This window comes from Streptomyces sp. NPDC003635 (assembly GCF_053587635.1).
This window is the reverse complement of record NZ_JBSFOK010000025.1, coordinates 1-111,706: the sequence shown is the minus strand read 5'-3', so window position 1 is coordinate 111,706 and position 111,706 is coordinate 1. Positions and strand designations below refer to the sequence as shown.

102 protein-coding genes and 4 pseudogenes are annotated in these 111,706 nt (G+C 71.7%); 61 read left to right on the top strand and 45 right to left on the bottom strand.

Going from position 1 to position 111,706, the window contains the following annotated elements:
- Positions 1 to 43: 43 nt before the first annotated feature.
- Together ACWDRW_RS23460 and ACWDRW_RS23455 are read right to left on the bottom strand one after the other, a co-directional pair.
- Positions 44 to 982, bottom strand: a complete 939-nt coding sequence (locus ACWDRW_RS23460; protein WP_451725957.1) for a M56 family metallopeptidase — start codon at positions 980 to 982, stop codon at positions 44 to 46.
- A 131-nt stretch (positions 983 to 1,113) separates the two neighbouring features.
- Positions 1,114 to 1,641, bottom strand: coding sequence for a DUF5134 domain-containing protein (locus tag ACWDRW_RS23455; RefSeq protein ID WP_451725956.1), 528 nt, complete (start codon positions 1,639 to 1,641; stop codon positions 1,114 to 1,116).
- A gap of 169 nt (positions 1,642 to 1,810) precedes the next feature.
- Here ACWDRW_RS23455 and ACWDRW_RS23450 point away from each other — a divergent pair, with 169 nt between their 5' ends.
- Both ACWDRW_RS23450 and ACWDRW_RS23445 read left to right on the top strand, forming a co-directional pair.
- The gene (locus tag ACWDRW_RS23450) at positions 1,811 to 3,400 is read left to right on the top strand and encodes an FUSC family protein (protein ID WP_451725955.1); all 1,590 of its coding nucleotides are present in this window, start codon (positions 1,811 to 1,813) and stop codon (positions 3,398 to 3,400) included.
- Complete coding sequence (locus ACWDRW_RS23445) at positions 3,397 to 3,909, top strand: MarR family winged helix-turn-helix transcriptional regulator (RefSeq protein WP_451725953.1); 513 nt, start codon at positions 3,397 to 3,399, stop codon at positions 3,907 to 3,909. Before ACWDRW_RS23450 ends, ACWDRW_RS23445 begins: the two co-directional genes overlap by 4 nt.
- Before the next feature lie 7 nt (positions 3,910 to 3,916).
- Here the strand turns inward: ACWDRW_RS23445 and ACWDRW_RS23440 are convergent, their stop codons facing one another.
- A complete protein-coding gene (locus ACWDRW_RS23440) occupies positions 3,917 to 4,966 on the bottom strand; it encodes an aldo/keto reductase (RefSeq protein ID WP_451725952.1) in 1,050 nt (349 codons plus the stop codon).
- Positions 4,967 to 5,149: 183 nt separating this feature from the next.
- Complete coding sequence (locus ACWDRW_RS23435; protein WP_451725950.1) at positions 5,150 to 5,917, bottom strand: VOC family protein; 768 nt, start codon at positions 5,915 to 5,917, stop codon at positions 5,150 to 5,152.
- Between the two features lie 134 nt (positions 5,918 to 6,051).
- On the opposite strand from ACWDRW_RS23435, the gene ACWDRW_RS23430 reads away from it, so the two are divergent.
- The 4 genes from ACWDRW_RS23430 (at position 6,052) to ACWDRW_RS23415 (ending at position 8,198) form a co-directional block, all read left to right on the top strand.
- Positions 6,052 to 6,294, top strand: coding sequence for a hypothetical protein (locus ACWDRW_RS23430; RefSeq protein ID WP_451725948.1), 243 nt, complete (start codon positions 6,052 to 6,054; stop codon positions 6,292 to 6,294).
- On the top strand, positions 6,266 to 6,790 hold the full coding sequence (locus ACWDRW_RS23425; protein WP_451725947.1) for a DUF6879 family protein: 525 nt from the start codon (positions 6,266 to 6,268) through the stop codon (positions 6,788 to 6,790). The genes ACWDRW_RS23430 and ACWDRW_RS23425 overlap by 29 nt, the downstream gene beginning before the upstream one ends.
- A 13-nt stretch (positions 6,791 to 6,803) precedes the next feature.
- Positions 6,804 to 7,664 (top strand): helix-turn-helix domain-containing protein, encoded by an 861-nt coding sequence (locus tag ACWDRW_RS23420; protein ID WP_451725945.1) that lies wholly within the window; start codon positions 6,804 to 6,806, stop codon positions 7,662 to 7,664.
- 300 nt (positions 7,665 to 7,964) lie between these two features.
- The gene (locus tag ACWDRW_RS23415) at positions 7,965 to 8,198 is read left to right on the top strand and encodes a DUF7848 domain-containing protein (protein WP_451725943.1); all 234 of its coding nucleotides are present in this window, start codon (positions 7,965 to 7,967) and stop codon (positions 8,196 to 8,198) included.
- Positions 8,199 to 8,212: 14 nt separating this feature from the next.
- Here ACWDRW_RS23415 and ACWDRW_RS23410 read toward each other — a convergent pair whose 3' ends face one another.
- The gene (locus ACWDRW_RS23410; protein WP_451725942.1) at positions 8,213 to 8,605 is read right to left on the bottom strand and encodes a VOC family protein; all 393 of its coding nucleotides are present in this window, start codon (positions 8,603 to 8,605) and stop codon (positions 8,213 to 8,215) included.
- A gap of 117 nt (positions 8,606 to 8,722) precedes the next feature.
- Between ACWDRW_RS23410 and ACWDRW_RS23405 the strand changes: the two are divergent.
- Positions 8,723 to 9,271, top strand: a pseudogene (locus ACWDRW_RS23405) (GNAT family N-acetyltransferase); the annotation flags it as partial.
- Positions 9,272 to 9,273: 2 nt separating this feature from the next.
- On the opposite strand, the gene ACWDRW_RS23400 reads toward ACWDRW_RS23405, so the two are convergent.
- Positions 9,274 to 9,957 (bottom strand): glycerophosphodiester phosphodiesterase, encoded by a 684-nt coding sequence (locus tag ACWDRW_RS23400; protein ID WP_451725941.1) that lies wholly within the window; start codon positions 9,955 to 9,957, stop codon positions 9,274 to 9,276.
- Positions 9,958 to 10,349: 392 nt separating this feature from the next.
- Between ACWDRW_RS23400 and ACWDRW_RS23395 the strand changes: the two genes are divergently transcribed.
- The 5 genes from ACWDRW_RS23395 to ACWDRW_RS23375 all read left to right on the top strand — a co-directional run bounded on the left by ACWDRW_RS23395 (position 10,350) and on the right by ACWDRW_RS23375 (position 14,948).
- On the top strand, positions 10,350 to 11,747 hold the full coding sequence (locus tag ACWDRW_RS23395) for a DUF6421 family protein (RefSeq protein WP_451725939.1): 1,398 nt from the start codon (positions 10,350 to 10,352) through the stop codon (positions 11,745 to 11,747).
- Between the two features lie 35 nt (positions 11,748 to 11,782).
- Complete coding sequence (locus ACWDRW_RS23390; RefSeq protein ID WP_451725977.1) at positions 11,783 to 12,535, top strand: SDR family NAD(P)-dependent oxidoreductase; 753 nt, start codon at positions 11,783 to 11,785, stop codon at positions 12,533 to 12,535.
- The gene (locus ACWDRW_RS23385) at positions 12,532 to 13,602 is read left to right on the top strand and encodes a threonine aldolase family protein (RefSeq protein WP_451725937.1); all 1,071 of its coding nucleotides are present in this window, start codon (positions 12,532 to 12,534) and stop codon (positions 13,600 to 13,602) included. Before ACWDRW_RS23390 ends, ACWDRW_RS23385 begins: the two co-directional genes overlap by 4 nt.
- Positions 13,603 to 13,677: 75 nt before the next feature.
- Positions 13,678 to 14,250, top strand: coding sequence for a transglutaminase-like domain-containing protein (locus ACWDRW_RS23380; RefSeq protein ID WP_451725936.1), 573 nt, complete (start codon positions 13,678 to 13,680; stop codon positions 14,248 to 14,250).
- Between the two features lie 8 nt (positions 14,251 to 14,258).
- On the top strand, positions 14,259 to 14,948 hold the full coding sequence (locus tag ACWDRW_RS23375; RefSeq protein WP_451725934.1) for a B3/B4 domain-containing protein: 690 nt from the start codon (positions 14,259 to 14,261) through the stop codon (positions 14,946 to 14,948).
- A 3-nt stretch (positions 14,949 to 14,951) separates the two neighbouring features.
- Here the strand turns inward: ACWDRW_RS23375 and ACWDRW_RS23370 are convergent, their stop codons facing one another.
- Together ACWDRW_RS23370 and ACWDRW_RS23365 are read right to left on the bottom strand one after the other, a co-directional pair.
- Positions 14,952 to 15,680: a lysophospholipid acyltransferase family protein gene (locus ACWDRW_RS23370; RefSeq protein ID WP_451725932.1), complete on the bottom strand. Its 729-nt coding sequence runs from the start codon at positions 15,678 to 15,680 to the stop codon at positions 14,952 to 14,954.
- Positions 15,681 to 15,866: 186 nt separating this feature from the next.
- Positions 15,867 to 16,283 carry a DUF4395 domain-containing protein gene (locus ACWDRW_RS23365; RefSeq protein WP_451725930.1) on the bottom strand — a complete coding sequence of 139 codons (417 nt, stop codon included), beginning with the start codon at positions 16,281 to 16,283 and terminating at the stop codon, positions 15,867 to 15,869.
- A gap of 76 nt (positions 16,284 to 16,359) precedes the next feature.
- Here ACWDRW_RS23365 and ACWDRW_RS23360 point away from each other — a divergent pair, with 76 nt between their 5' ends.
- The 4 genes from ACWDRW_RS23360 (at position 16,360) to ACWDRW_RS23345 (ending at position 19,420) form a co-directional block, all read left to right on the top strand.
- Positions 16,360 to 16,773, top strand: a complete 414-nt coding sequence (locus ACWDRW_RS23360) for a TlpA family protein disulfide reductase (RefSeq protein ID WP_451725975.1) — start codon at positions 16,360 to 16,362, stop codon at positions 16,771 to 16,773.
- 115 nt (positions 16,774 to 16,888) lie between these two features.
- Positions 16,889 to 17,395 (top strand): flavin reductase family protein, encoded by a 507-nt coding sequence (locus ACWDRW_RS23355; protein ID WP_451725928.1) that lies wholly within the window; start codon positions 16,889 to 16,891, stop codon positions 17,393 to 17,395.
- A 219-nt stretch (positions 17,396 to 17,614) separates the two neighbouring features.
- Positions 17,615 to 18,403: an electron transfer flavoprotein subunit beta/FixA family protein gene (locus tag ACWDRW_RS23350; RefSeq protein ID WP_451725927.1), complete on the top strand. Its 789-nt coding sequence runs from the start codon at positions 17,615 to 17,617 to the stop codon at positions 18,401 to 18,403.
- Between the two features lie 54 nt (positions 18,404 to 18,457).
- Entirely contained in the window at positions 18,458 to 19,420 is a 963-nt protein-coding gene (locus ACWDRW_RS23345; RefSeq protein WP_451725925.1) for an electron transfer flavoprotein subunit alpha/FixB family protein, read from the top strand.
- Between the two features lie 71 nt (positions 19,421 to 19,491).
- Here the strand turns inward: ACWDRW_RS23345 and ACWDRW_RS23340 are convergent, their stop codons facing one another.
- Positions 19,492 to 20,397 (bottom strand): endonuclease/exonuclease/phosphatase family protein, encoded by a 906-nt coding sequence (locus tag ACWDRW_RS23340; protein WP_451725923.1) that lies wholly within the window; start codon positions 20,395 to 20,397, stop codon positions 19,492 to 19,494.
- Positions 20,398 to 20,598: 201 nt separating this feature from the next.
- Between ACWDRW_RS23340 and ACWDRW_RS23335 the strand changes: the two genes are divergently transcribed.
- Complete coding sequence (locus tag ACWDRW_RS23335; protein WP_451725921.1) at positions 20,599 to 21,894, top strand: DUF6986 family protein; 1,296 nt, start codon at positions 20,599 to 20,601, stop codon at positions 21,892 to 21,894.
- A gap of 97 nt (positions 21,895 to 21,991) precedes the next feature.
- A complete protein-coding gene (locus ACWDRW_RS23330) occupies positions 21,992 to 23,632 on the top strand; it encodes a protein kinase domain-containing protein (RefSeq protein WP_451725920.1) in 1,641 nt (546 codons plus the stop codon).
- Here the strand turns inward: ACWDRW_RS23330 and ACWDRW_RS23325 are convergent.
- Positions 23,578 to 24,369 (bottom strand): hypothetical protein, encoded by a 792-nt coding sequence (locus tag ACWDRW_RS23325; RefSeq protein WP_451725919.1) that lies wholly within the window; start codon positions 24,367 to 24,369, stop codon positions 23,578 to 23,580. The genes ACWDRW_RS23330 and ACWDRW_RS23325 overlap by 55 nt on opposite strands.
- A gap of 7 nt (positions 24,370 to 24,376) precedes the next feature.
- Positions 24,377 to 25,426: a LacI family DNA-binding transcriptional regulator gene (locus tag ACWDRW_RS23320; RefSeq protein ID WP_451725974.1), complete on the bottom strand. Its 1,050-nt coding sequence runs from the start codon at positions 25,424 to 25,426 to the stop codon at positions 24,377 to 24,379.
- A gap of 230 nt (positions 25,427 to 25,656) precedes the next feature.
- Between ACWDRW_RS23320 and ACWDRW_RS23315 the strand changes: the two genes are divergently transcribed.
- The 3 genes from ACWDRW_RS23315 to ACWDRW_RS23305 all read left to right on the top strand — a co-directional run bounded on the left by ACWDRW_RS23315 (position 25,657) and on the right by ACWDRW_RS23305 (position 28,084).
- On the top strand, positions 25,657 to 26,604 hold the full coding sequence (locus ACWDRW_RS23315) for an ROK family protein (protein ID WP_451725917.1): 948 nt from the start codon (positions 25,657 to 25,659) through the stop codon (positions 26,602 to 26,604).
- Positions 26,605 to 26,704: 100 nt separating this feature from the next.
- Positions 26,705 to 26,908, top strand: coding sequence for a hypothetical protein (locus tag ACWDRW_RS23310; RefSeq protein ID WP_451725916.1), 204 nt, complete (start codon positions 26,705 to 26,707; stop codon positions 26,906 to 26,908).
- Between the two features lie 138 nt (positions 26,909 to 27,046).
- Positions 27,047 to 28,084 (top strand): NUDIX hydrolase, encoded by a 1,038-nt coding sequence (locus ACWDRW_RS23305; protein ID WP_451725915.1) that lies wholly within the window; start codon positions 27,047 to 27,049, stop codon positions 28,082 to 28,084.
- Between the two features lie 22 nt (positions 28,085 to 28,106).
- On the opposite strand, the gene ACWDRW_RS23300 is transcribed toward ACWDRW_RS23305, so the two are convergent.
- A complete protein-coding gene (locus ACWDRW_RS23300) occupies positions 28,107 to 29,462 on the bottom strand; it encodes a M20/M25/M40 family metallo-hydrolase (RefSeq protein ID WP_451725913.1) in 1,356 nt (451 codons plus the stop codon).
- A gap of 191 nt (positions 29,463 to 29,653) precedes the next feature.
- Here ACWDRW_RS23300 and ACWDRW_RS23295 point away from each other — a divergent pair, with 191 nt between their 5' ends.
- Entirely contained in the window at positions 29,654 to 30,928 is a 1,275-nt protein-coding gene (locus ACWDRW_RS23295) for a geranylgeranyl reductase family protein (protein WP_451725911.1), read from the top strand.
- 17 nt (positions 30,929 to 30,945) lie between these two features.
- On the opposite strand, the gene ACWDRW_RS23290 is transcribed toward ACWDRW_RS23295, so the two are convergent.
- Positions 30,946 to 31,395: a nitroreductase family deazaflavin-dependent oxidoreductase gene (locus ACWDRW_RS23290; protein ID WP_451725910.1), complete on the bottom strand. Its 450-nt coding sequence runs from the start codon at positions 31,393 to 31,395 to the stop codon at positions 30,946 to 30,948.
- 272 nt (positions 31,396 to 31,667) lie between these two features.
- On the opposite strand from ACWDRW_RS23290, the gene ACWDRW_RS23285 reads away from it, so the two are divergent.
- The 3 genes from ACWDRW_RS23285 (at position 31,668) to ACWDRW_RS23275 (ending at position 34,383) form a co-directional block, all read left to right on the top strand.
- The gene (locus ACWDRW_RS23285; RefSeq protein WP_451725909.1) at positions 31,668 to 32,402 is read left to right on the top strand and encodes a TetR/AcrR family transcriptional regulator; all 735 of its coding nucleotides are present in this window, start codon (positions 31,668 to 31,670) and stop codon (positions 32,400 to 32,402) included.
- 101 nt (positions 32,403 to 32,503) lie between these two features.
- A complete protein-coding gene (locus ACWDRW_RS23280; RefSeq protein ID WP_451725908.1) occupies positions 32,504 to 33,721 on the top strand; it encodes a sensor histidine kinase in 1,218 nt (405 codons plus the stop codon).
- On the top strand, positions 33,718 to 34,383 hold the full coding sequence (locus tag ACWDRW_RS23275) for a response regulator (RefSeq protein ID WP_451725907.1): 666 nt from the start codon (positions 33,718 to 33,720) through the stop codon (positions 34,381 to 34,383). Before ACWDRW_RS23280 ends, ACWDRW_RS23275 begins: the two co-directional genes overlap by 4 nt.
- On the opposite strand, the gene ACWDRW_RS23270 is transcribed toward ACWDRW_RS23275, so the two are convergent.
- Both ACWDRW_RS23270 and ACWDRW_RS23265 read right to left on the bottom strand, forming a co-directional pair.
- Positions 34,344 to 34,628 carry a DUF6332 family protein gene (locus ACWDRW_RS23270; RefSeq protein WP_451725905.1) on the bottom strand — a complete coding sequence of 95 codons (285 nt, stop codon included), beginning with the start codon at positions 34,626 to 34,628 and terminating at the stop codon, positions 34,344 to 34,346. The two genes, ACWDRW_RS23275 and ACWDRW_RS23270, sit on opposite strands and share 40 nt — an antisense overlap.
- Positions 34,629 to 34,725: 97 nt before the next feature.
- On the bottom strand, positions 34,726 to 36,210 hold the full coding sequence (locus ACWDRW_RS23265) for an MFS transporter (RefSeq protein ID WP_451725904.1): 1,485 nt from the start codon (positions 36,208 to 36,210) through the stop codon (positions 34,726 to 34,728).
- 85 nt (positions 36,211 to 36,295) lie between these two features.
- Here ACWDRW_RS23265 and ACWDRW_RS23260 point away from each other — a divergent pair, with 85 nt between their 5' ends.
- On the top strand, positions 36,296 to 36,673 hold the full coding sequence (locus ACWDRW_RS23260; protein WP_451725903.1) for a MarR family winged helix-turn-helix transcriptional regulator: 378 nt from the start codon (positions 36,296 to 36,298) through the stop codon (positions 36,671 to 36,673).
- A 51-nt stretch (positions 36,674 to 36,724) separates the two neighbouring features.
- On the opposite strand, the gene ACWDRW_RS23255 is transcribed toward ACWDRW_RS23260, so the two are convergent.
- Positions 36,725 to 37,465: a maleylpyruvate isomerase family mycothiol-dependent enzyme gene (locus ACWDRW_RS23255; RefSeq protein ID WP_451725901.1), complete on the bottom strand. Its 741-nt coding sequence runs from the start codon at positions 37,463 to 37,465 to the stop codon at positions 36,725 to 36,727.
- Between the two features lie 122 nt (positions 37,466 to 37,587).
- On the opposite strand from ACWDRW_RS23255, the gene ACWDRW_RS23250 reads away from it, so the two are divergent.
- Positions 37,588 to 38,154, top strand: coding sequence for a DM13 domain-containing protein (locus tag ACWDRW_RS23250; protein ID WP_451725900.1), 567 nt, complete (start codon positions 37,588 to 37,590; stop codon positions 38,152 to 38,154).
- A 5-nt stretch (positions 38,155 to 38,159) separates the two neighbouring features.
- On the opposite strand, the gene ACWDRW_RS23245 is transcribed toward ACWDRW_RS23250, so the two are convergent.
- The 4 genes from ACWDRW_RS23245 to ACWDRW_RS23230 all read right to left on the bottom strand — a co-directional run bounded on the left by ACWDRW_RS23245 (position 38,160) and on the right by ACWDRW_RS23230 (position 41,791).
- Complete coding sequence (locus ACWDRW_RS23245) at positions 38,160 to 39,335, bottom strand: MFS transporter (RefSeq protein ID WP_451725898.1); 1,176 nt, start codon at positions 39,333 to 39,335, stop codon at positions 38,160 to 38,162.
- Between the two features lie 23 nt (positions 39,336 to 39,358).
- Positions 39,359 to 39,856, bottom strand: a complete 498-nt coding sequence (locus ACWDRW_RS23240; protein WP_451725897.1) for a hypothetical protein — start codon at positions 39,854 to 39,856, stop codon at positions 39,359 to 39,361.
- Between the two features lie 170 nt (positions 39,857 to 40,026).
- Positions 40,027 to 40,767 (bottom strand): hypothetical protein, encoded by a 741-nt coding sequence (locus ACWDRW_RS23235; protein WP_451725895.1) that lies wholly within the window; start codon positions 40,765 to 40,767, stop codon positions 40,027 to 40,029.
- A 184-nt stretch (positions 40,768 to 40,951) separates the two neighbouring features.
- Entirely contained in the window at positions 40,952 to 41,791 is an 840-nt protein-coding gene (locus ACWDRW_RS23230) for a class I SAM-dependent methyltransferase (protein WP_451725894.1), read from the bottom strand.
- A 74-nt stretch (positions 41,792 to 41,865) separates the two neighbouring features.
- On the opposite strand from ACWDRW_RS23230, the gene ACWDRW_RS23225 reads away from it, so the two are divergent.
- Positions 41,866 to 42,363: a helix-turn-helix domain-containing protein gene (locus ACWDRW_RS23225; RefSeq protein WP_451725892.1), complete on the top strand. Its 498-nt coding sequence runs from the start codon at positions 41,866 to 41,868 to the stop codon at positions 42,361 to 42,363.
- Here the strand turns inward: ACWDRW_RS23225 and ACWDRW_RS23220 are convergent.
- Complete coding sequence (locus tag ACWDRW_RS23220; RefSeq protein ID WP_451725890.1) at positions 42,302 to 44,890, bottom strand: NACHT domain-containing protein; 2,589 nt, start codon at positions 44,888 to 44,890, stop codon at positions 42,302 to 42,304. The two genes, ACWDRW_RS23225 and ACWDRW_RS23220, sit on opposite strands and share 62 nt — an antisense overlap.
- A gap of 171 nt (positions 44,891 to 45,061) precedes the next feature.
- On the bottom strand, positions 45,062 to 45,346 hold the full coding sequence (locus ACWDRW_RS23215) for a hypothetical protein (RefSeq protein WP_451725889.1): 285 nt from the start codon (positions 45,344 to 45,346) through the stop codon (positions 45,062 to 45,064).
- Between the two features lie 289 nt (positions 45,347 to 45,635).
- Here ACWDRW_RS23215 and ACWDRW_RS23210 point away from each other — a divergent pair, with 289 nt between their 5' ends.
- From ACWDRW_RS23210 to ACWDRW_RS23195, 4 genes and pseudogenes are all read left to right on the top strand, one after another.
- The gene (locus tag ACWDRW_RS23210; RefSeq protein ID WP_451725887.1) at positions 45,636 to 46,082 is read left to right on the top strand and encodes a DUF6069 family protein; all 447 of its coding nucleotides are present in this window, start codon (positions 45,636 to 45,638) and stop codon (positions 46,080 to 46,082) included.
- A gap of 3 nt (positions 46,083 to 46,085) precedes the next feature.
- Positions 46,086 to 46,365 (top strand): annotated as a pseudogene (locus tag ACWDRW_RS23205) (hypothetical protein); the annotation flags it as partial.
- A 265-nt stretch (positions 46,366 to 46,630) separates the two neighbouring features.
- Positions 46,631 to 48,688 (top strand): galactose-binding domain-containing protein, encoded by a 2,058-nt coding sequence (locus tag ACWDRW_RS23200; protein ID WP_451725886.1) that lies wholly within the window; start codon positions 46,631 to 46,633, stop codon positions 48,686 to 48,688.
- A gap of 31 nt (positions 48,689 to 48,719) precedes the next feature.
- A complete protein-coding gene (locus tag ACWDRW_RS23195) occupies positions 48,720 to 49,316 on the top strand; it encodes a TetR/AcrR family transcriptional regulator (protein WP_451725884.1) in 597 nt (198 codons plus the stop codon).
- Here ACWDRW_RS23195 and ACWDRW_RS23190 read toward each other — a convergent pair.
- The gene (locus ACWDRW_RS23190) at positions 49,311 to 49,820 is read right to left on the bottom strand and encodes a hypothetical protein (protein WP_451725882.1); all 510 of its coding nucleotides are present in this window, start codon (positions 49,818 to 49,820) and stop codon (positions 49,311 to 49,313) included. The two genes, ACWDRW_RS23195 and ACWDRW_RS23190, sit on opposite strands and share 6 nt — an antisense overlap.
- A 137-nt stretch (positions 49,821 to 49,957) precedes the next feature.
- Here ACWDRW_RS23190 and ACWDRW_RS23185 point away from each other — a divergent pair, with 137 nt between their 5' ends.
- Positions 49,958 to 50,740, top strand: coding sequence for a cyclase family protein (locus tag ACWDRW_RS23185; RefSeq protein ID WP_451725881.1), 783 nt, complete (start codon positions 49,958 to 49,960; stop codon positions 50,738 to 50,740).
- On the top strand, positions 50,740 to 52,362 hold the full coding sequence (locus ACWDRW_RS23180) for a thiamine pyrophosphate-binding protein (RefSeq protein WP_451725879.1): 1,623 nt from the start codon (positions 50,740 to 50,742) through the stop codon (positions 52,360 to 52,362). The genes ACWDRW_RS23185 and ACWDRW_RS23180 overlap by 1 nt, the downstream gene beginning before the upstream one ends.
- Here ACWDRW_RS23180 and ACWDRW_RS23175 read toward each other — a convergent pair whose 3' ends face one another.
- Entirely contained in the window at positions 52,363 to 54,582 is a 2,220-nt protein-coding gene (locus ACWDRW_RS23175) for a WD40/YVTN/BNR-like repeat-containing protein (protein ID WP_451725878.1), read from the bottom strand.
- 278 nt (positions 54,583 to 54,860) lie between these two features.
- Between ACWDRW_RS23175 and ACWDRW_RS23170 the strand changes: the two genes are divergently transcribed.
- The 5 genes from ACWDRW_RS23170 to ACWDRW_RS23150 all read left to right on the top strand — a co-directional run bounded on the left by ACWDRW_RS23170 (position 54,861) and on the right by ACWDRW_RS23150 (position 60,552).
- Positions 54,861 to 56,000 carry a GNAT family N-acetyltransferase gene (locus ACWDRW_RS23170; RefSeq protein ID WP_451725876.1) on the top strand — a complete coding sequence of 380 codons (1,140 nt, stop codon included), beginning with the start codon at positions 54,861 to 54,863 and terminating at the stop codon, positions 55,998 to 56,000.
- Positions 56,001 to 56,165: 165 nt separating this feature from the next.
- Positions 56,166 to 57,395 (top strand): DegT/DnrJ/EryC1/StrS family aminotransferase, encoded by a 1,230-nt coding sequence (locus ACWDRW_RS23165; RefSeq protein ID WP_451725874.1) that lies wholly within the window; start codon positions 56,166 to 56,168, stop codon positions 57,393 to 57,395.
- A gap of 321 nt (positions 57,396 to 57,716) precedes the next feature.
- Positions 57,717 to 58,835, top strand: a complete 1,119-nt coding sequence (locus ACWDRW_RS23160; RefSeq protein WP_451725872.1) for a Gfo/Idh/MocA family protein — start codon at positions 57,717 to 57,719, stop codon at positions 58,833 to 58,835.
- Positions 58,832 to 59,743: a DUF6807 domain-containing protein gene (locus ACWDRW_RS23155; RefSeq protein ID WP_451725871.1), complete on the top strand. Its 912-nt coding sequence runs from the start codon at positions 58,832 to 58,834 to the stop codon at positions 59,741 to 59,743. The genes ACWDRW_RS23160 and ACWDRW_RS23155 overlap by 4 nt, the downstream gene beginning before the upstream one ends.
- Positions 59,737 to 60,552, top strand: a complete 816-nt coding sequence (locus ACWDRW_RS23150) for a cupin domain-containing protein (RefSeq protein WP_451725869.1) — start codon at positions 59,737 to 59,739, stop codon at positions 60,550 to 60,552. The genes ACWDRW_RS23155 and ACWDRW_RS23150 overlap by 7 nt, the downstream gene beginning before the upstream one ends.
- Here ACWDRW_RS23150 and ACWDRW_RS23145 read toward each other — a convergent pair.
- Positions 60,537 to 61,586: a glycerophosphodiester phosphodiesterase family protein gene (locus ACWDRW_RS23145; protein ID WP_451725868.1), complete on the bottom strand. Its 1,050-nt coding sequence runs from the start codon at positions 61,584 to 61,586 to the stop codon at positions 60,537 to 60,539. The genes ACWDRW_RS23150 and ACWDRW_RS23145 overlap by 16 nt on opposite strands.
- 143 nt (positions 61,587 to 61,729) lie before the next feature.
- Between ACWDRW_RS23145 and ACWDRW_RS23140 the strand changes: the two genes are divergently transcribed.
- On the top strand, positions 61,730 to 62,749 hold the full coding sequence (locus ACWDRW_RS23140; protein ID WP_451725866.1) for a saccharopine dehydrogenase: 1,020 nt from the start codon (positions 61,730 to 61,732) through the stop codon (positions 62,747 to 62,749).
- 372 nt (positions 62,750 to 63,121) lie between these two features.
- Here the strand turns inward: ACWDRW_RS23140 and ACWDRW_RS23135 are convergent, their stop codons facing one another.
- Positions 63,122 to 65,353, bottom strand: coding sequence for a heavy metal translocating P-type ATPase (locus ACWDRW_RS23135; RefSeq protein ID WP_451725865.1), 2,232 nt, complete (start codon positions 65,351 to 65,353; stop codon positions 63,122 to 63,124).
- Between the two features lie 27 nt (positions 65,354 to 65,380).
- Complete coding sequence (locus tag ACWDRW_RS23130; protein WP_451725864.1) at positions 65,381 to 65,602, bottom strand: heavy-metal-associated domain-containing protein; 222 nt, start codon at positions 65,600 to 65,602, stop codon at positions 65,381 to 65,383.
- Between the two features lie 164 nt (positions 65,603 to 65,766).
- Between ACWDRW_RS23130 and ACWDRW_RS23125 the strand changes: the two genes are divergently transcribed.
- On the top strand, positions 65,767 to 66,711 hold the full coding sequence (locus tag ACWDRW_RS23125) for a hypothetical protein (RefSeq protein WP_451725862.1): 945 nt from the start codon (positions 65,767 to 65,769) through the stop codon (positions 66,709 to 66,711).
- 2 nt (positions 66,712 to 66,713) lie between these two features.
- Here ACWDRW_RS23125 and ACWDRW_RS23120 read toward each other — a convergent pair whose 3' ends face one another.
- Both ACWDRW_RS23120 and ACWDRW_RS23115 read right to left on the bottom strand, forming a co-directional pair.
- Positions 66,714 to 68,552, bottom strand: a complete 1,839-nt coding sequence (locus tag ACWDRW_RS23120) for a glycoside hydrolase family 15 protein (RefSeq protein WP_451725860.1) — start codon at positions 68,550 to 68,552, stop codon at positions 66,714 to 66,716.
- Between the two features lie 77 nt (positions 68,553 to 68,629).
- The gene (locus ACWDRW_RS23115; protein WP_451725859.1) at positions 68,630 to 69,409 is read right to left on the bottom strand and encodes a DeoR/GlpR family DNA-binding transcription regulator; all 780 of its coding nucleotides are present in this window, start codon (positions 69,407 to 69,409) and stop codon (positions 68,630 to 68,632) included.
- A gap of 145 nt (positions 69,410 to 69,554) precedes the next feature.
- On the opposite strand from ACWDRW_RS23115, the gene ACWDRW_RS23110 reads away from it, so the two are divergent.
- From ACWDRW_RS23110 to ACWDRW_RS23100, 3 genes are all read left to right on the top strand, one after another.
- Positions 69,555 to 70,436, top strand: coding sequence for an SIS domain-containing protein (locus ACWDRW_RS23110; protein WP_451725857.1), 882 nt, complete (start codon positions 69,555 to 69,557; stop codon positions 70,434 to 70,436).
- Between the two features lie 20 nt (positions 70,437 to 70,456).
- Complete coding sequence (locus tag ACWDRW_RS23105) at positions 70,457 to 71,329, top strand: class II fructose-bisphosphate aldolase (protein ID WP_451725856.1); 873 nt, start codon at positions 70,457 to 70,459, stop codon at positions 71,327 to 71,329.
- An 86-nt stretch (positions 71,330 to 71,415) separates the two neighbouring features.
- On the top strand, positions 71,416 to 71,811 hold the full coding sequence (locus ACWDRW_RS23100; RefSeq protein ID WP_451725854.1) for a hypothetical protein: 396 nt from the start codon (positions 71,416 to 71,418) through the stop codon (positions 71,809 to 71,811).
- Between the two features lie 18 nt (positions 71,812 to 71,829).
- Here the strand turns inward: ACWDRW_RS23100 and ACWDRW_RS23095 are convergent, their stop codons facing one another.
- Positions 71,830 to 72,963 (bottom strand): methyltransferase, encoded by a 1,134-nt coding sequence (locus ACWDRW_RS23095; RefSeq protein ID WP_451725853.1) that lies wholly within the window; start codon positions 72,961 to 72,963, stop codon positions 71,830 to 71,832.
- 66 nt (positions 72,964 to 73,029) lie between these two features.
- Between ACWDRW_RS23095 and ACWDRW_RS23090 the strand changes: the two genes are divergently transcribed.
- Both ACWDRW_RS23090 and ACWDRW_RS23085 read left to right on the top strand, forming a co-directional pair.
- The gene (locus tag ACWDRW_RS23090; RefSeq protein ID WP_451725852.1) at positions 73,030 to 73,671 is read left to right on the top strand and encodes an alpha-ketoglutarate-dependent dioxygenase AlkB family protein; all 642 of its coding nucleotides are present in this window, start codon (positions 73,030 to 73,032) and stop codon (positions 73,669 to 73,671) included.
- A gap of 36 nt (positions 73,672 to 73,707) precedes the next feature.
- Entirely contained in the window at positions 73,708 to 74,952 is a 1,245-nt protein-coding gene (locus tag ACWDRW_RS23085) for an ROK family protein (RefSeq protein WP_451725850.1), read from the top strand.
- Here the strand turns inward: ACWDRW_RS23085 and ACWDRW_RS23080 are convergent.
- The 7 genes and pseudogenes from ACWDRW_RS23080 to ACWDRW_RS23050 all read right to left on the bottom strand — a co-directional run.
- Positions 74,944 to 75,462, bottom strand: a pseudogene (locus ACWDRW_RS23080) (MmyB family transcriptional regulator); the annotation flags it as partial. The gene ACWDRW_RS23085 and the pseudogene ACWDRW_RS23080 sit on opposite strands and share 9 nt — an antisense overlap.
- 204 nt (positions 75,463 to 75,666) lie before the next feature.
- Positions 75,667 to 77,112, bottom strand: a complete 1,446-nt coding sequence (locus tag ACWDRW_RS23075; RefSeq protein WP_451725849.1) for an LCP family protein — start codon at positions 77,110 to 77,112, stop codon at positions 75,667 to 75,669.
- Between the two features lie 217 nt (positions 77,113 to 77,329).
- Entirely contained in the window at positions 77,330 to 78,913 is a 1,584-nt protein-coding gene (locus ACWDRW_RS23070; protein WP_451725848.1) for an LCP family protein, read from the bottom strand.
- Between the two features lie 116 nt (positions 78,914 to 79,029).
- On the bottom strand, positions 79,030 to 80,757 hold the full coding sequence (locus ACWDRW_RS23065; protein WP_451725846.1) for an LCP family protein: 1,728 nt from the start codon (positions 80,755 to 80,757) through the stop codon (positions 79,030 to 79,032).
- Between the two features lie 218 nt (positions 80,758 to 80,975).
- Positions 80,976 to 82,718: an LCP family protein gene (locus ACWDRW_RS23060; RefSeq protein WP_451725845.1), complete on the bottom strand. Its 1,743-nt coding sequence runs from the start codon at positions 82,716 to 82,718 to the stop codon at positions 80,976 to 80,978.
- Positions 82,719 to 82,937: 219 nt separating this feature from the next.
- Complete coding sequence (locus ACWDRW_RS23055; RefSeq protein ID WP_451725843.1) at positions 82,938 to 84,086, bottom strand: LCP family protein; 1,149 nt, start codon at positions 84,084 to 84,086, stop codon at positions 82,938 to 82,940.
- A gap of 152 nt (positions 84,087 to 84,238) precedes the next feature.
- A complete protein-coding gene (locus ACWDRW_RS23050) occupies positions 84,239 to 84,994 on the bottom strand; it encodes a TIGR03089 family protein (protein WP_451725842.1) in 756 nt (251 codons plus the stop codon).
- Between the two features lie 122 nt (positions 84,995 to 85,116).
- Between ACWDRW_RS23050 and ACWDRW_RS23045 the strand changes: the two genes are divergently transcribed.
- Together ACWDRW_RS23045 and ACWDRW_RS23040 are read left to right on the top strand one after the other, a co-directional pair.
- Complete coding sequence (locus ACWDRW_RS23045; protein WP_451725972.1) at positions 85,117 to 86,541, top strand: peptidoglycan recognition protein family protein; 1,425 nt, start codon at positions 85,117 to 85,119, stop codon at positions 86,539 to 86,541.
- 171 nt (positions 86,542 to 86,712) lie between these two features.
- On the top strand, positions 86,713 to 87,795 hold the full coding sequence (locus ACWDRW_RS23040) for a sugar phosphate nucleotidyltransferase (protein WP_451725840.1): 1,083 nt from the start codon (positions 86,713 to 86,715) through the stop codon (positions 87,793 to 87,795).
- Between the two features lie 66 nt (positions 87,796 to 87,861).
- Here the strand turns inward: ACWDRW_RS23040 and ACWDRW_RS23035 are convergent, their stop codons facing one another.
- The 4 genes from ACWDRW_RS23035 to ACWDRW_RS23020 all read right to left on the bottom strand — a co-directional run bounded on the left by ACWDRW_RS23035 (position 87,862) and on the right by ACWDRW_RS23020 (position 91,969).
- A complete protein-coding gene (locus ACWDRW_RS23035; RefSeq protein ID WP_451725838.1) occupies positions 87,862 to 88,863 on the bottom strand; it encodes a DNA-3-methyladenine glycosylase family protein in 1,002 nt (333 codons plus the stop codon).
- Positions 88,864 to 89,137: 274 nt separating this feature from the next.
- Positions 89,138 to 90,448, bottom strand: coding sequence for a coenzyme F420-0:L-glutamate ligase (locus ACWDRW_RS23030; RefSeq protein WP_451725837.1), 1,311 nt, complete (start codon positions 90,446 to 90,448; stop codon positions 89,138 to 89,140).
- On the bottom strand, positions 90,445 to 91,404 hold the full coding sequence (gene cofD, locus ACWDRW_RS23025) for a 2-phospho-L-lactate transferase (RefSeq protein WP_451725836.1): 960 nt from the start codon (positions 91,402 to 91,404) through the stop codon (positions 90,445 to 90,447). Before cofD ends, ACWDRW_RS23030 begins: the two co-directional genes overlap by 4 nt.
- Positions 91,405 to 91,438: 34 nt before the next feature.
- Positions 91,439 to 91,969, bottom strand: coding sequence for a cysteine dioxygenase (locus ACWDRW_RS23020; protein ID WP_451725834.1), 531 nt, complete (start codon positions 91,967 to 91,969; stop codon positions 91,439 to 91,441).
- Between the two features lie 615 nt (positions 91,970 to 92,584).
- Here ACWDRW_RS23020 and ACWDRW_RS23015 point away from each other — a divergent pair.
- The 4 genes from ACWDRW_RS23015 (at position 92,585) to ACWDRW_RS23000 (ending at position 99,164) form a co-directional block, all read left to right on the top strand.
- Complete coding sequence (locus tag ACWDRW_RS23015) at positions 92,585 to 92,848, top strand: WhiB family transcriptional regulator (protein WP_003975777.1); 264 nt, start codon at positions 92,585 to 92,587, stop codon at positions 92,846 to 92,848.
- Between the two features lie 179 nt (positions 92,849 to 93,027).
- The gene (locus ACWDRW_RS23010) at positions 93,028 to 96,663 is read left to right on the top strand and encodes a glycosyltransferase (protein WP_451725832.1); all 3,636 of its coding nucleotides are present in this window, start codon (positions 93,028 to 93,030) and stop codon (positions 96,661 to 96,663) included.
- Positions 96,660 to 98,162 carry a DUF5719 family protein gene (locus ACWDRW_RS23005; protein WP_451725831.1) on the top strand — a complete coding sequence of 501 codons (1,503 nt, stop codon included), beginning with the start codon at positions 96,660 to 96,662 and terminating at the stop codon, positions 98,160 to 98,162. The genes ACWDRW_RS23010 and ACWDRW_RS23005 overlap by 4 nt, the downstream gene beginning before the upstream one ends.
- Positions 98,163 to 98,363: 201 nt before the next feature.
- Entirely contained in the window at positions 98,364 to 99,164 is an 801-nt protein-coding gene (locus tag ACWDRW_RS23000; protein ID WP_451725830.1) for an HAD-IIB family hydrolase, read from the top strand.
- Positions 99,165 to 99,234: 70 nt separating this feature from the next.
- Here the strand turns inward: ACWDRW_RS23000 and ACWDRW_RS22995 are convergent, their stop codons facing one another.
- Positions 99,235 to 99,684 (bottom strand): metallopeptidase family protein, encoded by a 450-nt coding sequence (locus ACWDRW_RS22995; RefSeq protein WP_451725970.1) that lies wholly within the window; start codon positions 99,682 to 99,684, stop codon positions 99,235 to 99,237.
- Positions 99,685 to 99,979: 295 nt separating this feature from the next.
- Between ACWDRW_RS22995 and ACWDRW_RS22990 the strand changes: the two genes are divergently transcribed.
- The 6 genes from ACWDRW_RS22990 to ACWDRW_RS22965 all read left to right on the top strand — a co-directional run bounded on the left by ACWDRW_RS22990 (position 99,980) and on the right by ACWDRW_RS22965 (position 104,582).
- Complete coding sequence (locus ACWDRW_RS22990) at positions 99,980 to 100,402, top strand: DUF3499 domain-containing protein (RefSeq protein WP_200705038.1); 423 nt, start codon at positions 99,980 to 99,982, stop codon at positions 100,400 to 100,402.
- Between the two features lie 65 nt (positions 100,403 to 100,467).
- Positions 100,468 to 100,767: an L-lactate permease gene (locus tag ACWDRW_RS22985; RefSeq protein ID WP_451725829.1), complete on the top strand. Its 300-nt coding sequence runs from the start codon at positions 100,468 to 100,470 to the stop codon at positions 100,765 to 100,767.
- A gap of 152 nt (positions 100,768 to 100,919) precedes the next feature.
- Complete coding sequence (locus ACWDRW_RS22980) at positions 100,920 to 101,090, top strand: Trm112 family protein (protein ID WP_007382472.1); 171 nt, start codon at positions 100,920 to 100,922, stop codon at positions 101,088 to 101,090.
- Between the two features lie 34 nt (positions 101,091 to 101,124).
- Positions 101,125 to 102,252 (top strand): SIS domain-containing protein, encoded by a 1,128-nt coding sequence (locus ACWDRW_RS22975; RefSeq protein WP_451725828.1) that lies wholly within the window; start codon positions 101,125 to 101,127, stop codon positions 102,250 to 102,252.
- Positions 102,253 to 102,318: 66 nt separating this feature from the next.
- Positions 102,319 to 103,470, top strand: a complete 1,152-nt coding sequence (manA, locus tag ACWDRW_RS22970; RefSeq protein WP_451725827.1) for a mannose-6-phosphate isomerase, class I — start codon at positions 102,319 to 102,321, stop codon at positions 103,468 to 103,470.
- Between the two features lie 125 nt (positions 103,471 to 103,595).
- Positions 103,596 to 104,582, top strand: coding sequence for a cation diffusion facilitator family transporter (locus ACWDRW_RS22965; RefSeq protein ID WP_451725825.1), 987 nt, complete (start codon positions 103,596 to 103,598; stop codon positions 104,580 to 104,582).
- A gap of 118 nt (positions 104,583 to 104,700) precedes the next feature.
- Here the strand turns inward: ACWDRW_RS22965 and lepB are convergent, their stop codons facing one another.
- Together lepB and ACWDRW_RS22955 are read right to left on the bottom strand one after the other, a co-directional pair.
- On the bottom strand, positions 104,701 to 105,378 hold the full coding sequence (gene lepB / locus ACWDRW_RS22960; RefSeq protein ID WP_451725823.1) for a signal peptidase I: 678 nt from the start codon (positions 105,376 to 105,378) through the stop codon (positions 104,701 to 104,703).
- A 141-nt stretch (positions 105,379 to 105,519) separates the two neighbouring features.
- A pseudogene (locus tag ACWDRW_RS22955) lies at positions 105,520 to 106,497 on the bottom strand (fructose PTS transporter subunit IIA); the annotation flags it as partial.
- Between the two features lie 410 nt (positions 106,498 to 106,907).
- On the opposite strand from ACWDRW_RS22955, the gene ahcY reads away from it, so the two are divergent.
- Positions 106,908 to 108,365 (top strand): adenosylhomocysteinase, encoded by a 1,458-nt coding sequence (gene ahcY, locus ACWDRW_RS22950; protein ID WP_451725822.1) that lies wholly within the window; start codon positions 106,908 to 106,910, stop codon positions 108,363 to 108,365.
- 177 nt (positions 108,366 to 108,542) lie between these two features.
- A complete protein-coding gene (locus tag ACWDRW_RS22945; RefSeq protein ID WP_451725820.1) occupies positions 108,543 to 109,157 on the top strand; it encodes a hypothetical protein in 615 nt (204 codons plus the stop codon).
- Positions 109,158 to 109,226: 69 nt separating this feature from the next.
- On the opposite strand, the gene ACWDRW_RS22940 is transcribed toward ACWDRW_RS22945, so the two are convergent.
- Positions 109,227 to 110,243, bottom strand: a complete 1,017-nt coding sequence (locus ACWDRW_RS22940; RefSeq protein WP_451725819.1) for an RDD family protein — start codon at positions 110,241 to 110,243, stop codon at positions 109,227 to 109,229.
- 130 nt (positions 110,244 to 110,373) lie between these two features.
- On the opposite strand from ACWDRW_RS22940, the gene ACWDRW_RS22935 reads away from it, so the two are divergent.
- Positions 110,374 to 111,381 carry a stage II sporulation protein M gene (locus ACWDRW_RS22935; protein ID WP_451725817.1) on the top strand — a complete coding sequence of 336 codons (1,008 nt, stop codon included), beginning with the start codon at positions 110,374 to 110,376 and terminating at the stop codon, positions 111,379 to 111,381.
- Positions 111,382 to 111,706 lie beyond the last annotated feature (325 nt).

The window sequence follows — 111,706 nt, the reverse complement described above, 5'->3', positions numbered from 1 at the left end:
CCGACTCCCGGGGTCCTAAGCCAATACGGGAGGCAATACCGGCCTATCCCAGCGCCCGCAGCCCCGGCACGCAGGCCACCACGACCGGCACCACGGGCACCAGCGCGGCCGCGGCCGTCAGGCGCAGCCGGCGCGCCGCCGTCAGCCGGTCCGGGGGAGTCAGGAGCCGGGTCACCCGCTGCGGCACCTGCCCCTGCGCGGTCGGGCAGGGGCCGAACACGCCCCGGTCCTCATTGAGTTCGACCAGGGCCAGCGCGGTGGTGAGGCGGCCGAAGCGCCGGGAGGCCATGTCGTCGGCGGCGAGTTCGACCAGACGGTGCATCTCGTCGCGGAACGCGGCGAAGACCGGCACCTGCGGGAACGCCGTGGCCAGCGCGGCCGAGGAATGCAGCAGCCAGTCGTGTCTGGCTCGGGCGTGGCCCTGCTCATGGGCGAGTACGGCGTCCAGCTGCCGCCCCTTCAGGCGGCGCAGCGCGGCCGTGGTGACGACGAGCCGCGGGGCCGTGCCGGACAGCCACCAGGCGTCCGGGCGCTCGCCCTCCAGGACCACCAGACGGCGGTCGGGCCCCGGCTCCTCGCCGGGCAACAGCGGTGCGCGCACGAGGAGTTCCGCCCGACGCCGCCGACCCCGGGCGCGAGCCCGCGCGACCTCGCGGACCAGCATCACACCGCTCCACACCCCGCCGCAGGCGAGCGCCACCGCGGTCGTCGCCGCCCAGGGGCCGGCCACGCCCAGCGCGTACGCCTCCACGACGGTCCGTGGCGCGGGCGCGAAGACCTGCCCGCGCACCGCCTCCCAGGCCGCCGCGGCGCTCAGCGTCATCGACAGGGCGCAGCACAGCAGTACGGCCACCACCACGCACTGCCACACCCACAGCGCCACGACCGGTTCGCGGTCCTGCCAGTCGGCCCGGGCGAGCAGTCGGGGCGCGGCCACGGCGGTCAGGGCGCCGAGCAGCAACAGTGCCGCGGGGACCATCATGTGCGCAGCCTATGAGCGCAGGGGCGCCCAGGGCAGGGGCGGCCGCGGCGAAGTGACCCATGCCACGGGGATCAGAGTGGGGGCAACAGCGCGAGCGCGCGGCTCACCTGCCGCGTCGCTGCCGTCCGGGCTCACATGGTGAGCAGCATCGCGACCATGGCGATCCCCATCGACAGGCGGCACGCCCGCGCCAACTCCGGCCGGTCGCCCAGGCGTACGGCGCCGCCGCCCGCCGTGGCGGGGACCAGACGGACGCCGGTCAGCAGCACGTACCCGGTGAAATACAGCAGCAGCACCCCTGTCAGCGGCGGCACGCCGGAGGCGCCGTGGCCCGGGGAGGCGGCCATCGTGACCGCCATGTAGACCATGGCCGAGGCGCCCACCAAGTGGTGCAGGTGGTGCGTGCTCGCCCGCGCCGCCCACAGGGTGCGCAGCGCCGCCGTGCCGAAGACCACCGCGTAGACCGGCCAGGTCCAGGCCGGTGGGGTGAAGACCGCGGCGGGCACGGCCATCGCGGCCATGCCGAAGCCCATCAGCGCCTCGCCGCCCGCGGACCGGCGCTGTTCCTCGACGTCGCTGCGCATGCGCAGCAGGCAGTAGGCGCCGGTCGCCGCGCACAGCGCGACCAGCAGCCAGCCGGGCGAAGCCGGTAGATGCACACGCCCTCCCCGCTCGACGGTGCCGGGCAGTCGCCCGGGGTCGGTCGGAGACTGCCCCGGCCATGCGGCGCGCACGCGAGCGCAAGGGTGTACACGGGGAGCATTCGCGGGAGCACGGCAGGTCACAGCAGGTGTTTTACGAGTAAAACACCTGCTAAAGTTGTACGTCATGAGCAGTGCCACCCCACCCCGACGTCCCCGGCCGGCCGGTGTGCTGCGCCTCGGCCGCCCCTCGGAGATCTGGTTCAAGCCCGCCCTGAGCGTCGTCGCCGCCGTCGCCCCGCCCAACCTGCTCCTGCTGGCGCTCGGCCGTCTCGACCTGGCGATGTACACGATGGCCGGGTCCCTGTGCGCCCTCTACGCCCACAACCGCCCCTACGCCGCCCGCGCCCGCGCGCTGGCCTGGGTCGTCGGGGGCATGGTCGGCGGTCTGGCCGTCGCGCTCGTCACCGCGTCCCTGACCTCGGGCGCGGTCGTCCTGGTCACCGTCGGCGCCCTGCTGGCCGCCGCCCAGAAAGCACTGTGCGACGCCACCCGCATAGGACCACCCGGCAACGTGATCCTCACCTTCATCACCTCCGCCGCCCTGTTCGCCCCGCAGACCCTCACCCAGGTCCCCGCCCATCTGGCGCTCGCCGTCGCGGCCGGCGCCTGGGCCTGGATCATCGGCATGGCGCCGGGCCTGGTCCGCCCGCACGGCCCGGAGCGCCGCGCGACCGCGGCCGCCCTGAACGCGACGGCCGACTACGCGAGCACCCGCGACGGCCGCACCCGCGCCCAGGCCGCCGCGGCGATCCAGGCGGCCTGGCAGTCGCTGCACTCCGCCGGTCGCCGCTCCGCCACCCGCAGCGCCCTGGAACGGCTCGTCGTCAGCGCCGAGGTCGCCCTCGCGGCCCCCGCCGACACCGATCCCGAGCGACTGCGCGGCCGGGCCCGGGACCTGCGCGGCACCGCAGCCGTGCCCGAGGAACTTCTGGGAGTCGCCGCCGAGTCCGCCGTCCCGCCCGAGCCGTTGTGGCACCGCCTGCGCCCGCTGGCGCCGCTCGCCGCGCGCACCGCCCTCGGCTGCGCCCTCGCCGGATACGCCTCGCTGGCCCTCGGCATCGGCCGCCCCTACTGGGCGCTGGTCACCGCGGCCGCCCTCTACCAGGCCAACCTCACCCTCACCTGGAGCCGTGGCGTCCAGCGCGTCGTCGGCAACCTCGCCGGCGTCCTGTTCTTCGCAGCCCTCGCACCGCTGGCCCACCTCGGCCAGGCGGCCCTCGTCCTGTGCTGCGTGGCGCTGAACTTCGGTGCCGAGGCACTGATCAGCCGCAACTACTGGCTGGGCAGCGTCTGCGTGACGCCCATGGCCCTCCTGATCACGGAGTTCACCGGCTTCCAGGAACCCGGCACACTGATCACCGAGCGGGTCGTGGACACCCTGGTCGGCGCCGGCCTCGGCTTCCTCGCGGCCCTGGTCGTCACCGACCGGCGCGCGGGCGACCGGGTGGAGCGGGCGCTGGCGACCGCCGAGCGCGCGCGGGAGCGGGCCGCCCGACTGCTCACCGAGCCGCAGGCCACGCCCGCCGCCGTGGCGGCCGCCCACCGGTCCCTCGCCGCCGCCCTGGTCGAACTGCGCGCCACCGTGGACGCCGCCTCCGGCGACTGGTGGCGGCGTGCCCTGCCTCTGGAGCGGGTCGTGCTCGCCGAGCGGGCCGGGCACCGTACGCTCGCGGCGACCACCCGACACCGGATCAAGGAAGGCGTACGACCATGACGGCAGCCGACGAAGGCAAGGGGCCGGCCGACACGGTCGCCGCCGTGGTCCGGCAGTGGCGGGCCGTCCACCCCGGCCTCGACACCGGGCCCATGGAGATCATCGGCCGTATCAACCGCTGCGCCGCGCTCCTCCAGCAGGCCGAGGACGCCCCGTTGCGCCGGGTCGGACTCAGCCGCGCCGAGTTCGACCTGCTCGGCGCCCTGCGGCGCACCGGGCACGAGCTGACCCCCAGCGAACTGGCCCGCGAGACCTTCTCCTCGGGCGCGGCCGTCACCAAACGCCTCAAGCAGCTCACCGAGCGCGGCCTGGTGGAGCGCCGCGGCGACGCCCGCGACCGCAGGGTCGCCCATGTCCGCCTCACCGACGACGGACGGCACCTCGTGGACGGCATCCTGCCGGAACAGCTCACCTACGAGACGACGGTACTGTCCGGCATCGAGGACCGGGAGCAACTGGCCTCCCTGCTTGCCGAGTTGCTGGTACGGCTGGAGGGACTGCGGTTGTGACGTGAGCTCAGAGCACGTCGTGTGCCGTACGGCGGTGGGTGGAGCGGCGGTCGTCGATCCGTGTCCAGCGGTCGCCGTAGATGTTGCGGGTGATCTGCGGCTCCCGGACGAAGTCGTGCGGGAAGCCCAGGGGGACCGCGCTCACCGCGTCCAGGCGGGCGACCGCGTCCGCGTCGAGACGGACGTCGACGGCGCCGAGGTTGTCGGCGAGCTGGCTCTCCTTGGTGGCGGCGATGATCGGGACGACGTTGCCGGGTCGGCCGAGCAGCCAGGCCAGGGCGACCTGGGCCGGGCTCCAGCCGCCCTCCTCGGCGATGTCGAGGACCGCGGTGACGATCTCCTCCACGCGGGGATCCGGCTCGCCGGTGTCCGCGAGCCGTCCGCTCTCGCCCCGGCGGTACTTGCCGGTGAGCCTGCCCGCAGCCAGCGGAGCCCAGGCGAGCACGGCGAGGTCGAAGGCCCGGGCCTGGGGAAGCAGTTCACGCTCCGGGGTGCGCTCCAGCAGGCTGTACCGCAGCTGCGAGCCGGCGAACGCGGTCCAACCTCGCAGCTCCGCCAGCGTGTTGGCCTGGGCGATCTCCCAGGCGGGCCAGTCCGAGACGCCGACGTAGAGCACTTTGCCCGCGCGCACCAGGTCGTCGAGGGAGCGCATGACCTCCTCGACGGGGGTGAAGTTGTCCCGGGCGTGCACCCACAGCACGTCGAGCCGGTCGGTGCGCAGCCGCCTCAGGCTCGCCTCCACCGACTGGAGGAGGTTCTTGCGGTGGTTGCCGGCCGCGTTGACGTCGCCGTCGCGGATGCCGCAGGTGTACTTGCTGGCCAGCACGAACTCGTCGCGCCGCCCTTCCAGCAGCTCGCCGAGGATCCGTTCCGAGCTGCCGTTCGTGTAGTTGTTGGCGGTGTCGACCAAGTTGCCGCCCGCCTCGGCGTAGGCGTGCAGGATCCGGGCGCTGGTCTCCTTGCCGGCGCCCCAGCCCCAGTCGTCGCCGATGGTCATCGCCCCGAGGCTCAACTCGCTGACCCGCAGCCCGGTCCTGCCGAACAGTGTGTACCGCACGTTTCCATCCCTTCGGGCGGTTCGTGCGGCCGACGCTAGGGCCTGGAGCGCGCTCCAACGCAAGGCGGCGCGGGCCGGGTGGAGGGCGTGGGCGTGGGCGGGAGCGGGCGGCGTCGCTGGCCCAGGCGGCGCAGGCGGGCTGAGCGGCGCAGGCCCCCAGGTAGCCCACGCGGCCCAGGCGCCTCAGTCCGCGTAGTCCGCGGCGCGGTAGACGCCGAACATGGCGCCCTGGGGGTCTCGCAGGACCGCGATCCGGGGGCCGTCGGGGACGGAGGTCGGTTCCATGAGGACGTTGCCGCCGGCCTCGGTCGCGACGGCAGCGGCGTCGTCGACGTCCGCCACGGCGAAGTACGGCAGCCAGTGCGCGGGCACCTCGTGCGGGAACTTGTCGTCCATCGTGACCATGCCACCGAAGTCGGCGCCGTCGATACCCCACTGCGTGTAGTGCTCCGAGGCGTTGACGCTCCAGCCGAACAGCGCCTGGTAGAAGGCCACGGCCCGTTCCGGCGCACGGGTCATGAGCTCCACCCAGCCGAGCGTGCCGGGCGCGTTGAACAGCCCCGCGCCGGGGAAGGCGCGGGCCTGCCACAGCTGGAATGCGGCGCCGGTCGGGTCGAGGACCACCGCGAACCGGCCCACGTCGAACACGTCCATCGGACCCACCAGCACCGTCGCCCCGGACGCCTCCGCCTGCGCCGCGGTGGCGTCGACGTCGGCCACCAGGAAGGACACGTTCCAGGCGACCGGCTGGGAGTCCTGGTACAGCGGGGTGAGCGCGGCGACCGCCGCCTCCCCGAGGTGGGCCATCGTGTAGCCGCCCGCCTCCGCGCGCGGGTCGGTCTCGGGACGCCAGCCGAAGAGCCGGGTGTAGAACCGTTTGGCGGCCTCGACGTCACTGGTCCCCAGCTCGGTCCAGCAGGGTCCGCCGATCACCGGCTTGTCGACCTTCATGACATTCCCTCCAAGAACCCAGCCCCCTCCAGCACGCTAAGCCCGCCACCGCGGTATGCGCCATTGACGGCGATGGCTGTCGGCGTGATGGTTTGTAGAACATTGCGCAATCCGCGCGCCCAACGGAGGTCATCATGGCGCTACGGTTCTTCGGTAAGGACCCTGAGACCAACGGCGACCACTGTCCCACGGTGTGGTTCGACGAGACGCAGCAGGAGTTCGTGTTCCAGGGGTGGAAGGCGGGCGAGGAACTTCGGGCACAATGCCTTGTCACGGGTTCGATCCCTCACACCGAGGCAGTCGTTCTGCTGCCCGCCCGCATGGTGCAGCAGATCAGGGAGGCGTGTGATGCCGCGGCAGGTGCCACCGTTCGCTGAGCTGCTTGCGGGGTGCACTCGGTCCGCCGTCCACCTGGAGGCGCGCGACGTCTACGGCGTCGAGGACGAGGACGCCGATTTCGCGGCCTGGCGCGCTGGGTACCGGTACGACCTGGCCGACCGGACGTCATGGTGGAACCCCTTCCATGGCCTGGTGGCCGATGCTGTGGGCCGTGGAGTGGTGGTGCGTCGCGCCCGGGTCGTATCGGAGCCGGTGAGTGACTACATCCGATTCGAACACGCGTGTACGCCGCAGAACCTGGCGGCCGGCGAAAGCGTCCGGTGGTTGCCCCGACGGCTGGCGTCCGACCTGCTCCTCCCCGGTAACGACCTGTGGATCTTTGATGGTCGACTCATCCGGTTCAGCCTCTTCGCCGGGGACGGCCGGTTCGTCGAGGACGTCCTGAGCGACGCCCCTGACATCGTGAAGCGCCACTCGGAGGCGTTCGAAGCCGTCTGGGAGCGCGCCGTCCCGCACGAGAACTACAAGATCTGAGCGGCGCCGGCCGATGCGATCCCCCTACCCGTCCTCCGCCCTCGACGAGGCTCGCCGGTCCCTCGCGGAGAAGCTTCGTGAGATCCGGCGTGACGCGGGCCTGACGGGTAGAGAGGTCGCGGCTCGCGCAGGTTGGCAGCCCTCGAAGATCTCCCGGATCCAGAACGCCACCACGCCACCTTCCGACGACGACATCCGGACCTGGTGCACAGCGTGTGAGGCCGAGGACCGGATCCCTGACCTGATCGCCGCCAACCGCACGGCCGACTCGATGTACGTCGAGTGGCGCCGCGTGCAGAGGAGCGGACTTCGGCGGCTCCAGGAGTCGTACCTCCCGCTCTACGAACGGACGACCAGGTTCCGCGTCTACAGCTCGACTGTGATCCCGGGCTTCGTCCAGACCCGCGAGTACGCGGCGGCACTGCTGGGGAACGTCGCGCGAGTGCACGGGACGCCCGACGACGTGACCGACGCGGCGGCCGCGCGAGTCGAGCGTTCGCGTGTGATCCGTGAGGGCGGCCGACAGTTCGCCTTCCTCCTGGAGGAGTCCGTCCTCCGCCATGTTGTCGGCGACGCCGCGACCATGGCCGGTCAACTCGGCCATTTGCTCTCGGTGATGGCGCTGCCGTCCGGGTCCGTCGGGATCATCCCCGCCGGGCGCGAACGGAATATGTGGACCCTGGAGACCTTCACCCTCTTCGACGACGAGCGTGTGTCCGTCGAGCTTTTGACGGCTGCTGTCACCGTCACGACCCCCGGCGAACTCGCCATGTATGCCCGCGCATTCGAGGAAATGGCATCACTCGCCGTCTACGGGGCCGAAGCCAGGACGCTGGTTGCCGCGGCGATCGATTCCCTGGACCGATTCAAGTAGAACTTCATAGAACTCTGTGGAACAGTCCCTCTCCCTCTGCCTAGGTTCGACGTATCGAGACCTGCCGAGGAGGTTAGGGATGGCGCTGGAAGGGGCGCTGAGTGCTCCCGTCACTTTGATGGATCCGCTCAGCTTCGAGACGCCGGGGCCGGCAGAAGGGTGTGACGTGTGTGCCGCGCTCTTCAGGCAGTGGAAGGCAGCCTCAGCGCCCGGTAGTCCGTCGTACGACACGACGCGGGCGACGGACTGTGCGATCGGGATCCGTCGTCATCCGCACGACCGGAAGAAGCGGGGGCGGGCGTGAGTTCCCCGCCCCCGAGTTCCCCGCAGCCGTCTGCGCCAGAGGCGAGGTTGCAGAGCGAAGGCGTCCCCGTGAGTCAGTGGATCGAGTGTGCGCGGTGCCTGGAGGCCAGCGAGGACGAGAGTGACGTCACGGGGTGGGCGGAGGGGCATCAGTCCCTCCACCCGCACCACACGCGCTTCCGGACCGTCAGCCAGGCGTACTGGCGATTGACGCCCCTGGACGCCCCTTGAGCCCGCAGGGCGTTTCAGATGCCCGGGCGATAGCGCAGGGGGTGATCCCCAGGGGTCTCGACGAGCGCGATTCTGCAGCCGTCCGGATCCGCGATCCACATCTCGATCAGCCCCCACGGCTCCCGCACCGGCGGTCGGACGATCTCCACGCCCTTGCTGAGGAGCTCCTGGTGGGTCGACTCCGCGTTCTCGACCTGGAGCCAGAGCTGGAGCGCGGGGGAGGGCGGGGTCTCGGAGCGGCCGGAGACCTCAAGGAAGCCTCCGCCGAGGAAGTAGACGGTGCCGCGCTCCGGGCCGGTGCCGAACTCGCGCTGGATGGCGAGGCCCAGCTGTTCGCCGTAGAAGTGGCGCGTGCGGTCGGGGTCGACGGGGTGAAGCAGGATGCGGCTGCTCAGTACATGCACCATGATCCCGGAGCGTAGCGGCAGCGCGTTAGTCTCGTCCCTGCCCGCGCGGTGCTCGGAAGCAGTGCCTCGAGCGCTGCCTGAAGCGGTGCCCAGCAGAAGCAGTGCCTAGAAGGGGAGACCCGCCTCATGGAGACCGCAGCCGGACTGACCTTCCGTGACGCCGACGACGCCGACGTCGACGTTCTCGTCGCGCTGATCGAGTCGGCCTACCGCGGTGAGGCCAGCAGGGTCGGCTGGACTACCGAGGCGGACATCCTCCAGGGGCAGCGCACCGACCCGCAGGGCGTGCTGGAGGTCATCAAGGCCGCCGACAGCCGGCTGCTCACGGTCGAGCGGGACGGCAGGGTCGTCGCCTGCTGCCAGCTCGAACACCGCGGAACGCACGCCTACTTCGGGATGTTCGCGGTCAGCCCCGCCCTCCAGGGCGCGGGTCTCGGCAAGGTCGTCATCGCGGAGGCCGAGCGCGTCGCCCGCGAGAGCTGGGGCGCCACCGAGATGCACATGACGGTGATCTCCGTACGCGACGACCTCATCGCCTGGTACGAGCGGCGCGGCTACCGCCGTACGGGAAGGATGACCCCCTTCCCGTACGGCGACGAGCGCTTCGGCATTCCGCAGCGCGACGACCTCCAGTTCGAGCTGCTGACCAAGGAACTCGGGGCCTGACGTCAGGCGGTGAAGCGCCCCGTGCGCTTGATCTCGGGATAGTCGGTGGTCGCGCCGTCGAGTTCCAGGGCGCGTACGAGACGCAGGTGGTCCTGGGTGTTCACCACCCAGCCGATGATCCGGAGGTTCGCCTTGCGGGCCTCCTCCACCACCTCCAGGGTGAGTCGGCGGATGTTCAGGCAGACCGTTTTTGCGCCCACCGCGACGGCCCGCTCCACGATGTCGGTGCCGTAGCGGCTGCCGATCAGCGCGGCCCGTACACCCGGCACGAGGCGGGTGATCTCGGCGACCGCCTCGTCGTGGAAGGAGGACACCTCCACCCGGCAGAGCAGGTCCCGTCGCCCCATCACCTCGGCCAGCGCCCGTGCCGCGGCCACGTCCTTGATCTCGGCCTGCAGCGGAGCCGCCACGGCGTCCAGGACCTCCTCGAACACCGGCACCCGCTCGCCCTTGCCCGCGTCCAGAGCGCGCAGCTCCGCGAGGGTCTTCTCGGCGATGGGGCCGCTGCCGTCGGTCGTGCGGTCCACCTCGGTGTCGTGCATCACGACGAGGTGGCCGTCCTTGCTCAGATGCAGATCGAGTTCGATGACGTCGAGGCCGGCCTGCTGGGCGGCGACGAAGGAACGGAGGGTGTTCTCGGGCTCGACACCCATCACTCCGCGGTGACCGATGGTAAGGAAGTTCAAGGTTCGACTCGCTTCCGTCGACGGCGGCTCGGCACGCGCACGACCGAAACGGAACGTTCGCGTGACAAGGCCGCAGCCTAACCGCCGGGACCCCGGATGAAACCCGTGCGTACACGGGGGATCGGGGCGGAGGACGGAAGGATCCGGCCAGCACCTGGCCGGTGCTCGGACGGACCCCGACATCCCGTCACCCGGCCGTGGGCGAGTCTCGCGCGCATTGACCGGCCGAATCGTTGCGCATACCCCGGAAGGGTGCCGCAACCCCTTTCGGCAGGAAAAAGTTCGGTGACGGTAGGGGTGGCGCAGGATAATTTCCCGAGGTCCCTCTTGCTGAGAGAAACCTCGTACGCATACGGTGTCCTTACGCGAGGTTCTCCCGTGGAGGATGGGACATGACGGAAATTCTTGTGCAGTCGGGTATGGGGGAGCAGGTTGCTCCTGTGGCCAGGGTGGTGGAGCACCCGGCATGGCCCGTGCTCAAGGATGCCGTGGAGCAGATCCGGCCATGGCAGTCCGCGGACGGGTCGATCGACTTCGCGGCCGAGGGTGCCCCGGCCGCGGCCGACGCCGAGGCCGTCGTGACCCGGATCGTGACCGCCGTCGAGGAACTGTCGCCGCTGCTGCCGCACGACGCGGCCTACCACAAGGCCCTGGTGCAGGACCTGGGCCGCTGGGCCGAGGGCGGCTTCGAGGTGCCGGACTTCCTGGACTCGCTGCTGGCCTTCCAGCCCGCCGCGAACCGCGCGGACGGCCTCCAGCACCTGGTGGTCTTCCCGATGTACACGCAGAACGGCAACCCGGACCGCAACCTGGAAGCGGTCGTGCTGCGCATGGTCTGGCCGGACTGGCTGGCCGAACTGGAGCGCACCCGCTACGACAACCCGCTGTTCTGCGGCATCAAGTTCGAGGACTTCACGGCCGGCTACGACACGAACTCCGCCGTGCTCTTCCCCGAGACGATCGCCGTGCGCGAGGCGCCGGAACGATTCACCTGGGGCGGCATCTTCTGCGACCGCGAGGCGGCCCGCTTCCGCCGGGTCACCGACGCCGCCGTCGACATCCTGGGCCTGGAGCTGCCCGGGGACATCGCCGCGATGGTCCACGACCAGAAGCGCTGCGAGGAGGCGTTCGTCCTGTGGGACATGGTCCACGACCGCACCCACAGCCACGGCGACCTCCCGTTCGACCCCTTCATGATCAAGCAGCGCCAGCCGTTCTGGATGTACGGCCTGGAGGAGCTGCGCTGCGACCTCACCGCCTTCAAGGAGGCCGTGAAGCTGGAGGCCGAGGGCGTCCCGCAGGCCCGTGACGTGCAGTACGCGGTCCTGTTCGACCGGATGTTCCGCTTCCCCGTCACCGGCGACCGCAACCGCAACTACGACGGCCTGGGCGGTCAGCTGCTCTTCGCCTACCTGCACAAGCACGACGTCGTCCGCTGGACCGACAACAAGCTCTTCATCGACTGGCAGCGGGCCCCGCAGGTCACCAACGAGCTGTGCGGCGAGATCGAGAAGCTGTACCGGGACGGCATCGACCGCCCCAAGCTCGTCCACTGGTTCGCGGGCTACGAGCTGGTCTCCACCTACCTCGCCCCGCACCCGGGCTCCAAGTGGGCCAAGGGACCGGACGCCCTGGACCTGACCCTGCCGCCGCGCAAGCTCGTGGATGACGTGCTTCCGGACGAGTTTCCGCTGAGCATGTTCTATGAGGCACTGTCCAAGAAGCTCAAGAACGTGATCGCCTCCGCGAAGGGCATCACGGCGGACAGCGCCGAGCGGGTCGCCGCGTGAGCGACCGTACCGAGGACGTGGCTCAGGAGGGCAAGATGGCGAACGGAAACGGGCCGCTCAGCGGTGCGGTGATCGCGGTGGCCGGGGCGGGCGGACCGGCCGGCCGGGCGACGCTGCTCAAGCTGGCCGAGGCGGGAGCGACCGTCGTCGGCGCCGACAACGACCCCGAGCGACTGGCGGAGGCCGTCGACGCGGCCCGCTACGCCGGTGGGGGCGCCACGGTCACCGGTGAACCGGTCGATCTCCTTGACCTGGACTCCACCCGGGACTGGGCCGCGCGCACCGAGAAGGAGTTCGGCCGCATCGACGGCCTGGTCCACCTCGTCGGCGGCTGGCGCGGCAGCGAGACCTTCGTGAAGACCAGCCTCGACGACTGGGACTTCCTGGAGCTGCTGCTCATCCGTACCGTCCAGCACACCTCGCTGGCCTTCTTCGAGGGTCTTCAGCGCAGCGAGCGCGGCCGGTACCTGCTGATCAGCGCCGCCGGTGCCACGAAGCCCACGGCCGGGAACGCCGCGTACGCCGCCGCCAAGGCCGCGGCCGAGGCCTGGACGCTCGCCCTGGCCGACGCCTTCCGCAAGGCCGGGGGTGCCGAAGGGCCGACCTCGGCGGCTGCGATCCTGGTGGTGAAGGCGTTGGTGCACGAGGCGATGCGCGCCGAGCGGCCCAACGCGAAGTTCGCGGGCTTCACCGACGTCACGGACCTCGCCGAGGCCATCGCCGGCGTCTGGGACAAGCCCGCAGCCGAAGTGAACGGACAGCGTCTGTGGCTCACCGAGAAGCCGTGAACCCCCCGAAGACCGATGCGCGTCGCCACCACGACCCGGAACTGCGCGGCTTCGCCAGCGACAACTACGCCGGCGCGCACCCGGAGGTCCTCGCCGCCCTGGCCCTGGCCAACGGCGGCCACCAGGTGGCCTACGGCGAGGACGTGTACACGGAGAACCTCCAGGCGATCGTCCGCAGCCACTTCGGTCCTACGGCGGAGGCGTTCCCGGTCTTCAACGGCACCGGCGCGAACGTGGTCGCGCTCCAGGCGGTCACCGACCGCTGGGGCGCGGTGATCTGTGCCGAGAGCGCCCACATCAACGTGGACGAGGGCGGCGCGCCCGAGCGGATGGGCGGGCTGAAGCTGCTCACCGTGCCCACGCCGGACGGCAAGCTCACCCCCGAGCTGATCGACCGGCAGGCCTGGGGCTGGGAGGACGAGCACCGCGCGATGCCGCAGGTCGTCTCGATCACCCAGAACACGGAGCTGGGCACGCTCTACACGCCCGAGGAGATCCGCGCCATCTGCGACCACGCTCACGCGCGCGGCATGAAGGTGCACCTCGACGGCTCCCGGATAGCCAACGCGGCGGCTTCACTGAACGTCCCGATGCGGACCTTCACCAACGCCGTCGGCGTCGACATCCTCTCGCTCGGCGGCACCAAGAACGGTGCCCTGTTCGGCGAGGCCGTCGTGGTGATCAACCAGGACGCCGTCAGCCACATGAAGCATCTGCGCAAGCTGTCCATGCAGCTCGCTTCCAAGATGCGCTTCGTGTCCGTCCAGTTGGAGGCGCTGCTCGCCAAGGACCTGTGGCTGCGCAACGCCCGGCACGCCAACGAGATGGCGCAGCGGCTCGCCGAGGGCGTCCGGGCGGTGCACGGCGTCGAGATCCTCTACCCCGTGCAGGCCAACGCCGTGTTCGCGCGGCTCCCGCACGAGGTGAGTGTGCGTCTGCAGAAGCGGTTCCGGTTCTACTTCTGGGACGAGGCCGCGGGTGTCGTGCGCTGGATGTGCGCCTTCGACACCACCGAGGACGACGTGGACGCGTTCCTGGCGGCGCTGAAGGAGGAGATGGCGCACTAGCCATCACTGCATAGGTATGCGGTCACCCGAAAAGTCATTGACTGTCGGGTGATCGCTTTCCTATGCTCGGCCGCCATGGAGCTGAAGCAGGAAACCCCTGACCTGTCCGCATACTTGGCTGCTGACGAGGCTGTCGACCATGACCACCCGGTGGTGCGGCGTACCGCCGCGCGGCTCGCCGCACGAGCCGAGGACTCGTATGCCTATGCGCGACTGGCCTTCGAGTACGTGCGTGACGAGATTCCGCATTCGCACGACGCCGGGGACTTGCGCGTGACCTGGCGCGCCTCGGACGTACTGGAGCAGGGCACCGGCATCTGCTACGCCAAGTCCCATGCGCTGGCGGCCCTGCTGCGGGCCGAGGACATCCCCACGGCCCTGTGTTATCAGAGACTCGGCGTGGTGCACGGCCTGGTCGCCGTCCGCTTCCACGGGGCCTGGCACCGACAGGACCCCCGGGGCAACAAACCAGGGGTCGACGCGCGGTTCTCCCTCGACGGTGAGCGGCTGGCCTTCCCGGTCGACCCGGAGTCCAATGAGCTGGACTATCCAGTCCTGTACGCTAAACCTCACCCGGCAGCCCTCGGCGCCCTCCGGAGCGCGATCGACCTGCCGCACCTGTGGCAGATCCTTCCCACCGCACTCTGAGGCAGACCATGACGCTCACGCTGACCGTGTCCGACGAGGTGCGGGCCCTGGCGCCCGGCTTCTCCCACCTCGCGGTCGAAGCCCACGGACTCGTCAACGGACCCAGCACCGAAGGCAGTTCCGCGATCCTCGACGACGCGGCCCACCGCCTGGCCGAGCGCCTGGACGGACGTGCCCCGCACGAGGACCCGCACATGGTGGCGTGGCGTGAGGTGTACACGGCCTTCGGGTCCAAGCCCTCGCGCACCCGCAACTCGGCGGAGGCGCTGGCCAAGCGGGCGCTCTCGGGTGCCGGCCTGCCCCGGATCAACCTGCTCGTCGACCTCTACAACGCGATCAGCGTGGCCCATCTGATCCCGGTCGGCGGCGAGGACCTCGACCGCGTCAACGGGGGGATGCGGCTCATCAGGGCCACGGGCGAGGAGCCCTTCGTGACCGTCGCCGACGGCACCGAGGTGGTCGAACACCCCGATGCCGGTGAGGTCGTGTGGTGCGACGGTTCGGGCGTCACCTGCCGCCGCTGGAACTGGCGCCAGGGCCCGCGCACCCGTCTCACCGAGGAGACGGTCTCGGCGATCTTCCTGCTGGAGAGCCTCGCGCCGATGCCGCTCGCCGAGGTGGAGCGAGCGGCGGACGAACTCGTCGCCCTGCTGGAGAAGTTCAGCCCGGGGGCGAGGGTGACGGTCGGCCGGTCGTAGGCCCTAGCGGGCCTCGGCCTCGCGGACCTGCTCCGGCGTGGGCGCCGTACCCCCGAGGTGCGCGGGCATCCACCAGGTGTCGCTCGCGTCCTTGGGGCGCACGGGGTACGCGCGCTGGGCGGCCTCCAGGAGCTCCTGGACGCGCTCGCGCAACTGACGGGTGATGGCGCCCGCGTACTTGTCCCTGGACGCCTCGACCGCCTCGCCGACCCGGATGGTGATGGGGATGTGGCTGCGCTTGAAGTTGCGCGGGTGGCCCTTGGTCCACAGACGCTGGGTGCCCCAGACGGCCATGGGGATCAGCGGGACGCCGGCCTCCTGGGCGAGCCGGGCGGCACCCGACTTGAAGCTCTTGAGGGTGAACGACTGCGAGATCGTGGCCTCCGGGAAGACGCCCACGATCTCACCCGAGCGCAGCGACTCCAGCGCGTGCTGGTAGGCGGCCTCGCCCTGCTTGCGGTCGACCGGGATGTGCTTCATCCCGCGCATCAGCGGGCCCGAGATCCGGTGCCGGAAGACGGACTCCTTCGCCATGAAGCGCACCAGGCGCTTCTGGGGGAGTGCGGCCAGGCCGTTGAAGACGAAGTCCAGGTAGCTGATGTGATTGCTCACCAGCACGGCACCACCCGAGCGCGGGATGTTCTCCGACCCCTTGCAGTCGATCTTGAGGTCCCATGCCTTGAACAAGGTGACGGCGAGACCGACGACGGGGCGGTAGACAAACTCTGCCATGGACGGGGTGGACCCTTCCTTCTCTGCCTGGGAAGGTTGCTCCCGGCGCGAAAGCTACGCAGCCGTAGGTTTACGGCATGTCGCAGATCGTGCCCGAAGAACGAGCGGGTAGCCAGCCCTGGTGCCGGTGAACGGCGAGATCCTCGTCACGTCACCCCGTGATCCACCTCGGGTTTTATCGTTTTCTTACTCTGCGCGAACCGTCATCCGCCGTACCAGCAGGTACATCTCGCACCCCAGGCAGTAGCCGAACGCGGCGTTCAGGAAGGCGGCCCCGAGCGCCGCCCCGGTGGCGGCGAGACCCAGCCACTCGGGCCCGACGATGTAACCCACCAGCCCCAGGCCGGCGAAGAGGAGTCCCACCGCCTGCGCGAACCGCGGCGGTTCCGGCGGCTCGAAGGCGACAGGCGGACCGAGTCGCGGCCGTACCGCCGTGCGGAACAGCCATCCGTAGGGGGACTTGCCCACCCCGCCCGCCGCGCCCAGCGCGAACGCCAGCGTCTGCCAGGCCAGCAGCCAGGCGCTCCCGGTGACCAGGACGGCGGCCAGCACCGCGCTGGTCACGGCTGCCCCGAAGCGGGGGCCTCTTGCGTCGATGTCCATGGATCAAGCATTCCGCAGGGCCGGGAGATCCCGGAAGGCGGGAATCTTTGCGGTCTCGTGAATGCTGGTGCAGGTGATGACCGGACTGGTGGTGTGCGTGGCGGTGCTCGCGGCGGCGAGCGCCTACGGAGTGCTGCAGCGGCGGCGGAGCGGGAGAGTGCGGGTGCGCGGGCGGGACGAGGGCAAGCGGCTGGGGCCGGACGAACTGGGCGGGCCGCTCGGCGAACGGGCCACCCTCGTGCAGTTCTCCAGCGCCTTCTGCGCGCCCTGCCGGGCCACCCGGCGGGTTCTCGGCGAGGTGGCCGCGATGGTCCCCGGGGTGGCGCACGTCGAGATCGACGCCGAGGACCGGCTGGAACTGGTGCGGGAGCTGGACATCCTCAAGACGCCCACGGTCCTGGTGCTCGACGCCGAGGGAAGCGTGGTGCGGCGGGCCACCGGACAGCCTCGCAGGGCGGACGTGATCGCGGCGCTCGGCGAGGCGGTGTGAGAGGTCACGGCCCGACAGTGAGTCATCTCCCACATCGCCGCACGTACTTGACTGTACGAACCAACTATCGTCAGTCTGACGGGATGTCCCCCGCGCAACCCCTCCCCAGGTGACCATGACCGCCACGCCCGACGTCGACGCCAGGCTCGCCTCCCCCGAACTGCTGCGCTCCGTCTTCCGGCGGCACGCCGCCGGCGTCGCGGTGATCACCGCCCGCGGGGAGCACGGCCCCGTCGGCTTCACCGCGACCTCCCTGGCCTCGGTCTCCGCGGAACCCCCGATGCTCTCCTTCGGTATCGGTACCGGTTCCTCCTGTTGGCCCACCGTCTCGCGAGCCACTCATGTCGGCGTGCACCTGCTCGCCGAGCACCAGCACGACCTCGCGGCCACCTTCGCCCGCAGCGGCGCCGACCGCTTCGCTCCGCCCACCGCGTGGCGCGAGGGCCCCGAGCGGGTGCCGGTCCTCGACGACGTCCCGGCCTGGCTGGTCTGCCGGGTCGCGGCCCGGGTTCCGGCCGGTGATCATCGGATCGTGCTGGCGGAGCTCCTGTTCGGGCAATCCGCCGGTCCCGGGCGCCCGTTGGTCTACCACCAGGGCGGGTTCATCGGCCTGCGCGACTGACCGGGTATCGGACGGTTCTGCGAAATGGTCCAGTTCCGATTACGCTGCGTTGCGAAGGTCACAGTTCAAAGCGCTTGCTTAGCGGGAACGAACTGGGTGTACTGACGAGTAATATTTCGATCGGAGCGCAGGTCGCCCCGATCGGGAACGGCCGCTTCAGGCGCCTATGCTGCCTGCAAGTAGGCAGCAGAGAAATGTCGACGCAGTAGGAGAGCCGGCGTGAGCTTGAGGATCGTTGTCACTGTGAAGTACGTGCCCGACGCCACTGGCGACCGGCACTTCGCCGATGACCTGACCGTCGACCGGGACGACGTGGACGGTCTGCTCTCCGAGCTCGACGAGTACGCCGTCGAGCAGGCGCTGCAGATCTCCGAGAACTCGGACGACGACGTCGAGATCACCGTCCTGACCGTGGGCCCCGAGGACGCCAAGGACGCGCTGCGCAAGGCGCTTTCGATGGGCGCCGACAAGGCGATCCACGTCGAGGACGACGACCTGCACGGCACCGACGCCCTGGGCACCTCGCTGGTGCTGGCGAAGGCGATCGAGAAGGCCGGCTACGACCTGGTCATCTCCGGCATGGCGTCCACCGACGGCACCATGGGTGTCGTCCCCGCGCTGCTCGCCGAGCGCCTGGGCGTCCCGCAGGTCACCCTGCTCTCCGAGGTCTCGGTCGCCGACGGCACGGTCAAGGGCCGCCGCGACGGCGACGCCGCCTCCGAGCAGCTCGAGGCTTCCCTGCCGGCGGTCGTGTCGGTCACCGACCAGTCGGGCGAGGCGCGTTACCCCTCCTTCAAGGGCATCATGGCGGCCAAGAAGAAGCCGGTGGAGTCCTGGGACCTGGAGGACCTCGAGATCGACGCCGAGGAGGTCGGCCTGGAGGGCGCGTGGACCAAGGTCGACTCCGCGGCCGAGCGTCCGGCCCGTACCGCCGGCACGATCGTCAAGGACGAGGGCGAGGGCGGCAAGCAGCTCGCTGAGTTCCTCGCGGGCCAGAAGTTCATCTGAGTCCGGATTCGCTGACCGCCCCTCATCTTTCGCAAGCAGGAGAGAAGAAGTCCCATGGCTGAAGTTCTCGTCTACGTCGACCACGTGGACGGTGCCGTCCGCAAGCCCACCCTGGAACTGCTGACCCTGGCCCGCCGCATCGGCGAGCCGGTCGCCGTGGCCCTCGGCAACGGCGCGGCCGACACCGCCGCCGCCCTCGCCGAGCACGGCGCGGTCAAGGTCCTCACCCACGACGCCGCCGAGTACGCCGACTACCTGGTCGTGCCGAAGGTCGACGCCCTGCAGGCCGCCGTCGAGGCCGTCTCCCCGGCCGCCGTGCTGGTCCCGTCCTCCGCCGAGGGCAAGGAGATCGCCGCCCGTCTGGCGCTGCGCATCGGCTCCGGCATCATCACCGACGCCGTCGACCTCGAGGCGGGCGACGAGGGCCCGGTGGCCACCCAGTCGGTGTTCGCCGCCTCCTTCACCACCAAGTCCCGGGTCGCCAAGGGCACCCCGGTCATCACGGTCAAGCCGAACTCGGCCGCCGTGGAGGCCGCCCCGGCCGCCGGCGCGGTCGAGGCCCTGGCCGTGACCTTCTCCGCCCAGGCCACCGGCACCAAGGTCACCGGCCGTACGCCGCGTGAGTCGACCGGCCGTCCGGAGCTGACCGAGGCCGCGATCGTCGTCTCCGGCGGCCGTGGCGTGAACGGCGCGGACAACTTCGCGATCATCGAGTCGCTCGCCGACTCCCTCGGCGCGGCCGTCGGTGCCTCGCGTGCCGCCGTCGACGCCGGCTGGTACCCGCACACCAACCAGGTCGGCCAGACCGGCAAGTCGGTCTCGCCGCAGCTGTACATCGCCTCCGGCATCTCCGGCGCGATCCAGCACCGCGCCGGTATGCAGACCTCGAAGACGATCGTGGCGATCAACAAGGACGCCGAGGCCCCGATCTTCGACCTGGTCGACTACGGCGTGGTCGGCGACCTCTTCGACGTCGTCCCGCAGCTCACCGAGGAGATCAAGACCCGCAAGGGCTGATCCCGCGGCAGGCTGTACGAGGCCCCCGTGACCGTTCCTGCGGTCGCGGGGGCCTCGGCGTGTTCGCGTGTTCAGCCCAGGGTCAGCGAGGCCTGCACGGGTAGATGGTCGCTCGGGAACTGGCCGTCCAGGGCGAAGGTGTTGATGGCCGCCCGGTGCGCGGTGACGCCCGGGGTGGTCAGGATCCAGTCGATGCGGTCGCCGTCCGGCACCAGCGGCCGGTAGCCGTGGAAGGTCGCGTACTGCGGGCTCCGCTCGGCGGCCGTGTCCCAGGTGTCGAGGAGTCCGGCGCCCAGCAGCTTGTCGTAGACGACGTTCTTGTGCGCGGCGACGTTGAAGTCGCCGGTCACCACGACCGGCAGGGCCGGGTCGAAGCCGGCGATCCGCTCGGCGATCAGGGCGGCGCCGCGTTCGCGCGCGGGCTGGGCGCGGTGGTCGAAGTGGGTGTTCAGGACGTAGAACTCCCGCTGGCCCGCGCGCCGGTCGCGAAAGCGGATCCAGGTGACCATGCGGGGGAAAGCGGCGCCCCAGGTGTTCGAGCCGATCACGTACGGCGTGTCGGAGAGCCAGAAATGGTCGTACTCGAGCGGGGTGAGGCGGCGGGTGTCGTAGAAGACGGCCATGGACTCGTCGGCGCTGCCGTGCAGGCGGCCGGTGCCCACCCAGTCGTAGTGCCGGCCCAGGTCGGTGCCGATGTCGAGGAGTTGCGGGAAGAGGCCTTCCTGGGTGCCGATGACGTGCGGGGCCTCGCGGCGCAGCAGCTTGCGCATCACGGGTCGGCGTACGGCCCAGCTGTTGGGTTCGACGGTGCTCGCGAAGCGCAGGTTGAAGGACATGACCTGCAGATGGCGGCGCGGGCGTTCCTCCGCCGCCGCGGACTGGGCGGGCAGTGCTGTACTGGACAGGGGAGTGGTCACCGCGGCGGCTAACGCGGCCTTCAGGCCCAGACGGCGCGTGACTCGGCTGTGGTGCGGCACGGTGGCTCCTTCGACGGGAACTGCCGGACGAGTCGTGCGGACGTGCCCCATGAGTGTCACAGCGTGCCATGAGGTGGGCGTGAACATGGCGAGAGTGCGGGGTTTCGCCCCGTGGACATGGTGTTGACCTTCAGGAGGGCCCCGGATAACTTCGTTCTACGGATTGTTGATTCCGTACAGCGGAAAACAGGAGGATGTGGGATGGGCCAGGGCCAGCAGGAGCAGGTGTCGACGAGCCTGGCGGGCGCCGTCAGCGAGGAGATCAGCGCCTCCCTCGCGCCGGTCGACGCCGAACTGGAGCGCCGCTACCCCGGAGACCCCGGCACCCGCCAGCCCGTCCACACCGTTTACGTCCCCGGCGACGTCTTCGCCGCCGGCACGATCCGCTCCTGGGGTGACCAGGCCCTCGCCGCGCTCGACGAACACGCTCCCGACGCCGCCTCCTTCGCGGCCGTCCTCGGCCTGTCCGACGACCTCGCCGGGCCGGTCTACACGCGGGTGCGGGCCAAGCTGGAGCGCGAGCCTGTCGAGGACCTACGCGTCGACTTCGAGGACGGCTACAAGGGCACCGACGAGGACCGGCACGCCGCCCGCGCCGCACGGCTCGTCTCCGACGCCTGCAAGAACGGCACGGCTGCCCCCTACATGGGCATCCGCATGAAGTGCATGGAGGCCCCGGTCCGGGACCGCGGTATCCGCACCCTCGACATCTTCCTCAGCGGCCTGATGGAGGCCGGCGGGCTGCCCGACGGCCTGGTCCTCACCCTGCCCAAGGTGACCTACCCCGAACAGGTCACCGCGATGGTCCGGCTGCTGGAGGCATTCGAGAAGGCCCGCGGCCTCACGCCCGGGCGGATCGGCTTCGAGATCCAGATCGAGACCAGCCAGTCCATCCTCGCCACCGACGGCACCGCCGCCGTTGCCCGCATGATCCAGGCCGCCGAGGGCCGCGCCACCGGACTGCACTACGGCACCTTCGACTACAGCGCCTGCCTCGGTGTCTCCGCCGCCTACCAGGCCAGCGACCACCCGGCCGCCGACCACGCGAAGGCGATCATGCAGGTCGCGGCGGCCGGCACCGGCGTGCGCGTCTCGGACGGCTCCACCAACGTCCTTCCGGTCGGTACGACGGAGAAGGTGCACGAGGCCTGGAAGCTGCACTACGGCCTCACCCGCCGTGCCCTCGCCCGCGCCTACTACCAGGGCTGGGACATGCATCCCGGCCACCTCCCCACCCGGTACGCGGCCGTCTTCGCCTTCTACCGCGAGGGCTTCGAGACCGCCGCCAAGCGCCTGGCCGCCTACGCCAACCAGGTCGACGGCGACGTCATGGACGAGCCCGCCACCGCCAAGGCCCTCGCCGGATACCTCCTGCGCGGCCTGGACTGCGGCGCCCTCGACCCCGGCGAGGTCACCCGCCTCACCGGCCTGACCCTGGCCCGCCTCCAGACCTACGCCGGCCCGCGCCGCGCGGACCTGACGCCATCCGCCAAGTAGCGGGTCCGTCACGGCCGTCGGCACCCCGCGGAGCCCGGTCACTCCCGCCCCTTAGGCTGTACGCCACACACGGACGGCTCACAGGAACGGGGCAGGGGTGTCTTCGGGGGAGAACGGGCGGACCGGCGAGACGGGGCGGGTGCTGGCCGGGCGGTACCGCGTCCTGGGCCAGCTCGGCCGAGGTGGCATGGGCGTGGTCTGGCGGGCCGTCGACGACGTCCTCGGGCGCGAGGTCGCCGTCAAGGAGCTGCGTACCTACATCGACGCCGAGGGCCCCGAACTCGACGCGCTGCGGCTGCGGATGCAGCGCGAGGCCCGTGCGGCGGCCCGGGTGCGCCACCCCGGAGTGGTGGCCGTGCACGACGTCACCGAGGTCGACGGACGTCCGCTCATCGTCATGGAGCTGGTCGACGGTCCCTCCCTGGACGACGTGCTGCGCGAGCGCGGCACGCTGGACGCCCGGGAGGCGGCCGGGATCGGCGCCAAGGTCATGGACGCGCTGGCCGCCGCCCACCGCGTCGGCGTGCTGCACCGCGACGTCAAGCCGGGCAACATCCTGCTCGACCGCTCCGGCCGGGTCGTGCTCACCGACTTCGGCATCGCCACCATGGAGGACCCGGGCGACGGCTCGGCCACCCATCTCACCCGCAGCGGCGAACTGGTCGGCTCCCTGGACTACCTGGCGCCCGAGCGCGCCCAGGGCGCCCAGCCGGGGCCCGCCTCCGACGTCTGGGCGCTCGGGGCCACCCTCTACGCCGCCGTCGAGGGCTCCTCGCCCTTCCGCCGCACCTCGACCTTCTCCACGCTCACCGCCATCGTCGGCGAACCGCTGCCCGCACCGCACCGCGCCGGACCGCTCGCCCCCGTCCTCCAGCGGCTGCTGGAGAAGCGCCCCGAGGCCCGTCCCGAGGCCGAGGAGGCCCGCGGGCTCCTCCAGGCCGTCGCCGACTCCGACGGCCGCGACACGCCCACCACGACCCTGCGCGGTACGGCTCCGCCGGACCGGGCGGCGACGGAGATCGGCATTCCGTCGGTGCCGCAGGGCTTCGGCCCGCCGGGACGGACGGGACAGGCAGGGCAGACAGCGCAGGCGGGCCGCCCTGGGCCGACAGCGGCCACCAGCCCGCTGGACAGCCCCGCCCGCTCCCGCCGCAGGAGCCGCGTCCTGCTCGCCGCCGCCGCGGTCACCGTCGTCCTCGCCACCGCCGGCGTCACCGTGGCCGTGCTGAGCAACGGAGACGACACCAAGGCGGCCGGAGGGCCCACCTCGACCGCCGGCTCCCGCACGCCGTCCTCCCCGAGGACGACCTCCGCCGACGCGAAGCCCACCGACACCAAGCCCAGCGGCACGCCCGAGGAGAAGTCCCCGACCCCGAGCCGCAGCGCCGAGACCACGCCGACACCCAAGCCCACCCCGAGCAGGACCTCGGGCGGAGGCGGCGCCACGATCCCGGCGGCCGCCTGCCACCCCATCGGCGGCGGCAAGTACAACTGCGAGGTCTGGAAGACCGCGAAGTCCTACCACGCGGACGGCACCGAGGCCGGCGTCCTGGGCGCGGGCACCAACTACTTCTACTGCCAGCAGAACCTGGGCCGCCGCGAGACGTCCGGGCGGTGGACCAACGTCTGGTGGGCGAAGACCGACGACGACAGCGGGAACGCCGACGTCTGGGTCAGCGACGTCTACGTCAAGGGCGGCGACAACGACGAGCCGGTGCCCGGACTCCCGCTCTGCTGACCGACGTACCGCTCCAGGCCGTGCTCGGTCACCAGCCGCTCCCGCGCGAACAGCCGGGTGCCGCGCTCGCACAGCACGTGGTCAGCGCGGGCCCGCTCGCAGAACTCCTCCGGGGTGGCCCCGAACAGCTCCCTCAACCGGGCGGAACCGAGGAGCAGTTCGGTGATCAGCTTCCGCTGGCCGGGATGGGTGCGCGGCGTTCCGGCGCCGTTGCGCAGGACGCCCCGGCGATTGACGTACGAGAAGACACCCGGCAACGTCGTGCCGTCCGCCAGGTCGACGCGCACCTCGGGTGAAGGCAGCCACGCCCGGCGGTAGTTGCCGAGGGGCAGCGGTACGCCCTCGCTGGCGTCGATCACCGCGAGCTGCTGGGGATCGAGCCAGAGAACGAACAACTTCCTCACGGTGCCGGGGGAGCGGACCGGCGACGCCGACACGTACCCCAGGCGGCTCACATGGGCCGACACACCGATCTCCACGCCCGTGACACGCGCCCTGACCATGGGGAGCGGCGAGGCGATGCCCGACTCGGCCATCTTGTGCCGCAGTTGGCCGGGGCAGGCGTTGGAGCCGATGGCGAGGACGGGGGTGCGGTCGGTGTGGGTGAGCCGGTCCAGGGCCAGGAACCGCTCGCCGTCCAGGAGCCCGGAGTCCGCGGGCCAGGTGCCGGGGTAGAGCAGCGGATGGTCGCGCGGTGCGAGTCCGAGTCCCAGCGCCTGGAGCGTCCGGTCGTCCATGGCGCCCTCAGTCCGCCGGGGGCAGTTCGCCCGAACCGCGGGTGATCAGACGCGTGGGCAGCTCGATGCGCTCGGGGGTGACCAGGGTGCCGTCGAGCTGCCGGAACAGGCGCTCGGCGGCGGTACGGCCAAGGGCCGCCGCGTCCTGCGCGACGACGGTGACGCCCGGCTGCAGCAGATCGGCGAGTTCCAGGTCGTCGAAGCCCACGAGCGCGACCTGGCGGGTCTGCTCGGCCAGCACGCGGATGACGGTCACCGTCACCCGGTTGTTGCCCGCGAAGATCGCGGTGACCGGTCGGGGCCCGGAGAGCATCTCCTCGGCGGCCCTGCGCACCCGCTCGGGGTCGGTGACGCCCAGGGACATCCAGGAGCCCTCGACCGGTATCTCCGCGTCCTCCATGGCCGCCCGGTAGCCGCGCAGCCGCTCGGCGGCGGTGTGGATGCGGGGCATGTCGCCGACGAAGCCGATCCGGCGGTGGCCGTGGGCGATCAGATGGGCGACGCCGTCCCGGGCGCCGCCGAAGTTGTCCGACAGCACCACATCGGCGTCGATCTTCCCGGCCGGACGGTCCACGAACACCGTGGCCACGCCCGCTCTGATCTCCGGCTCCAGATACCGGTGGTCGTCGCCGGCGGGGATCACCACCAGGCCGTCCACCCGCCGCGCGCACAGCGCCAGCGCCAGCTCCTGCTCCCGGTCGGCGTCCTCGGCGCTGGAGCCGTTGATCAGCAGCGCTCCGTGCGCCCGTGCCACCTCCTCGACCGCGCGGCTGAGCGGGCCGTAGAAGGGGTCCGCGAGGTCCTCGAGGACCAGGCCGATGCTGGCGGTACGGCCCTTGCGCAGCACCCTCGCGCTGTCGTTGCGGCGGAAGCCGAGCGCCTCGATGGCCTCCTGGACGCGGCGCTCCGTCTCGGGCGTGACCCCGGGCTCGCCGTTGACCACCCGCGAGACCGTCTTCAGGCCCACTCCGGCCCGTGCGGCCACGTCCTTCATCGTCGGCCGGTTGCCGTAGCGGTTCTGGGGCGAGCGGTCGGCGCGGCGGATGGTCTCGGGCACGATGCGGGTCCTGTCCTGTTCGTCCACGGGGTGCGTCCCCGTCTACGAGGATGCGTCTTCGTCCACGGGGGTGCGTCGATCCACAGTTTGTATGAGGATGTGGCGTCGAGCATAGAGCCTGGACAACGTTGTCAGATGCGGGGGACACTGTCCACCGCACTTTCCGGCCCGCACCCCACGGCGTGACCGGCCTGCCCTTTTCCGCTGGTTGACCGGGAGATCTGACTCTGATGCACACCGACCTCGTGGCCGCGCTCGACATCGGCGGAACGAAGATCGCCGGAGGTTTGGTGGACGGCCACGGCCGGATTCTGGCGCGCGCCCAGCGTCCGACGCCGGCGAGGGAGGACGGTGACACCGTGATGGGCGCCGTCGAGGCGGTGCTGGGTGAACTGACGGCCTCACCGCTGTGGGGGCGTGTGGGCGCCCTCGGGATCGGCAGCGCGGGGCCGGTGGACGCCTCCGCGGGCACGGTGAGTCCGGTGAACGTGCCGGGCTGGCGGGAGTATCCCCTGGTCCGGCGGGTCCGGGAGGCGACCGGCGGGCTGCCCGTCGAGTTGATCGGCGACGGGGTGGCCATCACGGCGGCCGAGCACTGGCAGGGCGCGGCGCGCGGTCACGACAACGCCCTGTGCATGGTGGTGTCCACAGGTGTCGGCGGTGGTCTCGTCCTCAACGGTCGGCTGCACCCCGGCCCCACCGGCAACGCGGGCCACATCGGTCACATCAGCGTCGATCTCGACGGCGACCCCTGCCCGTGCGGTGCGCGCGGTTGCGTCGAGCGGATCGCGAGCGGCCCCAACATCGCCCGGCGCGCCCTGGAGAACGGCTGGGTGCCCGGACCCGACGGTGACACCTCCGCCGCCGCGGTGGCCGCCGCCGCTCGCGTCGGTGACCCCGTCGCCGTGGCCTCCTTCGAACGGGCCGCGCAGGCCCTGGCCGCCGGGATCGCGGCCACCGCGACCCTGGTCGAGATCGACATCGCGGTCATCGGCGGCGGCGTGGGCAAGGCGGGCGAGGTCCTGCTCGCCCCGCTGCGCAAGGCCCTCGCCGACTACGCCACCCTCTCCTTCGTCCAGCGCCTGGCGGTGACCCCGGCCCAGATGGGCACGGACGCGGGGCTGGTGGGGGCGGCGGCAGCGGCGCTGACGCGACGGGCGGACGCGGCGGCGGTGTGATCGTCTCCTGGGGGCGGCAGGAACGTTCCGGCGGGTACGGGTGATCCGCTTTCCGGCCGCGACACCGTGACCCTTCACCCGCGGCGCAGTTGAACCGGCCATGAAGAAGCGCAGCATGCTCGCCATCGCCTCCCTGGCCACCGGATTCGTCGTCGCGGCGGTCACGCCGTCGCACTCGCTCGGCAGCGATCTGACCGACCTCGACGTGGGGGACACGCTCAGCTCCCTCAGCACCGTCGAGGACACGATCGCCAGCGACAGCCTGGCCGTCGAGGACAACGCCCTCGGGCAGAACAACGACTGACGAGCCCGACGGCACGGCGCCGGTGTCCCGCACCCCGGGGGCACCGGCGCCGCCGCGCGTGCGCCCTCAACTGGAACTGGTTTCCGTGGCAGGGTGGAGCGGGCAAGCCACAGGGGGCCAACAGCAGAGGGGGAGTCTGTGATCGTCTGGATCAACGGGCCTTTCGGTGCGGGGAAGACCACCACCGCACGGGAACTGATCGAACTGATCCCGAACAGCACGCTCTTCGACCCCGAGGTCATCGGCGGAGCACTGCCGCACCTGCTGCCGCCCAAACACCTCGCCGAGGTCGGCGACTTCCAGGATCTGCCGATCTGGCGACGTCTCGTGATCGACACGGCGGCCGCGCTGCTCGCCGAGCTCGGTGGGACCCTCGTGGTTCCCATGACCCTGCTGCGCCAGGAGTACCGCGACGAGATATTCGGCGGCCTCGCCGCGCGCCGGATCGCCGTACGGCACATCCTCCTGGCCCCGGCGGAAACGATACTGCGCGAGCGGATAGCGCGCCGGGAGGTCCCCGACGTCCCCGACGGCGAACTACGGACCCGGCAATGGTCGTACGACCACATCGAGCCCTACCGCTCCGCGCTCGCCTCCTGGCTCAGCGCCGACGCCTACCCCGTCGACAACGGCCCGCTCACCCCGTACCAGACGGCCGCCCGCGTCGCCGAAGCCGTCGCCGGGGGAGACGTGCCCGCCTGCGACATCGTGCAGACCCCCGAGCCCACCGCCGAGACGGTGGCGGCCGGCGTCCTCCTCTTCGACGAACAGGACCGTGTCCTGCTCGTCGACCCCACCTACAAGGCGGGCTGGGAGTTCCCCGGCGGTGTCGTCGAACCCGGCGAGGCGCCCGCGCGCGCGGGCATGCGCGAGGTCGCCGAGGAGACGGGGATCCGGCTCACCGACGTACCCCGGCTCCTCGTCGTCGACTGGGAACCGCCCGCGCCTCCCGGCTACGGCGGACTGCGCCTCCTGTTCGACGGCGGCCGGCTCGACTCCGGGCGGGCCGAGCGGCTGCTGCTGCCCGGACCCGAACTGCGCGCCTGGCGGTTCGCGAGCGAGGAGGAGGCCGCCGACCTGCTGCCACCGGTGCGCTACGAACGCCTGCGCTGGGCCCTGCGCGCCCGCGAACGCGGGGCCGCGCTGTATCTGGAGGCGGGTATTCCCGCCCCCTGACAGGTCCTGCCGCGTCCTGCGGTCAGCTCGCCGCGTAGTTGCGCAGGAACAGCGCCTCCGCCACGGACAGGCGCTCCAGTTCCTCGGGCGAGACGCTCTCGTTCACGGCGTGGATCTGGGCCTCCGGCTCGCTCAGGCCGATCAGGAGGATCTCCGCGTCCGGGTAGAGCGCCGCGAGGGTGTTGCACAGCGGGATGGAGCCGCCCTGCCCGGCGTACTGCATCTCCTGGCCCGGGTAGGCCTCGGCCATCGCCTGCGCCATCGCCGCGTACGCCGGGCTGGTGGTGTCGGCGCTGAACGCCTGGCCCTGGCCGACCTGGTCGACGCGCACCCGCGCGCCCCACGGCGTGTGCGCCTCGATGTGCGCCTGGAGCAGCTTGGTCGCCTCGGCCGCGTCCACACCCGGCGGCACCCGCAGGCTGATCAGCGCGCGGGCGCTCGACTGCACGGACGGGGTCGCGCCGACCACCGGCGGGCAGTCGATGCCGATGACCGTGACGGCCGGACGCGACCAGATACGGTCCGCGACCGTGCCGGAGCCGATCAGCTCCACCCCGTCCAGCACCTTGGCGTCCTTGCGGAACTGCTCCTCGTCGTACTGGAGCCCTTCCCACTCGGTACCCGGCGCGAGCCCGTCGACCGTCGTCGAGCCGTCCTCCGCGCGCAGCGAGTCCAGGACGCGGATCAGCGCGCCCAGCGCGTCCGGGGCCGCGCCGCCGAACTGGCCGGAGTGCAGGTTGCCCTGCAGGGTGTCGATCTGCACCCGGAGCATGGTCATGCCGCGCAGCGTCGTGGTGACGGTCGGCAGGCCGACCCGGAAGTTGCCCGCGTCGCCGACGACGATCGTGTCCGCCGCGAGGAGCTCGGGGTGCGCCTCGGCGTAACGCTCCAGACCGCCCGTGCCCATCTCCTCGGAACCCTCGGCGATCACCTTGACGTGCACCGGGACACCGCCGTTGGCCTTCAGCGCCCGCAGCGCCAGCAGGTGCATGATCAGGCCGCCCTTGCAGTCGGCGGCACCCCGGCCGTACCAGCGACCGTCGCGCTCGGTCAGCTCGAACGGCGGGGTCCGCCAGGCCGCCTCGTCCAGCGGCGGCTGCACGTCGTAGTGGGCGTAGAGCAGGACGGTCTTCGCGCCCTCCGGGCCGGGCAGATACCCGTACACCGACTGCGTGCCGTCGGGGGTGTCCAGGAGGGCGACGTCCTCGAAGCCCTCGGCGCGCAGCGCGTCCGCGACCCAGCGTGCGGCGCCCTCGCTCTCGCTCCGGGGGAACTGGTCGAAGTCCGCCACCGACTTGAACCGCACCAGTTCGGCGAGTTCCGTCCACGCCCGCGGCATCAGCGAGGCGACGGTCTCGGCGACCGGATTCGACGACATGGGCACGCTCCTCGTGGGTGCGACGTTGTACCTGTGCGTACTTCTTGTACGGCTGATCGTGTGAGCGTAGGCCCCGCCGGGTGCGGTGGGCACCTACATCGCCGATCCTCCCACAGCGGCCTGCGGTGACCGCCGCCGTAGGATGCGGGAGACAGATGCGGCAGGCGGCTGATCGGGAGCAGTAGACCATCGTGAGCAGCGAGAACTCTTCGGCGGACGACGGGCAGCGGGTGTGGGACGTCGTCGTGGTCGGCGCGGGGCCCGCGGGGGCCTCCGCCGCGTACGCGGCCGCGGTCGCGGGGCGGCGTGTGCTGTTGCTGGAGAAAGCCGAGCTGCCGCGCTACAAGACCTGCGGCGGCGGCATCATCGGCCCCTCGCGGGACGCGCTCCCGCCCGGCTTCGAACTGCCCTTCCGGGACCGGGTGCACGCGGTGACGTTCTCCCACAACGGCCGCTTCAGCCGCACCCGCCGCTCCAAGCAGATGCTGTTCGGGCTGATCAACCGGCCCGAGTTCGACCAGCAACTGGTCGAGCACGCCCAGAAGGCGGGGGCCGAACTGCGCACCGGGGTGACCGTGCAACGCGTCGAGCAGCACGGCTCCGCGGTGCCGGACCGGCGTACGGTCGCCGTCGTCCTGCAGGGCGGCGAGACGGTGCTCGCGCGGGCGGTCGTCGGCGCGGACGGCAGCGCCAGCCGGATAGGAGCGCACGTCGGGGTGAAGCTGGACCAGGTCGACCTCGGTCTGGAGGCGGAGATCCCGGTGCCGGAGACCGTCGCCGAGGACTGGCAGGGGCGGGTGCTCATCGACTGGGGCCCGATTCCCGGCAGTTACGGCTGGGTCTTCCCCAAGGGCGACACCCTCACGGTCGGGGTGATCTCGGCGCGCGGCGAGGGCGCGGCCACCAAGCGGTATCTGGAGGAGTTCATCGGCCGGCTCGGGCTCGCCGGGTTCGAACCCGCCATTTCCTCCGGGCATCTGACGCGGTGCCGGGCGGACGACTCGCCGCTGTCGCGGGGACGGGTGCTGGTGTGCGGGGACGCGGCGGGGCTGCTGGAACCGTGGACCCGGGAGGGCATCTCCTTCGCCCTGCGTTCCGGGCGGCTCGCGGGGGAGTGGGCGGTGCGGATCGCCGAGGCGCACGACGCGGTGGACACGCGCCGCCAGGCCCTGAACTACGCGTTCGCGGTCAAGGCCGGGCTCGGCGTCGAGATGAGCGTCGGCAAGCGGCTGCTGACGGTGTTCGAGCGGCGCCCCGGGCTGTTCCATGCCGCGCTGACCGGGTTCCGGCCGGCCTGGCGGTCGTTCATGGAGATCACCCGCGGGTCGACGTCACTGGGCGAGCTGGTGCGCAGCCACCCGATGGCCCAGCGCGCCCTTACGGCCATGGACCGCAGGGCCGCCGGCCAGGAGCCCATGCCCGTCGGCGGAGAGGCCGCGGGCGGGGAGTCCGGCGCCGGGTCCTGAGGCTTGCCGGGCAGGCCCTAGTTCTTCACGGTCACCTGGAACACCGGGTGGTCGGGGGCGATGCGGCGCAGGTCGGCCTCGGGGGAATCGGGGCCGACTCCGTTGAAGAAGACGCCGACCTCGGCCTTCCAGCGCTTGAGGTAGGCGCGCAGCAGGGGGGCCTTGTCGTCGTCGGCGATCTCGGTCGCCGTGAAGACGTCCACCTTCTTGCCCAGGCGGAGTTCGCCACCTCCGGCCGCGCGCATGTTGTGCGTCCACTGGACGTGGCCGCGCGGGGCGATGAGGTAGTGGCGGCCGTCGACGGTGAGCAGGTTGACGGGGGTGGTCCGCCACTGGCCGCTTCTGCGGCCGCGGACGGCGAGGACGCGGGAGCCCCACACGCTGAGACCGCGACGGGTCAGCCAGGAGATGGCGCGGTTGAGGACGTTGACGGTGAACCAGCCGGGCTTCTGGACGTGCGTGGACATGGGTCCCCCAGGTGTCAGGTGTCAGGTGTCAGGTGTCAGGTATCGGCAGAACGCGGTGCGCTGGGTGAGCGGTGCTCTCCTCTGTGAGCAGCGCTCCATGGCTGTGAGTGCCGCCTTGCGTGAGCAGCGCTCTCCAGTGTGAGCACTGCTCTCGTTTGCCGCGTGTCCAGTGTGGACGAGATCGGTGCTCCCTTGCAAGAGCAGTGCTCTCTTTTTAGTGCGCCGCTCTCCTTTGTGTGCACTGCTCTCGCTTTCATGCGACACTGCCCCGCATGAGCAGCGCACAGGGAAGCACTCCCCAGGGCGTCCGGGCCCGGGCCAGGATCGAGGTCACCGCGGCCATCAAGGACGAGGCACGCAGACAGCTCGCCGCCGACGGCGCCGCCAAGCTCTCGCTGCGCGCCGTGGCCCGCGAGCTCGGCATGGTCTCCTCCGCGCTCTACCGCTACTTCCCCAGCCGCGACGACCTGCTGACGGCACTGATCATCGACGCCTACAACTCCGTCGGGGAGAGCGCCGAGGCCGCGCGGGACGCCTTCGCCGACGCGGGCCCCGCGCACCGCTGGGTCGCGGTGTGCGAAGGCGTACGCCGCTGGGCGCTGGCGCACGAGCACGAGTACGCGCTGATCCACGGTTCACCGGTCCCCGGCTACACCGCCCCCGACACCACGATCCCGGCCGCCTCCCGGGTCGGCCAGGTCTTCATCGGCATCCTGCGCGACGCCCACCAGGGCCTCGGCCTCGCGAAACCGCCCCTCCCCGCCGACCTGCGCCCCGAGGCCGAACGCATGACCGCCGACTTCGCGCCCGACCTCCCCCCGGAGACGGTCGCCGCCCTCATCGCCGCCTGGGCCCAGCTCTACGGCCTGGTCGGGTTCGAACTGTTCGGTCAGTTCCACCGGGTCGTCGAGGACCGCGAGCGGTTCTTCCGTCACGCGGCGGGCCAACTCGCCGTGGGCGTCGGCCTGGTGTATCCGCAGTCGGGACCGGCCCGCGCGGGGGAGTGAGTCGGCCGCACGAGGCGGCGCGGCGTACTTCCCCGGGAGTACGTGTGATCACCACGCGCGGGTGACGCGGCCCGAAGGCGCGGGCGTCTAGCGTGGCGGGCATGGAGGAGAAGCGCGGGGCCGTGGCCGGTCCGCCGCAGTGGTGGCGCAGTGGTCCGCCCTGGTGGCGGGAGAGGGAGCAGGGCCGGTGGCCGTGGCGGTCCACCCTGCTGGTAACCGCCTTCGTCCTCGCCGGATCGAACTTCGCCGCCGAGGAGCAGACGGGCGAGCGGGCCGACCTCGACCTCTTCGCGCGGGCACTGCTGCTCGTGGCCGGGCTTCTGCTGCTGTGGCGGCACCGGTACCCGGTGGTGGTCGCCTTCGGTACGGCGGCCGCGGCCATGGGCTACCTGGGCGCCGGGTATCCGTACGGGCCGGTCTTCCTGACCGTGGCGATCAGTTGCTTCAGCGCGATCGTCGCGGGGCACCGGCGGGCCGCCTGGGCGGCGCTGGGCACCCTGTGGGTCGGGCACGTCCTCGTCGCCCACTGGCTCTATCAGTGGCTGCCGCCCTCGGGCGACTCGCCCGCGCCCTGGGGGCAGGAGGGCGTGGTCGCCGCCTGGGTCCTCGCGATCGTGGCGTTCTCGGAGCTGGTACGGACCCGGCGGGAGCAGTGGGCCCGGGAGCGGGCCGAGCGGGCGCGGGCGGCCGAGCGGCGGGCCGACGAGGAGAGGCTGCGGATCGCCCGCGAACTGCATGACGTCCTCGCCCACAGCATCTCCGTCATCAACGTCCAGGCGGGCGTCGGTCTCGCGTTGCTGGACTCCGATCCCGAGCAGGCGCGCACGGCGCTGACCACCATCAAGGCCCAGAGCAAGGAGGCGCTCGGCGAGGTGCGGCAGGTGCTCGATACGCTCCGCACGCCGGGAGACGCGCCGCGCACGCCCGCGCCAGGACTCGACCGGCTGCCCGAGCTGGTGGACCAGGCGGCCGCCGCGGGACTGACGGTTCATGTGCACGGCACACCGCCCACGCTCCCGCCCGGAACCGACCTCGCGGCCTTCCGTGTCGTCCAGGAGGCGCTCACCAATGTCGTACGGCATTCGGGATCGCGGCACGCGCGCGTGCACCTCCAGCACGACGGCGGGACGCTCCGGATCCGGGTCGACGACGACGGTCCCGCGACCGGCGCCGACGCGGGCGGCGGCGGCAACGGACTCGCCGGAATGCGCGAGCGTGCGGCAGCCCTGGGTGGCACGATCGAGGCCGGCGCACGGGCCGACGGCGGCTTCCGCGTGGTCGCCGTGCTGCCCCTCACCGCCAAGGAGGACGACCGGTGATCCGCGTACTGCTCGCCGACGACCAGTCGCTGGTGCGCGCCGGTTTCCGGGCGCTGCTCGACGCGCAGCCCGACATCGAGGTGGTCGGCGAGGCCGCGGACGGTGCGGAGGCGCTGCGCGCGGTGCGTGAACTCGCGCCGGACGTCGTGCTGATGGACATCAGGATGCCCGTGCTGGATGGCCTTGCCGCGACCCGCCGGATCACCGAGGACGACCGGCTCAAGGACGTGCGGGTGGTGATGCTCACGACCTTCGAACTCGACGAGTACGTCTTCCAGGCCATCCGCTCGGGCGCCTCCGGGTTCCTGGTCAAGGACACCGAGCCGGAGGAACTCCTGCGCGCGGTACGGGCGGTGGTCGCCGGGGACGCGCTGCTCTCGCCCGGGGTGACCCGGCGGCTGATCGCCGAGTTCGCCGCACGGTCCAAGGAGCCCGCTGCCGCCGGCGCCCTGGCCGAACTCACCGAGCGGGAGCGGGAGGTGATGGCGTTGGTGGGCATCGGCCTGTCGAACGAGGAGATCGCGCGTCGGCTCGTGGTCAGCCCGCTCACCGCCAAGACCCACGTCAGCCGGACGATGGTGAAGCTGGGCGCCCGCGACCGGGCCCAACTGGTCGTGCTGGCCTACGAGTCGGGGTTGGTGCGGCCGGGCTGGCTGGGCTGAGCCGAACGCCGGAACCGCACCAGCACGCTGATCACGCGGGCGACGAAGAGGATCACGGCCACCGCCTTGGCGCCGAGCACCAGCAACGACTCCGCCGTACCCGGCAGCTCGAACAGCAGCGCGGGACCGGCGAGGGCGCCGAAGACCACGCCCGCCGCGAACAGCGCGCTGCACAGCGCGTACCCGAGCTCGACGACGTACGCGTCCTGCTCGGCCTTGGTGCGCCGTCCGCCGTCGCCATTCATGCCCGTCCCCCGTCCGCGCTCATGTACGGAGTGAAACAGGCGGGTGCCCGGCCGGGCAAGCGAAACCCGGCCGGGCACCCGTGGTGGAGGCGTCCCCCTAGTCGCGGACCGGAACCCGGTCCGTCTCCGCCTCCCGCACAGTGGACTGGGCGACCACGAGGGTCTGCTGGGCGGGCCTCTTGCCGCGCAGGCCCGTGAGCGTGATCAGCAGGCCCGCGACGGCGACGAGCGCCACCACCACGAAGCCGGGGCGGTAGCTGTCGAGGACCGCCTGCGGGGTGGGGTTCTCGGGCGCCCCGGCGGTCACCACCGCCGTCACCACGGCGAGGAAGATCGCGCCGCCCACCTGCACCGAGGTGTTCAGCAGACCGGAGACCATGCCCTGCTCGTGGTCGTCGACGCCGTTGGTGGCCTGGATGTTGAGCGACGGGAAGACCAGCGCGCAGGCCGCGCCGATCAGCAGCATCGACGGCAGGATGGTCGCCGCGTAGACCGGGTCCAGGTCGACCTGGAGGAACAGCGCGTAGCCGACGACCATGAGCGCGAAGCCCGCCGCGATCAGCCGCTGGGTGCCGAACCGGTCGACGATCGAGCCGACCTTCGTCGAGGAGAGCGCCACCAGGGCGCCGGCCGGCAGGAAGGCGAGCGCGGTGTGCAGCGCCGACCAGCCGAGCAGGGACTGCATGTACAGCGTGGTCAGGAACTGGAAGCCGACGTACGAGCCGAAGAACGCGATGGCGCCGAGCTGGGCGCGGATCTGGTTGCCCGAGCGGAGCACGCCGAGCCGGACCAGCGGGCCGGGCGAGCGGCGCTCGACCAGGACGAACGCGGTCAGCAGGACGGCGACGGCGAGGAAGGACAGCAGGGTGCGGGCGGAGGCCCAGCCGACCTCGGGTGCCTGGACGACGGTGAACACCAGCAGCAGCATGGCGGCGGTGCCGAGGACGGCGCCGGGGATGTCGTAGCCGTCGTGGTCCTTCTCGCGGGAGCTGCGCGGCAGCAGCTTCAGGCCCGCCAGCAGGGCGATCAGGGCGATCGGCGCGGGCAGCAGCATGGTCAGGCGCCAGCTGGCCTCGGTGAGCAGGCCGGAGAGGACCAGGCCCATGGAGAAGCCGGTGGCGGCGCAGGTGGTGTAGATGGCGAGGGCGCGGTTGCGCAGGGGGCCCTCGGCGAAGGTCGTGGTGATGATGGACAGGCCGGCGGGCGCGGTGAAGGCCGCGCTGAGGCCCTTGATGAACCGGCTGGCGATGAGCAGCGGGCCGGAGTCGACGAGCCCGCCGAGCAGCGAGGCGAGCGCGAAGACGCCGAGGGCGACCAGGAAGACCTGGCGGCGGCCGAGCAGGTCGGCGGTGCGTCCGCCGAGGAGCAGCAGTCCGCCGTAGCCGAGGATGTAGCCGCTGACGATCCATTGCAGTGTCGAGGTGGAAAGGCCCAGGTCGGCACCGATGGAGGGCAGGGCGACGCCGACCATCGAGACGTCCAGGGCGTCGAGGAACATCGCGGCGCAGAGAACCAGCAGGGTGCCCCACAGCCGAGGTGTCCAGCGGCCGTCGGACGTGGGCGCGGTGAGCGGAGAGGTCATGCGGCAGACACTACATGCGCATGCATTGAATGCAAATACATTTAATTCCGATGCAATAATCTCGCGTCTCTGCTACGGTGCGCCCATGGCGGCGAACAAGGCCGAGCAAACGCTCGTGGACCAGTGGCGGGACATCCTGTCGCTGCACGCCCGCACGCAGTGCGAACTCGATCGGGCACTGCATCAACACGGCTTGTGCGGCAGCGATTTCGAGGTACTGGACGTGCTCGCCGGCGGCGCGTGCGCCCAGCGCGTCCAGGAGATCGCCGAGCACGTCCATCTGAGCCAGAGCGCGCTGTCCCGGCTGATCGCGCGGCTGGAGAAGGACGGCCTCGTCGAACGCCGGATGTGCCCCGAGGACCGGCGGGGAGTGAAGGTCGCGCTCACGTCGAAGGGGCGCGATCTGCACGGCGAGGTGCTGCCGGTGCAGCGCGCCGTGCTGACGAAGATGCTCGCGCACTGACCGACGGCGGCACGCCCGGGGACTCGGCTCCGCGAGCTCGGCCCCGGATGCTCAGCGCCACGTGATCGCGGACTTCTCCCGCCACAGCGCGGCCACCTCCGCGTCGCCCTGGACCACGGGGAACGGCGCCCGGTTCCACAGCGCGGCGTACAGCCCCGCGACGGGCCCGGACACCTCGCAGTCCGCCTGACCGGTCTCACCGCGCGCCGCCGCGGGCGGCTCCTCGGACAGTCGTACGGTCCACACCGCGTCGGCCGCGTCGGTCGCCCGAACCCGCAGGACCCGTGGCTCGGCGCTGCGGACCCGGCTCTTGGGGCGGGCGTGCATGGCGAGAAGGAGTTCGTCGATGCCGTCGGCGGCGACGGCGGGGTCGATGTCGCCCGGCGCACCGCCGTCGGCCGCCTCCGCGTCGAGGCGGTGGATCGTCGTCTCGTGCGCCTGACGGCGGGCCCAGAAGGCGAGCGGTGAGGGCGCGGGCAGGAAGTGCCAGCACCGGACGTCCGGTTGGGCGCAGCCGAGGGTGTCGACCAGGTGGCGGTGGCCCTCGCGGAACCAGGTGGTGAGCTCGGTGCCGGCTACGGCGGGCGGGTCCTGGGCGGGCTGGAACGCGGCATGTCCCTCGGCGACGAACGCCGCCGCCCACCGGTGCACCATCCCGGTGTGCCGCACCAGATCGGCCACCTGCCAGCCCGGGCAGGTCGGCACCTTCGCATCGGTGCCGGCCCGCTCGGCCGCCTCGGCCAGCAGTCGGCCCTCCCGGTCCAGAGCGCGGATGAACTCGGCAGTCTCCATGGGCCGAGTCTGCCTCATGAGGGCGGCCGTAAGGGTTTCGTCATCGGTTCGAGGCTGCCGTACGCCCAGGTGATCCGCTGGAATGAGGGGGACGGCAACTCTTCTCGATTCGGGGGCAGATCATGGGACGCGTGCGGAAATCGGTCATCGGCGGGGTGCTGGTGGTCGCGGTCGTCGCGGTCGGGTTCGGGCTGTACTGGTTCGCGCCGTGGAAGCTGTGGCAGGACGAGACCGTGGACGAGGCGCTGCCCGTCGCGGTGGGGTCGACGCCGGGCACCGGAGAGCCGTCGTCCGGGAACGCCGGGGAGACGTCGGCCCCGGCCGCCGAACCGGCGCCGCGGATCCTCGCCCGGGGGGATCTGATCAGCCACGAGCACGACACCTCGGGCAGCGTGCAGCTGGTACGGCTGTCCGACGGCTCCCATGTGGTCCGCCTGGAGAATCTCGACACCAGCAACGGCCCCGACCTGCGGGTGTGGCTCACCGACGCCCCCGTGAAGGAGGGCACGGCCGGCTGGCGCGTCTTCGACGACGGGGAGTACGTCAGCCTCGGCAAGCTGAAGGGGAACAAGGGCAGCCAGAACTACGTCGTCCCGGCCGACCTGGACCTGAACCGCTACAGCAGCGTCAGCATCTGGTGCGACCGGTTCGACGTCTCCTTCGGAGCGGCGGAACTCGCGCGGGCCTGAGCGCCTCAGGGCGCGAGTTCCGTGGAGGTGCGCCGGGTGGCGAAGCCGATGGCCGCGGCGACGGCGGCGAGTACGGCGACGCTGGTCAGGGCCGTGGGCAGGGAGGACCACTCGGCCATGAAGCCGATCGCGGGCGGGCCGAGGAGCATGCCGCCGTAGCCGAGGGTGGAGGCGGTCGCGACCCCGCTCGGACCGGCGAGCGCGCCCGCGCGCTCGATGGCGACCGGGAAGAGGTTGGCGAGCCCGAGTCCGGTGACGGCGAACCCGACGAGGGTGGCCCACACGGACGGGCTGAGCGAGCCGAGGAGCATGCCGGCGGCCGCGGTGGCGCCGCCGAGGACGACGGTACGGGTCCGTCCGAGCCGCTGGAGCAGCGTCGACCCGGTCAGCCGTCCGAGCGTCATGGCGAGCGCGAAACAGGAGTACCCCACGGCCGCCATCCCCGGTGAGGCGTCCAGGTCCTGTTCGAGATGCAGGGCGCCCCAGTCGGCCATGGCCCCCTCGCCGTACGCCGTGCACAGGGCGATCAGCCCGAAGACGGCGACGAGTCCGCGTGTACGGCGGTCCAGGCGCCGCGGGCCTTCGGGGCGCTCGGGTGTCCGCGCCGGCCGGGGCGGCTCGATCCGCAGCAGGACGCGCCCCGCGAACAGGGTGACGATCAGCCCGACGACGGTGAGCCCGAGCAGATGCCGGGCGGGCGAGAGGCTCCCGGCGACGAGCCCGCCGAGCCCCGCCCCGACCATGCCGCCCAGGCTGAAGGCCGCGTGGAAGCTGGGCATGATCGGCCGCCGCAGCGCGGTGACGAGATCGACGGCGGCGCTGTTGAAGGCGACGTTGATCCCCCCGTACGCGGCGCCGAAGAGCAGCAGCACGGCGGTCAGGGCGGGCACGGAGTGGGTGAGCGGTGGCAGGGCGACGCTGAGGGAGAGCAGCACGGCACAGACGACGGTGACCGGATGGGTGCCGTACCGACGGCACAGCCGCCCGGTGAGCGTCATGGTCACGACCGCGCCCGCGGAGACGCCGAGCAGGGCCAGCCCGAGGCTGCCCGCGGAGGCGTCGACCTGCTCCTTGATCGCCGGGATCCGTACGACCCAGCCGGCGAAGACGAAGCCGTCGAGTGCGAAGAAGACCGTGAGGGCGACACGGAGGCGGGTGAGGTCGGTTGCGGTTCCCGGCACGACGTTGTGCGAACGGGGTTTGTTTATTTGCGGCACAAAGTCAGGCTAGAAGGGGAGGAGGGCCGGGGCAAGTGACTTGTGCGCGGGCGTCGGCCGGGTCGGGCGTCGGGCAGTGAGGCCGCGCGGTGCTCCCACGCGGTGTGGGCGTCCTCCCCGACGATGGCGAGCGGGGTGCTGATCGCCGCGCGGCAAGCGTCCTCGTCGGCGAGTTCCCGTGCCGAGGTCGGGCCGTCTGCCGCCGTGGAACGGACGAGGTGGCAGGAGCGGACGCGGGCGGGGTCGAGTTCCACCGAGCTGTCCGCCGGCGCCGCGAACACCCGCCCGTCCCCGGTTCGATCGGTGACGTGAATCCGGCCGGCGCATGCCCGCACGGCCGCCGGGGCGCACACCGCGACACCGATCGGGAGCCCTACCGCGGCCCGGACGAGCAGCGTCTCGGAGCCCTGGTCGGTGACGAGGCGGACGGCGGCCGCACGGAGCGCCGCGTCGGTCGGCCGAACCAGTTGGCGGCGCGTCTCCACCAGGCCCTCCAGGCACGGCGGCGGGCCGCCAGGCTGCGTCGGTGAAGCGCTCGCGGGGCGCGGACCGGACCGGTGCGACGGTCGGAGCCCCGAGTGGTGCATCGGGGCACGGCCTCAACCGACTTCGACCGCAACGGGTCTCCCGCGTACGACCTTCGGGCCAACCCTGATCACCAGGACGGCGTCGCGTTCGCGACCACGCGGTCCGCCACCGCGAACCCCGTTCCGCAGTCGCCGCACACCGCCCGCCCGAACAGAAAGGGCAGCCGCCGAGCCACTTCCGACTGCCCGTCGGCGAGGGCGCGATCGCGCAGCCGCCCGGCCACACCCTCCAGCTCCGCCGGATCCGCCGGACCCAGCGGTGCCCGCTCCACCTCGCCCAGCGCGTAGTCCTCGCTGCAGGAGAAGAAGCCCTCCTCGCCCATCACGATGAACAGGTTCACGCCGCAATGAGGGCAGTCGACCTCGTATTCGCCCTGGACGAGGTTGTCCAGATGCTCGTCCCAGACCTCGACGCCCTCGAAGGCCAGGGCAGCCTGGAGCAGCCCGACGTAGTCCTCCATGTCCAGCGGCAGGCGGAGGGACTCATCGGTGAGCCGTGCCAGCTCCGCGATCTCCGACGCGTGGCTCCCAAGGGCGGCGACACCCTCGACCGAACGGCGCGCGCAGGACACGATCGGGCCCGCGGCGAACAGCACCCAGGTCCGCTCCCCGGGCTCGCGGCCTGCCGCGATCTCCGTGAGCCGGGGCAGCGCCGCGAAGCTCGCCGAGAACGCGGTGTCCAGCATCGGGCACAGCCGGTCCATCAGCTCGGACCACACGCCCCGTGGGTCGGCCTCGAACCGGTCGAGCAGTGCGGGGACACCCTCCGCCGAGCCGTGTGCGTCGCTGAGCTCGAACCAGTCCGTCATGGGCCTGATCCAAGCAGACCGTGGCCGGTTGCGAGGACCCGCCCCGGGGTCGGCGCGAAGGCGCCTCGCGGACGCTGTCCGAGCCGCCCGCCTCCAGGAACGTGGTCCTCGTCGTGCCCCGGTGCGGTCGCCTGTCGAGGAGTCCTGCTCCGCTCGGGACGCGGTCCGTCCGTGGCGACCGTCCTCACGACGCCCGGGCGTCGACCACCCAACAGGCGGCGGTGAAACGGACTTCCGTGCCGTGGACGTACTCGTCGAAGGCGGGGCGGACCGCTTCGACGACCCGCTCCCGGGTTTCCTCGTCCACGTCCGGGAGGATCATGCCGAGCGGCCCGAGCCGGGTGAAGTAGCGGACAAGGTCCTGTACAGGAAGGGCGCAGGTCACGTCGTACGGCCGGATGCCGATCCCGGTCCAGCCGCCGGCCGTGAGTAGTTGCCGCACGTGGTCCGGGTCCGCGAAGGCGAACTGGCCCGGCCCGCTCGGCCGACGGGCGGGGAGTTCCGGCAGCAGGGGGGCCGCGGCGCGCTCGGCCGTCGTCATGAACGGGTTCTCCTCCACCCCGCGCCATACGACGAACCGCAGCCCGGCCTCGTCCGTAGCGGCCCGCCGCAGGTTGGCGAAGGCGCGCACGGAGTCGTTGAAGAACATCACCCCGAGGCGCGAGACGACCGTGTCGAAGACCGCGGGCTCGAAGGCGTGCTCCTCGGCGTCGGCCTGGACGAAGGAGGCCGGCGTGCCCTCCCGTTCGGCCCGTTCCCGCGCGGCGGTGACCATCGGCTCGGAGATGTCCACGCCGACGCAGCTGCCCGTCGGACCGAGCCGCCGCGCGACGGCCAGTGTGGTGCCGCCGGTACCGCAGCCGACGTCGAGAACGCGGCCTCCCCGCCCAGCGGGCACCGCCTCCACGATCAGCCCCTCCAAGGGCCTGAGCATGTCGTCGAGCAACGCCTGCTCCTCGACCCAGACATGACCTGCCCGGGCCCAGCGGGCCGCCTGATCGTCACCGGTGTTCGTCACGCTCATCATCGTCTCCTCTGCTTGCCGTCGGCGGGCGGAGATGACAGCGTGCTACTTCAAGTCGACTTGAGGTCAAGCGAATGACAGAGCTGGACATCGCCGAGGTGGCGCGCCGCTCCGGGCTGCCCGCCTCGACCCTGCGCTATTACGAGGAGAAGGGTCTGATCGCCCCGATCGGCAGGCGCGGACTGCGCCGGCAGTACGACCCCGGCGTACTGGAACGCCTGGCGCTGATCACGTTGGGACGGACCGCGGGTTTCTCCCTCGACGAGATCGCCCGCATGGTCACCCCGGACCGGCGGCCGGACCTCGACCGGGGGATGCTCGCCGCCAAGGCGGACGAACTGGAGGCCAGGATCAGGGAACTCCGCGTCCTCCGCGACTCCCTCCGCCACGCCGCAGCCTGCCCGGCCCCGAGCCACCTGGAGTGCCGACCTTCCGCCGCCTCCTGCGGACGGTCGGAGCTGGTGATGCCCGTACGAGGGCCGGTCGTACTGGGTAGCTTGTCAGCGACGCTCATGTACGACGACCCGACCTCTCCGCTTCCCGGCCCCGGCGACTTGCCGGAACGCCTCTGACCACCGGCTCCGCCAGATGCCGCTGAAGGTCGATGTGCCGGAACTGATAGACCGCCCCCGCCTGCCGCAGCACCCCGCGACGCTCGTGCGCGTCGGTGAGGAAGGCCGTCAAATCGCGGGGGAGGCCGTGGCGTGCCGCCAGGTGGTGGCGGGCGACGGTGTAGTACCACCACGCGTTCCGGCTCAGTGCCGCCGCCAGGCCCACCGTGACGCCGTAGGCCAGAGCCCGGGTCAGGATGTGCGCCGGGGTCATCGACAGGGCCTCGCCGTCCGAGGTCCCGCGGCCCATGCCATACGTGAGGCCGCCCTGGACCGCGTGATCGACGCCGTAGCAGACGGTGAAAGCGCCGCCGACCGCCACGCCCACCGCGAGCCACAGCCGGCCGAGGATTCTGCGGTCCTGGCGGAGGAGTGTGACCGGGCCGGTCGGGGCCGTGAGGTCCGCCGGTCTGCCGGTGAGGGCGAAGGCGACTCCGACCGTGAGGCCGAAGGCGCAAGAGAAGGTCAGCATCGTGCTGACGGGATAGGCCGAGGCGCCGGAGAGGAGTGACTGCAGCCTCAGGATCGCCCAATGCGTGGCGCCCAGCGCACAGCCGCCCGCGAGTCCCGTCGCGAAGCCCCGCCAGTCCCAGGCCCATCGGGTGCGCACGGTGGGGACGGCACGGGGGCGGCGTTTCGACAGTCTTCCCGCGCGATGGCCGAGCGCGCCGCCCGCCAGCGCGTACACCACCCCCGCCGTCAGGGCGCCCGCCGCCGCGGCCGTCGGATCGTGGTTGAGGCGGTACGAGAAGAACAGGGTGGCGCCGGTGAGGAGGCCGAGCCCGCTCATCCGGCCGTTCCAGGCCCAGCGTTCGGTCCGCTCGCGCGCCCCTCGGTGCCCGGCCAGCGCGCCCACGAGGCCGCCGACGAAGCCGTACGCCAGGCCGTTGGCCGTCGTCGCGGCGGGCCAGTGCGGCTGACCCGTGGCCAGCACGTGGGTCAGGCCCTCGGCGACGCCCCCGGTCACACCCGCCGCCAGGCCGCACCCGATGCCGCCCGCGATGCCCCCGGCCAGACCCGCGACGATCGCGGCGGGCGGGCCCGTCAGCCAGCCGGAGTCGAGGCCGGCGAAGAGCGCGGTCAGCCGTCCCGCGCCCGTGGCGGCGGCCCACGCCACGACACCGAGGACGGCCCCTGTCACCAGCTGGGCCCCTCGCGGTGGCAGCTCTCCGCGCAACCGCCACCAGGAGAAGTCGCTCGAGCGCTGGAGGTGTCGGGCCAGCCAGCGCAGGGCGTGCTCGGCCTCCTGCGCGGACCAGTGGGACGGATAGCGGGGGTGGGGGCGGTAGGCGGCGGGCACGTACGCGTCGAAGAGGTGGGTCCGGACGGCCTCCGGGTCGGGGAAGCGGTCTTCGTCGCACAGGTCCGCGGGGTCGGGGAGCGCGGTGTCCCGTTCGCCCGGGCGGGGGTTGTAGACCGTGCGGGCCAGGAACAGCATCAGGGGTGTGGTCAGGGCGCGCGCCACCGGCGCCTCGGTGCCCAGCAGGCGGCTCACCGGGGCCCATCGCGCGGTGGCGGAGTCCTGCCCGCCCGCGTCGCGTTGGAGGTAGTCGGCGATGTCGGGGGCTGCCGGCGGCCGCAGTTCGACGGCCGCGGCTCCGATGAGCTTGACGGGGACACCGTGGGCCGGGGCGAGTGTGGCGCCGTACTCCTTCAGCCGGCTGGTGAGGACGAGGGGGCGGCCGAGTGGGAGCGCCGAGTTGATGGCGTCCAGTGCCAACGCGCGGCTCTGCTCCGGGATCTCGTCGAAGCCGTCCAGGATCGGCAGGACCAGCCGGTGTTCCAGCAGGAGCCGGGCGGCGCCTCCCGGTTCGTCCAGGCCGGTGTAGTCACGCGCGAGCCGTTGCGCCATCCAGGACTCCAGGGGCTGGTTCGCCGGATTCCAGGAGGCGAGCGAGAACAGCACCGGAACCGGGTCGCCCGGGGCGCGTTCGGCGGTCAGGGCCAGCAGGAGGCGGACCAGCAGCATCGTCTTTCCGCTGCCCGGTCCGCCCAGGACGACCAGCCGTCCGGTCGGAATCCGCTCCAGCAACACCTCGGTGATCTCCCCACCGGTGCCGTCCAGGCCGTCCCGTCCGGTGGCCCAGCGGGAACGGTGGGCTGCGGGCCGTTCGCCCGCCAACTCCCTGAGCAGGGACCACGATTCGCCGAAGCGGGCATCGGCGGCCTGCCAGGACACCGGCAGGGGGTAGGGGTCGTTGAGACGCCGTACCCGGGCCTCCGCCTCCCATTGCTGGCGTACGGCCGACGCCAGACCGTCGGCCAGTCGGGCCCGCGTCGACTCGTCCGCCTCGGCCGTCCTGCCGCGGTCCACGCGCAGGCTCGCCCAGGACAGGTACATCCCACCGACGGACGGCAGCAGCGCGGCCACCGTCTCGGCCATCCGCAGGTCGAAACGTACGGCGATGCACACCGCGCCGGCCATGCCGCCGACCGACAGCGCGAGATACAGCGCGCCGACCCGCCGCGCCCGCCAACCAGTCCCCATGGCCGGATTCTCGGGGCGGGGAGGTGACGGACACGCCGGTTCGGGGGCCGGGCCCCACGGATGGGTGACATCAGGAGTGGCTTCCGGAAATCGGCTCTCACCCGAGGTCCGTGAAGGGCCGGGTCGGCGGGGTGGAGGTCCTGGAGGGCCGGCGCCCCACTTCGCGGATCGCTACCCGGCAGCCACGACCGGGCCCGCTGTGACGTGAGGCCTGTTGGGGAGCAGGGGGGCGAGGTTGTCCCGCACGAAGTCGGCCGCCCGCTCGATCGACTCCTCGGCCCCTGCCTGGTCTTCGAAGACGCTGGTGGAGACCATCACTCCGTCCCCGGCGTCCACGAAGTAGTAAGCCACGAAACCGGGGACTCGGCGCAGCAGAGGCACGAATCCCTCGTCCACCCGACGCCCTGCCTCGGCAGAGTCCGTCACTCCTTCGTAACGCCGCATCACTACGTACATGGCTGATCTCCTCGTGGATCCCAGGGGCACCTTGCGCGAAACGACATACCCCCACAGAGCGTCTCTCGCTCGAGCGGCGACCGGAGGTGACCTGGACAGACGCACCAGTACGCCGAACCGGGGATCAGCTGTCGCCGGGGCAGGGGCGAACCGGGACTTCACGGCAGCTCCGAGGGATCCCGGGAAATCCCTTCCCGAACTTCCCCGCCGGACCGCTCAGTTCTTCGGCTCCTCGCGGTCTGACTCTGTGCAAGGCACCTGCACCCCTTCCCGAACAGGAGACCCCGACATGACCATCACCACGCCCCAGAGCACCATCGGCTCCTCCCTCTCGCAGCGCCCGGTCTGGCTCGTCGGCGTCGCCGCCACTCTCGCCGGTGCCGTCGTGACCGAGGCCTTCGCGCTGGGTGCGCGTGCGGCCGGCGTTCCCATGGACGCCGCCAGTCCAGGAGCCGAGGAAGCGGCGGAGATCCCCGTGGGCGGCTTCGCGGGAGGCGTGCTGTTCTGGGCGGTCCCCGGGATCGTCGTGGCGGTCGTACTCGCCCGCTGGGCCCGGCGGCCCGCCCGCACCTTCACCGTCACCACCGTCGCGCTCACCGCCCTCTCACTCGCCGGCCCGGCCGTCGCCCCGCACACGGCCACGTCCACGCAGATCGTCCTCGCCGTGTCCCACGTGGTGGCCGCCGCGGTGATCATTCCGGTGCTGGCGCGGCGGCTCCCGCAGCACCGTCGGTGAGCCATGGACGCATCCGGCCGAACAATCCTCCCTGGTCTGTGGGACGCGCACCCTCACCTCTGGCGGAACCACCTACGGCGGCCGACAGTGCGAGCTCCTTCTCCCTGGGCGGCCGCGGCTACGAACAGGCCCGTCTCCGGGAGGCCGTCGCCGCCGGTGCGATCTGCGGGCCCCGGCTGCTGGCCACCGGGACCTCCTGGACGGAGCACGCGTCGCCCGCAGCATGGGCCGGGCCCATCGCACCCGCGCGGGCCTGCACCGCTCGCCGGCCCGTGCCGCCGCGCCGGCCGCGCGTGGGTACGGGGCGGAGACGGACCCCGGCACGCCGGAGGTGGGCGAGCCCTTCGAACCAGCGGACTCGGTCGACGCCTTCGGGCGGGTGTCGCACGCCGGGGACTGGCGGCGGATGCGGCGGGACGGACACTGCGATCCGGCATCAGGTCATTTGTCCCGGACTCTTGACTCGGATTGAGCCAGTCGTCATCCTCGACCCCACATATTGGGCTGGTCATGACAACGCCGTCATGCCGTTCCAGGAGGGGTGGTCCATGGCTCGACTCCCGTACCGCCGACGCAAGGACGTCACCGTCGGGACTCTGCTCCTCCTGGTCCTGGCCCTGCTGCTCGGCCCCGCGCCGAGTTCGGCGGCCGGGACCGAGTGGTGGCTGCCCACCGCCCGGCCCGCGCCGGACTCCCAGATCGGTGTCACCGGCGAGCCGTTCACCGGCACCACCGCGCAAGGCGAGGTCCGCGGCTTCGCCGACCTGCACAACCACCTGTTCTCCAACGAGGCGTTCGGCGGCCGGCTCATCTGCGGCAAGGTCTTTTCCGAGGCCGGGATCGCCGACGCCCTCAAGGACTGCCCCGAGCACTACCCGGACGGCTCGCTCGCGATCTTCGACTTCATCACCAACGGCGGCGACGGCAAGCACGACCCGGTCGGCTGGCCCACGTTCGAGGACTGGCCCGCCCATGACTCGCTGACCCACCAGCAGAACTACTACGCATGGGTGGAGCGCGCCTGGCGCGGCGGCCAGCGGGTCATGGTCAACGACCTCGTCACCAACGGCGTGATCTGCTCGGTCTACTTCTTCAAGGACCGCTCCTGCGACGAGATGACCTCCATCCGCCTGCAGGCGAAGCTGAGTTACGACCTCCAGGCCTACATCGACAAGATGTACGGCGGCACCGGCAAGGGCTGGTTCCGGATCGTCACCGACAGCGCCCAGGCCCGCCAGGTCATCGAACAGGGCAAGCTGGCGGTCATCCTGGGTGTCGAGACCTCCGAGCCGTTCGGCTGCAAGCAGATCCTCGACATCGCGCAGTGCAGCAAGGCCGACATCGACCGGGGCCTGGACGAGCTGTACGACCTCGGTGTGCGCAGCATGTTCCTGTGCCACAAGTTCGACAACGCGCTCTGCGGTGTCCGCTTCGACTCGGGCTCCCTCGGCACCGCCATCAATGTCGGCCAGTTCCTGTCCACCGGCACCTTCTGGAAGACCGAGGAGTGCAAGGGCGCGCAGCACGACAACCCCATAGGCAACGCCACCGCCGCCGAGGCGGAGGCCGAGCTCCCGGCGGGCGTCGCCGTGCCCTCGTACGCGAGCGGCGCGCAGTGCAACGTCCGCGGACTCACCGAACTCGGCGAGTACGCCGTGCGCGGCATGATGAAGCGCAAGATGATGCTCGAGATCGACCACATGAGCGTCAAGGCCACCGGCCGGGTGCTCGACATCTTCGAGGCCGAGTCCTACCCCGGCGTGCTCTCCTCGCACAGCTGGATGGACATGGACTGGACCGAGCGGGTCTACGGCCTCGGCGGCTTCATCGCGCAGTACATGCACGGCTCCGAGGGCTTCATCGGCGAGGCCGGGCGCACCGAGGCGCTGCGCGACAAGTACGGCGTCGGCTACGCCTACGGCACCGACATGAACGGCGTGGGCGGCTGGCCGGGCCCCCGCGGAGCGGACGCCCCCGACAAGGTGACGTACCCCTTCAAGAGCGTCGACGGCGGCTCCGTCATCGACAAGCAGACCACCGGACAGCGCACCTGGGACCTCAACACCGACGGCGCCGCCCACTACGGCCTCGTGCCCGACTGGATCGAGGACATCCGCCGCGTCGGCGGCCAGAACGTGGTGGACGACCTCTTCCGGGGCGCCGAGTCCTACCTCGACACCTGGGGAGCCTCCGAGCGCCACCAGTCGTCGGTCAACCTCGCCAAGAGCGCGCCCGCGACAGCGAGTTCGGCGGAGTGGAACCTCTTCACCAGCTACGCCCCCGGCCGGGCCGTCGACGGTGACCGGGGCACCCGCTGGGCCAGCGACTGGAGCGACGACCAGTGGCTGCGGATCGACCTCGGGGCCACCCACCGCGTCGGCAGGGTCACCCTCGACTGGGAGCGCGCCTACGCCAAGTCGTACCGTGTCGAGCTCTCCACCGACGGCCAGGCCTGGAAGACCGCCTGGTCCACCACGGCCGGCGACGGCGGCCTGGACACCGCCCGCTTCACCGGCACACCCGCCCGATACGTCCGCGTCCTCGGCCTCGAACGCGGCACCCAATGGGGGTACTCCCTGCACGAGGTCGGCGTCCACAGCGACTAGCGAGCCCACAACGAGCACGAGGGACACGCACATGGCACGCATGCCGTCGGCGGAACGACGACTGCAGCTGACGGAAGCGGCGATCAGGGCGATGGCCCGGGACGGCGTCGCCAGGACGACCACCCGGTCCATCGCCGCCGAAGCCGGCGTGTCCCTCAGCGTCTTCCACTACTGCTTCGACTCCAAGCAGGCCCTGATCGAGTCCGTCATCACCACCATCACCGACCACTACGTGACCCTGGTGAAGAAGGCGCTGGTGCCCAGGGACTCGCTTCAGGAGACCGTCCGGGCCGGTCTCCAGGCGTACTGGGACCACGTCCGCGCCCACCCCGACGAGCACATGCTCACCTACGAACTCACCCAGTACGCCCTGCGCCAGCCCGGGTTCGAGCACCTGGCCCGACGCCAGCACGAGCTGTACGGCGACACCTACGCCGAGCTCGTCGAGCAGTTGCGCCGGACCATGGACCTGCGACTGCGGGTGCCCGTAACGGTGTTGACGCGTTACCTGGCCGCCCTCACGGACGGACTGACCCTGAACTACCTGGTGCTGGGCGACGAGGACGTCTGGGCGGGAGTGCTGGACACGGTCACCGCGCACATCGCGGGACTCGTGGACGGCTCATGATGTCTCGCCGAGCCACTTGAGCATCAGGGCCTCGCGCTCCTCGCGGCCGGGGCCCGTCTCGGTGACGCGGTCGCGGCGCCACCGCATGAGGTCGTCGAGGTGGGCGCGGCCCTCGACGAGCCGGTCGAGCAGGGTGCGGGACAGCTCGTACTCCACCGGACCGTAGATCCCTCCGGCGATGGCCGTCCGGACGCTCACCTCGACCGTCTCCTGCGCCGTCGTGCCGATCCGCACGGTGAAGGCGGGCGGATGGTCCCCGCTGCCGGTCAGCGCGACCATCGCCGCGTCGAAGGCCTGGGATACCCAGCGGCGGGAGGCGGGCCGTACGGCCACGTCGGCGACCTCGATCCGCGTCACCTCGTCCCAGCCCCAAGAACGGCCCTGCTCCAGTCCCAGGGCCTCGACGCCGTCCTTGGACAGCCGCACTCCGGACGCGGTACCCACCGGCTCCGCGCCGACGTGGACCGCGTCCTCGGTGATCCAGAACAGGCCGACCATGGCCATGGGGTTCCTCCTCGTGATCGTCTCGCTGTCTGAGACGGCGGGAATGAAGGCCCGGTTGCACGCCGCATGGTGGATACCGCGGAATCGATCCATCCTGGGACTTCCGCGTACCGTCCCCGAGGCGTTGGGAGGCCCTCATGCCCGAACCGTCCGTCCTCGCCTCGCTGGTGTCCGCCCTGCGGGAAGGCATGATCGAAGTCGTCGACCTCACCGCGCCGTTGTCCGCGGCGACTCCGCTGATCCAGCTGCCGTCCGAGTTCGGGCAGACGGCGGCCTTCGAACTCCAGGAGATCAGCCGGTACGACCGCCGGGGACCGGCCTGGTACTGGAACAACTTCCGTACCGGTGAACACACCGGCACCCACTTCGACGCACCGAACCACTGGGTGACGGGAAAGGATCTCGCCGACGTGGCGTCCGTGCCGGTCGGGAGGCTGATCGCGCCCGCCGCCGTACTGGACTTCACCGAGGAGGCGGAACAGGACGCGGACTTCCTCCTGGAAGTGGACCACGTCAAGGCCTGGGAGGCCGAGCACGGCCCGCTCCCCGACGGCGGCTGGCTGCTGTTGCGCACCGGCTGGGACGCCCGCGCGCAGTCGCAGGAGGAGTTCCTGAACGCGGACCACAACGGACCGCACACGCCCGGTCTGTCGCCGGAGTGCGCTCGCTGGCTGGCCGAGGAGGCGCCGGTGATCGGCCTGGGGGTGGAGACGGTCGGCACCGACGCCGGGCGTGGCCACGCCTTCGAACCGGCCTTCCCCTGCCACTCCTACCTCATGGGCAACGACAAGTACGGCCTGACCCAACTGCAGAACCTGGCGCTGCTTCCCCCGACGGGCTGCCTCGTGATCGCCGGACCGCTGCCCATCGTCACGGGATCCGGTTCTCTCGCCCGGGTGCTGGCGCTGGTGGAGCGCTGATGAAGGCCGCCGAGGCCGTCGGACGGGCGCTGGTGGCGTCCGGGGTCGGGCAGGTCTTCGGCGTGGTCGGATCCGGGAACCTCCATCCGACCAACGCCATGGTGGCGGCCGGGGCGCGTTTCGTGGCGGCCCGCCATGAGGGCGGCGCGGCGACGATGGCGGACGCGTATGCGCGGATGAGCGGCAAGGTGACGGCAGTGACCGTGCATCAGGGGCCGGGCTTGACGAACGCGTCGACCGGCGTCGCGGAGGCGGCCAAGAGTCGTACGCCGCTGGTGGTGTTGGCCGGGGAGGTGACGGATCCGCGCTCCAACTTCCATCTGGACCAGGAGGGGTTGGGAAGGACCCTCGGTGCCGCCGTCCTGCGCGTCGACGCGGCGCGGGACGCGGTCGGGGTGGCGTGCGAGGCGGTGCGCCGCGCGCTGCACGAGCGGCGGCCGGTGCTGCTCAACCTGCCTTTGGACGTGCAGGCTTCCGAAGTCCCGGGCCCGGTGGCGGCGGCCCCGCCGGAGGCGCGGGCGGCCGTCGAACCGACCCAAGCCGATGTGGAGGCGCTGACGGGGGTTCTCCGGCGGTCTCGACGGCCGGTGTTCATCACCGGCCGGGGCGCGCGCTCGCCCGGGGCACGCCGGGCCCTGGAAGCCCTCGCCGAGCGGTACGGGGCGCTGCTGGCGACGTCGGCCGTGGCGCGGGGGCTGTTCCGGGGGAGTCCGTGGGCGCTCGACGTGTCCGGGGGTTTCGCCTCGCCGATCGCCGCCGAGTTGATCGCGGGGGCGGACACGATCGTGGCCTGGGGCTGCACGCTCACCGGCTGGACGACCCGGCACGGCCGCCTGATCGGGCCCGGCGCCACCGTCGTACGGGTGGATGACGACGCGTCGGCGCTGGGGGAGACGTACCCGGGCGTCACCGGCGATGTGGAACGGACGGCGCGGCGGGCCCTGGAGGGGGACGGCGCGACCCAGGAGGGCTACCGGACCCCCGAGAACGCCGAGGCGCTGGCGGCGGGCGTGCGCTGGCGGGACGTACCGTACGAGGACACCGGCACCCGCGAGCGGATCGACCCCCGCACGCTGAGCACCGCCCTCGACGACCTTTTGCCCGCCGAGCGGGTGATCGCGGTCGACTCGGGCAACTTCATGGGCTACCCGACCATGTTCCTCTCGGTCCCCGACGAGCACGGCCTGTGCTTCACCCAGGGCTTCCAGTCGGTCGGCCTGGGCCTCGCGACGGCGATCGGCGCGGCCCTGGCCCGCCCGGACCGGCTCACGGTGGCCGCGCTCGGCGACGGCGGCGCGCTGATGGCCGCCGCCGAACTGGACACCGTCCGCCGACTCGGTCTGCCGATGGTGGTGGTCGTCTACAACGACGACGCCTATGGCGCGGAGGTCCACCACTTCGGCCCCGACGGACACCCCCTCGACACGGTCCGCTTCCCCGACACGGACATCGCCGCCGTGGCGCGCGGCTACGGCTTCGAGGCGGTGACCGTGCGGACGCGGGCCGACCTGAAGCCGGTGGCGGACTGGCTCGCGGGCCCGCGCGCGGCACCGCTGCTCGTCGACGCCAAGGTGGTCTGCGACCGGGGAAGCTGGTGGCTGGAGGAGGCGTTCCGCGCGTAGTCAGCTCACCGAGAGCTCGTAGAACCCCCGTCCGAAGGTCGCCGCGACCAGCCGCCGGTGCCCGGCGTCGTACTCGATGTCGTCCACCGGCACCGCGGGCATCCCGCGCCCCAGCCGCATCCAGTGCCCGCCGCCCTTGAAGCTCGCGAACACGCCCTGGTCGGTGCCGATGTACAGGGCGCCGCCACGGGCGACGACGAGGTCGTTGACGGGGGCCTCGGGCAGGTTGCCGGAGAGGTTCCGCCAGTGCGTGCCGCCGTCGGTGCTGCCGTAGACGTGGGGGAGCGGGGAGCCCGAGCGGTAGCCGGAGTGGGTGGTCCAGACGCGGTCGGGGTTCCTGGGGTCGACGACCACCCGGGTCACCCAGGGGCGGCCTTCGGCTAGCCTGGTCCAGGTCGCGCCGAGGTCCTTGGTCACCCAGACGCGGCCGTCGTCCGTGCCGACGTACACCGTGCGCCCGTCGGAGGCCGGCGCGATCGACGTGATGGTCCCGAAGTTGGTGTAGACGGGGTCCGCGCCCGGCCCGCCGGTCAGGTCCGGGCTGATGGGCTGCCAGGTCGCGCCGCCGTCGGTGGAGCGGTTGAGGACCTCGGCGCCGTAGTAGAGGATCTGCGGGTCGCTCGGGTCGTGGACGACCGGCGTGAACCAGTTGCGGCGCTTGAACGTCGTGCCGTTCGCGAAGTACGTGAGCGTGTCGCCGCCGTCGGTTGAGCGGAAGCAATTGCCGTACTGGTAGCAGGCGATGACCTTGTTCGCGTCGGTCGGGTCGATCAGGTTCTCCTCGCCGTCGCCGCCCAGGTACTCGTTGAACCGCTCCCCGCCCCAGGAGCGCAGCGAGCCGTTGTCCTGGGAGCCGCCGGAGATCCGGGTGACGTCCTGCGGGGTGATCGCGGCGCTGTAGAGCTGGGTGTACGGCTCGTGCCGGGCCTTGACCCAGCCGCCGTCGCCGTCCGCGTCGGAGCGGTAGACGCCGCCGTCGTTGCCGAGGAACACGCGGCCCGGCCGGCGCGGGTCCCAGACCATGGCGTGATGGTCGACGTGGGTGCTGGTGCTGTCGGCGGACCAGGTCTGTCCGCCGTCCTTCGTGGTCAGCAGCGCGACGCCGGCCACGTGCACATGGTCGGTGTCGCGGGGGTCGATCCACACCTTGCCGAACCACCAGCCGAAGCTGGACTGGGAGTTGGCCAGATCCGTGTTGGCCGGAGTGCGGCTCCAGGTGTCGCCGCCGTCGGAGGAGGCGTAGAAGCCCTCGAAGGGGCCGCTCGCCTTGTTGACGATCGCGTAGAGCCTCTCACCCGCAACCGCGAGCCCGATGCGGCCCACGTCCGGGCCCGCCGCGGGCAGTCCGCCAGCCAGGCGCTCCCAGGTCGCGCCGTCGTCGTCGCTGCGGAAGACCCCTGAGCCGACACCGCCGTACGTCCTCAGGTCCGGTCGGCGGCGGTGGTCCCAGAGGACGGCGTAGAGCCGGTCGCCGTCCTTGAAGACCTCGGTGGCGCCGGTGAACTCGTTCGCGCCCGCGAGGATCCGCCGCCAGGTCGCTCCGCCGTCCTCGGAGCGGTAGACGCCCCGGTCGCCGCCGCCGTTGTAGAGCGAACCGGCCGCGGCGACATAGATGCGGCGCGGGTCGGCCGGGTCGACGGTGATGGCGCTGATCGCGCCCGAGTCGCGCAGGCCGAGTGGCTGCCAGCTGCGGCCTCCGTCCTTGCTGCGGTACAGGCCCGTGCCCTCATAAGTGATGCTGCCGCCACCGGGGTTGGGCTCGCCGGTGCCCACGTACAGGGTGCCGTCCGGGGCGGTGGCCACGGCGCCCATCGCCTGCGTCCAGCTGTCCGGCCACACCGAGTGGAAGGTCCGGCCCGCGTCCGTGCTGCGCCACAGACCGCCGCTCGCGGCCGCCGCGTACAGGGTGTCCGCCCGCTTGGGGTCCAGTGCCAGGGAGACGATCCGGCCGCCGATGTTGGTCGGTCCGACGTTCTTCCAGCGCCCCCCGACGGTGGGCAGCTCGCGGGCCTCGGCGGCGGCCAGATCGTGCGCGTGCCGGGGCAACGACTCGCCCGGCAGGGTCTTCTGCAGGGAGCGGTACTCCGCCGGTGCCGCGGGACCCCGGACCGGGCGGTACACATCCGTCGGCGGGGGTGGTGGCGACGCGGACGCCGGCGCCGCGAGCAGGGCGGCTCCGGTGACCGTGGCGAGCATCAGCGACAGCAGACCTCTGCCCATGAGGACCCCTCTGTAGTCATGGCCGCGACAAACGACAACGACGGTACGGGAGGGGTGAGTTGAGGAGAAGGGTGCTGTCCGGACAGCTCTGGGGTGTCAGGGCGGCGGTCACCCGAAACATGCCGTTCCTTTACGAGCGACGGTCTTGACAGTCTGCGTGCGGTTTCGCCACGTTTGATCCTTGCCGGACTGTTCCGATCTCGGTCGGGCGGCCGGCGACAGGAGGGGCTTGACGCGGGCCGCGCGTCACAGGGGGGAACTGGGGGGAGCGGTCGCCCATGCGATCCATGAGCAGCACCGACACCGAGATCACCGTGCACAGACCCGGCGAGCTGAGCGCCCCGCTGCGCGCGGCCTGGCACCGGGCCATGGAGGAGTCACCGGAGTACGCCAACCCGTTCCTCTCCCCGGAGTTCGCCGACGGTGTCGGCCGACACCGGGCCGGGGTCGAGATCGGCGTCCTGCACGAACACGGCGAGCCCGTCGGCTTCCTGCCGTACGAACGCAATGTCCTCGGCGTCGGCCGGGCCATCGGACTCGGCCTCTCCGACCGCCAGGCCCTGGTGCACCGGCCCGGGGTCATCTGGGACACCGAGGAACTGCTGCGCGGCTGCGGGCTCGCCAGTTTCGAGTTCGACCATCTCGTGGAGGAACAGAAGCCGTTCGGCCGGTACGTCACCGGGATGTTCGCCTCGCCGGTGATCGACCTGGAGCCCGGCGACGGGGACTACGCGGCATGGCTGCGCGCCACCTATCCCGGGCAGGCGAAGACCACGCTGAAGAAGGAACGCCGGCTGGGCCGCGACTTCGGCGAGGTGCGGTTCGTCTTCGACGAGCGGGACCCGAAGGTGTTACGGCGGCTCATGGAATGGAAGTCCGCCCAGTACCGCAGGACCGGACGGATGGACCGGTTCGCCCGGCCCTGGATCGTGGATCTCGTCGACCACCTGTTCCGGCTGCGCGAGGACCACTTCACCGGAGTGCTCTCCGTGCTCTACGCCGGGGACCGTCCCGTGGCCGCCCACTTCGGACCGAGGTCACAGACGGTCCTCGCGGCCTGGTTCACCGCCTACGACCCCGAGTTCCACTACTACTCGCCCGGGCTGATGATGCATCTGCGCACGGCGGAGGCGGCGGCCCGGCACGGGGTGGGGCTGATCGACCTCGGGCGCGGCGACAAGGAGTACAAGGACTGGCTCAAGACGCGCGAGCTGCGGGTGGGCGAGGGGTTCGCGACCCGGCCGCACCCCGTGGCGGCGGCGCACCGGATGTGGCGCAGGCCCGTACGCGGGCTGCGCAACACCGTCCTCGCCCACCCCGGCCTGCGGGAGCCCGCCGACCGGCTGCTGAAGACGGTCGGCTCACTGCGCTCCTCGCGCCGGGCAGCCAGGGGCGGCAGGGGAGCGCGCACGCCCTGAGCTCGGCCGTTGCGACACCACCCCGTTCCCTGACGGGGCGCGGGCTGTATCAGCGTGCGGCTCGGCCGCCCGCGGCCGCGACCGGACCCTCACCGTCCACGTCGCTCGCCTGCGCTCTCGTTACCTCCTGTGCGTCCGACCCACCCTCGACGGAGGCTGTGACAGATGTCGTACGGATCGCGGCTCGCCGCGACGATGGCGCGGCGGCTGGGACGCGAATGCGTCTACACCCCCTCGGCGCGTCTCGCCCTCTACCTGGCGCTACGGCGCTGGTGCCGGCCCGGAGCCCGGGTGCTGATGTCGCCGGTGAACGACGATGTGATCCTCTTCGTGGTGCTGGCGGCCGGCTGTCGCCCGGTGCAGGCCCCCGTCTCCGTCTGGGACGGCAACATCGACCCCGACGCCGTTCCGGAGTCCACCTGGCGCGACATCGACGCCGTCCTGACCACCAACCTGTACGGCATACCGGACCGGGTCCTCGAACTGCGCCGCCGCTGCGACCAGTTGGGCATCCCGCTGATCGAGGACGCGGCGCACGCCATCGGCACCCACGTGGACGGCCGGGCCATCGGGACCTTCGGCACGGCGGCCGCCTTCAGCCTCTCCAAGCACGTGGCGGCGATGGCGGGAGGTTTCCTCGCCGTGGAGGACCCCCGCACACGGCGCGAACTGGAGCGACTGCGCGACGACTTGCTCACCCCACGCCGTCTGCGCGAGGACCTGGAGGTGACCCTGCGTCCGCTGGCCCGCTCCACGGTCCGCACCCTCCATCTGGTCCGTCCGGTGTGGCGCACCATGCGGCGCCTCGGGCTCCTGGAGCGCGACGAGTTCCGGATGGCCCTGCACGCCCCCCGCCTCACCGCCTCGGCCCGCTCGGCACCCAGCCTGACCGCCTACGAGCCCTGGGTCCGCGTCGATCTGCACGGCTTCCGCGTCCGCCACGGCGCCCTCGTGCGCGGAGCGCTCACCGTGCGCATGTCCCGCCTCGACGAGGACCTCGCCCGGCGCAGGGCCGGGGTCGCGCTCCTCACCGGCACCGCGTGGGCCTCGACCGCCCTGCGCGAACGGGCGGTCCCCGACGGACCCCTTCCGCTCTTCCGGGTCCCCCTCCTGGTCCACGACCGCGACGCCCTTCTGGAACGGATGGTGGACCACGGCATGGTCTGCGGTTACGTCTATGACCCACCGCTCGACGACTACGCGGGCGCCGAGTTCGTCGAACCGTCCCCCGACCCCCGGGCGGCTCGCTGGTTCGCCTCCCACGTCCTCCCGGCCGATCCGCTCCTGGCCCACCGCATGACGGGCGCGCTCACCCGAGAGCGAGCCGGGACGGCACGGCCCGCGCTTCCGGCACCCAGGAAGGACGCGACACCGCCGGCGCCGTTGGGGCATTAGGGGGCCGGCAGTAGGGGGCGCCGGCCCAGGGGGCAGTCGGGGTGCCGCCGCCGGGGCCCACTCCTCACCAGCCTCCGCCCGGGCCGGAGGAAACTCGACGGCGACCTCGGCCTGCTCAGCGGCCCGCGGGCGCCGGCCGCTCGCTGGTGGTTCGCGCCGAGGTGAATCCCCTCCCAGCCCTCGTCACCCCCTGACCTCCGAAAGGACCTGGCCAATGTCCGGGTGGAGGGGTTGTTCGGACAATGCCTCGGAGCCTAGGGTCTGCCGTTGAGAGCAAGCGCTTTCTGCAGGCATGTCCGTCGGCCGTTCGAGGAGCGCCGCATGTCCCCTGGGAATCCCGTCCGCCGTCGCGTCGCCGTCGTCGGCACCGGAGCCATCGTCAGCGGCAGTCATCTGCCCGCGCTGACCGCCCACGCCGACCGGACGGAACTGGTCGCCGCCGTCGATGTGGACCAGGGCCGACTGGACGCCTTCCGGGAGCTGGCCGGCGGCGACGTCACCGGGTACACCTCCATGGGCGCCATGCTCGACGCCGAACGCCCCGACCTCGTCCTCATCGGCACCCCGCCCTCCCTGCACCGGGACCAGACGGTCGCCGCGCTGAAGGCGGGCGCCTGGGTACTGTGCGAGAAACCGCTCACCCTCTCCCTCGCCGAGTACGACGAGATCGCCGAGGCCGAGCAGGCGTCCGGCGCCTACGCGGCCGTGATCTTCCAGCACCGCTACGGCTCCGGCTCCGTCCATGCCCGCGAGCTCATCACCAGCGGGGCCCTCGGCAACCCCTTGGTCGCCCACTGCCAGACCACCTGGCACCGGGACGCCGCGTACTACGCGGCGCCCTGGCGCGGACGCTGGGCCGGCGAGGGCGGCGGCCCGACCATGGGCCACGGCATCCACCAGTACGACCTGCTGCTCCACCTGCTCGGCGAGTGGGACGAGATCCGCGCGATGGCCGCCCGGCTCGTCCACGACACCGAGAGCGAGGACGTCTCCACCGCCCTGGTCCGGTTCACGAACGGCGCCCTCGCCACCGTCGTCAACAGCGTCCTCTCCCCGCACGAGGTCAGCCGCATCCGCCTCGACTGCGCCGACGCCACCCTCGAACTGACCCACCTGTACGGCCACCGCAACGACGACTGGGTCTACACCCCGGCCCCCCACGTCCCGGCCGACCGCGCCGCCGCCTGGCGCGCCCCCGCCGCCGACGTCCCCAGCTCCCACACCGCCCAGCTCGGCGGCCTGCTCGACGCCTACGACGCGGGCACACGGCCCCCCGGCAGCGGCCCGGACGCCCGCGCCACGCTCGAGTTCGCCGCGGCCCTGTACAAGTCGGCGTTCACCGGCCTGCCGGTGCGCGCCGGCGAGATCGCCCCCGGCGATCCCTTCTACGCGGCGATGCACGGAGACCACCCTCTGTGGGCCCCCAAGGAGCGCGCATGAGCATCCGGGTCAGCCACGCGTACGGCGAGCACCTCACGGTCGCCGCGCCGAACGGCACGGAGATCCTCCGCTACGTCTACCGCCCGGACCCCGACGCCTTCGAGTCCCGCAAGCCGTACGCGCACCCCCTGCGCACCCTCGCCGGGAACACCGTCACCGGATACCGGCCCAGCGACCACCGCTGGCACAAGGGCCTGCAGATGACCGCGAGCCATCTGTCCGGGCAGAACTTCTGGGGCGGCAACTGCTACGTCCACGGTGAGGGATACCTTCGCCTGCCGGAACGGGTCGGCTCGATGCGCCACGACGGATTCCCCGTCCTGGAGGTCGAGGACGACACCTTGACGCTCGCGGAAGACCTCACCTGGATCGCGAACGACGGCCGGGAATGGGCGCGCGAGGCGCGAGGCATCACCGTCCACTCCGTGGACGAGGCGTCCGGCTCCTGGGCCCTGGACTGGTCGATCCGCCTCACCAACCTCCGCGACGAGCCTCTGGCCTTCGGCTCCCCGACCACGGCCGGCCGCGAGATGGCCGGCTACACGGGCCTGCAATGGCGCGGACCCCGGGACTTCACCGGCGGCACGGTCCTCGCCCCCGGCACCGACACCGAGAAGCTCATGGGCTCCCAGGCCCCCTGGCTCGCCTTCACCACCGAGCACGACGACATCGACGCCCACTCCACGCTCGTTTTCGCCCACGCGCCCGAGAACGAGGACGCCGTCCACGCATCCCACTGGTTCGTCCGCTCCGAGCCCTTCCCCACGGTCGCCTTCTCCTGGGCGTTCTTCGAGGAGTTCGAGCTGCCGCCGGGCGAGTCCTTCGACTACCGCTACCGGGTGGTGATCGCCGACGGCGCCTGGGACGCCGAGCGGGTCGCCGCGCACCTGGAGACCCTGCCGTGGTGAAACCCGGCCTGCCCCACCCGCTGCCCGGCGCCATCGGCCTGTCCCACCTCAGCGCCTACGACTGGGAGGCCGCCGACGGCGTCTGCGGCGGCAGCCCGCACCTGCACCTGGTGTGCACCGAGGCGTACGTCGTCACCGGCGGCCGGGGCGCCGTGCAGACCCTGAGCCCCGACGGCTACCGGAACATCCCGCTGGAGCCCGGCTCGATCGCCTGGTTCACCCCGGGGACCGTGCACCGCATGATCCAGGGCGGCGACCTGCGCATCACCGTGCTGATGCAGAACAGCGGGCTGCCCGAGGCGGGCGACGCGGTGTTCACCTTCCCGCCCGAAATGCTCGCCGACCCCGAGAAGTACGCGGCCGCGGCGACCCTCCCGCCCGGTACCGGGGCCGACACCGCCGCGGCCGCACGGCGCCGCCGCGATCTCGCCGTGGAGGGCTACCTCACCCTCCGGACGGCCCTCGCAGCGGGCGAAAGCGGCCCGTACCTGCAATTCCAGCGTGCCGCCGCCCGCTTGGTCCGCCACAAGGTGGCGACCTGGCGCGAACTGTGGCGAGCGGGAGCCCTGGCCACGGCGGAACGCACCGGCGCCCAGCTCGACGCCCTCGCCGAAGGCGAACCGTCCTACCTGTCCGAGGCCACCGCGCACGAAGCGTCGCCCACCCGGCTCGGCGGCTTCGGAATGTGCGGCCGACGGGACGAGTACGCGTTGCCGGGGACGACGCGGGCGGGGCTGCCGGGCCCGGCGGTCACCGTGATCGACGTACGGCAAGGGGGTGCGCCCCCGTCCGGTCAGCGTGGCTCGTAGGCCTTCGGCAGGCGCATGCCGCGGTCGGCCATGATCTGCCGTACCCGGTCGGGGTAGTTGGTGATGATGCCGTCCACCCCGGCGTCCATCAGAGCCTCCACCGTGGCCGGGTCGTCGCAGGTCCACGGGACGACCTTCAGGCCCCGGGCGTGCGCCGCCTCGACCATGGCGGCGTCGGCGTAGAAGCGGAAGCCGGGATCGCCGACCTTGCCGCTCTGCGGGAAGCCGTAGTTGGGGGACAGGGTGGTGACGCCCGGGAGGGAGTCGGCGGCCTTCACGAAGTCGCCGTCGTAGTCGTCGGCGTCGATGCCGCCCAGCCAGGGGGAAGCGCCCGGCTTGCCGACCTGGAGGAAGTCGTAGTTGGTGAGCGCCACCAGCGGCCACTTGGGGGCCAGCTTGTGCATCGCCTTCAGCGCACCCCAGTCGAAGGACTGGATGGTGACCTGCCTCTCGATGCCGGAGCGGTGGATCTCCTCGTACACCCGGCGCACGAACAGCTCGCGCGGCGCCGTCTGTTCGGGGGCGCCCGCCTCGACCTTCGTCTCGACGTTGAGGGTGACCTGCCGGGCCCTGTAGCGCTTGACCAGGTTCAGGACGTCCTTCAGCTCGATCATCCGCAGGCCGTCGATCTGCTCCTGCTCGGGATGCCCCGGCAGTTGTTGGTAGCCGCAGTTCATGGTCCTGATCTGGGCCAGGGTCAGGTCCTTGACGTACTTGCCCACGTACGGATACATCGGGTCGCCCGGCACCAGGGGCGCGGTGTCCTTGCACTTGGTGGCGCTGACCTGCCGGTCGTGCGTGACGACGACCTTCTCGTCCTTGGTGATCTGGGTGTCCAGCTCCAGCGTGCCCACACCGAGCCGCAGGGCCTTGGCGAAGCCCTCCAGCGAGGACTCGGTCGTCATGCCGAGGCCACCGCGGTGTGCCTGGAGGTCGAAGGACTGCCGGTGGTGGGCACCCGGTTCGTGTGCCACGGCCGGAACGGTGAACACCGGCACCAGGGCCAGACCGGCGAGGACATGTTTTGCGGACATCATCGCAACCTCGATCGTGTGGGTTCGGACGACCGGACGACGCTAGTTCGACGGCGGACGCGCTCGACTTCCCCCGCATGAGGGGCCCGTGAACGGTGGGCGAACGCCTCGCGGCGCACCCAGCGTGCCGTACGTTGACGCGTATGACTACTGGTGATGCACGGGGGAGGATCCTCGTCATCGGCGGCTACGGCGCCGTCGGTGCCGCGGTGTCCGCGCGGCTCGGGGAGTGGTTCCCGGGGCGGGTGGTTCCGGCCGGCCGGGACGAGATACGGGCCCGTCGGCTCGGTGGGGTGCGGGTCGACGTCGGTGACCTGGACGGGTTTCGGCGGGTGCTGGACAAGTTGGGTGACGTGAGCGCGGTGGTGCTCTGCGTGGAGCCCGAGGACGCGTCGCTGGCGCGGGTCTGCGTGGAGCGGGGCATCGGACTGGTCGACGTGGGTGCTTCGCATCAACTGCTCGACGCGGTGGCCGACTTGGACGGGCCAGCCGTTGCTTCCGGGGCCACGGTCGTGCTCAGTGTCGGTGTCGCTCCGGGGCTGACGAATCTGCTGGCCCACCGGGTGCACGAGGCGGTGGGCGGCGCGGAGCGGATCGATGTGACGGTGCTGCTCGGCTCCGGTGAGCGCCATGGCACCGACGCGGTGCGCTGGACGGTCGAGGGTCTGGCGGAACCGGTGACGGCCGGCCCCCGGACGGTCTTCCTGCCGGGGCACGGCACGCACCGTGCGCATCCCTTCCCCTTCTCCGACCAGCACACCCTGCGCCGGACGCTCGGTGTCCCGGAGGCGACGACGCGGTTGTGCCTGGACTCCCGGCCCTTGACCGCCGCGCTGTTCGCGCTGCGCCGGACGGGCGTGGTGCGCGGCGCCCCGGGGACGCGGCGACTGCTGACCGGGGCCTTCAGCCGCGTCCACCTGGGCGGGGACGCCTTCGCTCTGCGGGCCGACGCCCGCCGTGGGGATGCGGCGGCCTCGCTCGCGCTGACCGGGCGCGAGCAGAGCCGGGTGACCGGGCTGGTCGCCGCCGAGGTGGCCCGCGAGCTGCTGCACGGGTCGTTGCCGGCCGGAGTGCGCCACGTCGAGGAACTACCCGTGCTGGCCGACCTGCCAGAGCGGCTGACCGGGGACGGCGTTCGGGTGCTGCGCCGCGACGATCCCTGAACGCCCGTTCCCTGCTCCGCCGTGGCCGTGGAACGCCCCGACGCTGGTCCGCCGTGGCCGTAGTCCGGGCCTCGGCGGTCGACGGGCGGCACCTTGGCCGCTCGGGTCGCGTGCCGGTGCCGGTGCCGGTGCCGGTGCCGGTGCTGGTGTCGGTGCCGGGCCGTCCGCGGCCGCGCTGACGCCGTACAGCCGGCCCTCTGGGCGCTCCGGTCGAGTTCCGGCGCCGGGTCGCCCCCAGCCACGCCGTACCGACGCCACACAGCCCGAACCGACCGAACCGACCGAACCGCCTGAACCGATCGAACCGCCCGAAGAGCCCGGCGCCCGGCCGCTCGGGAAAGAGCGACCGGGCGCCGGGCTGTTCCGTTGTGCTCAGTCGGCGGCCTTGAAGGACCGCAGTCGCAGCGAGTTGCCGACCACGAAGACCGAGGAGAAGGCCATGGCCGCTCCGGCGAGCATCGGGTAGAGCAGGCCGGCCGCGGCGAGCGGAAGCGCGGCCACGTTGTAGGCGAAGGCCCAGAACAGGTTGGAGCGGATGGTGCCGAGGGTGCGGCGGGCCAGCCGGATGGCGTCCGCCGCGGCCCGCAGGTCACCGCGGACCAGGGTCAGGTCCCCTGCCTCGATCGCCGCGTCCGTGCCGGTGCCCATGGCCAGACCGAGGTCGGCCTGGGCCAGCGCCGCCGCGTCGTTGACGCCGTCGCCGACCATCGCCACCGAACGCCCCTCGCCCTGCAGCCGCTTGACGACGTCGACCTTGTCCTGCGGCAGCACCTCGGCGATGACGTGCTCGGGCGCGATCCCGACCTGACGGGCCACCGACTCCGCCACGGCCCGGTTGTCACCGGTGAGGAGCATCGGCGTCAGACCGAGCGCCCGCAGCCGAGTGATGGCCTCGGCGCTGGTCTCCTTCACGGCGTCGGCGACCTCCAGGACCGCCCGCGCCTCCCCGTCCCAGGCGACGGCGATGGCGGTACGACCGCCCGCCTCGGCCTCGGACTTGGCCCGCGCCAGCTCGGCGGGAAGCTCCATCGCCCACTCCTCCAGGAGCCGTTCCCGGCCCACCAGGACCGCGTGTCCGTCGACGATGCCCTGCACGCCGAGGCCGGGTACGTTCGCGAAGTCCTCGGGCGTGGGCAGTGAACCCAGCTTCTCCAGGGCGCCGTCGGCGACGGCCCGGGCGACCGGGTGCTCGGAGGAGTGCTCCAACGCCCCCGCCAGCCGCAGGACTTCGGCCTCGTCGGCGTTGTCGGCGGTGTGCACGGCCAGCAACGTCATCCGGCCGGTGGTGACGGTTCCGGTCTTGTCGAGGACGACGGTGTCGACCTTGCGAGTGGACTCCAGGACTTCCGGGCCCTTGATCAGGATGCCGAGCTGGGCGCCGCGCCCGGTGCCGACCATGAGGGCGGTCGGGGTGGCGAGGCCGAGGGCGCAGGGGCAGGCGATGATCAGAACGGCGACCGCGGCGGTGAAGGCGGCGGCGGGACCGGCACCGCTGCCGAGCCAGAACCCGAGGGTGCCGAGCGCCAGGGCGATCACGATCGGCACGAACACGGCCGAGATCCGGTCGGCGAGCCGCTGGGCCGCCGCCTTGCCGTTCTGCGCGTCCTCCACCAGCTTGGCCATGCGCGCCAGCTGGGTGTCGGCGCCGACCCGGGTGGCCTCGACGACGAGACGTCCGCCCGCGTTGAGCGTGGCGCCGGTGACCGGGTCGCCGACGCCGACCTCGACCGGCACGGACTCGCCGGTCAGCATCGAGGCGTCCACCGCGGAGGAACCCTCGACGACGGTGCCGTCGGTGGCGATCTTCTCGCCGGGACGGACGAGGAAGCGGTCGCCGGCCTTCAACTCACCAACCGGCACGGTTCGTTCGGTGCCGTCGGGCCGTATCAGCGTGACGTCTTTCGCGCCCAGCTCCAGCAGCGCCTTCAGCGCCGCGCCCGCCTTCCGCTTGGAGCGCGCCTCGAAGTACCGCCCGGCCAGGATGAAGGCGGTGACTCCGGCGGCGGCCTCCAGGTAGATGTTCCCGGAGCCGTCGCTGCGGGAGATGGTCAGCTCGAAGGGGTGCGTCATGCCGGGCTCGCCGGCGGTGCCGAGGAACAGCGCCCACAGCGACCACAGGAACGCGGCCGAGGTGCCGACCGAGATCAGTGTGTCCATGGTGGCCGCGCCGTGCCGCGCGTTGGTGACGGCGGCCTTGTGGAAGGGCCAGGCGGCGTACGTCACGACCGGTGCCGCCAGGGTCAGGGACAGCCACTGCCAGTACTCGAACTGCAGGGCGGGGATCATCGCCATCGCGACGACGGGGACGGACAGGACGACCGCGGTGATCAGCCGCTCCCGAAGCGGCCGCAGCCCGTCGTCCTCGGGAGCCTGCTCCTGCGGTTCCGGCGTGGGCAATCGGGCGGTGTATCCGGTCGCCTCGACCGTGGAGATCAGATCGTCCACGGACACGCCACCGCCGTGACTGACCCTCGCCTTCTCGGTGGCGTAGTTGACCGTGGCGGTCACGCCGTCCATGCGGTTGAGCTTCTTCTCGATGCGCGCCGCACACGAGGCGCAGGTCATGCCGCCGATGGTGAGTTCCGTGTCGAGCGTGGTGGTCATCTCTGCTCCTCGTGTGGGCGTGCGGGGTCAGGCTCGGCCGGTGAGTTCGTAACCCGCCTCGTCGACGACCTCGGCGATCAGCGAGTCGTTCGGCTCGGCGCTGCTGCTCACGGTGACCTGGCCCTTCTCGAGGTCGACCTCGACGCCGCGCACACCGTCCAGCTCGCCGATGACCTTGGTGAGCGTGGCCTTGCAGTGGCCGCAGGACATGCCGGAGACCACGTACGTGGTGAGGGTCTGGGTGGACATGAGGTGCCTCCTGGATAAGCTCGTCAATACCCGGTGGGGGTATCCCCGCCGATGACTCCATGTATACCCGTGGGGGGTATCGAAAGCAAGCGTGATCCGAGGTTGACTTCATACCCCCTAGGGGTATCGTGAGCGGCATAGGGACCCACACGAGGGAGATCGAGATGCATGCCGGACTGAAGATCGCCGCGTTCGCCACCGGCCTCGCCGCCACCTTCGGCACCGCCTATGGCGTGGGCAAGGGTGTCGGCCCCGTCGAGGACGACCCCGCGCCCGCGCGGCACGAGAGCCACAGTGGGGCGTCAGCGAGCCCGGAAGGAGCGGAGGGGGAGAAGCCGGCCGGCGGCCTGCAGATCTCCGAGGGCGGCTACACCCTCGACCTGAAGACCCCGACCGTCGCCGCCCGCGAACCCGCCGACCTGCGGTTCGTCATTCGGGACAACAGCGGGCGCGCGGTCACCGCCTACCAGCGCGAACACGACAAGGAACTCCACCTCATCGTGGCCTCCCGCGACCTGGTCACCTACCGCCACCTCCACCCCACCCGAGCCGCCGACGGCACCTGGAGCACCCCCGTCGACCTGCCCCGGGCGGGCGGCTACCGCGTCTTCGCCGACTTCACCCCGGCGAAGAAGGGCGCCGAGAACCTCACGCTCGGCGCCGACCTCGCGGCCTCCGGCGCGTACCGGCCCAAGGACCTTCCGGAGCCGAAGGCCACCGCCGAGGTCAACGGTTACGAGGTCCGCCTGGAGGGCGGTCTGCGCCCCGGCGCGGCGAGCGAGCTGAAGCTGAGCGTCTCGCGCGACGGCAAGCCCGTCACCGACCTCCAGCCCTATCTCGGCGCCTACGGCCACCTGGTGGCCCTGCGCTCCGGTGACCTCGCCTACCTCCACGTCCACCCGAACGGCGAGCCCGGCGACGGTACGACCGAGCCCGGCCCCGGCGTCTCCTTCACCGCGACGGCGCCGAGCAACGGCACGTACCGGCTGTTCCTGGACTTCAAGCACGACGGCGAGGTCCACACCGCCGCCTTCACCGTCCGGGCCGGGGGTGCGGCACCGCGGGAGGAGGCGTCCGCCCACGAAGAGGCACCGTCACACGGCCACTGAGGTCAGCCGAGCGCCTTGTCGAGGTTGAAGGCCGCGCTGATCAGGGCGAGGTGGGTGAACGCCTGCGGGAAGTTGCCCTGTTGCTCGCCGGTGTGGCTGATCTCCTCGGCGTACAGGCCCAGATGGTTGGCGTAGGTGAGCATCTTCTCGAAGGCCAGGCGGGCCTCGTCGACCCGGCCGGCGTGCACCATGGCCTCGACGTACCAGAAGGAGCAGATCGAGAACGTGCCCTCGTCGCCGCGCAGCCCGTCGGGGCTCGCCATCGGGTCGTAGCGGTAGACCAGGGAGTCGGAGACCAGGTCCTGGGTGAGGGCGTCCAGGGTGGACAGCCACTTGGGGTCGGTCGGCGCGATGAACTTCGTGAGCGGCATCATCAGTACGGCCGCGTCCAGCACGTCGTCGTCCTCGTGCTGGACGAACGCCTGGCGGGACTCGGACCAGCCGTGGGTCATGATGCGCCGGTAGATGGTGTCCCGGCAGTTGCGCCAGCGGACGATGTCGGCGGGCAGGCCGCGCCGGTTGGCCATGCGGATCGCCCGCTCGATCGCCACCCAGCACATCAGCCGTGAGTACAGGAACTTCTTGCGACCGCCCCGGGTCTCCCAGATGCCCTCGTCCGGCTGGTCCCAGTGCTCGCACACCCAGTCGACCAGCGCGCACACGTCGTCCCACTGGTCGCTGGAGATGGGCTTGGCCCACTTGTCGTAGAGGTAGATGGAGTCGATCAGGGCGCCGTAGATGTCGAGTTGGAGCTGCTCGGCGGCGGCGTTGCCGATGCGGACCGGCGCGGAGCCCTGGTGCCCCTCGAAGTGGTCGAGTTCGCGCTCGGTGAGGTCGGTGCGGCCGTCGATGCCGTACATGATCTGGAGCGGGCCCGAGGGCTTGCCGTCGCCCGGACTGACGTGCCGGGTCACGAAGTTCATGAACGCCTCGGCCTCACCGGTGAAGCCGAGCCGCAGCAGCGCGTAGACGCAGAAGGCGGCGTCGCGCACCCAGACGTAGCGGTAGTCCCAGTTGCGCTCGCCGCCGAGCTGTTCGGGCAGGCTGGTCGTCGGCGCGGCGACGATCGCCCCCGTGGGCGCGTACGTCAGCAGCTTCAGGGTGAGCGCGGAGCGGTGCACCATCTCCCGCCAGCGGCCCCGGTACTTGGAAGCGGACAGCCAGTGCCGCCAGTAGGCGACCGTGGTGCTGAACTGCTCCTCCGCCTCGGTGCGGGCGCATCGGCGCGGGGTGACCTCGCCGCCGACCTGGTCGAGCGCGAACACCGCCGACTCGCCCTCGGCGAGCTTGAAGTCGGCCCGTACGTCCGGGCCGTCGGGCTCCAGCGGTACCGTCGCGGTCAGTCCGAGTGCCAGCTTGGCGGACTCGAACACCGCCACGTCGCCGACCATCCGCACGGAGTGCGGCTGGGTGCCGTAGTCGAACCGCGGGGCCACGCGCGTGCGGAAGGGGATCGAGCCGCGCACGCACAGCACCCGCCGGATCAGCCGGTGCCGCTCGGTCTCCACCGAGTCGCCGTCGACGGGCATGAAGTCCTGCACCTCACCGACGCCGTCCTCGGTGAAGAAGCGGGTGATCAGGACGTTGGTGTCGGGGAAGTAGAACTGCTTGGTCCGGGCCGGTACGGCCGCCGCCAGCTCGAAGGAACCGCCGCGCTCGGCGTCCAGGATCGAGGCGAAGACGCTCGGCGCGTCGAACGACGGGCAGCAGTACCAGTCGATCGTGCCGTCGGTCCCCACCAGGGCCACGCTGCGCAGATCGCCGATCAGCCCGTGCTCGGCGATCGGCAGGTACCGCGACGCCCCCGGGGCGTCCTGGTCGCTCGGTGCTGATCCGCTCATCGCAGCCTCCCTGGCCCCCGACACCGCCTCGGCACCAGCCTAGGCGGAAAGGGACCCCTCCGTGGCGCGCAATGGCGTCAGACCGTGACGACCTCGATTCCGGCCTCGGTGAACCGCCGCACGGTCTCGGGACCGGCCGCCGTGTCGGTGACCAGGGTGTCCACGGCGTCGGCCGCGCAGATCCGGGCGAAGGCCCGGCGGCCCAGCTTGCTGGAGTCGGCGGCGACGACCACCCGTCCGGCGCGCTCGCACAGCAGCCGGTTGATCGCGGCCTCCGCCTCGTCGTTGGCGGCCGCCCCGTGGGCCACGTCGAAGGCGACGACCCCGAGCACCGCCACGTCGAGGGTGATCTGCCCGAGCACCCCGTCCGCGAGCGGTCCGATGAGCTCGTACGACTGCGGGCGCGCGACTCCGCCGGTCACCACGATCTTGAACTGGGGGCGTACGGCGAGTTCGTTGGCGATGTTCAGCGCGTTGGTGACGACGGTCAGCGCGGGCGAACCGGCGGCCAGATCGCCGCGTACGGCCAGGGCGCGGGCCACCTCGGTGGTCGTCGTGCCGCCGGTCAGTCCCACCGCCTCGCCGGGGGCGACCAGCGCGGCCACGGCCTTGGCGATGCGTTCCTTCTCCGAGGCGTGCCGGGCGGTCTTGTAGCGCAGGGGCAGCTCGTAGGAGACCCCGTGGACGACGGCGCCGCCGCGGGTGCGCACCAGCATCTGCTGCTCGGCCAGCTGGTCGAAGTCGCGCCGGATCGTGGCGGCCGAGACGGCCAGCTCGGCCGCGGCCTCCTCGACGTCCAGCCGGCCGCGCTCCACGAGCAGTTCCAGCAGTGACTTCCAGCGGGCGTCGCGCGACATCCGCGCCTCCGTTCCTCGATCTCCCGGCGACCCTAGCGCACCCGCACTTTCCCGGAATGCTTGATTCTGCTCGAAAGCTCGCTATATCTTGCAAGAAAAATCAAAGAGTAGATCAAGGTGGATCCGAACCAGGGGAGGGGTGGGCATGACCCACGTCGAGAAGGAGCTGGCCGGCCAGCCCGAGTGCTGGACCCGGGCCGCGACAGAGGCACCCGCACACGGCGGGGCGCTGCCCGCGCCGGGGGAGCGGGTGGCGATCGTCGGCTGCGGCACGTCGTACTTCATGGCCCAGTCGGCCGCCGCGCTGCGGGAGGGCGCGGGCCAGGGCGAGACCGACGCCTTCGCCGCGTCGGAGTTCGGGCGTGGACGGTCGTACGACCGGGTCGTCGCCCTCACCCGCTCCGGCACCACGACCGAAGTACTGGAGCTGCTGAGGGGGTTGAAGGGCGGCACCCGCACCACCGCGATCACCGCCGACCCGCGGACGCCCGTCATGGCGGCCGCCGACGACGTCGTCGTCCTCGACTACGCCGACGAACGCTCCGTCGTGCAGACCCGTTTCGCGACCACCGCGCTCACCCTGCTCCGCGCCCACCTGGGCCTGCACACCGAAGCCGTCGTCGACGACGCCCGCGCCGCCCTGGCCGCCCCCCTGCCCGAAGGCCTCGTCGACAGCGGTCAGTTCACCTTCCTCGGCCGGGGCTGGACCGTGGGACTCGCCCACGAGGCCGCGCTGAAGATGCGGGAGGCCGCGCAGGCGTGGACCGAGTCCTACCCGGCGATGGAGTACCGGCACGGCCCGATCAGCATCACCACGGCGGGCACGGCCACCTGGATGCTCGGCGAGCCCCCCGAAGGCCTGGCGGACCAGGTCCGCGCCACCGGCGGCACGTGGGTCGCGGCCGGCCTCGACCCGCTCGCCGACCTGATCCGCGCCCAGCGCCTCGCGGTCGCCGTCGCCCGGTCCCGAGGCCTCGACCCGGACCAGCCGCGCCACCTCACCCGCTCGGTGATCCTCGCCCCCTGAAGCCCGCGGAAGGACCAGCCGTGCCCCTCGTCACCACCGGCGAGCTCGTCACCCGTGCCGCCGCCCACCGCTCCGCCGTGGCCGCCTTCAACATCATCACCCTCGAGCACGTCGAGGCCGTCGTCGCCGGCGCCGAATCCGTGGACGCACCCGTCGTCCTCCAAGTCAGCGAGAACGCCGTCAAGTTCCGCTACGGCCGACTGCTCCCGCTCGCCCGGGCAGCCGCCGCCGCCGCGGAACGCGCCGCCGTACCCGTCGCCCTGCACCTCGACCACGTCCACAGCGACGACCTGCTGCGCCAGGCGCCCGGCGCCGGGTTCAGCTCCGTCATGTACGACGCGGCCCGGCTGCCCTTCGCCGACAACCTCGCCGCGACCCGGGCCGCCGCCGACTGGGCACACGCCCAAGGGCTGTGGATCGAGGCCGAGTTGGGCCAGATCGGCGGCAAGGGCGGACAGCCCGCCCTCGACGCCCATGCCCCCGGCGCCCGCACCGATCCCACCGAGGCACGCGCCTTCGTCGCCGAGTCCGGCGTGGACGCACTGGCCGTCGCCATCGGCAGCAGCCACGCCATGACCACCCGCACCGCCACCCTCGACCACGACCGCCTCAAACGGCTCGCCGCCGCCCTGGACGTCCCGCTCGTCCTGCACGGCTCCTCCGGCGTACCCGACCCCGAACTCACCGCGGCCGTCACCGGCGGCATCGCCAAGGTCAACATCGGCACCGCCCTCAACATCGCGATGACCGGCGCCATCCGCGCCCACCTCGCGGCCCACCCGGAGGCGGTGGACTCGCGTACGTACCTGAGCGCCGGGAGGGAGGCGATGGTGCGAGCGGTCGCCGGGATCATCCGGGTACTGACCGGCTCCCCTGATCAGGAGCAGGGGTGACGGTGCCGTGCGATGACGCGGTGGCGCGCGCCCGTCCCCGAGCGCACAATCTCCCCTGGACGGACTTCCTGTCCTGCGGAGGTGCCATGACCGATCCGCGAACCATCCTGTGGCAGGCACGTCAGGGTCCCGCGCCCGCCGACTGGCGCGTGTTCACCAAGCGGCGGGGCAAGCTGTCCGGCTTCTTCCGCGGGACCTCGGACGACCCGGACCCGCTGCTGGTGATCACGCCGGACGCCGCGGTCGAGTACGTCAGCGAACGCAAGCCGCTGACGATCGTCCTCTTTCACGAACTGGCGGGGATAAAGCTGCGCGTGTCCACGTCCGACTCGTCCTCCTACGTCACCACCTGGATAGACCTGCGCTATCTCGACGGCCGCAAGTCGAAGTGGCGGTCCGCGGGCTTCGCGTACGACGTGGAGGCGATCCAGGGCTTCATCGAGGCCTACGGCGCCCACAAGGCACTGCGCGGATACCGCTGAGGGCCGCCGCGCGCCGGCTCAGCGCCTGACGGCCTTCAGCACCACGAACTTCGGGTCCCCGGCAACCAGTTGGCAGTTGCCGAACAGACGGCGCAGCTTGACGTGGTAGCCGAGGTGGCGGTTGCCGACCACCCACAGCTCGCCGCCCGGTCTCAGCACGCGCCGCGCCCCGGTGAACATCCGCCAGGCAGTGGAGTCGGTCATCGCCTGGTGGGAGTGGAACGGCGGGTTGTTGAGCACGAGGTCGACACTCCCGGCCGGTACCCCGGCCAGACCGTCGCCCACCCGGAACTCCGCGTGCCCGGGCACCCCGTTCGCCTTGTACGTCGCCTCCGCCGACGCCACCGCCTGGAAGGACTCGTCGACGAACAGCACCTCGGCCTCCGGATTGGCCAGCGCCACCGCCGTACCGACGACTCCGTTGCCGCACCCGAGGTCCACCGCCCGCAGACTGCCTCGGCCGCTCGGCAGATGCCCCAGGAAGAAGCGGGTGCCGATGTCGAGCCGGTCCGCGCAGAAGACCCCCGCGTGGTTGACGACCGTACGACCGGAGACCGGGCCGATGCCGTCGGGCAGCGCGTAGCTGTACGGCCACGGGTTGGCACCCCGTTCCAGCGCGGGATCCGGCGTGCAGTGGATCAGCCGGGCCTTCCTCACGGCGAGGGAGGTCCGGGTCGGGCCGATGATCCGCTCGAACAGCTGGAGCGTCGAGGTGTGGATCTCCTTCACCATGCCGGTGCCGACCACGACCGTGTCCGCGTGCACCGCGGGCGCCAGCCGGAGCAGCTGGTCCTCCAGCAGCGCCAGGCTCTTCGGGACCCGCACCAGCAACACGTCGATCCGTTCGGGCGGCGGATCCTGCGTGGTGAGCAGCCGGACCGTGCCCGGCTCGACCCCGGCCCGCGCCAGGTTCGCCCGGGTCGCCTCCTGCGCCAGGTGGGAGTCGGTGATCTGCGTCGGCCGGTGCGCGGCGAGCGCCGTGACGAGCGCGCCCCAGCGGTCCCCGACCACCACGACCGTCCCGGACAGCGGGATCTCCCGCTCCGCGAGATCCTTCAGCAGGTACTCGTCGGAGGCGTCCCAGGCACGCAACCGGTCGCGCGGGTCCTCCGGGAAACGGGACAGCGCGACCTCGCCCCACGGAGTCGTCATACGGTCGTTCATCGTGCGTCAAGGCTAGCGGAGCCGCAGCTCAGGCCATCAGGGCAGGATGGAGGCATGGACGCCGAGCTGTTCCCCAGGCCCCGTGCCACGATCGCGCCGGGCGCGGTGCACGTGCCGGACTGGCTGGACCCCGACCGCCAGCGCGCGCTGCTCGAAGCCTGCCGGGAGTGGGCCCGCCCCCCGGCCGGACTGCGCACGGTCCACACCCCCGGCGGCGGCACGATGACCGCGCGGCAGGTCTGTCTGGGCTGGCACTGGTACCCGTACGGCTACGCCCGCACGGTCGTCGACGGCGACGGCGCCCCGGTGAAGCCGTTCCCGCGGTGGCTGGGGGAACTGGGCCGGAGCGCGGTCCGGCAGACTCTGGGTTCCGACGTGGCGCCGTACGACATCGCGCTCATCAACTTCTACGACGGCGACGCCCGCATGGGCATGCACCGCGACAGTGACGAACACGCGGACGCCCCCGTGGTGTCCCTGAGCCTTGGCGACACCTGCCTGTTCCGGTTCGGCAACACCGACACGCGGACCCGGCCGTACACGGACGTGGAGCTGCGCAGTGGGGATCTGTTCGTCTTCGGGGGGCCGGCACGCCTCGCGTACCACGGGGTGCCGAAGGTGTACCCGGGCACGGCACCGCCCGAGTTGGGTTTGGCCGGGCGGTTGAACGTCACGCTCAGAGTGAGCGGCCGGTAGGTCGTCCCACCTGCGGATCATGGGAGACTCGCCCTCATGAGCGGCAAGGCTGACCCCCGGCCGGCGGGGGAAGAGACCACCTCGAGGACACGGTTGGACCGGGGACGTGGTGCGCTCGGGCCCGCCCTGGAGCTCGTGCACACCGGACGCGCCCCCACCCGGGCCGTGCTCACCGCCGAGCTCGGTGTGACCCGGGCCACGGCGGGCGCGGTCGCCGCCGAGCTGGAGGCGCTGGGGCTGATCCGGGTCGACGCCCGGCCCGGCGCCGCGGCCGGCTCCCAGGGCCGCCCCTCGCACCGGCTGGAGGTCGCCGAGGACGGTCCCGTCGTCCTCGCCGCCCAGGTCCACTCCGACGGCTTCCGGGCCGCGCTGGTGGGCCTCGGCGGACGGATCGTCGCCACCGCGCCGGGCTGCGAGACCGTCGACGCCGACCCGGCGAAGGTCCTCGGATCCGTCGTGGAGGCCGGCGCGGACCTGCTGCGCTCGACCGGACGGCGCTGCGTGGGCGCGGGGCTCGCCGTACCGTCCGCGGTCGCCGAACCCGACGGTCTCGCGCTCAACCCGCTTCACCTGGCCTGGCCCGTCGGCGCCCCGGTCCGCCGGATCTTCGCCGAGTGCGTCCGCGCCGCCGGGATCACCGGACCGGCGTTCGCGGCCAACGACGTCAACCTCGCGGCCCTCGCCGAACACCGGCACGGCGCGGGACGCGGCGCCCGCGACCTGCTGTGCGTGGCCACCGGGCACCGGGGAGTGGGCGGCGCGCTGGTGCTCGACGGGCGCCTGCACACCGGGAGTTCGGGGCTCGCCCTGGAGGTCGGCCACCTCACCGTGAACCCCGAGGGCCGCCCATGCCACTGCGGCGGCCGCGGCTGCCTGGACGTCGAGGCCGACCCGCTGGCCCTGCTCACCGCCGCCGGCCGCGACCCGGGCCCCGAGGTGTCGCTGCTCCAGCAGGCCAACGACCTGATCCGGCACCACTACGACGACCCGACCGTCCGCACCGCCGGCGAGGAACTCATCGACCGCCTCGGCCTCGGCCTGGCGGGCCTGGTGAACATCCTCAACCCGGACCGCATCATCCTCGGCGGCCTGCACCGCACGCTCCTGGACGCCGACCCGCACCGGCTGCGTGCCGTGGTCGCCGACCGCAGCCTGTGGGGGCAGAGCGGCGGTGTCCCGATCCTCGCCTGCACGCTCGACCACAACAGCCTGGTGGGCGCCGCGGAACTGGCCTGGCAGCCGGTGCTGGACGACCCGATCGGCGCCCTGACCCACCAGTGACTGCGTGCCGAGGACCCCGACCAGCCGGAGCCGTTCGGCGTCCTCGGTGCCGGGCTCGGTGGGGCAGAACATGATCCGCAGATCGCTGCCCGCCACCGTCAGGATGTCGCAGTCCAGGGCCACCGGGCCGACCTGCGGATGCTCGATCGTCTTGTGCCCGCCCGCGTTCGTCCCCACCACACCCGCGTCCCAGCTCGGCGAACCGCTCACTGTTCGCCCGCAACTCCGCGACCAGCCACCGCAGTTGCCGGTCCGCCGGATACCGGGCGGCGGTCGTGCGCAGATCGGCGACGAGAACGGCCTCGAACTCCCGCCGCTCCTCGGGCGTTTGCCGCACCCGGCTGCCGGGACCGAGGACATTGCGCCACACGCCGTTGCTTTCGAAGCCGCGCCACCCCGAGAATCGCCCATCAGCGCGGAATAGAGCGGATTGGCCGTCAGCAGCGTCCAGACGGCGTCGTAGACCCCGACCGGAGTGTCCGCGTGCCGGTCCAGCTGCCGCTGAACACTAGTGCCGCGTCAGGCAACGTTCGCCCCGTCGCGACGCCCGGCACGCACTCTCGCCGCACCGGGCACAAGCCCAAGTACATCCAGTACGAGGGCTTGCACCCGGCACGCCGAGAGCACGCACCGGACGCCGCTCCTTGGCGGGCAAACGTTGCCTGACGCGGCACTAGGCGGACGCCTCACAGGTCCGGGTGTGGCGCGATGCGCCTACTTGCACACCACCTCGTCGCCCCGCACCACCCCGGACTCCCCCTGCGCCGGGCTGTCCGCCCGGACCTTCCGCACCCGTTCGAAGTCGGCCCCCGCGATCACCTTCAGCGTCGGCCCCAGTCCCTTCACCGCCCGCAGCTCGCTCCCGGGCAGAGCCGTGGCCAGTGACTTCGCGGACCGGTCCCAGCGCGGGTCGTACGCCACGACCGTCCGCCTCACCGCACGGTCCGCCGCGTTCACCGGCGTCCGCGTCGTGCGGAAACCCGTCGAGGCCAGCGCCGAGTCCACCCGCTTGCCCAGGCCCGCCGTCGCCGTCCCGTTCTCCACCTGGACCCGGATCTGCTGCGGGGCGACGTCCACCTCCAGGGCCTCGCTGCGCGGTTTGTGCGCCGTGAGGGGCCGGTCCGCGCGCAGGGCCGCGAAGAGGCGGCCGGACTTCTCCGGGTCCCAGCGCAGTGTGGAACCGACGCCCTCCACGACGTATCCCATCCGCCCGATCGGCACCGTCGTGAACTCCGACGAGGACGGGGAGAAGTTCCGCATCGCCCGGCCGAGGTCCAGCAGCTCGTCCGTGCCGAAGCCCTTGTCCGCCCGCACCGATCCCAGCACGGCCCGTGTCACGTCCCGGAACTTCATCGGGTTCAGCAGGATCCCGGACGAGGTCGCCCGTTCGACCAGCGCCGCGAGGAAGCGCTGCTGGCGCTGCATCCGCCCGAGGTCCGAGGAGCCGTCGGTGTGCCGGGCGCGGACGTACTGGAGTGCCTCGCCGCCCTTCAGCTGGTGCGTGCCCGCCGGGAGGTCGAGGCCGGTGTACGAGTCCTTCAGCGGGCTCGCCGTGCACACCTTGACCCCGCCCAGCACGTCCACCGTCTTCATGAAGCTGGTGAAGTCGACCTCCAGGTAGTGGTCGATCTTCACCCGGGTCATGGACTCGACCGTCCGCACGGTCAGCTGCGGCCCGCCCTCCGCGTACGCCGCGTTCAGCTTCACCGGATGCCCGTGGTGCCGCTCTCCGGTGGTGGCGTCCACGTGCGGCGGCGTCATCGCGTACGAGTCCCGGGGCAGGCTCACCACACTCGCCCGCTCCCGGTCCTCCGAGATGTGCACGATCATGATCGTGTCCGTGCAGTGGCACGGCGCCCCGCCCAGCCGGTACGTGCGCCGCTCGGCCTCCGAGATCTCGTCCCGCCCGTCGGTGCCGACGAGCAGCACGTTCATCCCGTGCCCGGCGCGCGGCCGGTTCTTCATGTCCTTGAAGGGGTCCACCCGCGCGATGTCCGCCTCCAGGCTGGACATCACCGCGTGCCCGATCCCGGCGGACGCCAGCACCACCACGGACAGGGTCGTCACCACCCGCATGGCCCAGCGAGGCTTCTTCCGCCGTACGGGGGGCCGGGGGCGGCGCCGCGGGGGTCTGACGGGGGAGCGGGGCGGCGTGGGCATGGGGGACACCTCCGCGAGGGCCGTACGTGGGATCTTGAGCACCGTAGGCCCATACGATCTGTCGCCCGGCGCACCGCCCCGCGGGCGCGCAACGGTGTCCCCCGTTCGCGGTAACGCCAGGCGCCCATGAAGGCCTGGCCCGACGTGCGGCTGACCGCCGTGCCCGTCATCATGCCCGCCCTCGAGGACCGGGTCCGGCGCGCGAGCGGGACCCGGCCTAGAAGGTGAAGGCCGGGTTCACGTGCATGCAGGCCGTGTCGTCGGCGCCGTTGAGGTTGTCGTCGGAGTCGGGCAGCTTGTCGTCCCGCTTCGGCGCCTCGTACGCCGTACCCTCGCGCCAGTCCGCGCCGACGACCAGTGTCACCCCGGAGACGGCGGTGGAACGCTTCACCGAACTCAGCGGGATCCCCAGGGACTTGGCGACCCGCTGGGCGTCGCCCTCCAACTCGGCGCTCGGGTAGCGCACGACCGTGCGGTCCTCGCTCAGCACCACCGAGCCGTCCGCGGCCGCCCGCGTGAAGCCCTCCTCGTACAGCAGCCCCGCGACCGTGTTCGCGCGTCCGCTCGCCGGGCCGAGGGTGTCGGTGCGGGTGCCGTTCTGGACCTGGACGCCGATCTCCGCGTCCGGCGCCGCCGGGTCGTCGGAGACCTTCTCCTCGGTCTTCGGCTTCTTCTTGTCCTTGCCGTCCAGCGCGATGTCCTCACGCACCAGCCGGAACAACTGCTCGGCGTCCTCGGTGGGCTCCACCCGCGCGCCCACGTACCGGTTCGGCATCGTGGTCATGGTGATGCGCTCCGGCTGCACCTTCCGCAGCTCGTTGCTGAGGTCGTACAGCTTCTTGACGTCGTCCAGGCCCGGGTCGACCGTGAGCGCGTCGGTGGCCTCCTCGGCGAGCCGGCGCAGCTTCATCGGGTTGCTGAGGGTGGCGTTCTCGCGCAGCTCGCGGACCATCGAGGTCATGTACATGTGCTGCGCCTTGGCGCGGGCGAGGTCGCTGCCGTCCTCGAAGCCGTACCGGGTGCGCAGCCACTGCAGGGCCTGCTCGCCCTTGATCGGGTGCGTGCCCTTCTCCAGCTTCAGGCCCGAGCCGTGGCCCTGGCTGTCGCGCGAGTGGATGTTGGCGTCCACGCACACCGGGACACCGCCGATGGCGTCGGCCATCGACACCACGCCGGCGAAGTCGACCATGATGAAGTGGTCGATGCGGATGCCGGTGAGCTCCTGCCAGGTGGCCACCGTGCAGCCCGGGCCGCCGTGGCCGAGGCTCTGGTTGGTCAGCGTCCGGCCGTCGCTCGCCGGGTACACCTCGTTGTCGTCCGGGTCGGTGCACTTGGGGATCTGGACGAGGGTGTCGCGCGGCATGCTGACGACCGACATGTTGGAGCGGTCCGCCGACAGGTGCAGCAGCATCTGCACGTCCGCCAGCGGCGCCGATCCGAAGGTCTCCTTGGCGCCCCCGAGCTTCTGGTTCTCCTCGGTGTCCCGGGCGTCGGAGCCGATGAGCAGGATGTTCAGCGGGGTCTGCCCGGCGGCGTTCGGGGTGGGCCCGGCGACCTTGTTGTCCCCCAGGTTCAGGTCGTCGTGCTTGATGTTGCCGTTCAGGTGCCGGTAGTAGGCGTACCCCGCGCCCGCCGTACCGACTATCAGCACCGCGAGCAGGGTCGCGGACCACTTGATGATCCGCCGCCCCCGCCCGGGCGCGCTTCTTCGGCGGCCGGCCTGGGCCTCCCCGCCGTCGGCCACCCCCGCGCCGCCCCCCGCGGCTGCCGGAGCGGCCTCGCGCACACTGCTCTGCGTCACTCCCTGTCCCTCCCCACCCTGATCACCCTGATCGCCCCCCACGGCACGGGCCTGTCGTACGTCGTGTCAGACGCCCGACAGGCCCTTCAGGTCACCTCAGTCGCCGAGTACCCGGGTCAACCGGAGCACTGCACCTTGTCCGCCGTCGACTTCTCCACGTCCGGCGTCTTCGCCGAGGAGGCGTTGAGCTTGACGCCCGCCCCCTTGAAGTCCTTGCCCAGGATCAGGGTCATCGTCGGCAGGCCCTGGGCGTTGAGCTCGCTGTCGCCGGGCTTGAGCGCCGAGCCGGACAGACCCATGATGTCCGCCAGCCGACGTGCCTGATCGGCCTGGTCAGGAGCGTACTCCAGGGTCGTCCTCGCCTGATCCGCGTCCGCGTTGCCCGCGTTCTCGGACTTGGTGACGCCCTCCTGCGTCTGGAGGTACAGGAGCTGATCCTGGGCGCTGCCGGACTCGGCGCCGCCGTTGAGGACGCGCACCCGCACCTCGGAGGCGTCCGCCTTGGTGCCCTTCAGCCGGGCGGCGACGGCGGCGGCCTCCTTCTTCTTCTGCGCCTTGACCTCGGTGAACGACACATCGTTCCTGATCATGTCGAAGACCTGGGGTGCCGTCGCCTCGTTGACGACGACGGTCGCCTTCACCACCTCGGCCGGGTTGTCCTTGACCGGGACGGTGGTGAAGGTGATGTTCTTCGTCGGCACCTTCTTCAGCTCCAGCGCCAGATCCTTGAGCGTGCCCACCTTGCCTATGGCCTTGTCCACGGTGAGCGCCTCGGTGGCGGCCTCCGCCAGCTTCAGCAGCTTGGTGGGGCTGGTGAGGGTGTCGCTGGAGGACATCTTGCGCATCAGCGAGCCCAGGAAGGCCTGTTGCGCCTTGATCCGGTCCAGGTCACCGCTGTTGCCGAAGCTCTTGCGGGTGCGCAGGAAGGCCAGCGCCTCCTCGCCCTCCACGGTCGACTCGCCCTTGGGCAGGTTGAGCTTGGACTTGTCGTCGTTGATGGCGCGGTCCAGGCACACCGTGACCCCGTCCACGGCCGTGGTCAGCGTCTTCACGGCGTTGAAGTCGGCCATCATGAAGTGGTCGACCTCGATACCGCTGAACTCCTTGACCGTGCGCATCGTGCAGCCGGGGTCCCGGCCGCTCTCCCCGAGGCTGCGGTTGAAGCGGACGCCCTGCAGCCCGGAGATCGTCTCCTTGGACCCGTCCTCCAGCGTCGTCTCGCACTCCGGGATGTCGACGATGAGGTCCCGCGGAATGCTGAGCGCGGTGGCGTTCGACCGGTCCTTGGCGACGTGCAGCAGGATCGTGGTGTCCGCGTGCCCGCTGCTTCCCTTGTCGCCGTAGCCCTCGTTGCCCGCGCCGGTGCGCTTGTCGGTGCCGACGATCAGGATGTTGAAGGCCTCGTCCTTCCGGAAGCTGCTCGCGCCCGCGTCACCGACGTCGATCGTGTCGACGTTGCCTTCCAGGTGCTTGAGGTAGAGATAGCCGCCGGTGGCGGCGGCGACCAGGACGAACGCCATCGTGCCGCCGGTCCACAGCACGGCCTTCTTCGCCTTGGACGCCTTCGGCCTCCCGGCACCCCGCCCGCGGCGCCCCGGTTCCTCGGGCGCGGGCCGGCGCCGACGCGGCGGCGGCACCTCACGGCCGGGGGCCGCGGGGCTCGCGGTGGAGCCGTCCGGGCGCCGCGGGGGCCGCCTGCGCGGGCCGGGTACGGGCGTCTGCTGGGGGTGCGGCGATTGCGGTGCGGAAGGGCCCAGTCGCAATTCGTATTCACCGGTGTTCGGATTGAGCACCCATTGGTCTGCGGGGTCGATGTTCTCCGACCGCCCACGGCCTGCGTCCACGGTTGTCCGAATCCTCCGTCGGGAAGGCGCCGCGCGGGAATTGCCACACGGCCCGATGCACCGGATCGCTCACACTATCCGCACACTTCGACGCCGAGCGACGTCGGTGAGAAAGTCCACGTGCGTACAACCGATTCCGGTGTCCCTACAAGCGGTCAATTCGTTCCATTTCCCTGGCCGAACCGGTCGCTCTCCTTGAACTGACCGGTCACGTCAGGTCACTTGGCGCACTCGACCTGATCCGCCGTGGACTTGTCCACGCCCTCCGGAGTCTTCCCCGACGACGACCCGGTGATCGGGACGCCGGCGCCCTTGAAGTCCTTGCCCAGTGTCAGTGTCATCGTGGGCAGCCCCTGGGAATTGGTGACGCTCTCCCCGGGCTTCATCGCGGAGCCCGCAAGCCCCATCAGGTCCGCCAACCGCCTCGCCTGGTCGGCCTGTTCGGGCGCGTACTCCAGCGTCGTCCTCGCCTGTACGGCGTCGGCGTTGCCCGCGTTCTCCGACTTGGTGACGCCCTCCTCGGTCTGCAGCCAGGTCAGCACCTCCTGGGCGCTGCCGGTCTCGGCGCCGCCGTTGAGGATCTGCACCCGCACCTCGGCAGGGTCCGCCTTGGTGCCCTTCAGCCGGGCGGCGACGGCGGCCGCCTCCTTCTTCTTCTGGGCCTTGACCTCGGTGAACGACACATCGTTCTTGATCATGTCGAAGACCTCGGGAGCCGTCGACTCGTTGACGACGACGGTCGCCTTCACCGTCTCGGCCGGGTTGTCGATCACCGGAACCGTGGTGAACGTCAGGTTCTTGGTGTTGAGCTTGCCCAGCTCCAGACCCAGGTCCTTCAGCTTGCCGATGCTGTCGAGCTGGGAGTCGACGGTGAGCGCCTCGGTGCCGGCCTCCGCCAGCTTCACCATCTTCGTCGGGCTGGTGAGCGTGTCGTTGGACTTCAGCTTGCGCATCAGCGAGCCGAGGAACTGCTGCTGGATCCCGATCCGGCTCAGATCGCCGCCGAAGCCGACCGAGTGCCGGGTGCGCACGAAGGCCAGCGCCTGCTCGCCCTCGATGGTGTGGGTGCCCTTGGACAGCTTCAGATGCGAGTCCGGGTCGTCGATGTCCTTGGCCAGGCACACCTCGACACCGCCGACCGCGCTGGTCAGCGTCTTGACCGCGTTGAAGTCGGCGACCATGAAGTTGTCCGGGGTGATCCCCGTCAGCTCGGTCACGGTCCGCATGGTGCAGCTGGGCGTACGTCCGTCCTGGCCGAGGCTGGTGTTGAACCGGACGCCGGTGGAGCCGGCGATGACCTTCTGGGAGCCGTCCTCCTGTGTGGTCGGACAGTCCGGGATGTCGACGACGAGGTCCCGCGGAATGCTGAGCGCGGTGGCGTTCGACCGGTCCTTGGAGACGTGCAGCAGGATCGTGGTGTCGGCGTGGCCGACGCTGCCGCTGTCGCCGTAGCCCTCGTTGCCGGAGCCGGTGCGCTTGTCGGTGCCGATCAGCAGGATGTTGATGGCCTGGTCCTTCTTGAAGCCACCGGTGCTCGCGCCGTCGTCCGGGACGGAGTCGATGTTGTCGTTGAGGTGCTCCAGGTAGAGGTACCCGGCCCCGGCGGTGGCGACGAGCAGGAAGGCCATGGTTCCGCCGGTCCACAGAAAGATCTTCTTGGCCTTGGACTGCTTCTTCCCAGGTCGTCGCCCGCGGCGCCCGGGCAGGGGTTCCTCGGGCGCCCCGCGCCGCCGCCGGGGCGGCGGGACCTCGCGCCCGGGGCGCGGGTCGCGCACGGGCGTCGCGGTCCTGGCGGCGGTTCCGGCCGACCTGGTGGCCCGGGTGGCTCTGCGAGGGCTTGGAACGGCCGACCGCGCTGCGGAAGGGGTCAGTCGCAGTTCGTATTCGCCGGTGGTCGGATTGAGCACCCACTGGTCTGCGGGGTCGATGTTCTCCGCCCGCCCACGGCCTTGCGCGTCCACGGTTGTCCGAATCCTCCGTCGGGGCCACGCGGCGCCTTCCCCCTCCAAGGCGCCCGGATCGGTTCACACAGTGCGCGACCTCGTGGCCGGGTGCACCGGGTCGCTCACACTATCCGCCCAGTTCAGCGTCGAGCGACGACGGTGACAAATTCCACTCCCCTACAACCGGTCAATACGGAGCATTTCCCTGACCAGGGGTTCGCCGGTTTGGTGAGCGCTTTACCCGCAGGCGTTCTGGGCGGCGGTGTTGCCGCTGAAGGTGGGGGCGGGGGAGGCGGGGTCGCGACCGGGCCCGCCGGACGCTTCCGTACGACCCTTTTGACTGACTTCGACGGGCGTGTCGTTCCGCAGCCGCTCGAACAGCCTTTCCGCTTCCGGCTCCACGAGCTGGTCGCGATTGGAGTTGTAGACGTACGACTCCCGGGGGACGGTAAGAAACTGCACACGTTCGGTGGGGATATCGCGTACGCCACGAACAAGTTCGTACAAGCCACGCAAACTGGCCAGTTCCGGATCCGTGGTGAGGGACGACGTGGCGGCGTCGAGGACGGGATACAGCCGCACCGGATTCAGCAGGACGTCATTGCTCTGCACCTTGTTGACGAGCGCCCCGAGAAAGCGTTGCTGGCGGTCCATCCGGTCGGTGTCGCTGCCGTTGCCGAGCGACTTGCGGGCGCGCACGTACCCGAGGGCCTGCTCCCCGTCGAGCGTGACGCGTCCGGCGGGCAGCCGGAGCTTGGCGGCCTTGTCGTGGATGGGTTCCGAGAGGCAGACCTGGACGCCGCCCACGGCGTCCACCATCTTCTTGAACCCGCGGAAGTCGACGACCATGTGGTGGTCGATCCGCACGCCGGTGAGCTTCTCGACGGTGCGGATGGTGCACGCCGAGCCGCCCACCTCGAACGCGTAGTTGAACATGGCGAACATGGGCTCGGAGCGGGTCCCGTCGCCCTTGAGGCAGGCGGGCACGTCCACCATGAGGTCCCGGGGCAGCGAGACGGCGGTGGCGCTGCGCCGCCCGGCGGACAGATGCAGCAGGATCGTGGTGTCGGAGCGCTCGGTCCCGGAGTCCCGCCCGTAGCGCCGGTTGTCGCGGCCGGCCCGTGAATCGGACCCGATGACGAGGATGTTCCGCGCGTCCTTGACGAGGGAGGTGGGCCGCTCGCTCTCGTACCGTGCGAGTTCGGCGGCGGCGGCCTGGTCGGGCGTGATGTTCCCGTCCAGCTTCACGTACAGCACGGCGCCCACCACCAGCCCTCCGGCCAGCAGCACCGCCACCCCGGCCCCGACCCCCCGGACCCATCGCCGCCGACGCCGTCGTATGAGCCCCACCCCACTCGCCCGGGCCCCACCAACACTCTCGGTCACGTCGACGTCCACCCCTCATGGCGTGCGGGCCGATGTCTGCCTTGGTCTCCTCTACGACCATGCGGGGCAGGAGGTGGTGGTGCGGGGTGTTGCTGGGCCGAATGGGGGAGGGCGGGGGCGGCGCCCGTCCCCGCCGGTCCCGGCAGGTCAGGTCACCGTGAGACGGCCGTGACCCGTTCGCTCTCGATCCGCTTGGCCAGACCCTCCTCGCCCAGGGCGTCGAGGTTCCGGCACAGCACCACGGAACCGCCGGTGGCGAGCGCGCCGTACAGCCCCGCGTTCAGCCCCTCCCAGGTGTCGTACCCGAGGCCGGACAGGATGCGGGACCCGGGCCCGTTGAGCCCCAGCGCCGTCGCCTCGTCCCGCGCCCGCTCCACCACTTCCGCCCCCGTGAACTCCCGCCCGGCCACGATCAGCGCGGCCTCCTCGGGGTCCACGGGGGAGAACGGCACGAACCGGTCTCCCTGCCCCGGTACCTCCACCGCGTAGTCCACGAACCCGGCCGGCGGCTGCGGGAAACGGCCCCCCAGCGGCCGTAGCGCCAGAGCGATCCGCTCCCCACCGCACGCCCGCGCCGCGTCCAGCGTGTCCGGCCCGCTCACCACGACATCGGCCGCCGCCGCGTCCCCGGCCACGTCCGCCACCGCCCCCACGGAGGAACAGGCCAGCAGCCACACCCCCGTCTGCCAGTGCGCGGGCAGCAGCAGAGCCACCCGGTCGCCGGGGCCGGCGCCCAGGTCGCCCTGGAGCAGATTCGCGGTCTTGGCCACCCAATTGGCGAAGGTGGCCACGGACAATTCGACCCGTTCCCCGGTGGCATCGTCGTAAAAGGTCACCAGGGGACGCCCGGGATCCGCGGCGAGCGCGGAACGCAGCAGGTCGGCAGGGGTGCGATCGGTGGCATTCACCCGAGTCAGCGTACGCGCGCCGAGCCCCCCGCACCCCTCGCCCGCCCCTCGCACCCACCACCGGTTCGGCCGAACACCACCCGACGCACCGTCAAATCCCCGATGGACAGATTTGTATGACTATGTCCAACATCAGGGGCATGCGTGGATTCCTTGCTTCCTCGATCGGTGTCACTTGCGCGGCCGTTCTCGCCCTTCCGCTGCCCCCATCCGCCGCCGCGGCGACCATGAGACCCGCGCCTGAGGCGGAAGCGGCCACGACGGCGGGCGAGAGACCGGCCCCCGGCCACACCGAGTCCCTTCCCCTGGCCCCGCTCCGGGGCACCACCAGGGCCACCGCCACCCCCACCGTCCCGGATCAGGGCCTGCCCCCGAGAGACGTACGACGCTTCTCCCTCGTCGGCGTCGTCTGGGACGACCCCGACGCCGAACTGCACGGCCTGGTCCAGGTCCGCACCCGCGCGACAGCGACCGGCACCTGGTCCGCCTGGCAGGACCTGGAGACCCACAACGCCGAACACGCGGCCGACCCGGACACCCCCGAACGCTCCTCGTCCCGGGTGCGCGGCGCCACCGCCCCCCTGTGGGTGGGCGATTCGGACGGGGTGGAGGTGCGCGTCAGGGCGGAGCAGTCGGATCCGTACACACCCCCGCTCCCGACCGGGCTGCGCCTCGAACTGGTCGACCCCGGCGAAGACGCACCCCGGACCCGCCCACGAGCCGCCGCCCCCCAGGAAGAACTCCGGGGAGAAGTCCGGGAAGTCCCCCAGGACACCCCCGCCAACACCCTCACCGCCGAGACGGCAGCCGCCTCCGCCGCCAACGCCGAACTGGCCCCCATGGGCGCGCCGGAGATCCCGGCCCTCACGGCCGACCAGACCCGCGACGAACTGCTCGCCCTCCGCGGCACGGAACTGACGGCGGAACAGAAGGCGAAGCCGTACATCGGACCCCGCCCCCGCATCGTCACCCGCGGCGGCTGGGGCGCGAACGAGTCATGGCGGGAGGAGAAGTTCGTCTACACGAAGAAGGTGAAGGCGGCCTTCGTCCACCACACGGCGTCCGGCAACGGATACAAGTGCTCGCAGGCGCCCTCCGTCATTCGCGGTATCTACCGCTACCACGTGATGAGCATGGGCTGGCGGGACATCGGCTACAACTTCGTCGTCGACAAGTGCGGAAACATCTACGAGGGCCGGGCCGGTGGCGTGGCCAAGCCCGTCCTCGGCGCTCATACCCTCGGTTTCAACACCCACAGCATGGGGATCGCCCTCCTCGGCAGCCACGCCTCGACCAAGCCGTCCGCTGCCGCCGTGAAGGCCGTGGCCCGGCTCACGGCCTGGAAGCTCGGTCTCTTCGGCGCCAATCCGCGCGGAAAGACATACCTGAAGTCCGGAGGTGGCAATCTCTACGCAAAAGGTAGGAACGTACGACTGAATGTGATCTCCGGCCACCGCGACGGCTTCGCCACGGAGTGCCCGGGCTGGCAGATGTACCGCAAGCTCGGCAGCGCCCGTACGACAGCTGCCAAACTCCAGGGCCGCTGACGCCGTACCGGCCGTCGGAGCACATTCACCGCCATCGGGGGACAAGGCGGAACAACCATCAACGCCGCACTGCCGTCGAGGGCACCGCACACGGACTGCGCACCACGGTCTGCATACACTGACCGGCCGAAAGACAGTTCGGCCGGTCCCGGCAGGAAGCGGAGACAACAGGTGACAGAAGCGATCCTCCTGGTCGGCGGCAAGGGCACACGGCTGCGTCCGCTCACCGTGCACACGCCCAAGCCCATGGTCCGGGCGGCCGGGGTCCCCTTCCTCACCCACCAGCTCGCGAGAGCGAGAGCGGCCGGGGTGGACCACATCGTCCTCGCCACGTCGTACCTGGCCGAGGTCTTCGAGCCGTACTTCGGCGACGGCTCCTCGCTGGGCCTGCACATCGAGTACGTCACCGAGGAGGAGCCCCTCGGCACGGGCGGCGCCATCCGCAACGTCGCCTCCCGCCTGCACTCCGCCCCCGACGACCCGGTCCTCATCTTCAACGGCGACATCCTGACGGGCCTGGACATCAGGGCCCTGGTGGACACCCACCAGCGCACGGCGGCCGACATCTCCCTGCATCTGACGCAGGTCACCGACCCGCGGGCGTACGGCCTGGTCCCCACGGACGAGACGGGCCGCGTCACGGCGTTCCTGGAGAAGCCGCAGACCCCCGAGGAGATCGTCACCGACCAGATCAACGCGGGCGCGTACGTCTTCCGCCGTTCGATCATCGACACGATCCCCACCGGCCGCCCGGTGTCGGTGGAGCGGGAGACCTTCCCCGACCTCCTCTCCGCCGGGGCGCACCTGCAGGGCATGGTGGACTCGACGTACTGGCTCGACCTCGGCACCCCGGCGGCCTTCGTCCGGGGATCGGCGGACCTGGTCCTCGGCCGCGCCCCCTCCCCGGCGGTGCCGGGCCGGTGCGGCGACCGACTCATCCTCCCGACGGCCAGGGTCGCCCCGGACGCGAAGCTGGCCGGCGGCACGGTCGTCGGCGAGGGAGCGTTCGTGGCGGAGGGCGCCCGCGTCTTCGGCAGCACGATCCTCCCGGGCGCGGTGATCGAACCGGGCGCGGTCGTCACCGACTCCCTGATCGGCACCAGGGCCGTGGTGGGCGAACGGTCGATCCTGACGGGCACGGTCATCGGAGACGGCGCGATAGTGGGCCCCGACAACGAGCTGACCGACGGCGCCCGAGTCTGGTGCGACGCCCAGATCCCCGCGCGGGCCCTCCGCTTCTCCCCGGACCAGTAACCATCCTGCCGTCAGGTCCTCGAGCGCCGGTCGGGCCGTCCCCCAGCCCGTCCGGCGGTTCTGTCGTCACAACTGCCCGATGTCCCACTGGGGCATCTTCGGCGCCCGCCGCGCCGGCACCCGCCCGCTCAGCAGAATCAGCCGCGCCGCCCGGTGCCGCTGCCCCGCGTACGGCTCCAGCAGCTTCAGCATCAGCGCGTCGTCCGCGTCCCGGTCCCCGGCGAGCGCGAACCCCACGATGCCCGGCAGATGCAGATCCCCCACGGTCACCGCGTCCGCCGCGCCATGACTGCGCTGCACCACTTCCGCGGAGGTCCACGGGCCCACCCCCGCCACCACTTCCAGCCTCGCCTGCGCCGCCTCCGGCGCCATCCCCGAGGCCTCCTCCATGCGCGCGGCGACCCGCACGCACCGCAGAATCGTCGACGCCCGCTTGTTGTCGACCCCGGCCCGGTGCCACTCCCAGGACGGGATCAACGCCCACGTCCGCGCGTCCGGCATCACGTACATCCGTCCGGGCGCGGGCCCCGGCGCGGGCTCACCGAACTTCCGTACCAGCAACCGCCACGCCCGGTACGCCTCATCGGTCGTGACCTTCTGCTCCAGGATCGACGGGATCAACGACTCCATCACCAGGCCGGTCCGCGTCAGCCGCAGGCCCGGCCGCCGATGCCGGGCCAGGGCCACGGCCCGGTGCCGGGGCACGAACGCCGAGGGATCGTCCGCGGCCCCGAGGAACTGCGGCACCCGCTCCAGCAGCCACTCCGCCCCCGGCCCCCACGCCTCCGCCCGTACCGCGGGCCCTTGCGCGACCACCCGCAGTGTCCCGGGCCCACCGGGCGTCCGGCTGGCCCGCCACACCGACCCGTCCGGCATCGCCCGGAACGTCGGATCCCCGGGCCCGCGCCGCAGCGGCCCGAGCACGAGACCCAGATCGAGCGGCCCCTCCGGCAACCAGGTCCGCACCCGCCCCACCGCCGGAGCCGGCCGGGGCACCCCGGCGGGCACGCCGACATGCCCACCGCGCACCGTCGTACGCGTGGGCCGAGGGGAGAAACGTCCAGCCACGAATGAGGTCCTAGGGATCCGGGGAAGCGAGGCCCACCCTACGAGACGGGCCCTACGGGACGGGCTTTACGGGACGGGCCTACGCGCTCCCCTGCGAGACGGGCCCTACGAGAGACGGCCCCGCGAGACGACCCCGCGAGACGGGCTCCACGAGAGAGGGCCCCTACGAGACGGCCCCACGAGACGGCCCCACGAGCCCGGCCCTACGAGACGGCCCCCGCAAGACCGGCCCCGCGAGGTCGGGCGAAGCTGCCGAGGAGGCGGTCGGCGCGGCTCACCTCACCTCGATGAACGCCTCCGCGTCCCGGTCCGGCCGCGGCCTCGGTTCCTGCGCGGGCCGCCCGACCGCCACCGCCCCCATCGGATCCCACGACTCCGGGAGCCCCAGCACCTCACGCACCACGTCCCGGCAGAACATCGTCGACGACACCCACGCCGACCCCAGCCGCTCGCCGGCCAGCGCCACCAGGAAGTTCTGCACCCCGGCCCCGGCGGCCACCACGAACATCTCCCGCTCGGCCGCGTCCCGCCGCGCATCGCCGTACCTGTGCGATCCGTCCATGACGAGGCACGGGACCACCAGATACGGCGCGTTGCGCAGGACGTCCCCGCGCCGCACCCGCTTGGCGACCGACTCCTCGCTCTTGCCGTCCCGCCGCAGATCCGCGACCCACGCGTCCCGCATCGCGTCGAGCAGCCGCAGCCGTGACTCGGCGGACTCCAGCAGCACGAACCGCCACGGCGTCGTGTGATGCGGCGCGGGCGCGGTCACCGCCGCGGCCACCGCTCGCCGGACCGCTCCGGGATCGACGGGGTCGTCGGTGAAGGCGCGGACCGTACGGCGCTGGGTGACCGCCAGCCGGACCGCCTCCGAGGTGCCCAGCCGGAACATGTCGTCCTCCCGGCCGCGCACCATGGCGCGCGCGCCCTCCCCGTGCTCGTCGGCCACGACGTGCGCCAGCCCGCGCACCACGGCGACGGGCAGCCCCGCGGCCTTGCCCTTGACGAGATCGCCCGCCGCGGCCAGTTCGTCCGCGGTCGCCACGACGGTCGCGCCGAGCGGATTGCCGTACGCGTCCGCGCCGCCGCGCAGATCGTCGAGCACCCGCACTCCGGCGGCGCCGATCGCCACGTCCGTGAGCCCCGAGCGCCAGGGTCGCCCGAAGGTGTCGGTGACGATCACGCCGACGTTGACGCCGAGGGCGTCGCGCAGCCCGTCCCGGATGCCGCGCGCGGAGGCGTCCGGGTCCTCGGGCAGCAACAGCACCGTCCCGGAGGGGGTGTTGGAGGCGTCCACCCCGGCCGCGGCCATGACCAGGCCCTGCCGGTTCTCGACGATCCGCAGCGTCCCGCGCCGCGCCACGACCCGTACGGTCTCGGCGTCGATCGCGGCCTCCCGGTCGGCCGCCTCCACGACCCGGCCCTCGGCCTTGGACACGATCTTGGAGGTGACGAGCAGCACGTCACCGTCGGCCAGCGCGGGCTCCGCGGCGGCGATCAGCTTGGCGAGGTCGTCACCCGCGGCGACCTCGGGGAGGCCGGGCACGGCCCAGACCCGGAAGCCCTCGGACGGCAGCTCGCTCACGCCCCCCGCACCTCCTCGGCCAGCGCCAGCGCGTCGGCGGCCATCCGCGCGGTCGCCTCGAGGTCGGTCATCATCAGGGGTACGGCCCGGCAGCGGATGCCGGCCGCCTCGATCCGCTCCACGGAGGCCGCGTCCACGGTGTCGACGAGCCAGCCGTCGAGCAGCCCCGAGCCGTAGTGCTCGGCGACCGCCGCGGCCGTCGACTCCACGCCCACCGCCGCGAGGACCTTGTCGGCCATCCCGCGCACCGGGGCGTCCCCGACGATGGGGGACAGCCCCACCACGGGCACCCCGGCCTCGGCGATGGCCTCGCGGATGCCGGGCACTGCGAGGATCGTGCCGACGGAGACGACCGGGTTGGACGGCGGGAAGATCACGACGTCCGCCTCGGCGATGGCCTCCAGCACGCCCGGGGCGGGCTTGGACTGCTCGGCGCCCACGGGCACGACGGCCTCGGCGGGGACGGAGGCCCGCAGCCGCACCCAGTACTCCTGGAAGTGGACGGCCCGGCGCTCGCCGTCGATCTCGACGGCGACATGGGTCTCCACGCGGTCGTCGGTCATCGGGATCAGCCGGACACCCGGCTGCCACCGGTCGCACAGCGCCTCGGTCACCGCGCTCAGCGGAAACCCGGCGCCGATCATCTGGGTCCGCACGATGTGCGTGGCGAAGTCCCGGTCGCCGAGCCCGAACCACTCGGGGCCCACGCCGTAGGCCGCCAGCTCCTCCTTGACGCGGAAGGTCTCGTCGGCCCGCCCCCAGCCCTGCTCCTCGTTGATGCCGCCGCCGAGGGTGTACATCACCGTGTCGAGGTCCGGGCAGACCTTCAGTCCGAAGAGGTGGATGTCGTCGCCGGTGTTGCCGATCACGGTGATGTCCGCGTCCGGCGCGGCCTGCTTCAGACCGCGCAGGAACCGGGCACCACCGATGCCGCCTGCCAGAACCACAATGCGCATGGAAGCAAGCATGGCAGGCGGGTCCGACAACGCGTCAGGCGGTCACGGGACGCGCCTCGCAGCAGGCGGCCACGGGGTTCCCCCCGGTCGAACGAAGTTGAGACTGGGGGAGCATCGGCATCTCGGTGAGGCCCGGGTAGTAGACGTGCAGGCTGACCGCCGGCTCCAACGCGTCGTTGGTCACCTCGTGCGCGTACCCCGGCGCGAACACCTGCTCCGCCCCGGGCGTCAACGCGCGCGTGCCGCGCTCCGTGCGCTCGGTCAGCGTGCCCCGCAGGACGGTCAGTACGCCGGAGGAGGGGCCGTGGTCGTGCAGTCCGCTGCCCTGGCCGGGCACCCAGGACAGCAGCCAGACCTCGTAACCGGGGCCGGTGCGCAGCCGGTGGTACCAGCGGGAGGTGGCGTCGTACTGGACGAGGTGCTCCCACCGGGAGCGGTCGGCGGCGATGGTACGGGCCAGGCCGACGAACTCGGCGACGGTGGCCGGGTGCTCGCGCGGAGGCTGCAGGAGGTGCGGGACTTCGAGGATGTCGCCCGCGATCTGGAGGTCGCTGTCGCTGTTCATGGGTGGGGTGGTTCCTCAGTGAGACTCAGGCGGCGAAGGTCAGAGGGAACGGGGAGCCGGGCCACGGGGGACGTCGGGGCTCGGCCCACAGCTGGAGCAGGGGTGGCTCAACAGCTGGGACAGCAACAACAGCTACAGCGAGCGTGGGCAGCACCGAGGGACCCGGCGGTGCGGGTCGAGGTGAGTGCCGAGTTCGCGAGCATGCCCACAAGGACAGCGGTTCACACCTCCACTGTCAACTCGACGCCCGGATCGTGGGACGTGGTTCACCTCATCCGGTCCATCTGACAGGTGAAAGGTTTGTGCAGGAGGTACCCGGGACACATGGGGCACCACCGGGCGCGCTCCGGAACGAGATCGAACTCCTGGGCGTCTTTTTCCGTACTAGGTCTGTACGGCCCCGGAGGCCCTCCCGGGTCTCGTCCGCGTGTCAAGGTTTATGCCGATTTGAACACTTTCCGCTAGGCCTTGGTTCCGCAGAGTGAATAAGGGGCCCAATAGCAGATCTCGGCTTGACTCGCCCGGAGCAGCACACTTGTAATTTCACTCGTGTCGTTCAGCCGAAATCGGTAACGGCTACATCACGGGGACGCGAAAGACAGACGAGGGGCGCACATGACCGAGCTGGTGCAGCAACTGCTGGTCGACGACGCGGACGAGGAACTCGGCTGGCAGGAGCGCGCGCTGTGCGCCCAGACCGACCCCGAGTCCTTCTTTCCCGAGAAGGGCGGATCCACCCGCGAGGCCAAGAAGGTCTGCCTCGCCTGTGAGGTCCGCTCCGAGTGCCTCGAGTACGCCCTCGCCAACGACGAACGCTTCGGCATCTGGGGCGGCCTGTCCGAACGCGAACGACGGCGCCTGAAGAAGGCCGCCGTCTGACCGAACGGCCCCTTCGCACGCAACCGGCGGCCCGTCGCAGGTGGGTTATCCACAGGCGGCGGGCCGCCGTCGTGCCCAGCCGATAGTGTGGTCGCTCGTCCGAGACGCCCCGCTGTCCCCTCGTACCCGAGGAGGCACAGGCGTCCACCGCAGTCCACCGAACCGGGGCCCGTACCTCGATGTCCGTGCACAGCCACACGACAGCGCGTCAAGACGCCGCTGCCACACCAGAGTTCCCGCGTCATGTGGTGACCGCGGTCCTCGTCTCCCACGACGGTGCCCGCTGGCTGCCCGACGCGCTCGCCGGGCTGCTCGGCCAGGAGCGCCCCGTGCAGTCCGTCATGGCCGCCGACACCGGCAGCGCCGACGACTCCGCGCAGCTGGTCACCGAGACCCTCGGAGCCGACCGGGTGCTGCACCTCGCCCGGCGCACCGGCTTCGGCCAGGCCGTCGAGGAAGCCGCCCGCACCGCTCCCGTCCTCACCCCCGAGGAGCTGCCGTACCTGAAGCGGCCGAGCGGCTGGGACCCCGTCACGCGCACGTGGCGCGACGACGCCTACGACCTGCCCGAGCTCCCGCACGGCGAGCCGGTGCAGTGGCTGTGGCTGCTGCACGACGACTGCGCCCCCGAACCCGACGCCCTCGCCCAGCTGCTGCGCGTCGTGGAGAACGAACTCGAGCTGGGCCGGGACGACGTCGCCGTCGTCGGCCCCAAGCTGCGCGGCTGGTACGACCGCAGGCAGCTGCTGGAGGTCGGCGTCTCCATCGCCCACTCCGGCCGCCGCTGGACCGGCCTCGACCGCCGCGAACAGGACCAGGGCCAGCACGACCACGTCCGGTCCGTGCTCTCGGTGTCCACCGCCGGCATGCTGATCCGCCGCGACGTGTTCGAGCAGCTCGGCGGCTTCGACCGGCGGCTGCCCCTGATGCGTGACGACGTCGACCTCTGCTGGCGCGCCCAGGCCGCCGGCCACCGCGTCCTCGTCGCCCCCGAGGCGGTCGTACGCCATGCCGAGGCGGCCTCCCGCGAGCGCCGCACCGTCGACTGCGCCGGCCGCACCACGGCCTCCCCGCACAAGGTCGACAAGGCCGGCGCCGTCTACACCCTGCTCGTCAACACCCGCTCGGCCGTGCTGCCCTGGGTGCTGCTGCGTCTGGTGCTCGGCACCCTGCTCAGGACCGTCGCCTATCTCGTCGGCAAGGTGCCGGGACAGGCCGTCGACGAGATCCGCGGTCTGCTGGGCGTGCTGCTGCGGCCCGAGCGGATCATCGCCGGACGGCGCACCCGCGGCCGGCCCGTCGTCGACAAGGGTGAGCTGCGGCCGCTGTTCCCGCCGCCCGGCGCGACCGTGCGGGCCACCGTGGAGCAGGCCGCGGGCAGCCTCTTCGGCAGCTCCGACCCCGAGGCGACCGCGGGCGCCGGACGGCACGGCGGCGGCATCGAGTCCGGACCGGGCGGCGACGACGCCGACTTCCTGGAGATCGAGCAGTTCGCCCGCCTCAAGCGCGTCGCCCGCAAGCCGGGACCGGTGCTCTTCCTGGTGCTGCTGCTCGTCTCGCTCGCCGCCTGCCGCGCCCTGCTCGGCGCCGGAGCCCTCGCGGGCGGCGCCCTGCTGCCCGCCCCGGCCGACTCCGCCGAACTGTGGTCGCGCTACCTGGACTCCTGGCATCCGGTCGGCGCCGGCGGCACCGCGTCCGCGCCTCCGTACCTGGCCGTCGTGGCGATGCTGGCCTCCGTCCTGTTCGGCTCGACCGGACTCGCGGTGACCGTCCTGCTCGTCTGCTCCGTGCCGTTGGCCGGGGTCAGCGCCTACTTCGCCTCCCGTCCGCTCGTCACGTCGCGCCTGCTGCGCGCGTGGGCGGCCGTCGTCTACGCCTTCCTGCCCGCCGCCACCGGCGCCCTGGCCGGCGGACGGATCGGTACCGCTGTCCTGGCCGTCCTGCTCCCGCTCATCGCGCGGGCCGGAGTCGCCGCCGGCGGCCTCGCGAACACCTCCGGGGCGCGCGGCAGTTGGCGGGCCACCTGGGCGTACGCCCTGCTGCTCACGGTCACCACCGCGTTCACGCCGATCGTGTGGCCGGTCGCGCTGCTGCTGGGCCTGGCCCTGCTGGCCGTGCGCCGCACCGAGATCACCGCCTACGGCCTGCGCTTCCTGGCCCAGCTCGGCACCCCGCTGCTGGTCCTCGCGCCCTGGTCGCTGACCCTGCTGCCGTTCGGCTTCTTCCAGGAGGCCGGCCTGGAGTACGGCGCCTCGGCCGGCTCCGCCCTCGACCTGCTCGGCGCCAGCCCCGGCGGCCCCGGCACGGTCGGCGGACTGATGCTGATCGGTGTCGTCCTCGCCGCGCTGGCCGCCCTGCTGCGCTCGGAGCGCCAGTTCGGCGTCCGGACCGCCTGGGCGGTCGCCCTGGTGGGCCTCGTTTTCGCGGTCCTGTCCAACAACTCCACCTGGGCCGGACCCGCCACCCTCGTCTACGGCCTCGCCCTGCTGGCCGCCGCCCTGCTCGGCGCCGACGGGGCACGCTCGCGGGTCGCCGAGCAGAGCTTCGGCTGGCGCCAGCCGGTGGCCGCGCTGATCGCCCTGGCCTGCGCCGTGGGCCCGCTGCTCGCCGCAGTCGGCTGGATGATCGACGGCGCCGACGGACCCGTGGAGCGGCGCGAGCCGGTCCAGGTGCCGGCGTTCGTCGCCGAGGAGAGCGGCAACCGCGACCAGGGCCGCACCCTCGTCCTCGACAGCGACTCCGCGGCCCACGTCAGCTACACCCTGGTCCGCGGCTCCGGTGCCCGCCTCGGCGACGCCGAACTCGCCGCGGCCGCGGGCGAGAACACCGGGCTCGACAAGGTCGTCGCCAACCTGGTCGCCGGCTCCGGCGCCGACCAGGCCGACCAGCTCGGCAAGTACGCCGTGGCCTACGTCCTCGTCCAGCAGGGCTCCCCGCGCGAGGTCGCGCGCGTGCTGGACGCCACCCCCGGCCTGAAGCGGCTCAGCAAGAAGAGCGGGACCGCGCTGTGGCGGGTCGGCGACGATGTCGCGCGGGCCACGATCGTCGCCGGATCCGCCGCCCCGCAGCCCGTCGCCGCCGGTCCCGTCGAGATCCACACCGAGATCAAGCCGGGGGCCGACGGCCGGATCCTGCGCCTGGCCGACACCGCCGACGAGGGCTGGACGGCCACCCTGGACGGCAAGCCGCTCACCCGCACCACCGTCGACGGCTGGGCCCAGGGCTTCGAACTCCCCGCCTCCGGCGGGCGGCTGGACGTCACCTTCGAGGACTCGTTCGGCCACACCGCCTGGCTGTGGGCCCAGGGCTCCCTCGCCGTCGTCCTCGTCGTCCTCGCCCTGCCCGGCCGCCGTCGCGACATCGACGACGACCTCCCCGAGGAGCCGCCCGTCCCGGCGCAGGCCGTGGCCGGCGAGGGCCGCCGCGCCCGCCGCCTGCGCGCCCAGGCGGAGGCCGAGGAACAGGACGGGCCGGAGGAGTTCCCGGCGCCTCCCCAGGAGGCGCCCGCCGCCCCGGTCCCGCAGCAGCAGCCCTACGGCGACCACGACACCCCGAGCTACGCGGGCGCCCCCGAGTACGGCGGCTACGGCGACCAGTACCAGAGTGGTCAGGCGTACCCGGCGGGCGGCTACGACCAGGCCTATCCGGCGGATCCGTACCAGGCGGGCCAGTACGACCCGTACGCGTACGGCGGACAGGCCCAGCAGGGCACGTACGACCCGACCGCCTACGACCAGGCGTATCAACAGCAGGGGTACGACCCCGGTTACGACCCGGCGCAGCCGCACGAGCGTCCTGACGGGAGCCAGCAGTGAACCGCACCACCCTCTCCCTGCTCGCCGGCGTGACCGCGCTCGCCGCCGTCACCGGCTTCGCCGCGCTGAGCGTGCCCGAGGCCTCCGGCCAGGACAGCGCCGAGGCGGCCGCCGTGCTGCCCGTGGAGCGCACCAGCCTGCTCTGCCCGACGCCCAGCACCTCGGACCTCGCCGAGACGACGTACACGTCCTTCACCCCGGTCACCAAGGGCGCGGGGAGCGACGGAACGGCGGAGCTGCGGGCCGCGGAAGGGAAGTCGACGGAGGAGAAGGGCGACGAGACGGACGACGACGCGAAGAGCGGCGACAAGCCCTTCCTGGCGCCGAAGGAGCCCGGCAAGCCGGTCACCGGGGACGCCTCCGGGGCCGACTCGCCCGCCCTCGTCGGCACCGCCGAGGGGAAGTTCGCGCCCGGCTGGACCGTGCAGCAGACCACGGACGTCACCGCCGGCACCGGACGCGGCCTCCAGGGCGTCAACTGCACCGCCCCGGACACCGAGTTCTGGTTCCCGGGCGCCAGCACGGCGGCCGACCGCACGGACTACGTGCACCTGACCAACCCCGACGACTCGGCGGCCGTCGTCGACATCGAGCTGTACGGCAAGGACGGCGCCCTGGAGACGTCGATCCCGGACGGCATCCAGGTCGACCCGCACTCCACCGAGCCGGTCCTGCTGTCGCCGCTCGTCGACGGCAAGCGGGAGACCAACCTCACCGTGCACGTCAGCGTCCGCAGCGGGCGGGTCGGCGCCGCGGTGCAGGCCCTGGACGACAAGCTCGGCGGCGACTGGCTGGCCGCGTCCGAGGACCCCACGGGCAGCCTCGTCCTGCCCGGCATTCCCAAGGACGCCAAGGCGGTCCGTCTGGTCGCCTTCACCCCCGGCGACTCCGACGCCGACCTGAAGATCCAGCTCGCCTCCCCGTCCGGCCTGATCACCCCGGCCGGCAACGAGACGCTGCACGTGAAGGCGGGCATGACCTCCGCCGTCGACCTCGGCGACGTCACGCGCGGCGAGCCGGGCTCGGTGGTCCTGACCCCCACGGACGGCTCGGTCCCGGTGGTGGCCGCGCTCAGGGTGACCCGCGGCGAGGGCGCCGACCAGGAGACGGCGTTCATCCCGGCCACACGGGCGGTGGGCACCCGCGCGACCACGGCGGAGAACACCGCCAAGGGCACGACCCTCGCCCTGACGGCCCCGACGGCGACGGCCCAGGTGAAGGTCACGGCGTCCGCCGGCACCGAGGCGGGAACGGCGTCGACGAAGACGTACACGATCAAGAAGGGCACGACCCAGGCCATCGCCCTGCCCGCGCCGTCAGGCCTGAAGGGCGCCTACGCGCTCACGGTCGAGACGGTCTCGGGCGGTCCGGTCTACGGCTCCCGCACCCTGTCCGCACCCCAGGGAGACGTCCCCGCCTTCACGATCCAGCCCCTGCCGGACGACCGTGGAACAGTGGAGGTCCCGCAGGCGGAACAGGATCTTTCGGTCCTCAACTGAGGGCCCCTGACCGGTGCGCCGAGCCCCGTCTGACGAATCTTGACGCATTGTTCAAATTTTCCGAGGATGAGGAGGTTGCGCTCAGATCAGGCGGTTGGGGGGTTCCTGGTCCAGCCGGCCGCGAAGGTCGGCAGAATCAGGCTCGGCCACCGGAGACGACTCCGCCCGGCCGATGGCGATCATGAAGAAGAGGAATGCGCTTTGGAACCGTCGACTCGCATCGTGGTGTTCGACCTGGACGACACTCTCGCCCTCTCCAAGGCGAAGATCACGCCCAGGATGTCCCAGTGCCTGATGCGCCTGCTGTCCCAGAAGCAGGTCTGCATCATCTCGGGCGGCCGGTACGAGCAGTTCCAGACCCAGGTCCTGGAGGAACTGCCGCTCACCCCCGAACTCGCCGAACGCCTCCACCTCATGCCGACGTGCGGGACGCGCTACCTGAGGTGGGAGTCGGGCGCCTGGCAGGACATCTACTGCGAGAACCTCTCGGAGGACGAGAAGTCCCTCGTCATCGAGGTGCTGACGGAAGGCGCGAAGTCCCTGGGGCTCTGGGAGGACGACACCTGGGGTGACGTGATCGAGGACCGGGGCAGTCAGGTCACCTTCTCGGCCCTCGGCCAGCAGGCACCCCACCAGGCCAAGGCCGCCTGGGACCCCGACGGCTCGCGCCGCGGGGCGCTGCGGGAGTACGCGGCCGAGCGACTGCCCGGCCTGGAGGTCCGCAGCGGCGGCTCCACGTCCATCGATGTCACGAAGAAGGGCATCGACAAGGCGTACGGCATGCAGCGGCTGCTCGAGCACCTCGATCTGCGGATGGAGGAGGTCCTGTTCATCGGCGACCGGCTCGACGAGGGCGGGAACGACTACCCGGTCCGGGAGATGGGCGTCCCCTGCGTCGCCGTCACCGGCTGGGAGGAGACCGCCGACTACATCGACACCCTGCTCGGCGAGACGCCGGAGCGTCCCGTTCCTCCGCTCCTGGAGCCCTTGGACCTGCGCTGACCCGTCCTCGGTGCCCGGGCGGCTCGGGTAGGAGCCGCCCGGTGGTTCCGCGTACGTCCGGACAGCCCGGTCAGTCCTCGCCGTAGCGCGGATCGACCGTCTCCGGGGTGAGTCCGAGGATCTCGGCGACCTGTTCGACCACGACCTCGTGCACCAGCGCCGCCCGCTCGTCGCGTCCCTTGGTGCGGATCTCCACCGGCCGCCGGTAGATGACCACGCGCGCGGGGCGCCCCTCGCGCGCCGCGATCGTGCCGCCCAGCGGCACCGCCTCGTCGTTCCAGGCCTGCCCGCGCCCGTTCAGGGGCGGCACCTCCAGCACCAGGAAGTCGATCTCGGCGAGCTGCGGCCACCGCCGCTCCAGACGCTCCACGGAGTCCTGCACCAGGTCCGCGAAAGCCTCGGCACGGCTCGCCGCCAGTGGCACCTGCGGGGGCGCGATCGGCCCACGCATGCCCCTACCGTGGCGATCACGACGGCGGGGCCCGGGGCCGGCGGCACGGGGCGGTACGGGGTTGTCCATCACTGGTGAAGCCTAGTCCTCGCCGGGGCCGGGTGCCCCGCGCCGCACCCCTTCGCGGCCACGGGCCGTCCACCCGACACGCCATGTCGCCGGATGACCATTCCAGCCAAGGTTGGGCTCGATTCCGTATCTCTCCAGGACCGGCGATCTCCGAGCAAATGACGTGGTTTGTACCAAGTGATGACCAAGCCACCTTCTGCGCGACCGGCCGGAAATCGCCGTCGCCGCAGGTCAGAGAGGTGTGTCAGAAGGGGCGTGTGGGGCGTTTCGCGCCACGACACGGTGGAGTGACCTGATGGAGAGTCGTCGCGGCCCGCTCAAGAGTGCGGTACCGTCCAACGTCGTGAGCCCTGTACGTCGCTGTTCGCGCACCGCTTGCGGCCGCCCCGCCGTCGCGACGCTGACGTACGTCTACGCCGACTCGACCGCGGTCCTCGGCCCGCTCGCCACCTACGCCGAACCCCACTGCTACGACCTGTGCGCCGAGCACTCCGAGCGCCTGACCGCCCCGCGCGGGTGGGAGGTCGTCCGCCTCCTCGACGGCTCCGCTCCGGCCCGCCCCAGCGGCGACGACCTGGAAGCGCTTGCCAACGCCGTGCGCGAGGCGGCCCGTCCGCAGGAGCGCGCCGCGGAGGCGGGTGGCGGCGCGCGCTCCGCGGACCCGATGGAGGTCGCGCGCCGCGGTCACCTCAGGGTCCTGCGCTCTCCTGACAACTGACCTCGCGTCACCCTTTCCGGCAGTTCTCCGCCTGCGCGTTCAGCGAACGACGCACGACCATCGACGTGGCCTTGTCGCGGACACGGCCAATCCGTCTCGGTCGAAGCTTCTCCGCCCAACTCGCGGACATCGACGCCGCCCTGGCCGGCGCGGGCGCCACGGTCGCCCTGCCGGCGGCGGCGAACAGCTCCGGCGGCATCCTCGGCAAGATGATCTCCCCGCAGGACCTCACCATCGCCTGCGCCGCCGTGGGGCTGGCGGGCAAGGCGGGTGACCTGCTGCGCAAAAGGTTGCCGTGGAGCATCGGCCTGTTGACGGTGAGGTGCCTGATCGTGGTGGGGCAGGGCTCGCCGGTGCCCGGGTGAACGCCGCCGTGACGCCCGCGGGCGAGCCGTCCCCCCTCCGGTCGCGTGTGCCTCGCCCCGGACCGACCCGCCCCAACCCCCGGCGTCCGGCCCCCACCAGCGGTACCCTGACCAGGCACATCCGCGACACCCACCGCCCCGAAGGGACCCCCATGCCGCTCGAAGCCGGTCTCCTGGAGATCCTCGCCTGCCCGGCCTGCCACGCCCCCCTCAAGGAGCAGGACACCGAGCTGATCTGCACCGGCCAGGACTGCGGCCTGGCCTACCCCGTCCGCGACGGCATCCCGGTCCTCCTGGTCGACGAGGCCCGCCGCCCCGCCTAACCCGCCACCCCCCGGCGATCGGAGGCTGCCGACCGTGCTCGACGAATCGCTGCTCGACACCCCCGAGGCCCTCTCGGAGGCCGACCGTCGCGGGCTGCTCCGCGGCGCCGCCGAGGCAGGCGCCCGGGTCCGCACCGCCGCCCGGCACGCCGTCGAGGCCGGCGTGACGGACCTCAAACCCGACGGCCGCCCCCGCGCCGTCCTCATCGCGGGCCCCGGCGCCGCCGCCATCTGCGTCGCCGACCTCCTCGGCACCCTCGCCGGCGCCGGCAGTCCCGTCACCCGGCTGGCCCCCGCGGGCGTCGCCCCCGCCGCCGGCGCCCTGCGCTGGGAGCTGCCCGGCTGGGCCGGCTCCGTGGACCTGCTGCTCATCGCCACCCCCGACGGCACCGAACCAGGCCTGTCCCTGCTCGCCGAGCAGGCCTACCGCCGCGGCTGCACCGTCGTCGCCGTGGCCCCGGCGCGCACCCCGCTCGCCGAGGCGCTGCAGACCGCCCACGGCCTGTTCGTACCGATGGCGACGGCGCCGTACGAGGAGCACACCCCCCTCGCCGCCTCCGCCCCCGGCGTCCTGTGGGCCCTGCTCACCCCGCTGCTCGCGCTGCTGGACCGGATCGGGCTGCTGACCGCCCCGGCCGACGGCCTGGAGAAGGTCGCCGACCGCCTCGACCACATCGCCGAGCGCTGCGGGCCCGCCATCGCCACGTACAGCAACCCCGCCAAGACCCTGGCCGCCGAACTCGCCGACGCTCTCCCTGTGATCTGGACCGAGGGCACGTCGGCCGGGCCCGCGGGCCGCCGCTTCGCCGCCGACCTCGCCGAACTCGCCGGCCGCCCGGCGGTCGTCGCCGAACTGCCCGAGGCGCTCGCCACGCACAGCGCCCTGCTCGCCGGGCCGCTGGCCGCCAGCGCCGACCCGGACGACTTCTTCCGCGACCGCGTGGAGGAGGCCCCCGCGATGCACGCGCGCGTGGTGCTGCTCCGGGACCGCCCAAGCGGCGGGCTCAGCGCCGCCCCCGCCGCCCGTGAACTGGCCCTCGGCCACGACACGCCGATCAGCGAACTGGAACCGGAGCCCGGCGACGAACTGGAGACCCTCGCGGAGCTGATCGCCATCACGGATTTCGCCGCCGTTTACCTGGCGCTCGCCTCGGGCGCCTGATCTTGCTCAGGACGCCCTGACCGTCGTACGCGGAGCGAAACCCGCGTCGTACGCAGAGAGAACCGCATGGACCGCCTCGACAACACCATCCGCCCCTACGCCTGGGGTTCCACCACCGCGATCCCGCAGCTGCTGGGGGTCGAACCGACCGGCGAACCGCAGGCGGAGATGTGGATGGGCGCCCACCCGGGCGCTCCGTCGCGCACCGGCCGGGGCACCCTTGTCGACATCATCGGCGCCGACCCGGAGCGGGAACTGGGGCACGCGTGCGTGGCCAAGTTCGGCCCACGCCTGCCCTTCCTGCTGAAGCTCCTCGCGGCCGGTGCCCCGCTCTCCCTCCAGGTCCACCCGAACCTGGCCCAGGCCAAGGAGGGATACGCCGAGGAGGAGCGCCGAGGCGTCCCCGTCGACGCCGGGCACCGCAACTACAAGGACGCCAACCACAAGCCCGAACTGATCTGCGCCCTCACCGAGTTCGACGGCCTGTGCGGCTTCCGCGACCCGGTGCAGGCGGCCGATCTGCTCGACGGCCTCGGCGTCGACTCCCTGAAGCCGTACGTCGATCTGCTGCACGCCCATCCGGAGGACGCCGCCCTGCGCGAGGTCCTCACCGCGATCCTCACCGCCGACCCGGACGAGATGACCCGCACGGTCACCGAGACCGCCGCCGCCTGTGACCGCCTGGGCGGCGGCTGGGCGCCATACGCCGATCTCGCCCACCACTACCCGGGCGACCCCGGTGTCATCGCCGCGATGCTCCTCAACCACGTCCGACTCCAGCCGGGCGAGGCCCTGTTCCTCGGCGCGGGCATCCCGCACGCCTACCTGAACGGCCTCGGCGTCGAGATCATGGCCAACTCCGACAACGTGCTGCGCTGCGGACTGACCCCCAAGCACGTCGACGTCCCCGAACTCCTGCGCGTCGTCCGCTTCGAGGCCGCCGACCCCGGTGTCCTGCGCCCGGAGGCCGCCCCGGACGGCGAGGAGGTCTACGAGACCCCGATCGACGAGTTCCGGCTGTCCCGGTACGTCCTCCCCGAGGGCACCGCCCGCCACGACCTCACCCGCGCCACCCCGCAGATCCTGCTCTGCACCGCGGGTTCCGTCCGCGTCGGGGAGCACGAACTGAGCCCCGGTCAGTCGGTCTTCGCGGCGGCGGGGGAGAAGGCCGAAGTGTCCGGTACGGGCACACTTTTCCGCGCCACTGTGATCGTATGACCGACGCTGTGGACACCTGACGCGCCGCACCCCGGCGAGGCTGCAACAATGGCGCACCGGCAAAGGACGGGCAAAGCCAGAAGGGGCCGCGCCCGGGACGGCGTACGAAGGGACAACGCGAACTCATGAGCGCGTCAGGCGGCACCAAGGCGATCGTGGCGGCACTCGCCGCCAACCTCGCAATCGCGGTAGCGAAGTTCGTGGCGTTCCTGTTCAGTGGCTCGTCCTCGATGCTCGCCGAGTCGGTGCACTCGCTGGCCGACTCCGGCAACCAGGGCCTGCTGCTCGTCGGCGGCAAGAAGGCCCAGCGCGAGGCGACCCCGCAACACCCCTTCGGCTACGGCCGCGAGCGCTACATCTATGCCTTCCTCGTCTCGATCATCCTCTTCTCCGTCGGCGGCATGTTCGCCCTCTACGAGGGCTACGAGAAGATCAAGCACCCGCACGAGATCGAGCACTGGTACTGGCCGGTGGGCGTCCTCGTCTTCGCGATCATCGCCGAGACCTTCTCCTTCCGCACCGCCATCGTCGAGTCCAACACCCTGCGCGGCAAGAAGTCCTGGAAGGAGTTCGTGCGCCACGCCAAGGCCCCCGAGCTGCCCGTCGTGCTTCTGGAGGACCTCGGCGCGCTGGTCGGTCTGATCCTGGCCCTGGTCGGCGTGAGCCTCGCCCTCGCCACCGGCGACGGCGTCTGGGACGGCATCGGCACCCTCTGCATCGGTGTGCTCCTCATCCTGATCGCGGTCGTCCTGGCCATCGAGACCAAGTCGCTGCTGCTCGGCGAGGCTGCGGGCGCCGACGAGACCCAGAAGATCGAGGCCGCGATCGTCGACGGCGACACCGTCACCCGCATCATCCACATGCGCACGCTGCACCTCGGCCCCGAGGAGTTGCTCGTCGCCGCCAAGGTCGCCGTCCGGCACGACGACACGGCCAGCGAGATCGCCGCGGCCATCGACGCCGCCGAGGCCCGTATCCGCGACGCCGTTCCGATCGCCCGTGTCATCTACCTGGAGCCGGACGTCTACAGCGAGGCCGAGGCAGCCCGCGGCGCCGACCGCGAGGCGACCCCCGGAGGCCCGGCCCCGGCCCCGGAGAGCACCGACCACTGACGCCCGTCACGGAGAAGGGGTCCGCCGAGATGACTCGGCGGACCCCTTCGTCGTACGACGGTGGCGTCACGGATGACGCGACGACGGTGGCGTCACCGCCGCCGCGGCGACGCACGCGTCACAAATTGTCGGGCCACAACACCGTGTCCACCGCGGGCCGCCGCCGTCGGATCCGCACCCCGATCGCGAGAACCAGCCCGATCAGGGCCAGCACCAGCCCGATCAGGGCGGCCAAACCCAGCAGCAGGGGGCCCGCGTAACTGTCGATCACCCGACCTTGTACGGCCTCCACGGCAACCGTCCCCTCGTGGTCCTCGGGGAACAGGCGCGAGTCGCGCGAGTTCTGCCGATGGTCACCGAGCAGGAAGAGCCTGCCCTCGGGCACGGCCACTTCGTACGGCCGGTGCAGCCCGTCCGCGATGCCGTCCTTGACGTACGACTCGCGCAGCGGCTCGCCGTCCACGGTGAGCGTCTCCTGGGGCGTGTCCTGGTTCTTGCAGCAGACGACGCGGTCGCCGCCCACCCCGATGACGCGCTGCATGACGTTCACCCCGGACCCGTACCGCTCGGGCGCCGAGTACAGCACCACGTCGCCCGGCCGCACCTCGTCCCCGCCGACGCGCTCGGCGACGATCCGGTCCCCGATGCCGTACGTGGGCGACATGCTGTCGCTGCTGACGGTGGACAGCACGAAGCCCGTCCGCAGCCACACCAGGGATCCGACCACCATCGCCAGCCCCAACAACCCCGCCACCCACGCAGTCACCGTCAGCCCGCGCGCCGTGCTCGCGTCCATGCCACTCCCTCCCCATGCGGAACTCCCGCAGCGGCAGAGGGTATCGGCCTGATACGAACGGCCGTACGGGCCCGCGGTGCACGGACCCGTACGGCGGCTACTGGATCTGGCGCGGCACCCGGATCGGACCCGACGCCCCGGCTACTGGATCTCGCTCAGCACCCGCAGCACCGTGGATTCGTCCGCGGCCGCCGTCAGCCGCTCCCGGAACCCCGGGTCCATCAGCATTCGCGACAACAGCGCCAGAATCCGCAGATGTTCATCGCCCGCGGCAGCCTCCGGTACGGCGATCATGAAGACCAGCCTCGCCTTCGTACCGTCCAGCGAGGCCCACTCGACGCCCTCGGCGGACCGCGCGAACCCGACGACCGGCGCCGACACCGCGTCCGTCTTGGCATGCGGAATCGCGATCTCCTCGCCGAGCCCGGTCGTCCCCTGCGCCTCCCGCCGCAGCGCCGTCGCCACCAGCTCGTCCACATCCGCGACCCTGCCCGTGCGCGCCAGCAGCTCCGCCATCTCCCGGATGGCGGCGCCCTTGTCACCGGCGTCGAGCCGGACCTTGACGGTGTCCGGGGTCAGATAGCCGGACAGGACTTCGGCCGCTGCCCTTTTCGCCACCTCTTCGGGTCCTGACTCTTCGGGCGCGGACTGTTCAGGCGCGGACCTTTCCGGCGCACGCGCCGTCGGCACCGCCCCCCTCTCCGCGGCCACCGCAGCCGCGCCGACCAGCGCGGGCTCGGGCACGACGGCAGGCGCGTCGACGACCGGCTCTCCCCGTCGCCTCCGCTCACCGATGTCGACCAGCGCGACAGTCGTCAGCGCGGTCACCGCCGTGCCGATCGCCACCGCCACGAAGAACATCGGTACGCCGCTCACCGCGCCCAGCATCGCCACGATCGGCCCGCCGTGCGGCACCGCGTCCTCGACCCCGGCGAGACCCGCGACCGCTCCGGCCACCGCGCCGCCGAGCATGTTGGCGGGGATGACCTGCGCGGGCCGCGCCGCCGCGAACGGGATCGCGCCCTCGGATATGCCGAAGCAGCCCATGAACAGCGAGGCCAGACCGGTCTCCCGCTCCTGCTCGGTGTACAGCCGCTTCCGGATCAGCGTGAACCACCCCGCATCCTGCATCACCTCCCGCTCCGCTCAAAGGCCCGAAAATCCCGGAAACCGCAGGTCTGTGACACCCTGCCCCGCCGTTCGCAGGTGTCCTGTTATCGCTCCTCCACCGGTCCCACGAGCCTTCGTCCACCGGGTTCACCGGCCCCCCGAAGTCGCCCGCGCTGACGTGATCTTCCCGGAGCGGACTGGGGTCGCCGGGTCGTCCGGTGTAGCTTGGAACAGAGCCAGACGTCGCTGCTGATGGCGGTCGGTCGGTCCCGACACGGACCGGCCGAGGGAGAGAGGGCCTCCGACGGACTGCGCTGCGCGCACGCGGGCATGCCTGTGTCCTCTTCGGGCACCCCTGTGTCCGCCGCCGCGCAGACCAGCCCTACCCACCTCGCCCCAACCCCGAGGAGCAGCTCGCAATGACGACTGTCGAGAACCGACAGGACTTCAAGGTCGCCGACCTCTCCCTGGCCGAGTTCGGCCGCAAGGAGATCACCCTCGCCGAGCACGAGATGCCCGGCCTCATGGCGATCCGCAAGGAGTACGCCGAGGCCCAGCCCCTCGCCGGCGCCCGCGTCACCGGCTCCCTGCACATGACCGTGCAGACCGCCGTCCTCATCGAGACCCTGGTCGCCCTCGGCGCCGAGGTCCGCTGGGCGTCCTGCAACATCTTCTCCACCCAGGATCACGCTGCCGCCGCGATCGCCGTCGGCCCGAACGGCACGCCCGACAACCCGCAGGGCGTCCCGGTCTTCGCCTGGAAGGGCGAGACCCTGGAGGAGTACTGGTGGTGCACGGAGCAGGCGCTGACCTGGCCGAACACCCCCACCGGCGGCCCGAACATGATCCTGGACGACGGTGGCGACGCCACCCTCCTCGTCCACAAGGGCGTCGAGTACGAGAAGGACGGCAAGGTCCCCTCCGTCGACACCGCCGAGTCCGACGAGCACCGCGTCATCCTCGAACTCCTGCACCGCACCATCACCGACGGCTCGCAGAAGTGGACCCAGCTCGCCTCGGAGATCCGCGGCGTGACCGAGGAGACCACGACCGGCGTCCACCGCCTGTACGAGATGCACCGCGACGGCACCCTCCTGTTCCCGGCGATCAACGTCAACGACGCCGTCACCAAGTCGAAGTTCGACAACAAGTACGGCTGCCGCCACTCCCTGGTCGACGGCATCAACCGCGCCACCGACGTCCTCATCGGCGGCAAGACCGTGGTCGTCTGCGGCTACGGCGACGTGGGCAAGGGCTGCGCGGAGTCCCTGCGCGGGCAGGGCGCCCGCGTGATCGTCACCGAGATCGACCCGATCTGCGCCCTGCAGGCGGCGATGGACGGCTACCAGGTCACGACCCTCGACGAGGTCATCGACAAGGCCGACATCTTCATCACCACGACCGGCAACAAGGACATCATCATGGCCGCGGACATGGCCAAGATGAAGCACCAGGCGATCGTCGGCAACATCGGTCACTTCGACAACGAGATCGACATGGCCGGCCTCGCCAAGGTCCCGGGCATCGTCAAGGACGAGGTCAAGCCGCAGGTCCACACCTGGACCTTCCCCGACGGCAAGGTGATCATCATCCTGTCCGAGGGCCGCCTGCTGAACCTGGGCAACGCCACCGGTCACCCGTCGTTCGTGATGTCCAACTCCTTCGCGGACCAGACCCTGGCCCAGATCGAGCTGTTCACCAAGCCCGACGAGTACCCGACCGACGTCTACGTGCTGCCCAAGCACCTCGACGAGAAGGTCGCCCGCCTCCACCTGGACGCACTCGGTGTGAAGCTCACCAAGCTCCGCCCCGAGCAGGCCGCCTACATCGGCGTCGAGGTCGACGGTCCCTTCAAGCCGGACCACTACCGCTACTGACACGGCTCTCGAGCGCTGCTGACACGGCTCTCGAACCATTGCCCGTGAGGAGCGCGTCCGTGCACGGACGCGCTCACCAGCAACAGGTCCTCAGGGCAGGCCCCCGCACCCCCGTGCCGGGGGCCTGCCCGTCTGGCCCTCAGCGGCCGGACCAGCCCGTCACGACTCAGGACCCCCATGCCCCGCGGCCGTTATTCGCTCCACGATCCGCACGATCACACCCCCCTCGCAGAAGAGCACTTCCACTGCGCGCCCGGCCCTTCCGGCTGGCGCTACGTATCCCAGCTCACCGCCCCCTCGGGCGATCACAGCGGGTCCGTCGACCTCACCCTCGACGAACTCGGCCGCCCCATCCGCCTCGAACTGCACGCAGGCGGCTGGCAGGTGCGCGGTGCCGCGCTCGACGGCGTCACCTGGGTCCGTACGGACCCCGCAGGGACTGACGCCACGGAAGGCAATGTGCGCGCCCATGCCTTCACCGGCACGTCCCCCGCGTTCCTCATCGCCACCACCCGTCTCCTGCGCCTCACCCCTTCCGACTCCGCCACTCGCGTACGCCTCGTCGCCTTCACGGACCCAGTACTCGCCCCGCGCACCGTCGACCAGTCCTGGGCCTTGCTGAAAAGAGAAGCACACGCCACTGACAACGGCCCCCTGGCCGTGGACGAGTACCAGGTCACAGCCCTGGACACGGGCGAACAGCACGCCGTGCACATCGCGGGGGACGTAGTTCTGTCGGCGCCGGGGATCGAGCTCGAAGACCTCGAGTCGCCGCCGTCGTCGTTCGCTTGAGCGTGCGGCTGGTCGCGTGAGGGTGAGCGAGGGCAGGCGGCCTGCGGGGCCGGGAATTTCGACCCAGGGTCAAGCAGGCGGCACGAAGCCGGTGCTCGGCCGGTCGGGGGAGGGCTCCTCGTGGGGCACCGGCTGCCGAGTCGTCGCGGCGGTCTGCGTCGGGTCGCTCGGCGCGGACGGGGTTTCAGGCGCGGGCCGGTCGGCCGGGTAGCCGTAGACGCCTGACGTCGGCGCGGGGTAGGGACCGGGCGCCGGTGCGGGCTGAGGCCAGCCGCCGGCCGTTGCCGTCCCCGCCGGAGTCGGGCCAGCCGGAGTCGCGCCGGTCGGCGCCGCCGCCCCGTTCGCGAATGTGCGCCTCGCCTCGCGGGCCTGCCGTTCCTGCAACATGGCCGCCAAATACGCCGCCGGCGGCACCCCCTGCAGCGCCGGCGTCGCCGTACGAGCGGCCAGATCGGACGCGAGCCGCTCCGCCATGGTCCAGCTGACCTGCGGATCCAGCTGCTGCATCCGGGTCAGGTACTGACGTACGGCAAGCCACAGACCATCGGGAACCGCCGAGAGATCCAGCTCCGAGAACCGTCCGGCAAGCCACGGCGGAGGCGGCGGTACAAAGCCACCCTGGGCCTGCGGCACCCGCTCCCGCACCACGAGCGTGCCCGCGAACACGTCCCCGAGCCGTCGACCCCGGGCAGAGACCAACGACGCGACACAGGCGACGACCCCGAAGGTCAGCAGAATCTCGATGACACCGATCGCACCTCGCACCAACGCATGCCGGAACCGGATCGGCCCGCCGTCGTCCCGCACCACCCGCAACCCGCAGGCCAGCTTCCCCAGCGAACGTCCGTGGCTGAGTGTCTCGACCGCGATCGGCGCACCGACCAGCACCAGAAGGAAGGAGGCAATCGAGAGCGCGACCTGCGCGGCCTCGTCCAGCGAAGCGGTGGCCGCGACCAGACCAATCGTCACGGCGATGTAGACGGCGACGGCGACGACCAAGTCGAGCAACACGGCGAGAGCCCTGCTGGGCAGCCTCGCTGGGCGCAGCTCAAGCGCCACCGCCTCGCCCGTCACCAGCTCACTCACGCCTGCCCGTCCTTCCCCGACCTGCCCCTGGAACGGCCAGTCTGCCAAGCTGAGAGCGCATCGCGCGCCAGTACGACAAGCTGACACCAACGACGGGCCGCCGACGAACAGCCGAGGAGCATGAACACAGATGGACCTCGACGTCTTCGTCACCGCGCACCGCGCCGAGTGGGACCGCCTCGAAGCCCTGCTCCAACGCCAGCGCCGCCTGACCGGCGCGGAGGCGGACGAACTCGTCGCCCTCTACCAACGCACCGCCACCCATCTCTCCCTGATCCAGTCGAGCGCCCCGGATCCGCAACTGACCGGTCGGCTCAGCCAGCTCGTGGCACGCGCGCGTAGTGCCGTGACAGGCACCCGTCGTGCCTCCTGGCGCGACGCGACCCGCTTCTTCACCCATGGCTTCCCCGCGGCCGTCTACAAGTCCCGCCATTGGTGGGTACCCACGGCCCTGCTGTCGACTCTGGTGGCAGCCCTGCTGGGCTGGTGGATCGGCACCACCCCCGAAGTACAGGCCACCATCGCGGCCCCCGCCGAGCTGCGCGAGCTCACCCGCCCCGGTGGCCAGTACGAGACCTACTACTCCAGCCACCCCGCGACCTCGTTCGCCGCCCAGGTGTGGACGAACAACGCCCAGGCCGCCGCGCTCTGCCTGGTCCTGGGCGTCTTCCTGGGGCTCCCGGTCCTCTGGATCCTCTTCCAGAACATGCTCAACCTCGGTGTCGGAATCGGCCTCATGTCTTCCGCGGGCCGCCTCGACACCTTCCTGGGCCTGATCCTGCCGCACGGCCTCCTCGAACTGACAGCGGTCTTCGTCGCCGCGGGCACGGGCCTGCGCCTCGGCTGGACCGTCATCGACCCCGGCCCACGTACGCGCCGCACCGCCCTCGCCGAGGAGGGCCGCGCCGCCGTGGGCATGGCGATAGGCCTCGCCGTGGTCCTCTTCGTCTCGGGCGCCATCGAAGGCTTCGTCACCCCGTCGGGCCTGCCCACTTGGGCCCGCATCACCATCGGCGTCGTGGCTGAGCTGGCATTCCTGGCGTACGTCTATGTAGTCGGCGGCCGTGCAGCGCGGGCCGGCGAGACGGGGGACGTGGAGGAAGCAGACCGCGGCGCCACTCTTCCGGCGGCCGCCTGATGTGCGGACACACCTGATGAGCTGCTAGTCTCCTCTTCGCCCCGAGAGAGCCGTTGACACGGATCGATCGGGGAGGTAGATTCGAACAGTTGCCTGGACTGGACATGGTCCGGTCGGTGACAGTGACAATCTGTCCGCTTCTTGAAGTATCGATCAAGTTGATTACTGAGAAGCGCCCCCGATCAATCGGAAAAGGATGGCCGGTCAGACCGGCTCGAAACTTCTGATAAAGTCGGAACCGCCGGAAAGGGAAACGCGAAAGCGAGAACCTGGAAAGCACCGAGGAAATCGGATCGGAAAGATCTGATAGAGTCGGAAACGCAAG

What these genes read in the sequence shown, in the direction of transcription:
- ACWDRW_RS22935 (WP_451725817.1), top strand. Translation starts at nt 110,374, where the DNA reads ATGGACCTCGACGTCTTCGTCACCGCGCACCGCGCCGAGTGGGACCGC.
- ACWDRW_RS23430 (WP_451725948.1), top strand. Translation starts at nt 6,052, where the DNA reads ATGGCGCTACGGTTCTTCGGTAAGGACCCTGAGACCAACGGCGACCAC.
- manA (WP_451725827.1), top strand. Translation starts at nt 102,319, where the DNA reads ATGGACCGCCTCGACAACACCATCCGCCCCTACGCCTGGGGTTCCACC.
- ACWDRW_RS23345 (WP_451725925.1), top strand. Translation starts at nt 18,458, where the DNA reads ATGGCTGAAGTTCTCGTCTACGTCGACCACGTGGACGGTGCCGTCCGC.
- ACWDRW_RS22990 (WP_200705038.1), top strand. Translation starts at nt 99,980, where the DNA reads ATGGAGAGTCGTCGCGGCCCGCTCAAGAGTGCGGTACCGTCCAACGTC.
- ACWDRW_RS23300 (WP_451725913.1), bottom strand. Translation starts at nt 29,462, where the DNA reads ATGTCGTCGAATCCGGTCGCCGAGACCGTCGCCTCGCTGATGCCGCGG.
- ACWDRW_RS23255 (WP_451725901.1), bottom strand. Translation starts at nt 37,465, where the DNA reads ATGGAGACTGCCGAGTTCATCCGCGCTCTGGACCGGGAGGGCCGACTG.
- ACWDRW_RS23125 (WP_451725862.1), top strand. Translation starts at nt 65,767, where the DNA reads ATGCATGCCGGACTGAAGATCGCCGCGTTCGCCACCGGCCTCGCCGCC.
- ACWDRW_RS23195 (WP_451725884.1), top strand. Translation starts at nt 48,720, where the DNA reads ATGGCACGCATGCCGTCGGCGGAACGACGACTGCAGCTGACGGAAGCG.
- ACWDRW_RS23220 (WP_451725890.1), bottom strand. Translation starts at nt 44,890, where the DNA reads ATGGGGACTGGTTGGCGGGCGCGGCGGGTCGGCGCGCTGTATCTCGCG.
- ACWDRW_RS23325 (WP_451725919.1), bottom strand. Translation starts at nt 24,369, where the DNA reads ATGGACGACCGGACGCTCCAGGCGCTGGGACTCGGACTCGCACCGCGC.
- ACWDRW_RS23365 (WP_451725930.1), bottom strand. Translation starts at nt 16,283, where the DNA reads ATGGACATCGACGCAAGAGGCCCCCGCTTCGGGGCAGCCGTGACCAGC.
- ACWDRW_RS23270 (WP_451725905.1), bottom strand. Translation starts at nt 34,628, where the DNA reads ATGAATGGCGACGGCGGACGGCGCACCAAGGCCGAGCAGGACGCGTAC.
- ACWDRW_RS23290 (WP_451725910.1), bottom strand. Translation starts at nt 31,395, where the DNA reads ATGTCCACGCACGTCCAGAAGCCCGGCTGGTTCACCGTCAACGTCCTC.
- ACWDRW_RS22980 (WP_007382472.1), top strand. Translation starts at nt 100,920, where the DNA reads ATGCCGCTCGAAGCCGGTCTCCTGGAGATCCTCGCCTGCCCGGCCTGC.
- ACWDRW_RS23175 (WP_451725878.1), bottom strand. Translation starts at nt 54,582, where the DNA reads ATGGGCAGAGGTCTGCTGTCGCTGATGCTCGCCACGGTCACCGGAGCC.
- ACWDRW_RS23435 (WP_451725950.1), bottom strand. Translation starts at nt 5,917, where the DNA reads ATGAAGGTCGACAAGCCGGTGATCGGCGGACCCTGCTGGACCGAGCTG.
- ACWDRW_RS23010 (WP_451725832.1), top strand. Translation starts at nt 93,028, where the DNA reads ATGTCCGTGCACAGCCACACGACAGCGCGTCAAGACGCCGCTGCCACA.
- ahcY (WP_451725822.1), top strand. Translation starts at nt 106,908, where the DNA reads ATGACGACTGTCGAGAACCGACAGGACTTCAAGGTCGCCGACCTCTCC.
- ACWDRW_RS23120 (WP_451725860.1), bottom strand. Translation starts at nt 68,552, where the DNA reads ATGAGCGGATCAGCACCGAGCGACCAGGACGCCCCGGGGGCGTCGCGG.
- ACWDRW_RS23460 (WP_451725957.1), bottom strand. Translation starts at nt 982, where the DNA reads ATGATGGTCCCCGCGGCACTGTTGCTGCTCGGCGCCCTGACCGCCGTG.
- ACWDRW_RS23210 (WP_451725887.1), top strand. Translation starts at nt 45,636, where the DNA reads ATGACCATCACCACGCCCCAGAGCACCATCGGCTCCTCCCTCTCGCAG.
- ACWDRW_RS23235 (WP_451725895.1), bottom strand. Translation starts at nt 40,767, where the DNA reads ATGACGGACTGGTTCGAGCTCAGCGACGCACACGGCTCGGCGGAGGGT.
- ACWDRW_RS23160 (WP_451725872.1), top strand. Translation starts at nt 57,717, where the DNA reads ATGTCCCCTGGGAATCCCGTCCGCCGTCGCGTCGCCGTCGTCGGCACC.
- ACWDRW_RS23100 (WP_451725854.1), top strand. Translation starts at nt 71,416, where the DNA reads ATGACCGATCCGCGAACCATCCTGTGGCAGGCACGTCAGGGTCCCGCG.
- ACWDRW_RS23410 (WP_451725942.1), bottom strand. Translation starts at nt 8,605, where the DNA reads ATGGTGCATGTACTGAGCAGCCGCATCCTGCTTCACCCCGTCGACCCC.
- ACWDRW_RS23450 (WP_451725955.1), top strand. Translation starts at nt 1,811, where the DNA reads ATGAGCAGTGCCACCCCACCCCGACGTCCCCGGCCGGCCGGTGTGCTG.
- ACWDRW_RS23020 (WP_451725834.1), bottom strand. Translation starts at nt 91,969, where the DNA reads ATGAACAGCGACAGCGACCTCCAGATCGCGGGCGACATCCTCGAAGTC.
- ACWDRW_RS23130 (WP_451725864.1), bottom strand. Translation starts at nt 65,602, where the DNA reads ATGTCCACCCAGACCCTCACCACGTACGTGGTCTCCGGCATGTCCTGC.
- ACWDRW_RS23165 (WP_451725874.1), top strand. Translation starts at nt 56,166, where the DNA reads ATGTCGTACGGATCGCGGCTCGCCGCGACGATGGCGCGGCGGCTGGGA.
- ACWDRW_RS22945 (WP_451725820.1), top strand. Translation starts at nt 108,543, where the DNA reads ATGCCCCGCGGCCGTTATTCGCTCCACGATCCGCACGATCACACCCCC.
- ACWDRW_RS23110 (WP_451725857.1), top strand. Translation starts at nt 69,555, where the DNA reads ATGACCCACGTCGAGAAGGAGCTGGCCGGCCAGCCCGAGTGCTGGACC.
- ACWDRW_RS23190 (WP_451725882.1), bottom strand. Translation starts at nt 49,820, where the DNA reads ATGGCCATGGTCGGCCTGTTCTGGATCACCGAGGACGCGGTCCACGTC.
- ACWDRW_RS23135 (WP_451725865.1), bottom strand. Translation starts at nt 65,353, where the DNA reads ATGACCACCACGCTCGACACGGAACTCACCATCGGCGGCATGACCTGC.
- cofD (WP_451725836.1), bottom strand. Translation starts at nt 91,404, where the DNA reads ATGCGCATTGTGGTTCTGGCAGGCGGCATCGGTGGTGCCCGGTTCCTG.
- ACWDRW_RS23425 (WP_451725947.1), top strand. Translation starts at nt 6,266, where the DNA reads ATGCCGCGGCAGGTGCCACCGTTCGCTGAGCTGCTTGCGGGGTGCACT.
- ACWDRW_RS23115 (WP_451725859.1), bottom strand. Translation starts at nt 69,409, where the DNA reads ATGTCGCGCGACGCCCGCTGGAAGTCACTGCTGGAACTGCTCGTGGAG.
- ACWDRW_RS23445 (WP_451725953.1), top strand. Translation starts at nt 3,397, where the DNA reads ATGACGGCAGCCGACGAAGGCAAGGGGCCGGCCGACACGGTCGCCGCC.
- ACWDRW_RS23200 (WP_451725886.1), top strand. Translation starts at nt 46,631, where the DNA reads ATGGCTCGACTCCCGTACCGCCGACGCAAGGACGTCACCGTCGGGACT.
- lepB (WP_451725823.1), bottom strand. Translation starts at nt 105,378, where the DNA reads ATGGACGCGAGCACGGCGCGCGGGCTGACGGTGACTGCGTGGGTGGCG.
- ACWDRW_RS23180 (WP_451725879.1), top strand. Translation starts at nt 50,740, where the DNA reads ATGAAGGCCGCCGAGGCCGTCGGACGGGCGCTGGTGGCGTCCGGGGTC.
- ACWDRW_RS22995 (WP_451725970.1), bottom strand. Translation starts at nt 99,684, where the DNA reads ATGGACAACCCCGTACCGCCCCGTGCCGCCGGCCCCGGGCCCCGCCGT.
- ACWDRW_RS23215 (WP_451725889.1), bottom strand. Translation starts at nt 45,346, where the DNA reads ATGTACGTAGTGATGCGGCGTTACGAAGGAGTGACGGACTCTGCCGAG.
- ACWDRW_RS23280 (WP_451725908.1), top strand. Translation starts at nt 32,504, where the DNA reads ATGGAGGAGAAGCGCGGGGCCGTGGCCGGTCCGCCGCAGTGGTGGCGC.
- ACWDRW_RS23315 (WP_451725917.1), top strand. Translation starts at nt 25,657, where the DNA reads ATGCACACCGACCTCGTGGCCGCGCTCGACATCGGCGGAACGAAGATC.
- ACWDRW_RS23390 (WP_451725977.1), top strand. Translation starts at nt 11,783, where the DNA reads ATGGCGAACGGAAACGGGCCGCTCAGCGGTGCGGTGATCGCGGTGGCC.
- ACWDRW_RS23015 (WP_003975777.1), top strand. Translation starts at nt 92,585, where the DNA reads ATGACCGAGCTGGTGCAGCAACTGCTGGTCGACGACGCGGACGAGGAA.
- ACWDRW_RS23230 (WP_451725894.1), bottom strand. Translation starts at nt 41,791, where the DNA reads ATGAGCGTGACGAACACCGGTGACGATCAGGCGGCCCGCTGGGCCCGG.
- ACWDRW_RS23285 (WP_451725909.1), top strand. Translation starts at nt 31,668, where the DNA reads ATGAGCAGCGCACAGGGAAGCACTCCCCAGGGCGTCCGGGCCCGGGCC.
- ACWDRW_RS23310 (WP_451725916.1), top strand. Translation starts at nt 26,705, where the DNA reads ATGAAGAAGCGCAGCATGCTCGCCATCGCCTCCCTGGCCACCGGATTC.
- ACWDRW_RS23380 (WP_451725936.1), top strand. Translation starts at nt 13,678, where the DNA reads ATGGAGCTGAAGCAGGAAACCCCTGACCTGTCCGCATACTTGGCTGCT.
- ACWDRW_RS23095 (WP_451725853.1), bottom strand. Translation starts at nt 72,963, where the DNA reads ATGACGACTCCGTGGGGCGAGGTCGCGCTGTCCCGTTTCCCGGAGGAC.
- ACWDRW_RS23360 (WP_451725975.1), top strand. Translation starts at nt 16,360, where the DNA reads ATGACCGGACTGGTGGTGTGCGTGGCGGTGCTCGCGGCGGCGAGCGCC.
- ACWDRW_RS23090 (WP_451725852.1), top strand. Translation starts at nt 73,030, where the DNA reads ATGGACGCCGAGCTGTTCCCCAGGCCCCGTGCCACGATCGCGCCGGGC.
- ACWDRW_RS23155 (WP_451725871.1), top strand. Translation starts at nt 58,832, where the DNA reads ATGAGCATCCGGGTCAGCCACGCGTACGGCGAGCACCTCACGGTCGCC.
- ACWDRW_RS23250 (WP_451725900.1), top strand. Translation starts at nt 37,588, where the DNA reads ATGGGACGCGTGCGGAAATCGGTCATCGGCGGGGTGCTGGTGGTCGCG.
- ACWDRW_RS23395 (WP_451725939.1), top strand. Translation starts at nt 10,350, where the DNA reads ATGACGGAAATTCTTGTGCAGTCGGGTATGGGGGAGCAGGTTGCTCCT.
- ACWDRW_RS23140 (WP_451725866.1), top strand. Translation starts at nt 61,730, where the DNA reads ATGACTACTGGTGATGCACGGGGGAGGATCCTCGTCATCGGCGGCTAC.
- ACWDRW_RS23265 (WP_451725904.1), bottom strand. Translation starts at nt 36,210, where the DNA reads ATGACCTCTCCGCTCACCGCGCCCACGTCCGACGGCCGCTGGACACCT.
- ACWDRW_RS23355 (WP_451725928.1), top strand. Translation starts at nt 16,889, where the DNA reads ATGACCGCCACGCCCGACGTCGACGCCAGGCTCGCCTCCCCCGAACTG.
- ACWDRW_RS23375 (WP_451725934.1), top strand. Translation starts at nt 14,259, where the DNA reads ATGACGCTCACGCTGACCGTGTCCGACGAGGTGCGGGCCCTGGCGCCC.
- ACWDRW_RS23185 (WP_451725881.1), top strand. Translation starts at nt 49,958, where the DNA reads ATGCCCGAACCGTCCGTCCTCGCCTCGCTGGTGTCCGCCCTGCGGGAA.
- ACWDRW_RS23085 (WP_451725850.1), top strand. Translation starts at nt 73,708, where the DNA reads ATGAGCGGCAAGGCTGACCCCCGGCCGGCGGGGGAAGAGACCACCTCG.
- ACWDRW_RS23370 (WP_451725932.1), bottom strand. Translation starts at nt 15,680, where the DNA reads ATGGCAGAGTTTGTCTACCGCCCCGTCGTCGGTCTCGCCGTCACCTTG.
- ACWDRW_RS23145 (WP_451725868.1), bottom strand. Translation starts at nt 61,586, where the DNA reads ATGTCCGCAAAACATGTCCTCGCCGGTCTGGCCCTGGTGCCGGTGTTC.
- ACWDRW_RS23075 (WP_451725849.1), bottom strand. Translation starts at nt 77,112, where the DNA reads ATGCCCACGCCGCCCCGCTCCCCCGTCAGACCCCCGCGGCGCCGCCCC.
- ACWDRW_RS23170 (WP_451725876.1), top strand. Translation starts at nt 54,861, where the DNA reads ATGCGATCCATGAGCAGCACCGACACCGAGATCACCGTGCACAGACCC.
- ACWDRW_RS23045 (WP_451725972.1), top strand. Translation starts at nt 85,117, where the DNA reads ATGTCCAACATCAGGGGCATGCGTGGATTCCTTGCTTCCTCGATCGGT.
- ACWDRW_RS23420 (WP_451725945.1), top strand. Translation starts at nt 6,804, where the DNA reads ATGCGATCCCCCTACCCGTCCTCCGCCCTCGACGAGGCTCGCCGGTCC.
- ACWDRW_RS22965 (WP_451725825.1), top strand. Translation starts at nt 103,596, where the DNA reads ATGAGCGCGTCAGGCGGCACCAAGGCGATCGTGGCGGCACTCGCCGCC.
- ACWDRW_RS23225 (WP_451725892.1), top strand. Translation starts at nt 41,866, where the DNA reads ATGACAGAGCTGGACATCGCCGAGGTGGCGCGCCGCTCCGGGCTGCCC.
- ACWDRW_RS23335 (WP_451725921.1), top strand. Translation starts at nt 20,599, where the DNA reads ATGGGCCAGGGCCAGCAGGAGCAGGTGTCGACGAGCCTGGCGGGCGCC.
- ACWDRW_RS23260 (WP_451725903.1), top strand. Translation starts at nt 36,296, where the DNA reads ATGGCGGCGAACAAGGCCGAGCAAACGCTCGTGGACCAGTGGCGGGAC.